Origin of the sequence: Thioalkalivibrio sp. ALJT (assembly GCF_000381825.1) — a bacterium.
Classification (GTDB): Bacteria; Pseudomonadota; Gammaproteobacteria; order Ectothiorhodospirales; family Ectothiorhodospiraceae; genus Thioalkalivibrio.
Genome location: NZ_KB907123.1, coordinates 201,364 through 313,987, shown reverse-complemented (window position 1 = coordinate 313,987; position 112,624 = coordinate 201,364). Strand labels below are relative to the sequence as shown.

General features: G+C 66.2%; 113 protein-coding genes and 3 pseudogenes (2 of these 116 running past the window's edge). 64 read left to right on the top strand and 52 right to left on the bottom strand.

The annotated features are described in order from the left end of the window. Together hrpA and G332_RS0105635 are read left to right on the top strand one after the other, a co-directional pair. Positions 1-1,825, top strand: the 3' end of a protein-coding gene (hrpA, locus tag G332_RS0105640) for an ATP-dependent RNA helicase HrpA (RefSeq protein ID WP_019626027.1). Its footprint begins 2,102 nt before the window's first position; 1,825 of the gene's 3,927 nt are visible here — the last part of the coding sequence; the start codon falls outside the window, past its left edge; the stop codon is at positions 1,823-1,825. 25 nt (positions 1,826-1,850) lie between these two features. After that, positions 1,851-3,107 (top strand): FAD-dependent oxidoreductase, encoded by a 1,257-nt coding sequence (locus G332_RS0105635; RefSeq protein WP_019626026.1) that lies wholly within the window; start codon positions 1,851-1,853, stop codon positions 3,105-3,107. Positions 3,108-3,302: 195 nt separating this feature from the next. Here G332_RS0105635 and G332_RS0105630 read toward each other — a convergent pair whose 3' ends face one another. Genes G332_RS0105630 through G332_RS0105620 form a run of 3 tightly spaced genes read right to left on the bottom strand, consistent with a single transcriptional unit; the run spans position 3,303 to position 5,708 of the window. Continuing rightward, positions 3,303-4,637, bottom strand: a complete 1,335-nt coding sequence (locus tag G332_RS0105630) for an ATP-binding protein (RefSeq protein ID WP_026340633.1) — start codon at positions 4,635-4,637, stop codon at positions 3,303-3,305. Between the two features lie 25 nt (positions 4,638-4,662). Continuing rightward, positions 4,663-5,379, bottom strand: coding sequence for a response regulator transcription factor (locus G332_RS0105625; RefSeq protein WP_019626024.1), 717 nt, complete (start codon positions 5,377-5,379; stop codon positions 4,663-4,665). Then, positions 5,376-5,708, bottom strand: a complete 333-nt coding sequence (locus tag G332_RS0105620) for a hypothetical protein (RefSeq protein WP_019626023.1) — start codon at positions 5,706-5,708, stop codon at positions 5,376-5,378. The genes G332_RS0105625 and G332_RS0105620 overlap by 4 nt, the downstream gene beginning before the upstream one ends. Positions 5,709-5,803: 95 nt before the next feature. Here G332_RS0105620 and G332_RS0105615 point away from each other — a divergent pair, with 95 nt between their 5' ends. Continuing rightward, entirely contained in the window at positions 5,804-6,115 is a 312-nt protein-coding gene (locus G332_RS0105615) for a DUF2288 domain-containing protein (RefSeq protein ID WP_026340632.1), read from the top strand. Positions 6,116-6,126: 11 nt separating this feature from the next. Continuing rightward, entirely contained in the window at positions 6,127-6,528 is a 402-nt protein-coding gene (locus tag G332_RS0105610; protein WP_019626021.1) for a DUF3775 domain-containing protein, read from the top strand. A gap of 63 nt (positions 6,529-6,591) precedes the next feature. On the opposite strand, the gene G332_RS0105605 is transcribed toward G332_RS0105610, so the two are convergent. Continuing rightward, a complete protein-coding gene (locus G332_RS0105605) occupies positions 6,592-6,900 on the bottom strand; it encodes a PilZ domain-containing protein (RefSeq protein ID WP_081619760.1) in 309 nt (102 codons plus the stop codon). Positions 6,901-7,121: 221 nt separating this feature from the next. On the opposite strand from G332_RS0105605, the gene G332_RS0105600 reads away from it, so the two are divergent. Further along, entirely contained in the window at positions 7,122-7,433 is a 312-nt protein-coding gene (locus tag G332_RS0105600) for a c-type cytochrome (protein WP_019626019.1), read from the top strand. Positions 7,434-7,452: 19 nt separating this feature from the next. Further along, a complete protein-coding gene (locus G332_RS0105595) occupies positions 7,453-8,748 on the top strand; it encodes an FCSD flavin-binding domain-containing protein (RefSeq protein WP_019626018.1) in 1,296 nt (431 codons plus the stop codon). A 251-nt stretch (positions 8,749-8,999) separates the two neighbouring features. Here the strand turns inward: G332_RS0105595 and G332_RS0105590 are convergent, their stop codons facing one another. Next, positions 9,000-9,200: a YdcH family protein gene (locus tag G332_RS0105590; protein ID WP_019626017.1), complete on the bottom strand. Its 201-nt coding sequence runs from the start codon at positions 9,198-9,200 to the stop codon at positions 9,000-9,002. A gap of 138 nt (positions 9,201-9,338) precedes the next feature. Between G332_RS0105590 and G332_RS0105585 the strand changes: the two genes are divergently transcribed. After that, on the top strand, positions 9,339-10,112 hold the full coding sequence (locus G332_RS0105585; RefSeq protein WP_019626016.1) for an alpha/beta hydrolase: 774 nt from the start codon (positions 9,339-9,341) through the stop codon (positions 10,110-10,112). Between the two features lie 71 nt (positions 10,113-10,183). Here the strand turns inward: G332_RS0105585 and G332_RS0105580 are convergent, their stop codons facing one another. Continuing rightward, on the bottom strand, positions 10,184-10,924 hold the full coding sequence (locus tag G332_RS0105580; RefSeq protein ID WP_019626015.1) for a ferredoxin--NADP reductase: 741 nt from the start codon (positions 10,922-10,924) through the stop codon (positions 10,184-10,186). Between the two features lie 118 nt (positions 10,925-11,042). Here G332_RS0105580 and G332_RS0105575 point away from each other — a divergent pair, with 118 nt between their 5' ends. Then, positions 11,043-11,624: a thioredoxin family protein gene (locus G332_RS0105575; RefSeq protein WP_019626014.1), complete on the top strand. Its 582-nt coding sequence runs from the start codon at positions 11,043-11,045 to the stop codon at positions 11,622-11,624. A gap of 93 nt (positions 11,625-11,717) precedes the next feature. Continuing rightward, positions 11,718-12,248, top strand: a complete 531-nt coding sequence (locus G332_RS0105570; protein ID WP_019626013.1) for a hypothetical protein — start codon at positions 11,718-11,720, stop codon at positions 12,246-12,248. A gap of 404 nt (positions 12,249-12,652) precedes the next feature. Here G332_RS0105570 and G332_RS0105565 read toward each other — a convergent pair whose 3' ends face one another. Continuing rightward, complete coding sequence (locus tag G332_RS0105565; protein WP_026340631.1) at positions 12,653-13,009, bottom strand: hypothetical protein; 357 nt, start codon at positions 13,007-13,009, stop codon at positions 12,653-12,655. A gap of 386 nt (positions 13,010-13,395) precedes the next feature. Between G332_RS0105565 and G332_RS0105560 the strand changes: the two genes are divergently transcribed. After that, positions 13,396-13,602, top strand: coding sequence for a hypothetical protein (locus G332_RS0105560; RefSeq protein ID WP_019626011.1), 207 nt, complete (start codon positions 13,396-13,398; stop codon positions 13,600-13,602). Positions 13,603-13,672: 70 nt separating this feature from the next. On the opposite strand, the gene G332_RS13760 is transcribed toward G332_RS0105560, so the two are convergent. The 3 genes from G332_RS13760 to nadA form a co-directional block, all read right to left on the bottom strand. Beyond that, positions 13,673-14,275, bottom strand: a complete 603-nt coding sequence (locus G332_RS13760; protein ID WP_231362877.1) for a DUF5615 family PIN-like protein — start codon at positions 14,273-14,275, stop codon at positions 13,673-13,675. Beyond that, positions 14,276-14,500, bottom strand: coding sequence for a DUF433 domain-containing protein (locus G332_RS0105555; protein WP_019626010.1), 225 nt, complete (start codon positions 14,498-14,500; stop codon positions 14,276-14,278). A gap of 153 nt (positions 14,501-14,653) precedes the next feature. Then, positions 14,654-15,736, bottom strand: a complete 1,083-nt coding sequence (nadA, locus tag G332_RS0105550) for a quinolinate synthase NadA (RefSeq protein WP_019626009.1) — start codon at positions 15,734-15,736, stop codon at positions 14,654-14,656. Positions 15,737-15,873: 137 nt separating this feature from the next. Here nadA and G332_RS0105545 point away from each other — a divergent pair, with 137 nt between their 5' ends. From G332_RS0105545 to G332_RS0105530, 4 genes are all read left to right on the top strand, one after another. Next, positions 15,874-16,305, top strand: coding sequence for a hypothetical protein (locus G332_RS0105545; protein WP_019626008.1), 432 nt, complete (start codon positions 15,874-15,876; stop codon positions 16,303-16,305). Further along, complete coding sequence (locus tag G332_RS0105540) at positions 16,302-16,841, top strand: protein disulfide oxidoreductase (RefSeq protein WP_019626007.1); 540 nt, start codon at positions 16,302-16,304, stop codon at positions 16,839-16,841. Before G332_RS0105545 ends, G332_RS0105540 begins: the two co-directional genes overlap by 4 nt. 235 nt (positions 16,842-17,076) lie before the next feature. Next, positions 17,077-17,331, top strand: a complete 255-nt coding sequence (locus tag G332_RS0105535; protein ID WP_019626006.1) for a type II toxin-antitoxin system Phd/YefM family antitoxin — start codon at positions 17,077-17,079, stop codon at positions 17,329-17,331. Positions 17,332-17,350: 19 nt separating this feature from the next. Continuing rightward, on the top strand, positions 17,351-17,605 hold the full coding sequence (locus tag G332_RS0105530; RefSeq protein WP_026340630.1) for a Txe/YoeB family addiction module toxin: 255 nt from the start codon (positions 17,351-17,353) through the stop codon (positions 17,603-17,605). A gap of 31 nt (positions 17,606-17,636) precedes the next feature. On the opposite strand, the gene G332_RS0105525 is transcribed toward G332_RS0105530, so the two are convergent. The 3 genes and pseudogenes from G332_RS0105525 to G332_RS0105520 all read right to left on the bottom strand — a co-directional run bounded on the left by G332_RS0105525 (position 17,637) and on the right by G332_RS0105520 (position 19,520). Beyond that, a complete protein-coding gene (locus G332_RS0105525; protein WP_026340629.1) occupies positions 17,637-17,936 on the bottom strand; it encodes a HigA family addiction module antitoxin in 300 nt (99 codons plus the stop codon). A gap of 363 nt (positions 17,937-18,299) precedes the next feature. Then, a pseudogene (locus G332_RS13215) lies at positions 18,300-18,509 on the bottom strand (type II toxin-antitoxin system RelE/ParE family toxin); the annotation flags it as partial. Positions 18,510-18,653: 144 nt separating this feature from the next. Continuing rightward, positions 18,654-19,520, bottom strand: coding sequence for an SUMF1/EgtB/PvdO family nonheme iron enzyme (locus G332_RS0105520; RefSeq protein WP_019626003.1), 867 nt, complete (start codon positions 19,518-19,520; stop codon positions 18,654-18,656). A 321-nt stretch (positions 19,521-19,841) separates the two neighbouring features. Here G332_RS0105520 and G332_RS0105515 point away from each other — a divergent pair, with 321 nt between their 5' ends. The 10 genes from G332_RS0105515 to G332_RS0105470 all read left to right on the top strand — a co-directional run bounded on the left by G332_RS0105515 (position 19,842) and on the right by G332_RS0105470 (position 29,504). Further along, a complete protein-coding gene (locus tag G332_RS0105515) occupies positions 19,842-20,369 on the top strand; it encodes a GspH/FimT family pseudopilin (RefSeq protein WP_019626002.1) in 528 nt (175 codons plus the stop codon). A 162-nt stretch (positions 20,370-20,531) separates the two neighbouring features. After that, the gene (locus G332_RS0105510; RefSeq protein WP_019626001.1) at positions 20,532-21,023 is read left to right on the top strand and encodes a GspH/FimT family pseudopilin; all 492 of its coding nucleotides are present in this window, start codon (positions 20,532-20,534) and stop codon (positions 21,021-21,023) included. Positions 21,024-21,083: 60 nt separating this feature from the next. Then, a complete protein-coding gene (pilV, locus tag G332_RS0105505) occupies positions 21,084-21,548 on the top strand; it encodes a type IV pilus modification protein PilV (protein WP_019626000.1) in 465 nt (154 codons plus the stop codon). Continuing rightward, a complete protein-coding gene (locus tag G332_RS0105500) occupies positions 21,545-22,594 on the top strand; it encodes a PilW family protein (protein WP_019625999.1) in 1,050 nt (349 codons plus the stop codon). The genes pilV and G332_RS0105500 overlap by 4 nt, the downstream gene beginning before the upstream one ends. 8 nt (positions 22,595-22,602) lie before the next feature. Then, the gene (locus G332_RS0105495) at positions 22,603-23,100 is read left to right on the top strand and encodes a PilX N-terminal domain-containing pilus assembly protein (protein ID WP_019625998.1); all 498 of its coding nucleotides are present in this window, start codon (positions 22,603-22,605) and stop codon (positions 23,098-23,100) included. Between the two features lie 46 nt (positions 23,101-23,146). After that, entirely contained in the window at positions 23,147-26,593 is a 3,447-nt protein-coding gene (locus tag G332_RS0105490) for a pilus assembly protein (protein ID WP_026340628.1), read from the top strand. A 122-nt stretch (positions 26,594-26,715) separates the two neighbouring features. After that, complete coding sequence (locus G332_RS0105485) at positions 26,716-27,129, top strand: type IV pilin protein (RefSeq protein WP_019625996.1); 414 nt, start codon at positions 26,716-26,718, stop codon at positions 27,127-27,129. A gap of 633 nt (positions 27,130-27,762) precedes the next feature. Next, positions 27,763-28,611: an NF038132 family protein gene (locus G332_RS0105480; protein WP_231362876.1), complete on the top strand. Its 849-nt coding sequence runs from the start codon at positions 27,763-27,765 to the stop codon at positions 28,609-28,611. A gap of 274 nt (positions 28,612-28,885) precedes the next feature. Then, complete coding sequence (locus G332_RS13210; RefSeq protein WP_081619759.1) at positions 28,886-29,116, top strand: type II toxin-antitoxin system Phd/YefM family antitoxin; 231 nt, start codon at positions 28,886-28,888, stop codon at positions 29,114-29,116. A 1-nt stretch (position 29,117) separates the two neighbouring features. Further along, a complete protein-coding gene (locus G332_RS0105470) occupies positions 29,118-29,504 on the top strand; it encodes a type II toxin-antitoxin system VapC family toxin (RefSeq protein WP_019625993.1) in 387 nt (128 codons plus the stop codon). A gap of 207 nt (positions 29,505-29,711) precedes the next feature. Here the strand turns inward: G332_RS0105470 and typA are convergent, their stop codons facing one another. The 3 genes from typA to speA all read right to left on the bottom strand — a co-directional run bounded on the left by typA (position 29,712) and on the right by speA (position 34,070). Beyond that, positions 29,712-31,532, bottom strand: coding sequence for a translational GTPase TypA (typA, locus tag G332_RS0105465; protein ID WP_019625992.1), 1,821 nt, complete (start codon positions 31,530-31,532; stop codon positions 29,712-29,714). Positions 31,533-31,912: 380 nt separating this feature from the next. Continuing rightward, a complete protein-coding gene (locus tag G332_RS0105460; RefSeq protein ID WP_019625991.1) occupies positions 31,913-32,161 on the bottom strand; it encodes a YcgL domain-containing protein in 249 nt (82 codons plus the stop codon). 4 nt (positions 32,162-32,165) lie between these two features. Then, positions 32,166-34,070 (bottom strand): biosynthetic arginine decarboxylase, encoded by a 1,905-nt coding sequence (gene speA, locus G332_RS0105455; protein WP_026340627.1) that lies wholly within the window; start codon positions 34,068-34,070, stop codon positions 32,166-32,168. 106 nt (positions 34,071-34,176) lie between these two features. On the opposite strand from speA, the gene speE reads away from it, so the two are divergent. Further along, positions 34,177-35,028, top strand: coding sequence for a polyamine aminopropyltransferase (gene speE / locus G332_RS0105450; RefSeq protein ID WP_019625989.1), 852 nt, complete (start codon positions 34,177-34,179; stop codon positions 35,026-35,028). A gap of 146 nt (positions 35,029-35,174) precedes the next feature. Here the strand turns inward: speE and fetB are convergent, their stop codons facing one another. From fetB to folB, 6 genes are all read right to left on the bottom strand, one after another. Next, positions 35,175-35,981: an iron export ABC transporter permease subunit FetB gene (gene fetB / locus G332_RS0105445; protein ID WP_019625988.1), complete on the bottom strand. Its 807-nt coding sequence runs from the start codon at positions 35,979-35,981 to the stop codon at positions 35,175-35,177. Continuing rightward, positions 35,972-36,592 carry an ATP-binding cassette domain-containing protein gene (locus tag G332_RS0105440; protein ID WP_019625987.1) on the bottom strand — a complete coding sequence of 207 codons (621 nt, stop codon included), beginning with the start codon at positions 36,590-36,592 and terminating at the stop codon, positions 35,972-35,974. The genes fetB and G332_RS0105440 overlap by 10 nt, the downstream gene beginning before the upstream one ends. A 332-nt stretch (positions 36,593-36,924) precedes the next feature. Next, positions 36,925-38,178: an ammonium transporter gene (locus G332_RS0105435; RefSeq protein ID WP_019625986.1), complete on the bottom strand. Its 1,254-nt coding sequence runs from the start codon at positions 38,176-38,178 to the stop codon at positions 36,925-36,927. 35 nt (positions 38,179-38,213) lie between these two features. Continuing rightward, entirely contained in the window at positions 38,214-38,552 is a 339-nt protein-coding gene (locus G332_RS0105430; protein ID WP_012981610.1) for a P-II family nitrogen regulator, read from the bottom strand. 67 nt (positions 38,553-38,619) lie between these two features. Next, positions 38,620-39,327 (bottom strand): TorF family putative porin, encoded by a 708-nt coding sequence (locus G332_RS0105425; RefSeq protein WP_026340626.1) that lies wholly within the window; start codon positions 39,325-39,327, stop codon positions 38,620-38,622. A 251-nt stretch (positions 39,328-39,578) separates the two neighbouring features. Continuing rightward, the gene (folB, locus tag G332_RS0105420) at positions 39,579-39,941 is read right to left on the bottom strand and encodes a dihydroneopterin aldolase (RefSeq protein WP_019625984.1); all 363 of its coding nucleotides are present in this window, start codon (positions 39,939-39,941) and stop codon (positions 39,579-39,581) included. A gap of 126 nt (positions 39,942-40,067) precedes the next feature. Between folB and G332_RS0105415 the strand changes: the two genes are divergently transcribed. Together G332_RS0105415 and G332_RS0105410 are read left to right on the top strand one after the other, a co-directional pair. After that, a complete protein-coding gene (locus G332_RS0105415) occupies positions 40,068-41,060 on the top strand; it encodes an amidoligase family protein (RefSeq protein ID WP_019625983.1) in 993 nt (330 codons plus the stop codon). Between the two features lie 43 nt (positions 41,061-41,103). Next, entirely contained in the window at positions 41,104-41,868 is a 765-nt protein-coding gene (locus tag G332_RS0105410) for a gamma-glutamyl-gamma-aminobutyrate hydrolase family protein (RefSeq protein ID WP_026340625.1), read from the top strand. A 565-nt stretch (positions 41,869-42,433) separates the two neighbouring features. Here the strand turns inward: G332_RS0105410 and msrA are convergent. The 13 genes from msrA to def all read right to left on the bottom strand — a co-directional run bounded on the left by msrA (position 42,434) and on the right by def (position 56,885). Further along, complete coding sequence (msrA, locus tag G332_RS0105405) at positions 42,434-43,066, bottom strand: peptide-methionine (S)-S-oxide reductase MsrA (RefSeq protein WP_019625981.1); 633 nt, start codon at positions 43,064-43,066, stop codon at positions 42,434-42,436. A 31-nt stretch (positions 43,067-43,097) separates the two neighbouring features. Further along, the gene (locus G332_RS0105400; RefSeq protein WP_019625980.1) at positions 43,098-44,258 is read right to left on the bottom strand and encodes a PQQ-dependent sugar dehydrogenase; all 1,161 of its coding nucleotides are present in this window, start codon (positions 44,256-44,258) and stop codon (positions 43,098-43,100) included. A gap of 259 nt (positions 44,259-44,517) precedes the next feature. Further along, complete coding sequence (locus G332_RS0105395) at positions 44,518-45,342, bottom strand: DNA-formamidopyrimidine glycosylase family protein (protein WP_019625979.1); 825 nt, start codon at positions 45,340-45,342, stop codon at positions 44,518-44,520. Positions 45,343-45,355: 13 nt separating this feature from the next. Further along, positions 45,356-46,333, bottom strand: coding sequence for a lysophospholipid acyltransferase family protein (locus tag G332_RS0105390; protein ID WP_019625978.1), 978 nt, complete (start codon positions 46,331-46,333; stop codon positions 45,356-45,358). Then, positions 46,330-46,677 (bottom strand): tetratricopeptide repeat protein, encoded by a 348-nt coding sequence (locus G332_RS0105385; RefSeq protein ID WP_019625977.1) that lies wholly within the window; start codon positions 46,675-46,677, stop codon positions 46,330-46,332. Before G332_RS0105385 ends, G332_RS0105390 begins: the two co-directional genes overlap by 4 nt. Positions 46,678-46,718: 41 nt before the next feature. Next, positions 46,719-48,173 (bottom strand): TrkH family potassium uptake protein, encoded by a 1,455-nt coding sequence (locus G332_RS0105380; RefSeq protein WP_019625976.1) that lies wholly within the window; start codon positions 48,171-48,173, stop codon positions 46,719-46,721. 12 nt (positions 48,174-48,185) lie between these two features. Then, the gene (gene trkA, locus G332_RS0105375; RefSeq protein WP_019625975.1) at positions 48,186-49,565 is read right to left on the bottom strand and encodes a Trk system potassium transporter TrkA; all 1,380 of its coding nucleotides are present in this window, start codon (positions 49,563-49,565) and stop codon (positions 48,186-48,188) included. 23 nt (positions 49,566-49,588) lie between these two features. After that, on the bottom strand, positions 49,589-50,968 hold the full coding sequence (locus G332_RS0105370; RefSeq protein WP_019625974.1) for a sigma-54 dependent transcriptional regulator: 1,380 nt from the start codon (positions 50,966-50,968) through the stop codon (positions 49,589-49,591). Further along, positions 50,965-53,175, bottom strand: coding sequence for an ATP-binding protein (locus G332_RS0105365; RefSeq protein ID WP_019625973.1), 2,211 nt, complete (start codon positions 53,173-53,175; stop codon positions 50,965-50,967). The genes G332_RS0105370 and G332_RS0105365 overlap by 4 nt, the downstream gene beginning before the upstream one ends. Before the next feature lie 284 nt (positions 53,176-53,459). Beyond that, positions 53,460-54,035: a DUF4390 domain-containing protein gene (locus tag G332_RS0105360; protein WP_019625972.1), complete on the bottom strand. Its 576-nt coding sequence runs from the start codon at positions 54,033-54,035 to the stop codon at positions 53,460-53,462. Next, the gene (gene rsmB / locus G332_RS0105355) at positions 54,035-55,393 is read right to left on the bottom strand and encodes a 16S rRNA (cytosine(967)-C(5))-methyltransferase RsmB (protein ID WP_019625971.1); all 1,359 of its coding nucleotides are present in this window, start codon (positions 55,391-55,393) and stop codon (positions 54,035-54,037) included. Before rsmB ends, G332_RS0105360 begins: the two co-directional genes overlap by 1 nt. Then, positions 55,393-56,358, bottom strand: a complete 966-nt coding sequence (gene fmt, locus G332_RS0105350; RefSeq protein ID WP_019625970.1) for a methionyl-tRNA formyltransferase — start codon at positions 56,356-56,358, stop codon at positions 55,393-55,395. Before fmt ends, rsmB begins: the two co-directional genes overlap by 1 nt. Continuing rightward, the gene (def, locus tag G332_RS0105345; protein WP_019625969.1) at positions 56,358-56,885 is read right to left on the bottom strand and encodes a peptide deformylase; all 528 of its coding nucleotides are present in this window, start codon (positions 56,883-56,885) and stop codon (positions 56,358-56,360) included. The genes fmt and def overlap by 1 nt, the downstream gene beginning before the upstream one ends. Before the next feature lie 140 nt (positions 56,886-57,025). Here def and G332_RS0105340 point away from each other — a divergent pair, with 140 nt between their 5' ends. The 17 genes from G332_RS0105340 (at position 57,026) to G332_RS0105255 (ending at position 73,380) form a co-directional block, all read left to right on the top strand. Next, complete coding sequence (locus G332_RS0105340; RefSeq protein ID WP_019625968.1) at positions 57,026-58,180, top strand: LysM peptidoglycan-binding domain-containing protein; 1,155 nt, start codon at positions 57,026-57,028, stop codon at positions 58,178-58,180. 21 nt (positions 58,181-58,201) lie between these two features. Further along, positions 58,202-59,341, top strand: coding sequence for a DNA-processing protein DprA (dprA, locus tag G332_RS0105335; protein WP_019625967.1), 1,140 nt, complete (start codon positions 58,202-58,204; stop codon positions 59,339-59,341). Next, positions 59,338-59,823, top strand: coding sequence for a DUF494 family protein (locus tag G332_RS0105330; protein WP_019625966.1), 486 nt, complete (start codon positions 59,338-59,340; stop codon positions 59,821-59,823). Before dprA ends, G332_RS0105330 begins: the two co-directional genes overlap by 4 nt. Positions 59,824-60,146: 323 nt before the next feature. Next, the gene (locus tag G332_RS0105325; protein WP_019625965.1) at positions 60,147-62,753 is read left to right on the top strand and encodes a DNA topoisomerase I; all 2,607 of its coding nucleotides are present in this window, start codon (positions 60,147-60,149) and stop codon (positions 62,751-62,753) included. Between the two features lie 40 nt (positions 62,754-62,793). Continuing rightward, the gene (locus G332_RS0105320; protein ID WP_156000771.1) at positions 62,794-63,330 is read left to right on the top strand and encodes an L-threonylcarbamoyladenylate synthase; all 537 of its coding nucleotides are present in this window, start codon (positions 62,794-62,796) and stop codon (positions 63,328-63,330) included. Between the two features lie 16 nt (positions 63,331-63,346). Then, complete coding sequence (gene hemF / locus G332_RS0105315) at positions 63,347-64,276, top strand: oxygen-dependent coproporphyrinogen oxidase (protein WP_019625963.1); 930 nt, start codon at positions 63,347-63,349, stop codon at positions 64,274-64,276. A 35-nt stretch (positions 64,277-64,311) separates the two neighbouring features. Next, positions 64,312-65,328: a porphobilinogen synthase gene (gene hemB / locus G332_RS0105310; protein WP_019625962.1), complete on the top strand. Its 1,017-nt coding sequence runs from the start codon at positions 64,312-64,314 to the stop codon at positions 65,326-65,328. After that, a complete protein-coding gene (gene aroE, locus G332_RS0105305) occupies positions 65,325-66,173 on the top strand; it encodes a shikimate dehydrogenase (RefSeq protein WP_019625961.1) in 849 nt (282 codons plus the stop codon). Before hemB ends, aroE begins: the two co-directional genes overlap by 4 nt. A gap of 103 nt (positions 66,174-66,276) precedes the next feature. Further along, complete coding sequence (locus G332_RS0105300; RefSeq protein ID WP_019625960.1) at positions 66,277-66,939, top strand: OmpA family protein; 663 nt, start codon at positions 66,277-66,279, stop codon at positions 66,937-66,939. Positions 66,940-67,191: 252 nt separating this feature from the next. Beyond that, positions 67,192-67,632, top strand: a complete 441-nt coding sequence (gene aroQ, locus G332_RS0105290; protein WP_019625959.1) for a type II 3-dehydroquinate dehydratase — start codon at positions 67,192-67,194, stop codon at positions 67,630-67,632. A gap of 9 nt (positions 67,633-67,641) precedes the next feature. Beyond that, entirely contained in the window at positions 67,642-68,103 is a 462-nt protein-coding gene (accB, locus tag G332_RS0105285) for an acetyl-CoA carboxylase biotin carboxyl carrier protein (protein WP_019625958.1), read from the top strand. Between the two features lie 49 nt (positions 68,104-68,152). Beyond that, a complete protein-coding gene (accC, locus tag G332_RS0105280) occupies positions 68,153-69,499 on the top strand; it encodes an acetyl-CoA carboxylase biotin carboxylase subunit (protein ID WP_019625957.1) in 1,347 nt (448 codons plus the stop codon). A gap of 34 nt (positions 69,500-69,533) precedes the next feature. After that, a complete protein-coding gene (prmA, locus tag G332_RS0105275) occupies positions 69,534-70,415 on the top strand; it encodes a 50S ribosomal protein L11 methyltransferase (protein ID WP_019625956.1) in 882 nt (293 codons plus the stop codon). A 41-nt stretch (positions 70,416-70,456) separates the two neighbouring features. Beyond that, on the top strand, positions 70,457-71,164 hold the full coding sequence (locus tag G332_RS0105270) for a DUF3426 domain-containing protein (RefSeq protein WP_019625955.1): 708 nt from the start codon (positions 70,457-70,459) through the stop codon (positions 71,162-71,164). Positions 71,165-71,167: 3 nt separating this feature from the next. Next, a complete protein-coding gene (locus tag G332_RS0105265) occupies positions 71,168-72,001 on the top strand; it encodes a hypothetical protein (protein ID WP_019625954.1) in 834 nt (277 codons plus the stop codon). A gap of 69 nt (positions 72,002-72,070) precedes the next feature. After that, a complete protein-coding gene (gene dusB, locus G332_RS0105260) occupies positions 72,071-73,063 on the top strand; it encodes a tRNA dihydrouridine synthase DusB (RefSeq protein WP_026340623.1) in 993 nt (330 codons plus the stop codon). Beyond that, a complete protein-coding gene (locus G332_RS0105255; RefSeq protein WP_019625952.1) occupies positions 73,060-73,380 on the top strand; it encodes a helix-turn-helix domain-containing protein in 321 nt (106 codons plus the stop codon). Before dusB ends, G332_RS0105255 begins: the two co-directional genes overlap by 4 nt. A gap of 262 nt (positions 73,381-73,642) precedes the next feature. On the opposite strand, the gene G332_RS0105250 is transcribed toward G332_RS0105255, so the two are convergent. After that, positions 73,643-74,422, bottom strand: coding sequence for an inositol monophosphatase family protein (locus G332_RS0105250; protein WP_019625951.1), 780 nt, complete (start codon positions 74,420-74,422; stop codon positions 73,643-73,645). A gap of 134 nt (positions 74,423-74,556) precedes the next feature. On the opposite strand from G332_RS0105250, the gene G332_RS0105245 reads away from it, so the two are divergent. Continuing rightward, on the top strand, positions 74,557-74,874 hold the full coding sequence (locus G332_RS0105245; RefSeq protein ID WP_019625950.1) for a DUF2322 family protein: 318 nt from the start codon (positions 74,557-74,559) through the stop codon (positions 74,872-74,874). Between the two features lie 359 nt (positions 74,875-75,233). Here the strand turns inward: G332_RS0105245 and G332_RS0105240 are convergent, their stop codons facing one another. The 3 genes from G332_RS0105240 to G332_RS0105230 are packed head-to-tail and all read right to left on the bottom strand — an operon-like array spanning position 75,234 to position 76,773. Then, on the bottom strand, positions 75,234-75,818 hold the full coding sequence (locus G332_RS0105240; protein WP_019625949.1) for a histidine phosphatase family protein: 585 nt from the start codon (positions 75,816-75,818) through the stop codon (positions 75,234-75,236). Continuing rightward, complete coding sequence (ampD, locus tag G332_RS0105235) at positions 75,815-76,393, bottom strand: 1,6-anhydro-N-acetylmuramyl-L-alanine amidase AmpD (RefSeq protein WP_019625948.1); 579 nt, start codon at positions 76,391-76,393, stop codon at positions 75,815-75,817. The genes G332_RS0105240 and ampD overlap by 4 nt, the downstream gene beginning before the upstream one ends. Beyond that, entirely contained in the window at positions 76,390-76,773 is a 384-nt protein-coding gene (locus tag G332_RS0105230) for a thioredoxin family protein (protein ID WP_019625947.1), read from the bottom strand. The genes ampD and G332_RS0105230 overlap by 4 nt, the downstream gene beginning before the upstream one ends. An 86-nt stretch (positions 76,774-76,859) precedes the next feature. On the opposite strand from G332_RS0105230, the gene G332_RS0105225 reads away from it, so the two are divergent. Then, positions 76,860-78,911, top strand: coding sequence for a UvrD-helicase domain-containing protein (locus G332_RS0105225; protein WP_019625946.1), 2,052 nt, complete (start codon positions 76,860-76,862; stop codon positions 78,909-78,911). A 49-nt stretch (positions 78,912-78,960) separates the two neighbouring features. On the opposite strand, the gene G332_RS0105220 is transcribed toward G332_RS0105225, so the two are convergent. Beyond that, a complete protein-coding gene (locus tag G332_RS0105220; protein WP_019625945.1) occupies positions 78,961-80,682 on the bottom strand; it encodes a potassium/proton antiporter in 1,722 nt (573 codons plus the stop codon). Between the two features lie 124 nt (positions 80,683-80,806). On the opposite strand from G332_RS0105220, the gene G332_RS0105215 reads away from it, so the two are divergent. From G332_RS0105215 to argB, 5 genes are all read left to right on the top strand, one after another. Then, positions 80,807-81,784 carry a lipid A deacylase LpxR family protein gene (locus G332_RS0105215; RefSeq protein WP_019625944.1) on the top strand — a complete coding sequence of 326 codons (978 nt, stop codon included), beginning with the start codon at positions 80,807-80,809 and terminating at the stop codon, positions 81,782-81,784. A 108-nt stretch (positions 81,785-81,892) separates the two neighbouring features. Next, positions 81,893-82,489, top strand: a complete 597-nt coding sequence (locus G332_RS0105210) for a DUF502 domain-containing protein (RefSeq protein WP_026340619.1) — start codon at positions 81,893-81,895, stop codon at positions 82,487-82,489. A gap of 18 nt (positions 82,490-82,507) precedes the next feature. After that, positions 82,508-83,719, top strand: a complete 1,212-nt coding sequence (coaBC, locus tag G332_RS0105205; protein ID WP_019625942.1) for a bifunctional phosphopantothenoylcysteine decarboxylase/phosphopantothenate--cysteine ligase CoaBC — start codon at positions 82,508-82,510, stop codon at positions 83,717-83,719. A 23-nt stretch (positions 83,720-83,742) separates the two neighbouring features. Beyond that, on the top strand, positions 83,743-84,204 hold the full coding sequence (gene dut, locus G332_RS0105200; RefSeq protein WP_019625941.1) for a dUTP diphosphatase: 462 nt from the start codon (positions 83,743-83,745) through the stop codon (positions 84,202-84,204). A 187-nt stretch (positions 84,205-84,391) separates the two neighbouring features. Beyond that, the gene (gene argB, locus G332_RS0105195; RefSeq protein ID WP_019625940.1) at positions 84,392-85,270 is read left to right on the top strand and encodes an acetylglutamate kinase; all 879 of its coding nucleotides are present in this window, start codon (positions 84,392-84,394) and stop codon (positions 85,268-85,270) included. 165 nt (positions 85,271-85,435) lie between these two features. On the opposite strand, the gene G332_RS0105190 is transcribed toward argB, so the two are convergent. Beyond that, positions 85,436-86,098, bottom strand: coding sequence for a DUF4124 domain-containing protein (locus G332_RS0105190; protein WP_156000757.1), 663 nt, complete (start codon positions 86,096-86,098; stop codon positions 85,436-85,438). On the opposite strand from G332_RS0105190, the gene G332_RS0105185 reads away from it, so the two are divergent. Further along, positions 86,091-86,852 carry a sulfite exporter TauE/SafE family protein gene (locus G332_RS0105185; RefSeq protein WP_019625938.1) on the top strand — a complete coding sequence of 254 codons (762 nt, stop codon included), beginning with the start codon at positions 86,091-86,093 and terminating at the stop codon, positions 86,850-86,852. The two genes, G332_RS0105190 and G332_RS0105185, sit on opposite strands and share 8 nt — an antisense overlap. Positions 86,853-87,034: 182 nt before the next feature. On the opposite strand, the gene G332_RS0105180 is transcribed toward G332_RS0105185, so the two are convergent. Genes G332_RS0105180 through G332_RS0105170 form a run of 3 tightly spaced genes read right to left on the bottom strand, consistent with a single transcriptional unit; the run spans position 87,035 to position 91,752 of the window. Then, positions 87,035-89,218, bottom strand: a complete 2,184-nt coding sequence (locus tag G332_RS0105180) for an HAD-IIB family hydrolase (protein WP_019625937.1) — start codon at positions 89,216-89,218, stop codon at positions 87,035-87,037. Next, positions 89,215-90,612 carry a glycoside hydrolase 100 family protein gene (locus G332_RS0105175; protein WP_019625936.1) on the bottom strand — a complete coding sequence of 466 codons (1,398 nt, stop codon included), beginning with the start codon at positions 90,610-90,612 and terminating at the stop codon, positions 89,215-89,217. The genes G332_RS0105180 and G332_RS0105175 overlap by 4 nt, the downstream gene beginning before the upstream one ends. Before the next feature lie 57 nt (positions 90,613-90,669). Next, positions 90,670-91,752, bottom strand: a complete 1,083-nt coding sequence (locus G332_RS0105170; protein ID WP_019625935.1) for an EAL domain-containing protein — start codon at positions 91,750-91,752, stop codon at positions 90,670-90,672. Between the two features lie 116 nt (positions 91,753-91,868). On the opposite strand from G332_RS0105170, the gene msrB reads away from it, so the two are divergent. After that, positions 91,869-92,267, top strand: coding sequence for a peptide-methionine (R)-S-oxide reductase MsrB (msrB, locus tag G332_RS0105165; RefSeq protein ID WP_019625934.1), 399 nt, complete (start codon positions 91,869-91,871; stop codon positions 92,265-92,267). A gap of 54 nt (positions 92,268-92,321) precedes the next feature. After that, positions 92,322-93,521, top strand: a complete 1,200-nt coding sequence (locus G332_RS0105160; protein WP_019625933.1) for an MFS transporter — start codon at positions 92,322-92,324, stop codon at positions 93,519-93,521. Positions 93,522-93,848: 327 nt separating this feature from the next. Here G332_RS0105160 and G332_RS13755 read toward each other — a convergent pair. The 5 genes and pseudogenes from G332_RS13755 to gshA all read right to left on the bottom strand — a co-directional run bounded on the left by G332_RS13755 (position 93,849) and on the right by gshA (position 101,527). Beyond that, positions 93,849-94,068, bottom strand: a pseudogene (locus tag G332_RS13755) (hypothetical protein). A 370-nt stretch (positions 94,069-94,438) separates the two neighbouring features. Then, positions 94,439-97,579 carry an efflux RND transporter permease subunit gene (locus tag G332_RS0105150; RefSeq protein WP_019625932.1) on the bottom strand — a complete coding sequence of 1,047 codons (3,141 nt, stop codon included), beginning with the start codon at positions 97,577-97,579 and terminating at the stop codon, positions 94,439-94,441. Then, on the bottom strand, positions 97,576-98,685 hold the full coding sequence (locus G332_RS0105145) for an efflux RND transporter periplasmic adaptor subunit (RefSeq protein WP_019625931.1): 1,110 nt from the start codon (positions 98,683-98,685) through the stop codon (positions 97,576-97,578). Before G332_RS0105145 ends, G332_RS0105150 begins: the two co-directional genes overlap by 4 nt. Positions 98,686-98,785: 100 nt before the next feature. Beyond that, positions 98,786-99,802, bottom strand: coding sequence for a glutathione S-transferase family protein (locus G332_RS0105140; RefSeq protein WP_019625930.1), 1,017 nt, complete (start codon positions 99,800-99,802; stop codon positions 98,786-98,788). A gap of 138 nt (positions 99,803-99,940) precedes the next feature. Beyond that, positions 99,941-101,527 carry a glutamate--cysteine ligase gene (gshA, locus tag G332_RS0105135; protein WP_019625929.1) on the bottom strand — a complete coding sequence of 529 codons (1,587 nt, stop codon included), beginning with the start codon at positions 101,525-101,527 and terminating at the stop codon, positions 99,941-99,943. Positions 101,528-101,691: 164 nt separating this feature from the next. On the opposite strand from gshA, the gene G332_RS0105130 reads away from it, so the two are divergent. From G332_RS0105130 to fliL, 9 genes and pseudogenes are all read left to right on the top strand, one after another. Further along, positions 101,692-102,090 carry a hypothetical protein gene (locus G332_RS0105130; protein WP_019625928.1) on the top strand — a complete coding sequence of 133 codons (399 nt, stop codon included), beginning with the start codon at positions 101,692-101,694 and terminating at the stop codon, positions 102,088-102,090. After that, positions 102,091-102,529: pseudogene (locus tag G332_RS12685) on the top strand (helix-turn-helix domain-containing protein); the annotation flags it as partial. A 33-nt stretch (positions 102,530-102,562) separates the two neighbouring features. Next, a complete protein-coding gene (locus G332_RS0105120; protein ID WP_038059546.1) occupies positions 102,563-103,765 on the top strand; it encodes a glycosyltransferase in 1,203 nt (400 codons plus the stop codon). A gap of 32 nt (positions 103,766-103,797) precedes the next feature. Then, the gene (locus tag G332_RS0105115; protein WP_019625925.1) at positions 103,798-104,160 is read left to right on the top strand and encodes a diacylglycerol kinase; all 363 of its coding nucleotides are present in this window, start codon (positions 103,798-103,800) and stop codon (positions 104,158-104,160) included. A gap of 96 nt (positions 104,161-104,256) precedes the next feature. Next, on the top strand, positions 104,257-105,075 hold the full coding sequence (locus G332_RS0105110) for a UDP-2,3-diacylglucosamine diphosphatase (RefSeq protein WP_019625924.1): 819 nt from the start codon (positions 104,257-104,259) through the stop codon (positions 105,073-105,075). Between the two features lie 53 nt (positions 105,076-105,128). Beyond that, entirely contained in the window at positions 105,129-105,542 is a 414-nt protein-coding gene (locus tag G332_RS0105105) for a hypothetical protein (RefSeq protein ID WP_019625923.1), read from the top strand. A gap of 96 nt (positions 105,543-105,638) precedes the next feature. Beyond that, positions 105,639-107,324: an alpha/beta-hydrolase family protein gene (locus tag G332_RS0105100; RefSeq protein WP_019625922.1), complete on the top strand. Its 1,686-nt coding sequence runs from the start codon at positions 105,639-105,641 to the stop codon at positions 107,322-107,324. Positions 107,325-107,438: 114 nt separating this feature from the next. Further along, the gene (locus G332_RS0105095) at positions 107,439-108,278 is read left to right on the top strand and encodes a zinc-dependent peptidase (protein WP_019625921.1); all 840 of its coding nucleotides are present in this window, start codon (positions 107,439-107,441) and stop codon (positions 108,276-108,278) included. Continuing rightward, the gene (gene fliL / locus G332_RS0105090; RefSeq protein WP_019625920.1) at positions 108,275-108,682 is read left to right on the top strand and encodes a flagellar basal body-associated protein FliL; all 408 of its coding nucleotides are present in this window, start codon (positions 108,275-108,277) and stop codon (positions 108,680-108,682) included. Before G332_RS0105095 ends, fliL begins: the two co-directional genes overlap by 4 nt. Positions 108,683-108,855: 173 nt before the next feature. Here fliL and G332_RS0105085 read toward each other — a convergent pair whose 3' ends face one another. Next, on the bottom strand, positions 108,856-109,152 hold the full coding sequence (locus G332_RS0105085) for a hypothetical protein (RefSeq protein WP_019625919.1): 297 nt from the start codon (positions 109,150-109,152) through the stop codon (positions 108,856-108,858). A 73-nt stretch (positions 109,153-109,225) separates the two neighbouring features. Beyond that, entirely contained in the window at positions 109,226-111,148 is a 1,923-nt protein-coding gene (locus G332_RS0105080; RefSeq protein ID WP_026340617.1) for an ABC-F family ATP-binding cassette domain-containing protein, read from the bottom strand. A gap of 254 nt (positions 111,149-111,402) precedes the next feature. Here G332_RS0105080 and G332_RS0105075 point away from each other — a divergent pair, with 254 nt between their 5' ends. Next, positions 111,403-112,347: a GGDEF domain-containing protein gene (locus G332_RS0105075; protein ID WP_019625917.1), complete on the top strand. Its 945-nt coding sequence runs from the start codon at positions 111,403-111,405 to the stop codon at positions 112,345-112,347. A gap of 28 nt (positions 112,348-112,375) precedes the next feature. Here G332_RS0105075 and G332_RS0105070 read toward each other — a convergent pair whose 3' ends face one another. Beyond that, positions 112,376-112,624 carry the 3' portion of a hydrogen peroxide-inducible genes activator gene (locus G332_RS0105070; RefSeq protein WP_019625916.1) on the bottom strand. Its footprint extends 690 nt past the window's final position, so only the last 249 of its 939 coding nucleotides appear in the window; its start codon lies off the right edge, out of view — the gene reads right to left on this strand; the stop codon is at positions 112,376-112,378.

Sequence of the window (112,624 nt, the reverse complement as noted above, 5' to 3'; positions counted from 1 at the left end):
CGTGGCGCCGCATCTGCTCAAGCACCATATCTTCGAGCCGCACTTCCAGCGTCGCAGCGGGCGCGTCGGGGCCTTCGACCGCATCACCCTGTACGGCCTGGTCGTCGCCCCGAAAAAACCAGTGGACTTCGCCAGACACGACCCCGCCGAGGCCCGGCGCATCCTGATCCGCGAGGGCCTCGTCGGCGGCGAGCTGCGCACCCGCTCGAAGGGGGTGCAGGCCAACCGCGAGGCGGTGGCCGAGATCGCCGAGCAAGAGGCGCGCGGACGCCGGCGCGACCTGCTGGTAGAAGAGGATCGCCTGTTCGACTTCTATGACGCCCGCCTGCCCACAGAGACCACCGACGGCACGAGCTTCGAGACCTGGGCGCGCAAGACCGAGAAGCGGGACCCGGACGCCCTGCGGATCGACCGTGCGGAACTGCTGAACGAGCCGGACACCACACTCCCGCAAGGGGCCTATCCCGACCACCTGGAGCTCGAGGGCCTGCGCCTGCCGCTGGCCTACCGCTTCGAGCCCGGCCAGCCGGACGACGGCGTGACCGTGACCATCCCGATCGCCGCGCTGAACGCGGTGCCCGACTGGCTGGGCGACTGGCTGGTGCCGGGGCTGCTGGAGGAGCGCGTGACGGCCCTGTTGAAGAGCCTGCCCAAGAGTCTGCGCCGCCAGTTCGTGCCCGCACCGGACTTCGCGCAGGCGGCACTGGCACGCATCGAGCACCGTCAGGGCCCGCTGATTCCGGCGCTGGCCGAGGCCCTGCGCGCGATGACCGGCACCGAGACTCCGCTGGAGGCCTGGCGGCCGGAGAACCTGGAGCCGCACCTGGTGATGCGCTTCCGCATCCTCGACCCGGAAGGCAACGAGCAGGCCAGCGGCCGCGACCTGGCCGCGCTGAAACGCCGGCTGGGCGACAGCGCCGAGGCCCACTTCGACGCCAGCCGCCCGGACGAGATCACCCGCGAGGGCATCACCGAGTGGGACTTCGGCGCGCTGCCGGAGAGTGTCGAGTTCGACCACCAGGGGGCGCAGCTGCGCGCCTTCCCGATCCTGGTCGATCGCGGCGACGCCGTCTCGCTGGAGCTGGAACCGGACCCGGCGCGGGCCGCGCGCGCCCACCGCGCGGGCCTGCGCCGGCTGTTCCTGCTGGGCGCGCGCAAGACCGCGCGCGACCTGCGCCGCCAGCTCCCGGAGATCGAACGCGCCTGCCTGAACTACTCGACGCTGGGCAGCTGCGAGGTCCTGCGCGACCAGATCCTGGAAGCCGCGGCCGACCGCGTGTTCCTGGCCGAGCCGTGGCCACGCGACGCCGAGGCCTTTGGAGAGCGCCTGGAGGCCCGCCTGCCCGAATTCTCGCCCACGGTGATGGAGCTTTCGCGCCTGGCCGCCGAGATCCTGCGCCACTGGCACGACCTGCGCACCCGGCTGCAGGGGGATCTGCCGCTGTCCTGGATCGAAGCTGCGCGCGACATCCGCGGACAACTCGAGGCCCTGGTCCCGGCGGATTTCCTGCTGCGCACCCCGCACGACACGCTGCCCGAGCTGCCACGCTACCTGCAGGCGATCGACAAGCGCCTGGAACGCCTGACCCAGGCACCGGACAAGGACCGCGCCCGGCGCGTGGCCGTGGAACCGCTGTGGCAGCAGGCACAGGAGCTGATCGCGCGCGCGCCGGACCACCCGGATGTGCTCGCCTTTCGCTACCGCATCGAGGAGTTTCGCGTCTCGCAGTTCGCCCAGGAACTGGGCACCCGCGAGAAGGTGTCGCCGAAGCGGCTGGAACGCGAATACGCGGACGTGATCCAACGACTGGCAAGCGGTACATGAGCGTTCTTGATAAGGGAAGCAACGGATGCGCGTAGTCGTGATCGGGGCCGGTGTGATCGGCGTGACCACCGCCTGGTACCTGCAGGAGGCCGGGGCCGAGGTCGTGCTGGTGGATGCCGGCCCCGCCCCCGCCACCGGCTCCAGCCACGCCAACGGCGGGATGCTGCATGCGAGCCACGCCGAACCCTGGAACACCCCCGGCGTCGGGCTGGACCTGCTGCGCTTTCTCGGCCGCACGGAGTCGCCGCTGCTGCTGCGCCCGCGCGCCCTGCCGGGGCTGGCCGGGTGGGGCCTGCGTTTTCTCTGGAACAGCCGCCGTTCGCTGTTCGAGCAGCACACCCGCCTGAATGCCCGCCTGGCCGCGTTCTCGCTCCGGGAGATCGACCGCCTGCAGCGGGAACTGGCAAGCGCGGGGCTGGACTTCGACTTTCGCCGCTGCGGCATCCTGAAGCTGTTCCAGGACCCGGCCAGCCAGGCCCACAATCGCGCCGCCAGCGAGGCGATGCGTAATGAGGACGTGCGCTTCGAGGACTGGGACGTGGAGCGGATCATCGCGGAGGAGCCGGCCCTGGCGCCGGTGCGCGACCGCCTGTGCGGCGGGCTGTTCTTCCCCGGGGATGCGATCGGTGACGCCGCCCGCTTCACCGAGCAGCTGCTCGCAATCGGCCAGCGCCGGGGCATCCGGTATTACCCGAATGTCGCGGTTCGACACCTGCGCACCCACCGCGACCGGATCGACGCGGTGGAGACCTCCGAAGGGCCGATCGCAGCGCAGGCCTGTGTGGTGGCCAACGGCTACCATGCCCCGGACCTGCTGCGCCCGCTGGGGCTGCACCTGCCCGTCGCCCCGGTAAAGGGCTACTCGCTGACCTTGCCGATGGACGCCGACTGCCGGCTGAATCTGCCGCTGATCGATGACGCCAACAAGGTGGTGATGACCCCGCTGGGAGAGCGCCTGCGCCTGGCCGGCACCGCCGAGTTCGCCGGCCGCGACCGGCATCTGAATGCCGAGCGCGCGGGCAATGTGCTCGACCAGTGCCGGCGCACCCTGACGGGCCTGCCCGCGAGGTTCAACCCGGAGACGATGGCGCCCTGGACCGGACTGCGCCCGATGAGCGCCCGCGGTACGCCCATCCTCGGTCCCACCGACGTCGCGGGCCTGCATCTGAACACCGGGGCCGGGCACCTCGGGTGGACCTTTGCCTGCGGGGCAGCGGCACTGGTCTGCACGGGGGTACTGGGCGAATCGCCGTCTCTGCCCATGGAAGGCCTGAGGCTCTGATCCGCCCTGAAGCCTGTCGGGCTTGGGACTGATATGCCGCACGCAGGAGAGTGGCCCCTTTTTCCGCTCGCTCCCACGACGCTCGCGACGACCGCCCAAACCCGACAGGCTTCTGGAGCGATGCACTGCGCTCAACGCATCGCCTGATTCGCAACAAGCATCAGCCAGGCTCAAGGCCGTGCGGGCCCGCTCCGTTTACGACGCCGGGAAGACCATGCGGATGCGGGCGCCGTACAGCTCTGGCGCCTGCTCGATGAACAGCCTGCCGCCGTGGTCGGTCACCAGGGTGTGAATAATACTGAGCCCGAGCCCCTGCCCGTTCCCGCCTTCGCCAGCGGACCCGGTACGGGTATCCGCACGCTGACCACGTTCCAGTACCCGGGCTCGATCGGCCGGAGGGATGCCCGGGCCGTCGTCGTCGATGATCAGCCTCACCTCCCCCGACTGACAACGGGTGGTAATCCGCACCCGGGTGGTCGCATGTCGAATCGCATTATCCAGGGTATTACCCAGCAACTCGAAGATGGCACCGCTGTCCATGCGCAGGCTGCAGTCCGCGGCCAGGTCGGTCTCCAATGTCACACCCTCCTGCGCCGCCAGTCGCCCCAGGGCCTGCCCCGTGCGCTCGATGATCGGTGCCAGCAGTTCGCGCGCCTGAAACGGCGCCGGCCCCAGCCGCTGCGCCTGGTTCAGCTGGTGCTGGACGATCCCCTGCAACCGGTCCACCTGGCGCTGCATGTCGTCGCTGTCCGGGTGCGCACTCTCGAGGTTCAGGCGCAGCGCGGCGATGGGTGTCTTCAGACTGTGAGCCAGATCCGCCAGGGCGTTCTGCTGACGCGTGAGCCGCGCGCGCTCGAATTCGACCAGGTCGTTGATGCTGCCCGTCAGCGAGCGAACCTCCGTGGGATAATTGCCCTCCAGCCGCGCGTGATCACCATGGCGCAGGGCATCCAGATCGCGCCGCACCTGGCGCAAGGGCCGCAGCCCCCAGAACCACAGCGCCAGGGACAATACCAGGATCATCGAAACGGACATAGTCATCAGCCCCTGCCACAGACTGATGCGATACTGTTCCACCTGCTCGGTAAAGGCCGCGCGGTCCTCCAGCATCTGGAAGGTCAGCCCCACCTGCGTGCCCTCCAGCTCCCATTGCACGGGCAGGCTGAAACTGAAGTACTCGTCCTCCGACCAGCTGCTCAGCGACACCCCGACCGCCGAGGGCGACCGCCAGAGGGTCTGCCCGTCGGCCCCCAGGATGCGCGCGTACAGCCCACTGACCGGCAGTTGCAGCCGACTTTCCGGCAGCATCTCGGGAACGCGCACGTCCGCCGGTCCGATCACCTCGGCCAGCCCCATCAGCAACAGGACCTGCGCCTCCAGGCGGGTTTCCACGGCATCCGCGGCGTTGTCGCGGAAGGCGGCCTCCAGCATCCAGGCCGTCAGGAACGAAAAGATCAGTACGGTGACCGCGGTGACCGCGGCCAGGCGCAGGATCAGGCCACCCCGCAGCTTGCGCAGCCAGGCGTTCATGGCCACCGCGCGGCCACGCGGCGAATCATCCGGATGCCGTCCCCCCGCCATCCGGCGCGGCGTCAGGTGCACGCGCGAAACGGTAGCCACGACCACGCAAGGTCTCGATCAGCCCCAGGCTGCCATCGGCATCCAGCTTGCGCCGCAAGCGGCCAATCAGGACCTCGATGACATTGGATTCGCGGTCCTCGTCATGCTCGTAGAGGGAGTCCGCCAGCACCTCCTTGCTGAGCACGCGGCCCTGCTGACGCACCAGTGTCAATAACAGGCGATACTCGAAGGTGGTCAGGCTTACCGGCTCGCCATGCAGCCAGACATCATCGCCAGCGGTATCGATGACCAGGGGCCCGAACTGCAAGCGCTCCTGGCCCGACTGCAGGCTGCGCCGCACCAGGGCACGCAGACGTGCCACCAGCTCCTGGATATGGAACGGCTTGGCCAGATAGTCGTCGCCCCCGGCCTCCAGACCCTCGACCTTGTCCTGCCAGCGATCGCGCGCGGTCAGGATCAGGATCGGCAACCGTGGCCGGGACTCGCGGGCCTTGCGGATCACGTCCAGCCCGTCCATGCCGGGCAACCCGAGATCCACCACCGCGATATCGCAATGGTACTCGGTCAGCAGGTACAGGCCGGTCTCGCCATCCGATGCCGTGTCCACGCGACAGCCACTGCGCTCCAGTTCCTCGGCGATCTGGTTACGCAGGGCGACGTCGTCCTCGATCAAGATCACGCGCAGGTTCATTGCGGCAGCTCCACCGCAGTACCTTCCTTGATGCGAAGGGTACGCACCTGCTGGTCGGTAGTCAGGATGCGGATGACGAACAGGCGCGCGCCGTACGGGTTGACGTCCTCGCGCGCCTGGAGCACCCGCCCGGAGTAGCGCGCCTCGACCTGGGCGACGGCCTCGTCGAGATCCCAGACCGCGGCGTCCGAGTCATCGGTCATGACCTGACCCCGGGCCGGCAGCACCAGGCCCAGCAACACCACCAGCACCAGCAGCGAGCGCACGACCAGGGGCCGGGCAAGGGCCCGCCTGCCGCATCCGAACTGCTGGTCCGGTGTCGGTCGCATATCGGTTCGTCTCCGGGAATCGTGGCTGAAAAAATCTTGCAGATGCAAGGGTATCCGCCTAGCCTGAACCGTATATGAAACCGAAGGAAACCATCATGCACGACGCCTCTGCCGAACAACCCGCCATCCCGCTGGAGGAAGAAGCCGGCCCGCTGCCCTGGAAGGAACTGATGCCGCATTTTGCCCGCGGCGTGGTGATCCGCGTGGCACCGGAGCTGGACTTGATCGAAGTGGCCCGCGCCTTTCGCGACGATGCGACCCACCAGGTCAGCGAATGGCTGGCGAACGACCAGGTGGCCCGGGCCTCGGATGACGACGCCCGACGCTGGGCCGCGAACGATCCGGTCTTCACCGCCATCGTGGCCGCGCCCTGGGTCCTCGCCCAGGAACGCACCCGCTCTCACTAGTCGCCGCGACGATGTCGGCCTCCCTCGGCATTAACGCCAACACCATGGAGCGGCTGCTCCAGGCCGCGCGCGAGTTCCACGCCAAGGAAGACGTGGTCTTCCCGGACACAAGCGCCGAGGGCAATGACGATGACTGGGCGATGCAGATCCTGGCCGACCACGCCAGCGACCTGACCCTGCAGGAGCTGGAAGCCACCCTGCGCAACCTCGCCCCCGAACACCAGGCGGAACTGCAGGCGCTGAGCGCGATCGGCCGCGGTGACTACACCCAGGACAACTGGGACGCAGCACTGCAGGAGGCGCGCGAGGACTGGAGCGAGGACACCGTGCACGGCTTGCTCACCAATCCGATGATCGCCGACGAATGGGCAGCGGGGCTGGAACTGATGGAACGCGAGGACCACGCGGATTGAGGCGCATCTCCGCATCGGTACCCTGCGTGCTCGCAGGATGCCGACGCGCGATTGGACACCGGTTTATTCCAGTTCTTCGGGGTCAAAACGCACGGCGATACCGCCCTCCATCACCCGCACGACCCGGGCCTTGACCCGCGGCGCTGCACCGCCATCCCCGAGCATCCCGAAGACCTGCAGCATCAGCTCGTCGTCCGAAGCAAGCTTCATCAGGCGCCCGACACAGGCGTCGTCCGGATCGTCCCATTGCAGGAAGGCACCACCACCGGAGATGTCGTTAGTGGTCAGGGTGACCTGGTCTCCGTCCTCCATTTCGCACACGACCTCGACGGCCATCGGAACCCGTGGATGCCGCCGCCGCTCCCCGTTCATGCCCCCTCCTGATCACAAATGCCTTTTAGATGCATCGAAAAGACCGCTTGTATGTGCTATACGAGTGCCATGATCGATCCTTTAGACGATCAGGCGCAACTACCGGGCTCGAACCCGGTGGCGCAACGACAACCCGGTATTTCACACCGGGCCAGAGGATGAAGGCAGTACTCCACAGCTGTCACTTTTCAAAGTCACTTCGAACGGAGGAGTCCGATTCAATGAAGAAATCGTATTTGTACCTGGCGGGACTCGTGGCCTCGCTCGCGATGGCAGGCACTGCCACGCAAGCCGTCGCCGACGACGAAATCACGCGTGGCCAGCTGATGGCCTCTTCCTGCAAGGCCTGCCATAACGCAGCCGGGGCCCAGCAGGGCGTAACCGAACTGAGTCATTTCCCCGCTGAGATCATCGCCAGTCAGATGAGGGCATTCCGCGACGGTGACCGTGCTGCGACGATCATGGATCGTCACGCCAAGGGCTACACCGACGAAGAAATCGACGCCATGGCCGCCTACTTCGGCCGCTTCTGAATCTGGGGGGAACGACAACATGCATGATTTTTCGCGACGTAATTTTCTCAAGGTCGCCGGTATCACCGGTGCCGCGGCCTTCACCGGCATTGGCTGTGCAGCCAACGGCGTACAGGGGGCCGACAAGGCTCACATCGTGGTGGTTGGCGGCGGATCCGGCGGGGCCACCGCAGCCAAATACATCAAGCAGTTCTCGCCCGCCACTCGCGTGACGCTGATTGAGCCGAACGCCACCTACCACACCTGCTACGGCAGTAACTGGGTGATCGGCGGCTTTGCCAGCATGGGTGATATCGCCCAGGGTTACGACACCCTGCGTGACGACCACGGCATCGAGATCGTTCAGGACCGCGTGACAGCAGTGGATGCCGCTGCCCGCAGTGTGCGCCTGGCCGGCGGCGACAGCATGAGTTACGACAAGCTGGTGATGTCCCCGGGCATCGATTTCCGCTACGACGCCATGCCCGGCATCTCGGAAGCCGACGCCGATCGCATCCCGCACGCCTGGAAGGCCGGTGCACAGACCGAACTGCTGCGCTCGCAACTGCGCGACATGCCGAACGGCGGCGTATTCGTGATGGTCGCCCCGCCGAACCCGTTCCGCTGCCCGCCGGGGCCGTATGAGCGGGTGTCGCTGGTTGCGCACTACTTCAAGCAGGAGAAGCCGCGCTCCAAGATCATCATCCTGGACCCGAAGGATGCCTTCTCCAAGCAGGGCCTGTTCGAGGAAGGCTGGGCCGAGCACTACGGCGACATGATCGAATGGCGTGCCGGTTCCGAAGGCGGCCGCGCCGAAGAAATCGACGTCGACAACATGACCGTCATGGCCGACAGCGGCTTCGAACGCGTCCGCGCCGACGTGCTGAACTTCATCCCCGCCCAGCGCGCCGGTCAAATCGCCCACGACGTGGGGCTGACCAACGACGCAGGCTGGGTCCCGGTGGATCAGCTCACCTTCAAGTCGGAGATGGACGACAACATCTACGTCCTCGGGGATGCCAGCGTGGCCGGGGCCATGCCCAAGTCCGGCCATTCGGCCAACAACCAGGGCAAGATCGTCGCCGCCGCGATCGTGCGCGAGCTCTCCGGTCAGGAGCCCATCAACCCCTCCTCCGCCAACACCTGCTACAGCCTGGTCACACCGGAATACGCCATCAGCGTGGCCGCGGTGTACCAGTACCAGGATGGCGCCATGAGCGGTGTCGACGGTGCAGGGGGCGTCAGCCCGATGGGTGCGAGCTCCAGCGTTCGTCGCCGTGAGGCAGGGTACACCCGCGCCTGGTACGACGGCATCACCCACGACATCTGGGGCTAACGCCCAGAAGTTCCATTACGGAACACACTTGAACGGCGCCTCCGGGCGCCGTTTTTTTTTGCTCGCGACGAGTCACACGAAGGCGCGAAGAAGGTCCAGGTCAAGAGCGATTGACAGGAAGGCTGGGAAAGCGGGAAGAACAACCGCTGTTTCTGTCAGGTGGCCCTGCCTTTCTTCGTGTCTTCCACGCCTGCTATCAGGCGCTTTGCTCTCATGCGTCTCCCCGTCCGCTGCGTGGTGGACGCCTGCGATCAGGCGTTGAGGTCAGGGATCAGCCGGCTGCGCAAACGCTGGATGGCGTCCTTCAGTTGCAACTTGCGCTTTTTCAGACGCTGGATGGCGAACAGATCCGGGGAGGACTGTTCATGCATCGCACCAATGGCCGCATCCAGGGCCCGATGTTCGGCCTCCAGCTCGGCCAGGCGCGCACGAATCTGACTGTCGGTTTCCAAGTCGCCCCCTCTGCTCTGCCGTGACCATATGGTTGTGATCTCGCGAGGCGACTCACTTGGCCATCTGGATGCGCAAACCCGTATGATCGCAGACCGTCCCCCGCGGGACCATAGGAAACCCAACCCGGAGCCTGGCCGATGTCCACCCAGACCACAGCGCTGAACATCAAGACCCCGCGCGGGGTACGCCTCGGCGGCATCCTGGTTGCGCCCGACACGGTCGATGCCATCCGCGGCCAGGCCTGTATCGCCCATTGCTTCGCCTGTTCCAAGGACTTCCCCGCAACGGTCCGGCTGGCGCGCGCACTGGCCGCAGAAGGCATCGCCACCCTGCGCTTCGACTTCATGGGACTGGGCGACTCGGACGGTGAATTCCGTGACAGCACCCTGGACACCTATTGCGAGGACCTGCACTCCGCCCTCGAGGCCCTGGAGACGTACACCGGACGCCACACCAACCTGCTGATCGGCCACAGCTTCGGCGGCGCCATGGCCATCTACGTAGGGGCACAACGAAAATCCCTCGACGGCATCGTCACCATCGCCGCCCCGAGCCGGCCCGGGCACGTGGCACACCTGTTCGGGGATGCCGCGGACACAATCCGCAACGAAGGCTCCGCCCGTATCCATATCGGAGGGCGCCCGGTCGAAATCGGCCGCGCCTTCATCGAATCCATCGCGGAACCCACGCTGGATACGGCACTGGAGACGCTGGAACGCCCCCTGCTGCTGTTGCACGCGCCCGGGGATACCGTGGTGAGCGTCGATCACGCCCGCAAGATCTTTCAGCAGGCCCGGCACCCGAAAAGCTTCGTCGCCCTGCATCAGACCGACCACCTGCTCTCGCGCCCGGAACACACCCGCTACGTCGGCGGCCTGATCCGCGCCTGGTCCGCAAACCTGCTGGACTAGAAGCCTGACGCCAAAGCCCCCGCGGGGGCCTGCTCGCAGGGGCAGCTCCTGCCCAAAGCCGGAGCCGGGCCCTACCAGTAGTTTTCGGTGGTGATATGACCGGGCTTGCGCCTGCGGTTCTTCGCGAGCCCGCGTTCCTTCAGGATCGCAGTGGTGTCCTGCACCATCGCGGGGTTGCCGCACAGCATCACCTGCGAGTGCTCGGGCGTGATCTTCAGGCCCGCGTGATGTTCCAGGCGCCCCTCCGCGATGGCCGCCGGGACCCGGCCTTCCAGCCCCCCGGCGAACGGCTCCCGACTGACAAACGGGATGTACTGGAACTGCTGCGGGGCACGCTCCTGAAACTGCCGGAGCGTGTCCTGGTAGGTCAGCTCCTCCGCCTGGCGGACCGCATGGATCAGACGGATGTTCTGGAACCGCTCCCAGGGGGCATCCGTCTTCAGTATCGACAGAAACGGCCCCAGTGCCGTCCCGGTGGAGAGCAGCCAGAGATCGCGGCTGTCCGGTAATTCGTCCAGCGTGAAGAAGCCCGTGGCGCGCGGCATCACCTCCACCGTGTCGCCTGGCTCCAGCGCGGCCAGGCGATTGGAAAGCGGCCCGTCCGGCACCGTGATCAGGTAAAAATCCAGCGGTCGCTCGTCCGGCGCATTCACGTAGGAATACGGCCGCCCCACCATCTCGCCGTCGATCTCCAGGCGCAGGCGATTGAACTGTCCCGCCTTGAACGGCTCGACCTCCGCATCCACGCGCAGCGAGAACAAACGTTCCGTCCACTGCTTGCGCTCCTGTACGACACCGGTTACCCAGCCCATGTTATTCCTTACTCCGTTACTCGGGTATTATGCGCAAGAGTGCTGGCGCGGCCGGAAGGTTTCAAGCACCCCCGGCCGGCACCGTATAATTCACCCAAATTCGACCAATGGAGCAGTCATGGCCCGTACCCCCTCGCAGATGATCGAACTCGGCACCGAGGCACCGAACTTTTCCCTTCCGGACGTCGTCTCCGGCGACACCATCAGCCTGGACAGCTTTCCCGATGCGAAAGGCTACATGATCGCCTTCATCTGCAATCACTGCCCGTTCGTACAGCTGATCCGCCACGAATTTGCGCGCTACGGTCGCGAATACTCGGAAAAGGGCATCGCAGTGATCGCAATCAACTCCAACGACATCCAGGCGGTGCCGGACGACGCCCCGGACAAGATGAAGGACGACGCCCGTCGCTTCGGCTACAAATTCCCGTACTGCCTGGACGAGGACCAATCCGTCGCCAAGGCCTATCACGCCGCCTGCACCCCCGACCTGTACCTGTTCGATGCCGAGCGCAAGCTGTACTACCGCGGCCAGTTCGACGAGACTCGACCCGGCGCCGACACCCCGGTGACCGGCCGCGACCTGCGCGCCGCCAGCGATGCCCTGCTCGCCGGTCAGCCCGCCCCCGAACCGCAGCACCCGAGCCTCGGCTGCAACATCAAGTGGCGCCCGGGCAACGAACCGGCCTACTACGGCTGACCCCGCGGCGGCCGCGGGCCCGCGGGGCAAGGCAAGGGCCACCCCGCCGGTCCCGGTCGTATACCGCCACGCAACCTCACGGGATCGCCACCCATGCCGCCCAGCAACATTGTTGAAGGTCCTCAGATCGCCAACTGGCGTTGCCCATCCTGTCAGGAGAAGGTCCCGCGCCTGCTGCCCAATGGCGAGCGCAACCGCATCGGCCTGTCACCGGAACGCATGGCGCTGCCAAACGAGACAATCCGCCTGGCCTGCGAACGCGTACAGGGTTTGCGGGCGCCGGAGATCTGCTACGCCTGCGATCAGGCCTATCAGGAACTGCTGGGCACCCTGGTGCGACCACCGGCCGAGCTGGGCGATGCCCGCGGTGAACCCGGACTTAACGACACCGGCATCATCGGGGCCCTGCTGCCGATCGCCGATCAGGGCACGCAGATCCTGATCTTCAACGTAATCAACGAAGAACTGCGCTGCACCGAGATCGAACGCCTCGCCACCTTCAACCCCGACCGCCTCACCTACCCCGGCTCACGCGGCGCCATCGCTCCACGTATCTGGACCCTCTACGAATCCCACCTGGCCCAATTGCACGCCCGCGCCCCCGTGCCGTACCACCCCGAATAGCCCCCGACATCCCCCGCACCACCCCGGCAACCGGACAACCGCCGGAGAGCACCCGCGCTCACCGGACACCCTGCAATGACAAGCCGGCAAACACCCGCCAGCGCAACAACATGGCCATCATCCGCAGCAAACCGGCCCCCACCTGCCCGACATCACCCTGGAAACCGCGCAGCGCTTATCCGGGGTCGCGGGCCTCGAGGTACAACCAGCGCTGGAGATTCTGCACTCTCGGTTTCGCTTGAGCAGGGAGGACGAGGCCGGGGCTCATTTCACCGGGTGGACCGGAACCAGGGCGTGCTCCAGCCGCAGGATCAGGATGCTCGGGCAGGCACACCAAGGCCCGGGCGAGGACGGACTCGAGGCGGATGAGGAGAGGACACAGACGCGCCCGGACAGGCTGCCGGTCAGGCATCATCTGCGACATCCACCCGCGCCAGCATGCGCATCCCGCCGACCATGCAGCGCAGCGCCTCCTGGGCCTGGCGATCAAACGCCATTCCCGTATCGGCGGGCAGCTGCCAGTACTTCGGCCGACAGGTCGCAGGGCGCTGTGCGGGCATGGCGCGGGCCGCGGCCGTATCCACGGCCACCAGCAGATCACCCCAGGCCAGGTCGGCCTCCGTCACCGCCGCCATCGCCGGCGCCGGGCGTACCTCGATCCAGTCCCTGAACTCGCCCGCCGCGGCCAGTTCCGCCACGCGTGCGGCTCGCCCGTCCGGGCCTGCGGCCGCGACCAACAACCGCGCTCGACGCTTATACATCTCTATCCCCCGGGGAAACACTGATCAATGTACACGCTCGCTGCTGCGTCGCTTTTGCGTGCGAACAAGGCACGGTGACCGCCGCGCAGTCATTCTGCACAAGGGAGCCGCAACGCCGTTCCCGCGCCCGTTTTTGATCACAACCAGAGGCCGAGCCCCCGCGTTGATGGACGTTGCGGGGTTGCCCCCCAAGTTCCCCAATCCTGCTTTGCGCCGCTTGCGCGGTAGAACCACTACCCGCTGCGCACCGCGCCTGGTCTCGGAACACCCGGGGTGCCAGCGCGTGTGTGTACATGAATCAGTGCTTCCCCGGCAGGTGCTTTTGAATGCCACCCGCAACCAGCGGCAAGCTATAACGCAACGGATCACAATGGAGAACGGAAGGCATGGCCCACCTCGACTGGTCACATTATCCCGTGAATGAACTCAAACTCGTCTACAGCACACTGCACGCACAGTTGGCACTGGCGCCGGAACTGATGGATTCCGAACTGATGGCAGACCTGCAGACCCACCTGCAACAGGCCGCGAAGGCCGACGGCGTGGACGTCTCCACCCATTCCCAGTGGGCCGCCTGGCTGAACGACCGGTAACCCCACCCCACCGCAGGAGCCTGCTTGCAGGCGAAGCTCAGCAAGGGGTATCTCGGTCAGTCGACTTCGATCAGCGATTCACCGTGCTCCGAAGCCTGGAGCACGCGAGGTAAAAGCGGCTTGAACCATTCGAGCAAGGCCGCCTTTCGAGTATTGCCAACTCGAAGCCAGACGACGGCTGGATAGGCCCCCGAAGCCGCGGAGCGCCAGACAGCAAAATCCTCATCCTCGGGAGACGCTGACTTAATGGCACGTCCGCGTTGGTGCCCCCTGTTTTCCGAGACCAGGCGCGTCGTGCAGCGGGTAGTGGTTCTACCCGCAAGCGGCGCAACGCAGGATCGGGGAACAAGGGGCACCAACCCGACAAGCCATAGAAAGCAGGGGCTCGGCCGCTTTTGCGCACGCACGGCGTTGCGGTTCTCTTGTGCAGAGTGACTGCACGGCAGTCACCGCGCCTTGTTCGCACGCAAAAGCGACTCGAGCGCGGACGTGCGATTAAATCAGCGTCTCCCGGGGTCACGATGACGGCCCGCGTCCGGAGTGCTTCCGCCCAGATCTCCCGGTCTGAAGCCTCAAGCATCCCGACATCTGCAACATGCTCGGCCTCAACACCCTGGTCAACCAGCCAGCGCGCAAGGGCCGGCGGGAGCTGTGCATCCACCAGGAAGCGCATTCAGGCAACGTGAAGGACAGGATGGTCCGTTTGCCGCGCGGCAAACCGCAGTGCCTCGGTAATGTCTTCGCCCGTCAGATAGGGGTAATCCTCCAGAATTTCCTCCCGCGAGGCCCCTGCAGCAAGAAGGTCCAGGACATCCATCACTCGCATCCGGGTACCCCGGATGCAGGGGCGCCCCCCGCAGATTTCCGGATCAAAGGTGATACGTTTCAACTCGCTCATGATGGCCTCCTGCGCAGACGACCAGAGAATGTATCGATGGAGTGTATCGCTATCGGACCAATGCTGGAGCAAACGGGTCCGCGAATGTCATGTTCGCCAGAGTCGGGCGCGGGCGGGGCTTCGCCTGCAAGCAGGCTCCTACAAGACACATCGTCAGGCGTCGCCGGCGCTGGCCTTGCGGTGATCGGCGGCGAAGTCGAGCATGCGCTGGGTTGCTACCAGGGCCTTCTGGCGCGCGGCCTCGTCGACAAAGATTTCGTTCTGCGCGGGGTCCGCCGTGTCTTCCAGCGTCGCGGCCAGCGCAACCAGGTCGTTCATGGCCATCCACGGGCAGTGGGCGCAGCTGGTGCAGGTGGCGCTGTGGCCGCCGGTGGGGGCCTCGATCAGGGTCTTGCCCGGGGCCGCCTGCTGCATCTTGTAGAAGATGCCCTTGTCGGTGGCAACAATGAATTCCTGTTCCGGGCGACCCTTCACCGCCGCGATCAGCTGGCTGGTGGAGCCGACCACATCGGCCTGATGGATCACCTCGCGCGGGGACTCCGGGTGCACCAATACCGCGGCACCCGGATGGCGGCCGCGCAGGTCCTCCAGCGCCCAGGCGCGGAACTCGTCGTGCACCACGCAGGAGCCATCCCAAAGCACCATGTCGGCGCCGGTCGTACGGCGGATGTAGTCGCCCAGGTGCTTGTCCGGGGCCCACAGGACCTTTTTACCTTGATCGCGCAGGTGCTCGACCAGCGGCACGGCAATGCTGGAGGTGACGACATAGTCGGCCTGCGCCTTCACGTCCACCGAGGTATTGGAGTACACCACCACGGTGTGGTCCGGATACCGGGCGCGGAACTTCGCAAACTCGTCGGCCGGGCAGCCCAGGTCCAGCGAACACTCGGCCTCCAGCGTCGGCATCAGCACGCGCTTCTCAGGGCTCAGGATCTTGGCAGTCTCGCCCATGAAACGCACCCCGGCCACGACCAGCGTCTCGGCGGGGTGCTCCTTGCCAAAGCGCGCCATCTCCAGCGAGTCGGCCACACAACCGCCGGTGTCGTCCGCCAGTCGCTGCAGGGACTCGTCCACATAATAGTGGGCCACCAGCACCGCGTTGCGTTCGATCAGCAGGCGCTTGATACGGCGTACCAGCTCGTCGCGCTGGGCGTCGTTCAGCGCATGCAGCGAAGCCGTCACGTGAGCCGTGGTCGGCACCTGGAAGATCGGCTTGTCGGCTACCGGTGCATTCATGGATGCCTCGTTCTCCGAGAGGGTCGGAGGAGAATAATGGGCCGCTTATGGTACGACAGCCTTGCGCGCGCTGTCGTTCCTGCAGATTGTGGGGGCGCAGGACCCGGGGGCGGCGATCTCCCTATAATGCCCACCCGATGGATGAACTCACTCGCCAATACAAGGCGCTCTCCTTTGAAGCGCGCATGGACCTGGCTCTGTCCGCGGACCTCGAGGCGCACTGGCGCCCTCTGCTGGTGCGCGACCAGCATGCCCAGGTAAAGGCCTATTTCTCCCGCCGCATGGACCTGACCCCCGAGGAGGTCGCGCTGCTGCTGGCTGATCCCAACCAGACCGTGCGCCTGAACTGCGCCAAGCGTCCCGACCTGACGCCGGATCAGGTTGAGGCCTGCGTACACGACCGTGACCCAAACCTGCGCTATTTCGTCGCGCGCAACCCGCTGCTGACAGACGCCCAGCGGGAACATCTGATGCATGACGAAGACGAACTGGTGCGCATTGCGGTACGCAAGGGCCCGAAAAAACGCGGGACCCGCGCCCGCCCCGGACAAGCCGAGATGATCCGTTGACCGAGACCCGCCCCGAAAAACCGCAAGCCCCGAAACCGTCCCGGCGTCGCCGCGCGCTGAGCTGGGGCATCCAGATCGGTCTGGCGCTGGTGATCTTTCTGGCCGTGCGCGCCTGGATGGCCCGCGACATGGCCGAAGGCCCGGCCCCCGAGTTCGAGGCCCAGTTGCTGGACGGCACGCCCGTGGCCCTTGCGGACTATGCCGACGAACCCATGCTGCTGCACTTCTGGGCCACCTGGTGCCCGATCTGCCGCCTGGAAGAAGGCGAGATCGTGCGCCTGGCGCAAGGCCACCCGGTGCTCACGGTCGCCATGCAGTCCGGCGCGCCGGCGGAGGTGCTGGAGCACATGAACGAGCGCGAGCGCGAACTGCCCGTGGTCAACGACCCGCAGGGCGCCCTGGCCGCGCGCTACAACGTCCGCGGTGTACCGGCCACGTTCATCATCAACTCGGACGGCGAGATCGTCTTCCGCAAGCAGGGCTACGCCCCCCCCCTGGAACTGCGCCTGCGCCTCTGGCTCGCCCGCTGGCTGTAACAGCCTCCAGCAAACGGTGCAGTTCGCTGCGCTCAGTGCATCCTGCGCACCGCAATCCAATCGTAGGATGCGGTTGAACGGAGCGACACGCATTACCCCCCCAACGTGCTCCCCCGGCTGGTACCGAGCAGCTCCCATAAGCGTCCAACAACGATTGTCCGTTCGCTTGCTATGGCTCACGCCCAATCGTACATTATCCCGTACATGTACAGATCCGAACCCAAGGGGGTACTCCATGGACGCCATTAGCTACACCGCAGCGCGGAGCAATCTGGCCAAGACGATGGAACAGGTCTGCGAAGACCATTCCACGATTATCATTACCCGCAACAAAGCCCCCTCCGTGGTCATGATGTCACTGGAAGACTTTGAGGCGCTACAGGAAACGGCCTACCTGCTTCGGGCACCAGAGAATGCTCGGCGCCTGCTTGCCTCGGTCGCCGAACTGGAGCAAGGGGGAGGCAAGGAACGGAGGCTAGGGGAACACTGATTAGTGTTCCCCTAGAGGAGTGAGGCTACTCTTTGCTGAACTTGCCTGGGAGGACTATCTCTACTGGCAACGACACGACAAGAAAACCCTTCGCCGCGTGAACGAGCTCATCAAGGCCATCCTGCGCGACCCGTTTACGGGCATCGGGAAGCCCGAACCCCTCAAGCACAACCTTGCCGGCTACTGGTCCCGACGGATCGATAGCGAACACCGCATCGTCTACAAGGTGGACGACGGGACCCTGCTGATTGCGCAGCTCCGCTACCACTACTGACCAGAACAGCAAGGTGCGGCGAAAACGCGCGTCACGCAGCGCGAGGTTCGATCTCGCTGCGCACGCGGTCAGCGAGTTCGATCTGGGCGCGCCTCAGTTCGTATTCAACCTGCAGGTTCAGCCAGAAACGCTCGGAAGTGCCGAAATAACGCGCCAGCCTCATGGCCGTGTCAGCCGAAATGCCACGACGCTCGCGCACAATGTCGTTCATTCGCGTCGTCGGCACATGCAACGCCCCGGCAAGCGCGTTCACACTGAGCCCAAGCGGGGCAAGAAACTCCTCGCGCAGGACCTCGCCTGGATGGATGGGTCGCATACCGCTTGTGCTCATGGTTTAACCTCCTTCCAAAACCTTTCAGTGGTAATCGACGATCTCCACATCCTCGGGACCTTCGTCAGTCCACCGGAAACAGATACGCCACCAGGGAAACACTGATCAATGTACGCACTCGCGCTCGAGTCGCTTTTGCGTGTGAACAAGGCGCGGCGACTGCCGTGCAGTCATTCTGCACAAGGGAACCGCAACGCCGTACACGCGCAAAAGCGGCCGAGCCTCTGCGGGGTTGGTGCCCCCTGTTCCCCGATCCTGCGTTGCGCCGCTTGGCCGTAGAATGCTACGACTCTACGCGCCGCGCCTTGTCTCGGAAAACAGGGGGCACCAACGCGAGCGCGTACATTGATCAGTGTTTCCCAAGGCGTTGATGCGAATGCTGTGCTGTCCCTCGCGATCTCCAGACAGGACCTCCAGCCGATTACCCGGCGGCGAACGCAAATCCTGCAGCGTCTCCGCCGCTTGAAGCTGAACCAACTTGCGCTCCACAATCGCTCGGATACCGGACCAACGCCGACTCCTTCCGGTTTCGAACAGCGCCCGGGTTTCCCTACACCGAAAGCTTCTGATCATGGATACAGAATATAACGCTTAACGGTAACCGGCAAACGGCAAACGGATGGCTCAGCTCACGAGACTTAGTGCGCCCGCGCGCATGAATCCAACCGTAGGATGCTGTTGAGCGCAGCGAACTCGTCGTGCCGAGGGCGCCAGCGATTAATCGTCCAGCTCGCGCAGCACGCGGAAGCCCAGGTTGGTATCCATCTCGTCGATATTGCGGCGGCGCCGGGCAGCGCTGCGGGTGTTCACCGCTGGATCGAACCAGGAACCGCCCTTGGCGACCACCCATTCGTTGTCCGGATCGCGACGGTAGACGCCATCGCGCGGCAGGCTGGCATGGCTGTCATGCCATGGCGTGGAGGTGAACTCCTGCACGTTCCCGTGCATGTCATACAGCCCCCACAGGTTAGGCTGGAAACTGCCGACATCCAGCGGACGCGAAAGCGGGAAACAGGCGGGGATATACCACTTGCGCCGCTGACGCCGCTCCTCGTAGGGAAACAGGGAGTTGAAGTGTACGTCGCGACAGCCCACCACCTCGCCAAAGGCGAATGGCGTGCGGGTGCCGGCCCGGCAGGCGTATTCCCACTCCGCCTCGGTGGGCAGGCGGTAGCGCTTACCGGTCTCCTCGCTCAGCCAGTCGAGATATTGCTGGATGCTGCCCGGCTTGACGTTGAAGATCGGCATACGCGGGGTACTGGGCCAGACCAGCCAGTCCCAGGGCGTCCAGCCGGTGGCCGCCTGAAACGCCTCCCATTCCTCGCGCGTGATGGTGTAGCGTCCCAGCGCAAAGGGCCGTTCCAGCGCCACGAACCGCCGCGGGGCCTCGTGCGGCTGGTGCCCATATTCCGAGGCATCCGAGCCCAGCTCGAACTCTCCGGCCGGGATCACCTGTAGCTCCGGGGTAAGCGCTCCGGAACGCGCGGTATCCCGAAAGCCCACCGCCACCCGAGCCTGGCGCGCTGCCCGCTGCTGCAGATCCAGCAAATCTGCCTGATCCATCCGCTGCACGTCCTTCACCATGGGCCTGCACACCTCCGTTACTTGCATCAACCGCCCGTGTTCGCCCCACCCTGCCACCAGCGAGGCGGGCCGCCATTTTGAACGAAACAAAACCTTGCCCCGACCAACCCCGGGACTTTGTGGCGCTTCTCCGCAGCCGCCAGTCCCGACCATAACCCCATGGCTGATGCCGCGGCCCCGGGCACTTACGTGCCAGCGCCCGGGTCACCCCCTGTAGGCAAACATCAGCACCGAAGGTTCGCGGCCACACGGCGCGGGTTGCACACCCCGCAAGGCCATTTTACGCTCGGGTTGTTGTTTGGACTCAGGGAGGAGTCGAACATGGAGCACTTGCGCGGCTTCACGCTCGTGGAGCTGATGATCACCCTGCTGGTGGCCTCGATCCTGCTGGGCGTGGGTATACCGGCCTTCGCCAGCCTGGTCGAAAACACCCGACTGACCACAACCACCAACCAGTTCCTGACCACCCTGCACATGACACGCAGCGAGGCCATTCGTCGCGGCCACCTGGTCAGCCTGTGCACCTCCACCGACGGCACCACCTGCACCAGCGGTTCGACCTGGGACGCGGGCTGGATTCTTTACGCCAATCCGGGGCGTGCCCACCAGCCTAACGGGCCGGACAGCATCCTGCGCGTGGGCCACGCCTGGACCGATTCCACCATAGCGGTGGCCGGCAACCAGCCCGTCAGTCAGCACATCTCCTACAACGCCCTCGGCCAGACCGAACGCCTGTCGGGTGCGCTTCTCATGGGCACCCTCTCGATCTGCGCCCAATCGAGCGAAGGCCGCGCCATCATCATCAGCAGCGCCGGCCGCCCCCGCGTCACCACCACCAACTGCACCTGAGCCCGGCCGCGACCTGACGGCGGCCCGCAGCCGACCAGGCCTCTGCCACGGCAGCAGCCACCGCCGATGGGTACGATTTGACCACTCACCGATCCGAGCCTTGCGATGCGGCAGCCGCCTGCTTATCACTGGAGTTACGGAAAACCGGAACGGCTGCGCCCCATGACCCGACCCCAAGGATTCACGCTCGTCGAACTGATGGTCACCATCGCGGTGTTCGCGGTGCTGGCCTCGATCGCCGTGCCGAGCTTCCGGTTCATCATCGAGAACAATCGCGTTACCACCGCCGCCAACGAACTGACCACCGCTTTCAACTATGCGCGCAGCGAAGCCGTCCGGAGAGGCCTGCCGGTATCCGTATGCCCGTTGGACGGCGCATGGGCGGATGGCTGGCAGGTGGTCCGCAGCGAAGGCTGCGGCGGCGATCTGCTCCGAGAATGGACCGAACTCCCCACACGGGTAACGATCACCGCTTCTGGTACCGATAGTTACCTCGCATTCGATGCCCTTGGGGGCAGGATGGACACAGCCGCTAACGACGACGATTTCACCTTCACGATTCAACCCAAAGACTGTACGGGGGGCGAACGCGCCCGGGAAATCCAGGTCGGCCCCGGCGGCCGGGCATCCGTACAACGCATCGACTGCGAATAGCGCTACAGACACCGAGCTTCAACCAGGGCCTTCTTGATGGACCGATCAAATAACCAACCGATGCGCTCCCGCTACAGTTCCGGCGTCACCCTGATCGAGGTGCTGGTGGCACTGCTCGTACTGTCCATCGGGCTAATCGGCGTGGCCGCCCTGCAGGCCAACGCCCTGCAGGCCAACCATGGTTCCCAGATGCGATCACAGGCGACCAATCTCGCCTACGACATCGCCGACCGGATGCGGGCAAACCGCCAGGCTGCCCTCAGTACTGATAATGATTACGTCGGCGACTACAGCGCGATCAATTGTCCCAGCGACCCGGACAACCTGCCCAGCCCTGCAGGCAACCTGGCCCAGCGTGACGTGGCGGAGTGGCGTGTGGCACTGGCCTGCGGGATGCCCAACGGCCGCGCCCGCATCACCCGCGACGGCGATGAATTCACCATCCGCATCCGCTGGGACAACGACCGTCTGGTCGATGACGACAGCGAAGAAGTCGAAGAATTTATCACCAGGACCGAGATATGAGTGCCCGCCGAACCCCGACAACCTCCTTTTCCTGCGCGGTCCGCGGCCTCACGCTCGTCGAGCTGATGGTCGCCATGCTGATCGGGCTGCTCCTGATCGGGGGCACCATCAGTATCTTCATCAGCACTCAGCAGACCTACCGCACTCAGGAAGCCATGTCGCGCGTGCAGGAGTCCGGCCGCTTCGCGATCGAGCGCATTGCACGCGACGCCCGCGAGGCCGGGTACCTTGGATGCCCCGGCACGCCAGAAAACTGGATCCGGGCTGAAAACCCCAGCTACAACCCCAACCTGCATGATGTTAATCGGGCCTTTGTGGACGGAGACGCCCCCTCGGAACACGTGCGTGGCGACATCCTGACCATCTCTTCCATGCGCTCGCTCAACGACGCGGACACTTTTGAAATGGATGGCTCCAGCGCCCCGGATCTGACTCTCGAAGAAGGCGACCCTGCCAGCTTTAACCGGGGATGGATATTGCGAGTAGCTGACTCTGAATCCGGTGCATGCGAGGTGTTTCAGAATGCCGCGGCAACAGACTCTCCCGGCCTTGTCCGGGGCATCGACCGGGATATGTTGCCCGGTAATTTCGAACCCGAAGCGCATGTCGGTTACAGCCCGTTCAGTGGCCAGGTCGATATTCGGGTTCTGAAGCAACGAACCTACTTCATCGGGACGACCACGGGGGGCACAATCCCGGGCCTTTTCCGCCGTACCTCCTTCACGAATGCAACTGGCGGGGCGGACGTTCAGTCCACCCGGGAAATCGCAAGCGGTATCTACGACATGCGACTCGAATACGGCCTGGACGACAACGGGGACGGGCACGTGAACCGATACCAACCTACGGACGCCATGAGCAGCGCAGACTGGGAGAGGACTGCGGCCGTCCGTGTTCACCTGCTGGTGCACAACGGCGAAGAAGATAACGTAGTCGATCAACCCCGAACCAATCTCTACTTCGTTGACGACCTGTTCAACGCACCGGACCGCCGCCTGTACCAGACCTTTACCACCACCATCGCCGCACGCAACCGGCTCGAGTGATCCAGAGGATGAACACGATGAATTCCAGCCTCGTTCACGCCCCCTCGGCAGCCCGCACGCGGCAATCCGGCTCCGCCCTGATCATCGCGCTGATCCTGCTGCTGGTCATCACCATCCTGGCCGTTGCCGGAATGCAGAACACCGTCCTCCAGGAGCGGATGGCGGGCAACATGCACGACCGCAACATCGCCTTCCAGAACGCGGAACGCGGCCTGCGGGACGCAGCAAACGACCCGAACATCGCCAACGATGCCAACGCCCCGGTCAGCTTCTCGCCCACAAATGCCGAGGAGTGGGACAAACATCCGGCCCTGCGGGACACCCCACCCAACGAGTTTGCGCACTTTGTCGAGCGGCTGGAAGTCAGGGAGCCTTGTGACCCGGAGGAGGTATGCCCCCCACTCCGAGAACGGCCCATTGTTCCCGTCTATCGGGTGACCTCCAAGGGGGTCGGCGGTACCGAACATGCCGTCGTCATTTTGCAGGCCATCGTGCGGCCAAACTGACCCGTCCGTCGTTCAAGCGTAATCCGCTCTAACAGGGAGCATTGCCATGGCTTCACATCGAGACAACACTCCAACGGCCCGCCCCCCGCGGCTCTCGCGCAGCCGGATCGCTATTGCGGTGGCGGCGGCCACCATGGCGTTCTCCGGCACCGCACATGGCATCAACCTGGCGAGCACCCCCCTGTTCCTGCTCGACTCCGGACTACCGCCGAACATCCTGTTCATCCCGGATACCTCCGAAAGCATGCAGGAGAGCCCCGACGGACGCCTGGCCATGGATCAGGACAACCCTCTCTGCCAGCCAGGCCCGGATCTCGATCCGGACATCGACTACGACCGCGACCCGGCAGACGATATATGCCCCGCAGGTGCTCGGCACCCTAACAGCAAGGGTAGTATCGTCAAACGTGTAGGGCTCGATCTGCTGGATCAGTATGAAGGCCAGGTCAACCTGGGCCTGATGTCATACCAGCAGATGCCCGCCAGTAATACCCGCAACGCGTTCAATTCCGGGGGAACCGTACGCTGGCGATTGGCGGAACGCGCAATCGACGTTCGTATCAGTACCGAGGAATCACCCGACTTCTACGACGAGGACTTCGAAGGCGCCTGGGACTCGGGTACCAAGCGATTCAGGGTGGCAGCCCCGGGCGCGGACGGACTTTGGCTCTTCTTCAATGATGGGGTTCCCGGTTACTGGTGGGATACGGGTGAATCTTGGAGAGCAGTCCCGACAATCGACCAAGAGGTCTTCTTTGACCGCCACGACACGGGCGGGGCGGATTTCGACAGCATGGATGCTTACGAGAGAGTTGAGCTTCAGACAAGCTGGTGGGGTCAACAATCCATTGTGTTTCGGACAAGCATCGGTAGTTTTAACGTTTTCTTAGTAGATAGCCAACGGCAGCGTAATATCGACAGCTGGGGGGAAGTCATGGTTTCACTCCCAATGAACCAGCTGGAATGGCGAAACACGGAGTCGCCCGGACTGGGTTATCTGCACGTCCCCATTGGCGGCCTGAATCAGGACGGAAGCATCGACAGCGACCACTGGGATGCCATTCGCACCAAGCTGCAACCTCAACGCCATGACTGGAATGGAACGGGCAACCCCATGACTGATGCGTCATGGCCACTGATCGCATCCGGCCTGACGCCACTTGAAGGCACTATGCAGACTGCGCGGGACTATTTCCTGGATTTCGTGCACCCGGAAGAGAGTGGCGACATGACTGGAACCGCGGGGTCCAGCTTCGGGAACAACCAGGGGCGCAACAACGCGGACCCGATACCACGAAGCTGTGGTGTAAACGCCGCCATCTGGGTCACGGATGGGCTGCCTTCCGTTGCCAGCGATGGAACAGCTCTTGGTGCAGACCTGCCACAAGCACTGGAAGAAGCCCAACAGGCCGTTGCCGATTTCCACAACGACACTCAGGTCGACACCTACATCGTAGGCTTTGCCATGCCGGCCGGGGTATCCGGCATCTCTGGCATGCCGGAAAACCCGTTGAACCTGCTCGCCGAGGCCGGCGGCACTGGCACTGCGTTCGATGCAACGGATGAGGCAAGCCTGGACGCTGCGATGACGCAGATCTTCGAGGCCATTATTGCGGAGGCCACAGGCAGTGCCTCCTCGGTGGCGGCAGCCGCAACCACCTATCAGGAGGAAGACGCGAATTTCGTCTACCAGGCCTTGTTCAACTCCGCCGACTGGTCCGGTGACCTTGTAGCCTACGACTTCCTGCTCGACGACTTGAGCTTCTCCGAAGAATGGCGTGCATCGGAAAACCTGCCACCCCACCAGGAACGCAACATCTTCTCCCATGACGGTAGCGAAGGAATCCTGTTCCAATGGGACAGCAGCCCCGGCGCCCCGGGGTTAAGCTCAGAACAACAAGACATTCTGTCCAGCGCCCCCGTCGTGACCGGGGCCACGGATCGAAGCGGAGAAGACCTGCTGGCCTTCCTGCGTGGTTCCGCTGTCCACGAAACCCGAAACGGAGGCGAGTGGCGCAACCGCCCGACCCCTCTGGGCGACTTCATCAACTCGAACCCGGCTGTCCAGACACCGAGCATGAATTTCGGGTACTTCCACATCGACGGCTACTCGAAGTTTCGGGAAGACAATCAGGATGTACCCGAAGTCGTCTACGTGGGTGGCAACGCCGGTATGCTCCATGCCTTTGATGGGGAAAGCGGCGAAGAACTGTTCGCCTACGTACCCAATGCTGTATTCGACAAACTGCCGGATCTGGCCGACCCGGACTACAGCCACCAGTTCTTCGTGGATGGTCAGCAAACCATCACCCACGCCAAGGTCGACGGCGAGTGGAGCACAGTGCTGGTCGGAACGCTCGGCGCTGGTGGGCGCGGCATCTATGCCCTGGACGTCACCGACCCCACGAGCTTCTCGGCCGACAACATCCTCTGGGAGCTATCCGGTGACGATCTGGATGCACTGGGGTATACCTTCGGGGCACCGGAGATCGCCCAGACGGCCAATGGTGAGTGGTCGGTCCTCTTTCCGAACGGCTACGGCAGCAATGACGAGTCGGCCGTGCTGATGATCGCCAACCTGGAATCGGGCAACGTCATCACGATCGAAACCGACGCCACCGGTGACAATGGCCTCTCCGAGGCCCTTTTCCGCCAGAACGCAGCCGGCGTGATCACAGACGGCTTCGCGGGCGACCTGCAGGGCAACCTCTGGAGGCTGAATCTACTTGGGGATGCAAGCTCTCTGTGGAGTGCCCACCTGCATTTTCAGGCAACGGGCCCCAATGGCGAGACACAACCCATCACCGCCAGACCCGCAGTGGGCAGCCACCCGAATGGTGGATCAATCGTGATGTTCGGGACCGGCAAGTATCTGGAGAATGCCGACATCCAGGTTCCTGACCCGGCACCCGTCCAGAGCTTTTACGGCATCCGCCAGCATGAAGCCATCCAGGCACCCGTTAGCCGAGGCAAGCTGCTGCAGCACGAATTTATCGGCTCCGGCGTCGTCGGTGACTTCTCCGTACGCGCCACTACGGCCGGGGATAATTTCGATGGCAGCATCCACGACGGGTGGTACATCGACCTCGATTACCCCAGCCCACGGGGGGAGCGCGTTGTGGAGCCTGCACAAATCGTCGATGGACGAGTGGAATTCGTCACGCTTACGCCCTCAGATGACCCCTGCGACGGCGGAGGCACGTCGTCCATTGTTGCGCTGAATGCAGCCACGGGAAGTCGGCCTGCCGAGCCTGTTTTCGATCTGACTGGCGACGGGGAATTTGGCGAAGACGATATGATCATCGTCGGTGACGAACGGGTGCCGGTGAGTTCCATTGACCCCGGGATCGGCATTATGTCAGCCCCAACCATCGTCCGGAGCTCGGAAGGCATCACTCGAATCATCAGCGGGACTGAATCGTCCGCTCCCAGGGGTGAACCCGGACCACCTAGAGCCTTCCAGCTCCCACGCACCTGGATTCAACTACGTTGATTGAGCTCGTGAGCCGGGCAAACCAGACGCCCGGCTCACGCTAACGCACCATCGGCGACCGAAAATGGTGATTGCACCCGCACGGCCGGTGCAGAACCCACAACCGACAGGAGTGCAGCAAAATGCCCCGTCCACAGCACAGTGCCGGCTTCACCCTGATCGAGTTGATGATCGTGGTGGCGATCATCGCCATACTCGCGGCGATCGCCTATCCCGCCTATCAGCAATACGTCATCAACTCCTATCGTGCGACCGCCGGCGCCTGTCTGACCGAGCTCGCGCAGGCACTCGAACGGCGGTACACAAGCACCATGAGCTACGCCGGTGCATTGCCCGATCGCGGCTGCATGAACGAAGGGGACATGAACAACCGGTACAACTTTTCCCCCGACCCAATACCGGATGCGCAGACCTTCACGTTGACCGCGTCCCCCCGGGGCGCCCAACAAAACGACCGGCGCGGTTGCGGCGACCTCACGCTCAATGAACGCGGCCAAAAGGGTGCTCCTGAGGCCGACGTCAGTGACTGCTGGTGACCCGCGGAAACGGGGACAGATTTATTTTCCGCACGTTGACCGCATCTCCCAAGGGCGTTCAAAAAACCCGTGATCGTCGTGCCTGCGGGGCCAGTGAATGCTGGCAATCGGCATCACATTGCACTTTTGTGGAGCCAAAACATGCACACCCGCAGCCTCCGCACGGGCGGCGCTGAATACATAACCACCTCCAGCCCGCCATGTGTTTGCGGACGCACTGAACCGCAAACCAGGTGTGAAGCTGCGTACTCCGCAAGCGAACGCCACGCATCACGACACTCGCCCCTATCAAGCCACGCTGCGTTATGGGCCGCCCTCCCGTGGCGACGAGAGCACCGCCCCAAAAGCGGCCACCTTTAAGGAGACGCTGATGCCGAATAAACAGCAAACCCTTCCGGCAACGGCGCGTTCAGCGCCTTGCATGCAACAAACGCCAGGACGGACTCGTCCGTGTTTCCTCACCGCCACGGGTTGCCTCGCTACTTCGCGCGAGCAACCCCAGGCCCGAGGCGCCGTGGTTGTCCGTTTTTTTTACAGCCAGCCCCGCCTCACCGGATAGAAAGCAAATGCGATCTAGATAATTCAGACACTTAAGATCATTGGCCCAATATTTGCTGAGTTCCGGACAACGACATGGATGCCATGTCAGACCACCAGCAGCCACAGCAAATAGAGGACGGTCTAATGCAGAACACAAGGAAATTCCTGGCGATCGCCGGAGCGCTGACCCTTTTGGGCTGGGCCCATACCGCTCAAAGCTCCCCGTTCGACATCTCCGACTGGAACTGCGAAGGGAACTGCGGCACGGCTGCCGCCGATGGGGATATCTCGCTCTCCCCCTTCGGCAGTTCCGAATACGGCTGGATCTCCACCGCCAACGGCGTCGACACTGAAGGCCTTGGGATCGGAAACGAAACCACCGGTTCAACCATCACCTCCCCCCTGTTTGACGCGAATCAGGGTGACGAGCTGAGCTTCAACTTCAACTACGTCACCTCGGACGGCGGCGGGTTCAGCGACTATGCCTGGGCCCTGCTGCTGGACGAGAACCTGGAGCCGGCAGCCCAATTGTTTACCGCCCGCACCAACCCCGGGGGTAACACGGTGCCAGGGTTCGAGCTCCCGGAGCCGGACGCGGACGTAGCTCTCGATCCCTCCGAAACGCCCATCATCGCAGGCGCCCCGGAATGGTCCCCCCTCGGTAACAGCTCCGGTAGCTGTTTTGGCGATGGCTGTGGTTACACGGACTGGATCGAGAGCGTCTTCAGTTTTGACGAGGACGGCACCTTTGCCCTCCAGTTTGGCGTGGTGAACTGGAACGACGAGGCATTTCAGTCCGGGCTTGCCTTCGACGGCGCAACCATCGCCGGCCGGGACATCGGCGATGACGCGCCGGGTGAGATCCCGCTGCCTGCCACACTCGCGCTCTTCCTGACGGGCCTGGCGGCGATGGTGGGCATTCGCCGCAAGCACACGGTGTAACACCCCATCCAGGCCCGACTCGGGCCTTCGCCCGATCTCCACGCCCGCCAGTCACCCGCTGGCGGGCGTTTTTTTAGAAACGGGACAGCAACAAGGCACGTCGCGCCCAGAAACGCAGAAACGGGGACAGATTTATTTTCTAGTCAGAACCTTGCCCTTTGCGACAGACGTGGCCAAGACCCGCTCGACAGAATGACCACTGGATACATTCGATTGATGCAAGACCCAACAACCATAAGCTAAGTCTTAATACTCAGTCAGGCGGGGCGAGCCCTTGAGCACAACGGCCAACGTTCACGAAGAAAAGACGCATCTGTCCCGCTTGTTGAAACGCGCGCATGATGGCGAGGAGATCATTCTCGCGAAGTCCGGCCGGCCATATGCGCGTCTGGTGCCACTGGAGTCCACCCCAGCACGGCGCCAACCCGGGCGCGTAACGGGCCGGGTCGAAGACGCATTCTTTGAATCCTTGCCGGAGGACGAACTCGACGCTTGGGAGCAATAGGGTGCGGATCCTGCTCGATACGCATGCCCTGCTCTGGTGGTTCACAGACGATACGCGGCTATCGTCACGCGCTCGGGAAATTATCGAGGACCTGGAGAACACTGTCCTGGTAAGCGCCGCCAGCGCATGGGAGATTGCGACCAAGCACCGCCCGGGCAAACTGCAGATTGGCGGTGTGGTCATCCAGCGCTTTGATGAACCGGTCGCCGCAGATGGCTTTACGCATCTTGCCGTGAACTCCTCGCAAGCGATCCACGCCGGGACATATTCTGTCGACCATCGCGACCCGTTCGACCGCATCCAGGCTACCCAGGCGGAACTCGAGCAGGCCCCTTTACTGACTACCGATCCGGCCTTCCACGACTTTCCAATACGCTGCATCTGGTAACGAGCGATCCCACCATTCCCAACTGGCACATCGTGCATGGCTGAGTCCACAGTCACGCATCCCGCAGATCCCCGATAAGCGCCATACGATTTCCGGGAAGACGAAGATCCTGGCCCCAGGGGCCCTCGACACAAAAAAGCGCCCGGCGGATGATCCGTCCGGGCGCTTCTTTGTGCCTTGCCCACTGGCGGGGCGTTGGCGTCGGTCTTATGCCGAGGCGGCGCGGGAGGCCTTTTTGCGTTCGTGCTCGAGCAGGAACTTCTTGCGGATGCGCAGGTTTTCCGGGGTGACCTCGACCAGTTCGTCGTCGTCGATGAACTCGATGGCCTGCTCCAGCGTCATGCGGATCGGCGGGGTGAGCTGGATGTTCTCGTCGGTCCCGGCGGCGCGGATGTTGGTGAGCTGCTTGGCCTTGAGCGCGTTGACGACCAGGTCGTTCTCGCGCGAGTGCAGGCCGATCACCATGCCTTCGTAGACTTCTTCACCCGGGCCGATGAACAGCTTGCCACGGTCCTGCAGGTTGAACAGGGCAAAGCCCAGGGCCTTGCCGGCCGCGTTGGCGATCAACACGCCATTCTGGCGCGAGGCCACCGCACCTGGCTGGTACGGGCCGTAGTGGTCGAAGATATGGTGCAGGATGCCGGTACCGGAGGTCGCGGTCATGAACTCGGTCTGGAAGCCGATCAGCCCGCGCGACGGGATGATGAAGTCCAGGCGCACGCGGCCCTTGCCGTCCGGGACCATGTTGGTCATGTCGCCGCGGCGTTCGCCGAGCTTCTCCATGATCGTGCCCTGGTGCTGCTCTTCGACGTCCACGGTGACGGCCTCGTAGGGCTCCTGCTTCACCCCGTCGACTTCCTTGATGACCACCTCGGGGCGCGCGACGGCCAGCTCGTAGCCCTCGCGGCGCATGTTTTCGATCAGGATGCCCAGGTGCAGCTCGCCACGGCCGGAGACCTTGAACTTGTCCGGGTCCTCGCCCTCTTCCACGCGCAGGGCGACGTTGTGCTTGAGTTCTTCCTGCAGGCGGTCACGCAGCACGCGCGAGGTGACGTACTTGCCCTCGCGCCCGGCGAACGGCGAGGTATTCACCTGGAAGGTCATGCTGACGGTCGGCTCGTCGACGGTCAGCGGCTCCATCGCCTCCACGTGGTTCGGATCGCACAGCGTGTCGGAGATGAACAGCTTGTCCATCCCGGTGAAGGTGATGATGTCGCCGGCGCGGGCCTCTTCGACCTCCACGCGCTCCAGACCGTGGAAGCCCATAATCTGCAGCATGCGGCCGTTGCGCACGCCGCCTTCGCGGTCCACCACCTTGACCGGGGTGTTCGGCTTGATGCGCCCGCGCTTCACGCGGCCGATACCGATCAGGCCCTGGTAGGAGTTGTAGTCCAGCGAGGAGACCTGCATCTGGAACGGGCCGTCCGCGTCCACATTCGGGGGCGCGACATGCTCGACGATGGTCTCCAGCAGGCAGGTCATGTCGCCCTCGGTCACGCTCGAGTCCATACCGGCAAAGCCGTTCAGCGCGGAGGCGAACACGATGGGGAAGTCGAGCTGCTCGTCGGTGGCGCCCAGGCGGTCGAACAGGTCGAACACCTGATCCACGGCCCAGTCGGGGCGCGCGCCGGGGCGGTCAACCTTGTTGACCACCACAATCGGCTTGAAGCCCATCGCGAAGGCCTTCTGCGTTACGAAGCGTGTCTGCGGCATCGGGCCGTCCACCGCGTCCACCAGCAGTAGCACGGAGTCGACCATCGACAGCACGCGCTCGACCTCGCCACCAAAGTCGGCGTGTCCGGGCGTGTCGACGATGTTGATGCGGTAGTCCTGCCACTCGATGGCCGTGTTCTTGGCCAGGATGGTGATCCCGCGTTCCTTCTCGATGGCGTTGGAGTCCATGATCCGCTCGCCGTGATCGCCACGCTTGTCGAGGGTGCCGGACTGGCGCAGGAGCTGGTCGACCAGCGTGGTCTTGCCATGATCAACGTGGGCGATGATGGCGATGTTGCGAAGCTTCTCGGTCATGGAATACAAACTCTGGATACTGGCAAAAGGGCCGACACTATACAGACTTATGCGTGACCGCGCTGCGACTCCCGCGTTTTATGCGCAGGCTCCCTCACCGCCAAGCGCCGCCGACGCAACGCATTACGGCTCTGGCCCGCTCCGGCAACCGTGCACCCCTCGGCCGCGACCGCTTTCCCTTGCCACTCGTTGTCACAGCCACCTGGCCCCGGTCATCCCGGCCGCAGCGCAGCGAAGAGCCGGGATCTCCGGCGCTGGACAGCCCCCGAAGCCCGGGCAGAACTCACCGCATGAGATCCCGGATAACCGCTGCGCGGTTTCCGGGATGACCGAAAGGGAAGCCCAAGGCGACGACGTTCGCCGGCCTCCGTCCGGATGGATCAGGGTTGACGTTCGTCTTCCGGGGGCGGGAACTGGAGGTGAAAGCCCTGCTCCTTGAGGTTAGCGAGGACCTTTTGCGGGTCTTCCCGGGCCAGGGTGCGCTCGGGCGTCAGTTCGAACTCCAGTGCGAACTCCAGGTTACCGAGAGCCCGCATCACGCCTTCGGGCAGGTCGGAGAAATCGTCCTTCTCGGGCAGGTAGACATAGGTATCGGCGCGCCGGGACGCACGGTAGACATAGCACTGCATGGGTTCAGTCCTCGAGATAGGTGTAGCCGGTCAGGCCTTGTTCCAGTTCCGCCAGCAGTCGGCCCGCGGCCTCGCCACGCAGGCCGGCGGCGTCGATCTTGGCGCGGAAGGCGCGGCGCAGGTCACCCGGGGCAAAGTGCACGTATGACAGCAGCTCGTCGACGGTATCGCCTCGCTCCGGATCGACCAGACGGTAGCCACCCTCCGGCAGCAGTTCCACGTTCACGGTATCCGTATCCCCGAACAGGTTGTGCAGGTCGCCCAGGATCTCCTGGTAGGCGCCGACCAGGAAGATGCCGAGGTAGTACGGCTCGCGGTCGTTCCACGGGTGCAGGGCGAGCGTGGTATGCGTGCCTTCGCGCTCCACATAGTGCTCGATGTGGCCATCGGAGTCACAGGTCAGGTCCTGCAGCACCGCGCGCCGGGTGGGCCGCTCGTCCAGCCGGTGCAGCGGCATGATCGGGAAGATCTGGTTGATCGCCCAGGTGTCCGGGATCGACTGGAACACGGAGAAGTTGCAGAAGACCTTGTCCGCCAGCTTGTCGGTCAGTTCCGCGTGGATCTCCGCCGGCAGGGCCTCCGGCCGCGCCAGCAGGCGCTGGCACAGAGCAAAGTAGATTGCCTCGGCACGGGCGCGGTCGGCCAGCGACAGCATCCCGCGGGCGAAGCGCGCCTGTACCTCGGACAGGCCATAGGCGGCATCGTGGTAGATCTCGGAGGCCGGGCGCTCGGCGTCCTCCAGCAGCGCGCGCATGGCGGCGATCTCGGGCAGTTCACCCTCCTCCGCGGGCGGCAGGTCGCCATCCCCCGGGGCCGGCTCGCAGTCAATCACGTTGGTGATCAGCACGGCGTGGTGCGCAGTCAGCGCGCGGCCGGACTCGCTGAATACCTCGGGCATGGCCAGGCCCTGCTCCTCGCAGATGCGCTTGAGCGGGCGCAGGATGTTCAGCGCGTACTCCTCCACCGAATAGTTGATGGAGCACTCGTTGCGCGAGCGCGAGCCCTCGTAGTCGATGCCCAGCCCGCCGCCGACATCCACCACCCGCAGGGCCGCCCCGGCCTCGGTCAGCGCGGCGAAGTAGCTGGCCGCCTCGCCCATGCCATTCTGGATGTCGCGGATGTTCGCGATCTGCGAGCCCATGTGGAAGTGCAGGAGTTGCAGCCGGTCCAGCCAGCCCAGCCCACGCAGGCGCTCGAGGATGCCCAGCACGTCCGCCGCGGACAGGCCGAACTTGGCCTTCTCGCCGCCGGTGTTCTGCCACTTCCCCTTGCCGATCGAGGCCAGACGCACGCGCAGGCCCAGCAACGGCTCGACCTGCATGGCCTCGGCCTGGCGGATCACCTCCTCCAGCTCGGAGGGCTTCTCGATCACGATGTACACGCGGTGCCCGAGCTGGCGCCCGATCAGCGCCAGGCGCACATATTCGCGGTCCTTGTAGCCATTGCAGATGATCGCCGCACCCGGGCGCGACTGCGCCAGTACGGCCATCAGCTCCGGCTTGGATCCGGCCTCCAGCCCCACGCGCGGGGTCAGCCCCTCGGCATCCGGCTGATCGCCAGCCGCCAGGATCTGATCCACCACGCTGCGCTGCTGGTTGACCTTGATCGGGTAGATCGCGGTGAACGCGCCTTCGTACTCCAGCTCGCGCGCGGCGATGTCGAAGGCCCGCACCAGGCGCCGCACCCGGCCGTCCAGCACATCCTGAAACCGCACCAGTACCGGCGGACCCACATGCTCCTCGCGCAGGCGCCCCGCCAGCTCGTACAGGTCCACGCCGGGGTGCTCCGGCCAGTCCGCGCGGCGCATCGCCACGTGGCCCGCGGCGTTCACCTCGAAGAAGCCACCGTTCCAGTGATCAATCCCGTAGGTGGCGCGGGCCTCATCCAGATTCCAGGGCGTGACAGACATGGCGATCCCGGGGTTGCGCATGAGTGTGACCAGTTGCCCGCAGCGTACGGGGCACTATCATAGCGGCGCATCATACCGTCCACCGCACCGGCAAGGGGAGCCACCCATGGCACTCGACAACAACTGGTTCAGCGAACCGCACGAAGACATGGCGCTGTCCCTGCGCATCAAGCAGAAGCTGCACGAGGAACAGACCCCGTACCAGAAGATCGAGATCTACGAGACCGAGGCCTTCGGCAACCTGATGGTGATCGACGACTGCGTGATGCTCACCGGCCGCGACAACTTCATCTACCACGAGATGATGTCGCACCCGGTGCTGTACTCGCACAGCGCCCCGAAGAACGTAGTAATCATCGGCGGCGGCGACTGCGGCACCCTGCGCGAGGTGCTCAAGCACGACGAGGTCGAGCGCGCCGTACAGGTGGATATCGACGAGCGCGTCACCCGCCTTGCCGAGCAGTACTTCCCGGAGCTGTGCGACGCCAACGACGACCCGCGCGCCGAGCTGCTGTTCGACGACGGCGTGCAGTACCTGAAAGACGCCACGCCCGGCTCCCTCGACGTGATCATCGTCGACTCCACCGACCCGGTCGGCCCGGCCGAAGGCCTGTTCTCCACCGCGTTCTACAAGGACTGCGTGAAGGCCCTGGGCGCAGACGGCCTGCTGGTGCAGCAAAGCGAATCGCCGCTGTTGCACACCGACAGCATCATCCGCCCGATGCACGACAGCCTGCGCGCGGCCGGCTTCATCGACGCCCTGACCCTGCACTTCCCGCAGGCCACCTACCCCTCCGGCTGGTGGACGTGCACCATCGCCGCGAAGGACTGCCCGGTGTCCTTCCTGCGCGAAGAGGCGGCCGAGGAGCTGCCTTTTGTCACCCACTACTACAACGCCGCGATCCACCGCGCCGCCGGCGCTACCCCGGAGTTCTTCCGCCGCAAACTATTCGCCTGAGGCGGGCGGCCACTTCGCCGCCGAACGCAAGAGGGCTCCGCCAGCCGCGGCTTGATGCGGTTCGCTTCGCTCAGCGCATCCCACGGGGCTGCAGAGCCCCGTAAGGTGCAATGAGCACATGCGAATTCACCGTGAGCGGGATCGGGCTAGGCGTGGCGGCCGGCCCTGAGGCGGTCGAGGCGCAGGCGTTCGCGGGTGTCGAACAGGCGGCGGGAGGCGAACCAGACGGCGCCCAGAGTGCCAAAGCCGGTGCCGGCAGCAATCAGGAACATGATCAGGATCTGGTACTTCACGGCCTCCACTGGCGGGGCGCCGGCCAGGATCTGGCCGGTCATCATGCCCGGCAGGCTGACGATGCCGGCGGCAGCCATGGCGTTGATGGTCGGCATCAGCCCGGAACGCGCAGCCTCGCGGCGCATGGTCGCCACCGCCTCGCTCCAGGAGGCGCCCAGCGCCAGCCGGCCCTCAATGGTGCGCCGCTCGCGCCAGACGGTCTGAGTCAGGCGGTCCAGCCCCAGTGCAATCCCGGTCATGGTGTTGCCGAGCAGCATGCCCAGCAGGGGGATCGCGTACTGCGGCTCCCACCAGGGGGTCGGTCCAACCATGGTGGTCAGCGCCAGCACCGTGACCGCAAACGCCGAGATGAACATGGTGGCGGTGCCGATGCCGTAGCCCCACAGCCCGGTAAAACGGCGCTGCTGGCGTGCCATCACCTCGTACCCGGCCACTGCGAGCATGACCACAGCCATCAACGCGACCCAGCCGAGCTGGGCGTGGTCGAACAGCGTCTGGAGGATCAGTCCGACCAGCAGCAACTGGACCACGGTTCGCACCCCCGCGATCACCAGGCTGCGCCCCAGACCCATGCGCGCCCAGACTGTGACCCCGGCCAGGGCGAGAACCAGCAGCGCGGCGAGCGCGAGGTCGACGGGCGAGAGCGTGATCAGGTCCATGCCGACGCCTCCAGTTGGCCATCGCTGATGGTCAGGATGCGTCCGCCCAGGCGCTGACGCTGCAGGGTGTCGTGGCTGACCCACAGCGCCGCTACGTCTTCCTCGGCGAGATACCCTCGTACCGCGCGTTCGATACGCTTGGTGTTTTCCAGGTCCAGGTTGGCAGTGGGCTCGTCCAGCAACAGGACACGCGGCTGGTTCAGGAGCGCACGCACCAGCCCCAGGCGCTGCTTCTCACCGCTGGAGAGACGTTCGACCTCCCAGCCTAGACAGGCTTCCGGCAAGGCGACCTGTTCCAGCAGGTGTAAGGCCGCCGGGCGCGAGAAATCTATTGGCAGGTGCTCGTCCACTCGCTCGCCCCACCAGGCCGTCTCCGCCGGTACGTACGCCACGCGCCTGCGCCACTCGACCGGCGCCATGGTGTCCCGCGGGTCGCCGTTCAGTTTCACCTCCCCCGTATTGGGATCAAGGTCGGCAAGGGCCCGCAGCAGCAGGGATTTTCCGGCACCGGAGGCGCCCGTGACCTGCACCAGCTCCCCGGGCTGAAGCGCCAGATCCAGCGGGCCTAGATGGGCGGTTTTCAGTTGGCGAACGTCCAGCAGACGATCCATACGACAGGCTTCCAGTCTGGCGAAACGGCGATCGTAACCGAAGCCGGGGCGGCGGGATGAATGGCCGGACGGGCAGGCGCTGCTTGCTGCGAGAAGAACGATCCATCGTGACGGGTTGCCTCTGCGGATGTCGATCGCACTATCGGGCTCCGGCAGGGGCTTCGCGGGCAATCCCGCTCCCACAGCTCTGGAAATAAAAAAAGGGCGCCGGGGGGGGCGCCCAAAGGCCGACTTCCTCAAGTCCTGGGAGACATATTGTCGGCGTCGGAGGAGACAGATTCGGGGTTCGATCCGGTCACACCGGACCGAACCCCTGCCAGGTTAACCAGGAATTATTGCTTCCCGGTGAACTCCGGATAGGCCTCGAGGCCACACTCGGCGATATCGGCACCGATATGCTCGTCCTCTTCGCTCAGGCGGATGCCCATGACGACCTTCAGGATGGCCCAGACGATCAGGGAAGCCGTGAAGACGAAGGCGAAGATGGCGAGCAGGCCCGCGATCTGACCGAAGAACGTGGCATCGGGGTTGGACAGCAGGACCGCCATCACACCCCAGATACCGGCGGTACCATGCGCGGAGATCGCGCCGACCGGGTCGTCGATCTTCAGCTTGTCCAGCGCGACGATCGAAAAGACCACGATCACACCACCGATGGCACCGATGATCATCGCCAGGAACGGGCTGGGCATCAGCGGCTCGGCGGTGATGGACACCAGGCCCGCAACCGCACCGTTCAGCGCCATGGTCAGATCAGCCTTGCCGAACACCAGACGCGTGGTGATCAGGGCGGCCACCACACCCCCGGCCGCAGCCAGGTTGGTATTGGCGAACACGGCGGCGACCGCGTTGGCGGATTCGACATCCGAGACCTTCAGTTCGGAACCACCGTTGAAGCCAAACCAGCCCAGCCACAGGATCAGCACACCCAGGGTGGCCAGCGGCATGCTGGAGCCCGGGATCGCGTTGATCTGGCCATCCTTGCCGTACTTGCCCTTGCGCGCCCCGAGGAGCAGCACACCGGCCAACGCGGCAGCGGCGCCCGTGAAGTGGACGATGCCCGAGCCGGCATAGTCTAGGTAACCGATCTGGTCGAGGATTCCGCCACCCCAGCTCCAGAAGCCCTGGATCGGGTAGATGAAGCCGGTCAGGACGACCGCGAAGGCCAGGAAGGCCCACAGCTTCATGCGTTCGGCCACGGCGCCCGAGACGATGGACATCGCGGTGGCCACGAACACGACCTGGAAGAAGAAGTCGGCACGATCGGAGTAGTAGATGTCGCCACCGCTACCCAGTACGTCCGCGACCGCGTTGTCGCCCGAGATCAGGAAGCCCAGGCCCGGAATGATGGAGCTCAGGCCGTCGCTGTACATGATGTTGTAGCCGATCAGCATGTACATGATGCTGGCGATCGAATACAGGGCGATATTCTTGGTTGCGATTTCGGCCACACTCTTGGTGCGCACCATCCCGGCCTCGAGCATGGTAAAGCCCGCTGCCATCCACATTACCAGCGCGCCGGCCACCAGAAAGTAAAAGGTGTCCATTGCGTAGGCGAGTTCGACTACTTGCTGTTCAATTTCCATGATTGAAATTCCTCATTCGATGGAATGACGGAGCCTTAAAGGGCTTCCGGGCCGGTCTCGCCCGTGCGAATGCGCACGACCTGCTCCACCGGTGTAATAAAGATCTTGCCGTCACCAATCTTGCCCGTGCTGGCAGACTTGGAAATAGCCTCGACAACCTGATCGACCAGGTTTTCGTCTACAGCCACTTCCAGCTTTACCTTCGGCAGAAAGTCAACCACATATTCGGCTCCGCGATAGAGCTCGGTATGACCACGCTGACGACCAAAACCCTTTACTTCGGTCATGGTCATGCCCTGCACACCGATCTCCGAGATGGCCTCGCGAACATCATCAAGCTTGAACGGCTTGATTACGGCGGTAATCATCTTCATTTCAGACTCCTGTGTGCGGACCCACGAGCATGCGGGCCCGCCATAGTGTTAAGAGGTAACGCAGGACTTAGAACGTAGTGGACCAGCCGACCCACGCCTTCACATCGCCCGCATCATTTTCTTCGTCGAACTCGCTCGTTCCAGTGGCGTATTCGAGGTTGAAGCTGAACTCGCCGAAATCACCAGCATCCCGCGCGAGGCTTGCCATGTAATGGGTGTACCCATTGACGCCGGACTCCTCAAAGTCGGTGTACCCAACCAGGAAACCTGCGCTATATACGTCCATAAAGGGAACATCGAGACCGAGGTAGTAGTACACGTCTCCGGTACTGGCATCGGAATCCTCGACGTAGGCAGTGTAGGCAAGCCCCCCGTAGAACATGTCGTAGCTCAGCTCACCATAAATTTCGCCGAAGTCCAGGTCATCATCGGCATCCGGATACAGGTACTGGATGTAGCCGACGTCATAACCGAAACCGCTGGCGAGCTCATCGGCGAACCCCAGGTACAGGTCGAGCTCATAAGTGGTGTCATCACCGAAATCGACATTGGAGGCCCAGGTCCCTACGTAAAAACCGGACTCATGCTCGAAGTCGATACCACCCTGAATGGCGGCCGCATTATCCGTTTCGGAAAGACCACGGAAGTAGTAGTTGGAAACCGCACCAATGTTCACGGAAAGTTCCGCGGCGGCAGTGGAAGTAAAGGCAACGCCACCCGTGGACCCCACGGTAAGGACAGCAGCCGCCAGTGCAGAGCGAGTAAATTTCTTCATGTTGGTCTTCTCCCAATGGTTCAATCGAGTGTCGCGTAATCGACACCCAATGCCTTGCATGGGACGTGCCAAGTACAAAAAAGGGGAGAAAACGAGCGTTTGCAACACCTGTTGCGGGAAAACAACGGGCGGCGCGCACCAACACAGTGCGCACTAAAAGTGCACACGCACCAAGGCGGTGCCAGCACGACATAAAAAAGCCGGCGAACGCCGGCGCCGGCCAGAAGGAAGTATCAGGGTCCGGTGGCGTCTCAGCCGGTCGGCTGTACCCCGCGTTCAATCCGGATACCGACCTCGGCCACACCTGCGACCGCCCCTGGCTTGCCCAGCTCGATGCACACCCAGGGGGTGCGGAACTCGGCCATCAGGGTCTCGGCAATCTCCTCGGCCAGCGATTCCAGCAGCGTATGGGGTTCGCGGGTCACAATCGCGCGTACCTTGTTGGCCACGGCCTCATAATCCACGGTGTCGCCGATCTCTCCGGAGTACGCCGCGACCCGCGTATCGGTGGCCAGCTCGATATCGAAGCGCAGCGGGCGCTGCAAGCGCTGTTCCCAGTCATAGACGCCGACCACGGCATCCACGCGCAAATCCTTGAGATAGACTCGATCCATGATCCGTTCTTCCACAACAAGTGAAGGCGCGCCAATGCTACCTGAGCCCTGCCCGAGCCGCAGCCGCAGCCGCAGCCGCGATACCGAGCCGCTATCATGAATACCCACTTCCCGTCAGGCAGCCGCATGAGCAAGTCCTTTCACGAACTGCCCTGGAATGAGGGTCCGGATGGAAAGCCCCGACGCATCGGCGTCGAAATCGAGATGGCCGGGGTCTCGCTGGAGGCGATGGCCGCTGCAGTGCAGGACGAGTTCGGCGGGCATATTCAGTACGACAATGCCTTCGTGGCACAGGTCCGGGATTCCGAGCTGGGAGACTTCCAGCTGGAACTGGACGCACGGGTACTGAAGGACCGCGCCTATCGCGAACACCTGCGACGGCTGGGGATCGAACTGGACGATTCCGACGAAGCCGCGCTGGAACGCTGGCTGGCCGATGCAGCCGGCCACCTGGTCCCGCACGAGATCGTTGCCCCGCCCGTCCCCGCAGCCATGCTGCCACGACTGGACCGGGTGCGCGCGCAGCTCCAGCAAGCCGGGGCCCAGGGCACCGAGACCTCCCTGCTCTATGCCTTCGGGCTGCAGCTGAATATCGAGATCCACCGCGCCGAAAGCGGATGGATCCTCGCCGTACTACGGGCCTTCCTGCTGTTGTACGAGGCCCTGACGGCCGCGGGCACCATCAATCTGGCGCGACGGCTGTCGCCCTACATCCGGGCCTTCCCCGGCGCCTTCGTACGCGCCATGCTGGACCCGAATTTTCAGCCCGACCAGGCAACGCTGATCGACACCTACCTGGAACACAGCCCGACCCGCAACCGCCCGCTGGATCTGTTGCCGCTCTTCGCCCATCTCGACCCGGACCGGGTCGCCGCAGCGCCAGTGGAGCACGAACTGATCAAGCCCCGCCCGGCGTTTCATTACCGCCTGCCCAACTGCGAGATCGACGATCCCGACTGGAGTCTGGCCCGCCCGTTCAACGGCTGGGTGGAGGTCGAGCGGCTTGCGGCCAGCCCGGAACGGCTTGAACAACTTTCCCGCGAGTATCTTGAACGTCCCGGACAGGCGCTGGGGCGCTGGACGGATGACTGGAGCCAGCGCATCCGTGAATGGTTCTGATCATGGCGCCGGCGACCCTCTGACAGCGCCCCACCGGCGCCCGGTGATCGCCATTACCGGACCGGACCAGGGTGGCGGACCGGCCTGGCTGTTTACGGCCCTGGCCGTCTGGCGTGCCGGCGGGCGGCCTGTGCGACTGCGCCCCGGGAAACCCTGCAGTCATTGCCATTTCGACGGGTTGATTATCGGTGGCGGTGCCGACGTCGACCCCGAGCTTTACGGCGAGACCCCGCCCGAGGGGCCGGATACCGAGGCCATCCGCGCGGCCGAACGCCATCTCTCCCAGCGCCTGATCGGTTACCTGTTCTACCCGGCGCTGTGGCTGCTGCGCCGGCTGTTTCAGTCCCACGGGGGCGTACTCGATCGCAACCGCGATCGCCTGGAAAAGGCCTTGATCCACCGTGCCCTGGACGATCACCGCCCCATGCTCGGCATTTGCCGCGGGATGCAACTGGTGAACGTGGTCCATGGCGGCACGCTGCAGCGGGACCTGACCGACTTCTACGTGGAGACACCCCGGGCCCGCGGCCTGCTGCCAGTAAAACCGGTCACCCTGGAACCACGCAGTCATCTGGCGGACATCCTCGGTGATACGCCGTTGTACGTGAACGCTCTGCATGACCAGGCCGTGGACGCGCTCGGCCACGGGCTGCAGGTGGCCGCTCATGACGGAGCAGGCGTGGTGCAGGCGATCGAGGCCGAGCGCGGCTGGTGCGTGGGCGTGCAGTGGCACCCCGAGTACCTGCCACAGAAACGCCGCCACCAGCACCTGTTCCGCGCGCTCGTGCGCGCCGCCGCCCACTCTTAAGGAGACGCTGATTGAATCGCACGTCCGCGTGGGTGCCCCTCAGTTTCTGGAGACAAGCGTTCCGATACAAGGCGCCTCAAACAGCGGGTAGTAGTTCTACCCGCCCGTTTTCGATGGATTCGGGGCGCAACGCAGGATCGGGCCATATTCATTCAGAATCGGGGGGCACCAACCCCACAAGCCAGTGAAAGCAGGGGCTCAGCCGCCCGTTTTTGATCAACAACGGGCGCGGGAACGGCGTTGCGGTTCACCTGTAGCAGAATGACAGCACGGCCGTCACCGCGCATTAAACGCACGCAAAAGCGACTCGAGCGCGGACGTGCGATTCAATCAGCGTCTCCTTAAGGCCCGTATTCACCACGAGGCCCGCAAGGCAAGCCGATTCACAGGCAGTTGCGAAGATCGGAAGAAGGCGGATGCGACAGCCGCAGGCGACACATTGATGTGTACCGTGAGAACCGATCAAGCAGCCGACCCTTCACCCGGAAACCTGGTCTTCTTCCAGAGTTCCTGTGGACCGCCTTGCTTTACGGGTCTGGTGGAACAACCGCCGGTTGAAGGGTTCTCAGGCGGGAAAAGGTACGGACAGGCCGCCAAGGCCACAGTAGCCGTCCGGCACTCGGGCGAGGTACTGCTGATGGTAGTCCTCGGCAAAGTACCAGGCGTCCAGTAGCCGGATCTCCGTGGTGATGGCGCCACGACCTGCAGCATCCAGTGCAGTCTGGTAGCACGCGCGGCTTTCCTCGGCGGCGGCCCGCTGCGCGGCCGATTCGACATAGATCGCGGAGCGGTACTGCGTGCCGACATCATTGCCCTGACGCATGCCCTGGGTAGGGTCGTGCCCTTCCCAGAACACGCGCAACAGCGCATCCAGCGACACCCGGACCGGGTCGAACACCACCCGCACCAGCTCCGTGTGGCCGGTCTGTCCGGAGCAGACCTCCTGGTAGGTCGGGTTGCGAGTGTAACCTCCGCCGTAACCCACGCTGGTCGAATACACCCCCTCGGTCTGCCAGAACAGTCGTTCCGCACCCCAGAAGCAGCCCATGCCCACATGCAGCACCTGCATGCCAGCCGGATAGGGCGGCGCCAGCGGCGTACCCAGCACCCGGTGCCGTGGCGGGACGGGAAGTGGATCATCACGCCCGGGCAGGGCCTCCTCGGGCGCAGGCATGCGCGGCTCAAGAAACGCAAACATCACCAGAACTCCTTCCGAAAACGTGGATGCCTCAGCCGGGGTCAGCCGGGGTCAGCCGGATCAGTTCACCCGGGTTATGGTCCGTCAGCACCCAGATCGCGCCGTCATGTACCCGCACGTCGCGGATGCGGCGGCCGAGATCGGGCAGCAGGTCTTCCTCGTTGACCCACTCGCGACCGTCAAAGGTCAGTTTGCGCAGGGTCTGGCCTCGCAGTCCGCCCACCAGCAGATCGCCGTCCCAGTCGGCAAAGGCCGGATCGCGCAGGATCGCCATGCCGGACGGGGCAATGGCCGGTGTCCAGTAGTGCAGCGCGGACTCCATGCCCTCCTTTTCCGACTTGCCGGTACCGATCGGGCCGCCAGAGTAGGCCTCGCCATGCGAAATCACCGGCCAGCCGTAATTCAGCCCGGGCTCGATGATGTTGACCTCATCCCCCCCGCGAGGGCCGTGTTCGTTCTGCCAGAAGGTGCCGGTATCCGGGTCGATCACCATGCCCTGCGGGTTGCGCACGCCGATCACCCACAGCTCGGGGTGCGCGCCATCCACGCCGACAAACGGGTTGTCGTCCGGCACTGTACCGTCATCATGCAGGCGCACAATGCTGCCGGCATGGTCGTCCTTGCGCTGGGCGCGATCCTGGTCGCCGCGATCACCAACACTCACGTACACATAGCCTGCATCGTCGAACGCGATACGCGAACCGAAGTGGCGCCCGCCCCGGGCCGCCGGCGCGGCCGAGAACAGCACCTCGACCGCCTCCAGCGCCCCGTCCGCAAACTGCCCGCGGGCCAGACGCGTGGTCTGGCCGCCCCTCTCCTGCGCGGAGTAGGTAAAGTACAGCCAGCCGTTATCCGCGTAGTCCGGGTGCAGGGCCAGATCCAGCAGTCCGCCCTGATTGTGCGCGACCAGATCCACCGGCAGACCCGACACCATCTGGCCGCGGCCGTCGAAGGATTCTCCATCGGGGAAGTAACGCAGTTGCCCCGGTCGCTCGCTGATCAGCACCCCGCCCTCCGGCAGGAAGGCGATCGCCCACGGGTGATTGAGACCCGAGTGCAGGACCTCGCCCCGCAGCTCACCGTTTGCGGTGGCGAATTCGTCGGCGGCAACACCGACCGTACCCCCGCAGGCCACCAGGAACCCTCCCAGCAAGGGGGCAGCCAGGAACCGCCCCGAATACCGCTTGTTCATCTGCGCGCCTCCCCGTCTCTTGTCCGTATCCGTTGGTGCCCCGCACCCGGTGCCAGGTTCCCCGGGGGGAACACCGAACGACCCACACGCTCAGGGTTTCCTCCGCTTTTGCGTATGCACAAGGCGCGGTGACCGCCGCGCACCCATGCGGCTACGGGTGAGCCGCAATGCCCCGCATGCCCGTTTCCGAGCAACAGCGGGCCAGCTACCGCGCCTCCGGTCCCGGAAGCCCCGGGATGCGGACGCGAGTCGTGTACCTTCATCCGGGCTGCCTCGGCTGACACGACGGGCACCAGTAAGTGGAACGCAGGTGTTCGCCCGCCAGTGACCGTGCCACCGGCGTGCCGCAGACCCGACAGGGCTGACCGCGACGCCCGTACACATACAGGTACTCGTCGGTTTCGGCCCGCTCGCGCGTGATGCGCGGCCCCGGCTTCAGATTGCGCCGCAGCAGACGCGCCGCATCTCGATACAGCTCCAGCAGGGCGTCATCCGCAATCGCCGCGACCGGTTCGAGAGGATGCCGCCCGTGCAGGAACAGGAGCTCCGATTTGTAGATGTTCCCGATGCCGGCCGCCAGCGACTGATCCAGCAGTACATCCAGGAGCGGACGCGTGGCGGGGGTGCAGGCACGCACGCGCCGGACTACCGCGGCCAGGTCCAGCTCCGGGTCCAGCAGATCCGGCCCCACGCGCGCATCCAGACGTTCCGGGTCCATGGACGCCCCCGACCGGGGCTGCCAGGCCAGTTCGCGCGGATGGAAGCAGACCAGCACCCGATCCGCCAGCCGCAACACGGCCCAGGCCTGCTGTACGGGCTTGTGCCAGACCGCCCCGGAGGCGTATTGATGCCAGGTTCCGTACATCCCCAGATGCGTGCGCAGTTGCCAGCCACGACCGGCGGCGTCCTCCAGCGCGAGCAACAGGTGCTTGCCGCGCGCGCTCACGCCCCGCGCAGCCATGGCGCCATGCTCCACCAGTGCCGCACCGCGCCGGGGTCGCGTTGCCACGGCCTCCAGCGCAGCGGCGTCCAGTAGCGGAGCGAGTGCCCGCGCCAGCTTGTGGATGGTATCGCCCTCGGGCATCGCGAAGGATCGGTCAGCGCTTGCGGCCGGAATAAAGCGGGGCCTCGCCGGCGGGGCGGGTGCGGAACAGGCGCATGCCCCACAGGTACTGTGCCGGCGCCTGTTCAATGGCGCGCTCCACGGCGGCGTTCATCTTGCGGGCATCCTCTGCGTCGTCACCACCCGGATAATCCTCCATGGGCGGCCACAGGCGCATCACGTACTGATCCGCTGCGGCGTCATACCAGGCGAAGCTCGGCAATACTGCCGCCTTCGACATCCGCGCCAGCCGCGCCAGGGCCGTCAGCGTGGCCTTTTTCACGCCAAAAAAGTCTACGAAGACCGCGCCCTCGGCACCGAGGTCCTCATCCGGCAAATAGTAGAAGAAACGACCGCGCCGCAACTGGCGAATGGCCGGGCGCAGGCCCTGCTCGCGGGCAAAGATGTCGCCGGAATAACGCGTACGACTGCGATGATTGATCCATTCCAGTACCGGATTCTTCATCGGCTTGGCGAACGAAACGCCATCGTGCATCTGGCTCATGCGCACGCCACCATAATCCAGCGCCAGCGAGTGCGGCGCGAGGATGATCACCGGCGTACCCGCAGCGCGCAGACGCTCGTAGTGTTCCAGGCCCTCAATGCGAATCCGCGCGGCATGCTGCCCGGGCTTGCCGAACCACAGCAGCCCGTAATCCAGCGCGGCCTGCGCCTGGTAACGGTAGTAGGCCTCCAGGCGCTGCGCGCGCTCGGCAGGGCTCAGCTGCGGGAAACACAGCTCAAGATTACGCTCGGCAACCGCGCGGCTGCGCCCGGCGAAGCGCCGGATCAAACGCCCCAGCCCCCGCGCCAGCCCACGCACGGCAGGACGCGGCAGTTCCTGGAGCACCCACACCAACCCCAGCAGCAGCCAGCTGCCCCAGTAACGCGGCGCAAAATGCGCGGCCGTCAGCGGGGCCTGATAGGCCCCGGCGTCCGCGCCGCGCGAGGACGGCTCGCCGGTGGGGCTCATGCGCCCTCGGCCCCGTCCGCAGCGGTCTGCAGCTTGCGCGCACGCCTGGCAAAGACCTCCATCTCCTTGGCCGCCTGCAGATCACCCCGCTCGGTAGCGACGCGAATCCCCTGCTCGCAGGCGGAGAGTGCCGCCTCCGGCCGTTCCAGCTCCACCAGGGTCCTGGCCAGCAGCTTCCAGGCCGCGGAATAGCCGCCATCCAGCGCCAGCGCGCGTTCCAGATGCGGGACCGCCGCCTCCAGCTGCCCGTCGGTCGCCAGCGCATTGCCCAGCGAGAAACGCAGCATCGCGGAATCCTGGCCACCATCCAGCATGTTCTGGAAACGTTCAATCATGTCGCTCATCGAGCACCTCCCGCGCCACGCAAGATCCGGATTGTCTCAGGCTAACGCCGCCAGAACGCGGGCGACAGAAGCACCAGCACCGTAAAGATTTCCAGCCGCCCCATCAGCATCGCGAACACCAGCACCCACTTGCTGAAGTCGTTGATCGACTGGAAATTGGGACCGACCTCGCCCAGCCCCGGGCCGAGGTTGTTCAGGGTGGCCGCCACCGCCGAGAACGCGGTGATCTGGTCCAGCCCTGACGCCATCAGTGCAAGCATCATCACCACGAACACCATCACGTAGGCGGCCAGGAAGCCCCACACCGCCTGTACCACTCGATCCGGCGCCTCCTTGCCATTGACCTTCACCGCGATCCGCGCGTGCGGGTGGATCAGCCGCTTGATCTCGCGCAGACCCTGCTTGGCCAGCAACAGCACGCGCACTACCTTCATGCCGCCTCCGGTGGACCCGGTACAGCCACCGATGAAGGACAGGAAGATCAGCAGCACCGGGAGGAAACCGGGCCATAGATAGAAGGCGTCGGTGGCGTAGCCCGTGGTGGTCGCGATGGACACGACGTGGAAAATCCCGCGCCGCAGCGCATCCCCGAGCTGATCGGTAAACCCGCTCCAGAGCATGAAGACCACCACCAGCACCGTTGCAGAACCCAGCACCAGCAGATAGGCGCGCAGCTCCTCGTCGCGCCGGTAGGGCCGCCAGGTCGCACGATGCAGTACCAGGAAATGCAGAGCGAAGTTCATCCCGGCCAGCACCATGAAGGCGATGGCGACGATCTCGATGGCCACCGAATCGAAGTGACCGATGCTGGCGTCATAGGTCGAGAATCCACCAATGGCGACCGTGGTAAACGAATGTGCCACCGCGTCGAAGGCATCCATACCGGCGACCCAGTAGGCCAGCGCACAGGCCACGGTCAGGCCCAGGTAGATGTACCAGAGATTACGCGCCGTCTCGGCAATGCGTGGGGTCAGCTTGTTGTCGCGGATCGGCCCCGGGGTCTCGGCCTTGAACAGCTGCATCCCGCCCACGCCCAGCAGCGGCAGGATGGCCACGGCCAGCACGATGATCCCCATGCCCCCCATCCACTGCAGTTGCTGGCGATACCACAGCAAGGCACGCGGCAGGTCGTCGAGACCGGTCAGCACTGTGGCCCCGGTCGTGGTCAACCCGGACATGGACTCGAACGCGGCGTCGGTAAACGAGACCTGCAGGTTCGGGTCCAGGTACAGCGGGGTCGCCCCGGCAATCCCCAGCCCCAGCCAGAACATCACCACCAGGATGAAACCATCGCGCGCCTGCAGTTCGCGCCGTGCCCAGTACAGCGGCCCCCACAGCAGGCCACCGATCAGCAACAACAATACGAACGCCCGCAAAAACACCAGGGCGGTTGCCTCGCCATACAGGAGGCCGATCGCCGCCGGCGGCAGCATGGACAGGCTGAACAGGGTCAGCAGAATCCCGAGCAACCGGGCGGTGGATGCGAGATGCAGCATTGGCGCCGCCGTCTAGAAGAACAGCGCCGTCGGCTGGAACAAGCGCTGGACCTGCTTCACCTTACGCCGATCCGTGACGAACAGGATGACGTGGTCACCGGCCTCGATGACCGTATCACGATGCGGGATGATGACCTCCTCGCCGCGCACCACGGCACCGACACTGGTGCCCTCGGGGAAGTCGATTTCGTCGATCCGGCGGCTGACAATCTGCGAGGTGCGGGCATCGCCGTTGACCACGGTCTCGATGGCCTCGGCTGCACCACGACGCAGGGTATGCACAGTCGCCGTGCCCCCCTCGCGCACCCGCGCCAGCAGGGCCCCGATGGTCGCCTGTTGGGGCGAGATCGCAATATCGATCGTGCCGCTTTGCAGCAGGTCCACATAGCTTGGGCGGTTGATCAGCGACATCACCTTGCGCACCCCCCAGCGCTTGGCCAGCATGCCGGCAAAGATGTTGGCCTGATCGTCGTTGGTCACGGCACAGAAGACGTCACTGTGCTCGACATTGATGGACTCGAGGAAGCGGTCGTCCGAGCTGTCCCCGTGCAGCACCAGGACGTTGCTGGGCAGGGTCCGGGCCAGCTGGTCGGCGCGCTCGGGGTCGCGTTCGACCACCTTGACCCGGTAGCGCTTGCTCAGGGTCTCGGCCAGGCGCTCGCCGATATTGCCCCCACCCGCGATCAGGATGCGCTTGTAGGGCTTTTCCAGCTTGCGCAGCTCCGAGGTGACCGCACGGATATTCTTCTTCGCAGCCACGAAGAACACCTCGTCATCCGCCTCGATCACCGTCGAGCCGTCAGGCTGGATCGGGCGATCCTTGCGGAAGATCGCGGCGACGCGGGTCTGGATTCCGGGCATGTCGCTGCGCAGGTTCTTCAGTTCGTGCCCCACCAGCGGCCCGCCATAGTAGGCGCGCACGCCCACCAGCGAAACGCGGCCCTCGGCGAACTCCAGCACCTGCAGCGAGCCGGGGTGCTCGATCAGACGCCGGATGTGGCTGGTCACGATCGCCTCGGGCGAGATCAGCATATCCACCGGCATCGCGTCCTGCGCGAACAGCGCCGGGGTCTCGTGATAGTCCCGCGCGCGGACACGGGCGATCCTGGTCTCGATATTGAACAGGGTGGAGGCCACCTGGCAGGCGACCATGTTGGTCTCGTCGGAGTTGGTCACCGCAATCAGCATGGACGCATCCTGCGCCCCCGCCGTCTCCAGTACCGAGGGGTGGGCCGCAAAACCCTGGATGGTCTTGATGTCAAAGCGGTCTTCCAGCTCGGCCAGCATCTCGGCGCGATAGTCGACCACGGTGATGTCGATCCCGTCGGCGCTCAGCGCCTCGGCCAGCGACTGTCCGACCTGACCGGCCCCCAGGATGATGATGTGCTTCATGCGTCTCCCGTCCCGGGGCGGATTCAGCTATCGGTTTTCACACGCTTGGGGTCGATCCCCAGCGCCTTGAACTTGCGGTACAGATGGGTGCGCTCCAGCCCCACCCGTTCCGCCAGACGCGTCATGTTGCCTTCGGACCGCTCCAGCTGCTGCTGCAGGTATTCTCGCTCGAACTGCTCGCGGGCCTCGCGCAACGGCAGGTCGGGGATCGCCACCATGCCCTCCCCGGCCTCCTCGCCGCGCTGCGGCTGACCCGTCAGGGTGCGTTCCACCTCGTCGCGGGTGATCTCGTCACCGGAGCCGAGGATCATCAGGCGCTGCACCAGGTTGCGCAGTTCGCGCACGTTGCCCGGCCAGTGATACTGCTGCAGCCGCTCCAGGGCCGGGCGCAGGAAGGCACGCATCGGCAGGCCCTCCTGCTGGTGCAGGTGGCGCATGTGGCATTCCAGCAATTCCGGGATATCCTCGGGGTGCTCGCGCAACGGCGGGATGGCCAGCGGCAGCACATTGAGGCGGTAGAACAGATCCTCGCGGAAGTGGCCCTGCGCCACCGCCTCCGCCAGATCGTACTGGGTGGCGGCGACCACACGCACGTTCACGCTGATTGGCTGGTTGCCACCGATGCGGGTAATGCGCTGGGTCTCCAGTGCATGCAGCAGCCGGCCCTGTGTCTGCAGGTCCATCTCCGCGACCTCGTCCAGGAACAGCACCCCCCCGGCCGCCTGTTCCAGAAGACCGTAGCGCACGTGCTCGCCCTGCTCGCTGCCGAACAGCTCGGCAATTGCCTCCTCACCGGACAGCGACCCGACCGAGACCACGATGAACGGACTCTCGCGGCGGGCACTGCGGGCATGCAGAAGACGTGCAAAGGTCTGCTTGCCGACCCCCGGCTCGCCGCTGATCAGGACCCAGGTATCGTGCTGCGCCATGCGCTGCACCTGATCGCGGAGGTTGCCAATGGTCACGCTGCTGCCAACCGGCTCGTGGACCGTGCCCGCATGCCGCTTGAGTCCGACGTTCTCCCGTTGCAGGCGCGCGGCCTCCAGGGCGTTGTGCAGGGTGATCAGCAGCTTGTCGATGGACAGCGGCTTCTCGATGAAGTCGTAGGCCCCGAGCCGCGTGGCATCCACGGCGGTCTCGACATTGCCATGGCCGGAGACCATCACCACCGGGCATGGCAGGCCCTCGTCGTCGCTCCATTCCTTGAGCAGCGAGATGCCGTCGCCATCCGGCATCCAGACGTCCAGCAGGATCAGGTCGGGACGCCGGCTCCGGCGCTGTGCCTTGGCCTCGGCGACCGATCCGGCCAGCGCCACCTGATAGCCCTCGTCCTCCAGCACATCCTGCAGCAGCATGCGGATGTCCGGCTCGTCATCGACAACGAGAATGTAGGCTTCGCTCATGCGGATTCCTCGTGAACCACCGGACCATGCTCAACCGGGATGCGGATACGGAATACCGCCCCGCCGCGACCGGGTTCCGCATTATGGCACTCAATCAACCCGCCATGCTCCTCCACGATCTTCTGGGCGACGGCCAGGCCGAGCCCGGTGCCGCGTGGCTTGTCCGTGGTATACGGCTCGAAGATGCGTTCCAGAAACTCCGGCTTGATACCCGGGCCGGTATCGGTCACTCGCAGCTCGATATGCGGGCCGGCGGGATCATCGAGATAGGCGGTCACCACGTGCACCTCCATGCCGTCGGTATCCGCCCCGGCCTCCAGGGCGTTCTTGATGAGATTGTGCAACAACTGCCGCAGCCGCCCGGCATCCCCATGGATGGGGGGCAACGCCGGGTCCAGTGTCACATCCACCCGCGAACGCCCGTCCTGGTCCCGGTACAGCTCGCAGACATCGCGGATCAGCTGATTCAGATTCACTGCGGCGCGCTCGAGCTGCGGGGCCTGGGCATAGTCGCGGAAGGCGTTGACCAGGGTCTTCATCGCCTCCACCTGCTGCACGATCGTGCCGGTGGCACGGTCCAGCACCTCGCGATCAGCACCTTCCAGGACCTTGCCCAGACGCCTCGAAAGGCGCTCGGCAGAGAGCTGGATCGGGGTCAGCGGGTTCTTGATCTCGTGCGCCAGGCGCCGCGCGACCTCGCCCCAGGCGGCATCGCGCTGCGCCTTCAGGAACTCGGTCATGTCGTCGAACACGATCGCGTGCAGGCCGCGCCCGGACCCGGACGTCGGCAGCCAGACCGCTCGCGTCATCAGCACCTTGCGCCCGGTGCGGGTGAACACCACCACCTGGCGCGACCACTCCTCCTCCTGACGCACCAGGGCATCGCTGATGGCCTCGAAGAACTGCGCCACCAGCGGGCAATCGGCCCCCAGCTCCGACATCACCCGGGTACGCCCGCCCTGGAGATCGCACTCCAGGATCTCGCTGGCCGCCGCGTTGGCGGTGCGCAGACGCAGGCTGCCGTCCAGTGCCAGCACCCCGGAACGCAGGTGCTGCAGCACGCTTTCCAGATAGGCGCGCTCGGCATCCAGCAGACGGCGGTTGCGCTCGGCCTCGTCGCGCGCCTCGTTCAGGGTGCGCGTCATGGTGTTGAACGACTGCACCAGGAAACCCAGCTCGTCGGCGCGCTGCACCGCGAGGCGGGTGCTGTAGTCACCCTGGGCCACCATGCGCGTACCCTGCACCAGGTCGGAGATCGGGCGCACCATGCGCCGCGCCACCAGCAGTCCGGCCCACAGCGCGGCCATCAGCGAGATTGCCAGCGCCAGCGACAGGGTGAACACGAAGCCCTGGATCATCGGTCCACGCAGGTAGGCGAATTCACGGTAATCGGCGAAGGCGTCCTGGACCCGCAGGGACAGCGCACTCATGCGCGGGTCCACCGGGTAGATGCCCTGCAGGATACGGTTCTCCGAGCCCGGCCGGCGGCTGCTGGTGGTCGCCACGACCCGGATGATCAGGGATCCGTCGGCGCGCGGCTCCAGGCGCGAGTACGGCTGCTCCGGGCGCACCCGCATCAGCACGTCGGAATCGGGCGGGGTCGGCAGGCGCCGGATCGGGCTGTCAGTACTGGAGGCAATAATGCGGTTATTGGAGCCCACCAGCGTCAGCTCCTGGGCCCCGACCTGACGCCGATAATCGTTCAGCGCCAGCGGCACCAGCCCCTCGGGAATCCCCTCCAGCTCGGCCATCAGCTCCTGCGTCTCGGTCGCCAGCTGGCGCACGCGCAGATCCAGCGAGGAACGCGACAGCTCCAGGGCATCCTCCAGGGCCGACTCCACACGCACATCGAACCAGGAATCGACCCCTTCATTCAGAAACTTGAAAGAGAAGTAATACACCACCGAGACCGGCAGCACGGCGACCAGCATGAACACCGCGACCAGCCGCAGCGTCAATCGGCTGCCCGGCACACCACGGCGGTACTGGATCGCCATGCGCACCAGCTGAAACACGATCAGGCCACCCAGCACCACCAGGACGGCGGCATGGAACACCAGCAGCCACAGGAACAACTGCTCGAAACGTGCCTGGTCCTGTGCGGCATTGCCCATGACCACCAGCGAGGTCAGCAGCAGCACGAACAGCAGGCCGATCCCCAGCAGCCCCCAGGGGAAGCCCCTTAGCCCAGAAACATACTGCGTCATGTAGACACTCGCTGCTGCGTCGCCTTTGCCTGCGAACAAGACGCGGTGACTGCCGTGCAGTCACGCCGCACAAGGGAGCCGCAACGCCGCGCACGCGCCCGTGGCGGATCACCACAGGCGGCCGGCCCCCTGCGGGGCTGGCACCCCGGGTTCGCCGATTCTGCGTTACGCCCGGACCCCATCAATAACGGGCCCATCAACAACGGGCGGGTAGAACCACGACCCGCTGCACAATGCGCCTCGTCTCGGAGAATCCGGGTTACCAACGCAAGTGTGTACATGACTCAGTATTTCCCCAGCGGCCATCGCAACCATTCCTGCCGCGTGGTCAGGTCCCCGCGCAGCCCGGCGTCGAGCTGCAAAGGCAGCGGCAGCGCGGAGTACACCAGCACCAGGCGCGCGGCCAGTTCCAGCTCCTCGGACTGCGCATGCACCGCCGGTGGCAGATCGGCCAGGCGCAGGCGCCCGAGCCGACGGGCGACCAGGTCCAGGGCATCCCCCAGGGTCGGCTTCAGGTCCATACGCTCGTCGGTCACCGTGTTCACCACGTAATACCGGTTCAGTGCAAAGTATTGCAGCTGCACGCGGCGTGTCTCGGCCGCCAGGGTATCGCGCCCGACCCGGCGGCTGCGCTCCAGTCGCGCATCCGCCTCGAACTCCAGGGTCACCCCGTTGGCAAGGGCATCCTCCAGTACCGCGGGCAGACGCATGTCGATATCCAGCCGCACCAGCAGTGTGTCCTCGTCCAGCCAGAGGTGGTTGGCATCACGCACCTCCACCGCCGTGGCCGGCACAGCCCAGGCCAGCAGCAAGCAGAACGCCGCGCACGACCAGGCCCTTGCGGTCGCACGGGCCACCATCAAAGGGCCTGTTTCCTCAGCAGCGCGTAATAAAAGCCGTCGCCTCCCTCGAGGCCCAGGGGCAGGGATACGCCCACACTGCGCGCCATGCCGCCGGGGATGCCGTCCGGACCGTGCACAAGCAGGACCCGGGCGTCCGGGGTGGCGGCCACAAACGGGGCCACGACGGCATCGTTCTCCGCCGACAGCAACGAGCAGGTGGCGTACAACAGCCGGCCACCGGGGCGCAGCAAGGGCCAGGCTGCGGCCAGCAGGCGGGCCTGTTCGGCCGCCAGGCGCGGGATGTCCTCGGGCCGGCGCAGGGTCTTGATATCCGGGTGGCGACGCAGGACACCGGTAGCCGAACAGGGCACATCCAGCAGGATCGCATCGAAGCCCTGGCCGTCCCACCAGGCGTCCGTCGCCTCCAGGTCCGCCGTCACCAGCTGCGCCCGATAACCCAGGCGCTCAAGATTCTCGCGCACCTGCCCCAGGCGTTCCGCGTCGTTGTCCAGCGCGGTGAGATCCAGCTCTCCCCCGGCCTGTTCCAGCAGGTGGCCGGTCTTGCCTCCGGGTGCCGCGCAGGCATCCAGTACCCGCTCGCCCGCGCGCGGCGCGAGCAGCGCCGCCGCCCACTGCGCCGAGGCGTCCTGGACCGACAGCCGCCCGTCGAAAAACCCCGGCAGGGCCCCGACATCGACCGGCTGTTCCAGGGTCAGTGCACTGGCCAGAACGGGATGAGGCCGGGCCGGGCATCCCGCCTCGGCCAGGGCCGCCAGGGCCGCCTCGCGGCTGCCGCGGTGCAGATTCACCCGCAGTGTCATCGGAGCCGGCCGCGTCGAGGCCTCCAGCAGTGCCTCCCAGTCTTCCGGCCAGGAGGCGCGAATCGCGTCCACCAACCAGGTCGGGACGGCATAGCGCAACACCGGGTCGGCCGCAATGCGATGCGTCAGGTCCCCCTGCTCGCGCTGCGCGCGCCGCAGAATCGCATTGATCATGCCCACCGCCCCGGGGCGATGGATCGCCCGTGCCAGTTCCGCGGTTTCGCGCACGGCCGCGTGGTCGCGGGTGCCAAAATGCAACAACTCGGCAAGCCCCTGCGCCAGCAATACCCCGATCACCGCATCCTTCTTGCGCAGCGGACGGTCGAGAAAACCGGCCACCAGGCCCTCGAGCTGCGGATACCAGCGTAACGTCGTGTAGGCCAGGGCCTGCACCCAGGCTGCGTCGCGCCCCTCCAGGCCCGCGGTCACCAGCTCCACGGCCTGAGTCAGCGACTGGCCCTGCAGGACGACCCGCTCGGCCGCCTCCAGCGCCCGCTGGCGCGGCGACCGCGAGTCCACGCGGGACGGCACCACACGCCTGGCACGGGTGCCCATCAAGCGCTCCCCGTCAGGACCTGCCCGACCAGGTCCGCATTGCGGGCCCAGTCGGCCGCCGCCACCGGCCGCCGTCCGGGCAGCTGCACCGTCGTCAGGCGCAGAAGCCCCTCCCCCGTCGCCACATCCACGCCATCCGCGCCGGTCGCGAGGATGGTCCCCGGCGCCGCCACACTCGGACCCGTTACCGGAACCGCGGCATGGACCCGCACCACCTGGCCTTGCCAGGCCGTCTGGGCCACCGGCCACGGATTGAATGCGCGTACCTGGCGATCCAGCTCCTCGGCCGCACGCGACCAGTCGATCCAGGCCTCCTGCTTGTCCAGCTTGTGCGCATAGGTCGCCTGCGCGTCATCCTGTGGCTGCGGCACGGACACCCCCTTGGCGATCGCCGGGAGCTGCTCCAGCAGAAGCGCAGCACCCTCTCGGGCGAGGGCATCGTGGAGCGAGCCGGTCGTCGTCTGCGGGGTGATCGCGACCCTGCGGCAGGCATGCACCGGGCCGGTGTCCAGCCCCGGCGCCATCTGCATCAGGCAGACCCCGGTCTCCTGGTCACCGGCGAGCAAGGCACGATGGATCGGCGCGGCCCCGCGCCAGCGCGGCAACAGGGAGGCATGGATATTGAGCCCGCCCAGCGGGGGCAGCTCCAGCACGCTTCGGGGCAGGATCAGGCCGTAAGCCGCCACAATCAGCACATCCGGTCGCCAGGCCGCGAGTTCCGCCCGGGCCTCGGGCGACTTCAGCGATTCCGGCTGCATCACCGGCAACCCCGCGGCCTCCGCGATCTTCTTGACCGGGCCGGGGCGCAGCTTGCGCCCGCGACCGGCCGGGCGATCGGGCTGGGTGTACACCGCCGCCGGCGCGTGACCCGCGGCGATCAGCGCCTCCAGCGCCGGAACGGCAAAGTCCGGCGTCCCCGCGTAGACGATACGCAGGGGCTCGCCGTCCGTGTCCGTCACCCCCATCAGACCGCGGGTACCGCGGCCTTGTCGCCGGAGCGGGCGCCCTGCTTCTCCAGTTTCTTGCGGATGCGGTTGCGCTTCAGGCTGGACAGGTAATCGACGAACAGCTTGCCGTCGAGGTGGTCGATCTCGTGCTGGATACACACGGCCAGCAGGCCATCGACGTCCAGTTCGAACGGCTCGCCATCCCGACCCAGCGCACGCACGCGGATGCTGTCCGCACGCTGCACCTTCTCGTAAAAACCCGGCACCGACAGACAGCCTTCGTCCATTGCCTCCTCGCCCCGGGTCTCGAGGATCTCGGGATTAATCAGGGCGTACGGCTCGCTCTGGTCCTCGGAGACGTCCGCCACCAGCACGCGCTTTTGCACGTTGATCTGGGTCGCCGCCAGACCGATACCGGGAGCGGCATACATGGTCTCGAGCATGTCATCCACCAGGGTGCGGATCTCGTCATCCACCTCGGTGACCGGTTCGGCCTTCAGCCGCAGCCGGGGATCGGGGAAGTGCAAGATTTCGCGCTTGGCCATGAAAAACCTCAAACTTTGTACTGTGCAGGTATCACAATTCTGCTAACGTTGAACCGCGATATCCGCGGCGTTGCGCCATTCGGCCGGGGCCGGGCCACAGGAAGGCCCGGGGAGCACGCGGACCTGACAGGGGGCATTCGATGTACAAGACCAGGGCCACCACGACCTTCGTCCTTCCGAGCATTCTGTTCAGTGTAACGCTGTTGCTGGGCGCCTGCGCAGCAACCCCGGAAAACGGCGGTGCCGAAACCACCGCCAGCGCCAACGCCCCTCCCGCGCCCCGCTCCACCAACGAGGCGACCCGGGAACGTCTGGCCGTCGAGGCCGAACCGGAGATCCGTGATTCCGCCCCGGAACGCTATGTCGTGCGCAGGGGCGATACGCTCTGGGACATCTCGGCCATGTTCCTGGAAGACCCCTGGTACTGGCCGGAGATCTGGCTGGTCAACCCCGAAATCGAAAACCCGCACCTGATTTACCCGGGTGACGTCCTCAGCATCTATTACGTGGACGGCCGGCCGCGCATCACGGTCGATGGCGGGCCGCGCGTGCGCCCCACCCATCGCCTGTCGCCCGAGGTACGGGTGGTGGAGCGCGACCGGGATGTCTCCCCGATCTCCACCCTGCAAGCGTTCATGTTCCGCCCGCAGGTGCTGGACGAGGAAACCCTGGAGAACGCGCCGTACATCCTCGCCTCGCAGGACGAGCGCGTGATCTTCGGGCCGGGGGATCGCATCTACGTGCGCAACGCCGAGGACACCGCGCGCTACGAGCTCTATCACATCGTCCGCGACGACGGGGCGCTGACCGACCCGGATACGGGCGAGGCTCTGGGAATCGCCACCCTGCCCATCGGTGAAGCCGAAATCATCGAGCCGGGCAATGTGGCCCGCGCCGACATCCGCGAGGGCGAACGCGAGGCCATCCGCGGTGACCGCCTGGTGCCCTACATCGAAGAACAGGACATGCTGTTCGACATCGGCCGCCCGCCCGCGGGGACCGAAGGCACAATCATCTCGCTGTTCGACGCCATCAGCCAGATCGGCCAGCTCCAGGCCGCGATCATCAACCGCGGTGCACGCGACGGCATCGAGAACGGCCAGGTCTTCGCGGCCTTCACCGCCGGGCGCGAGGTCCGCGACCCGATCAGCGATCGCGCCAACGACGTGGTCACCCTGCCGGAAGAAGAAGTCGGCACCGTGATGGTCTTCCAGACCTTCGAAAAGGTGTCCTATGTACTGGTCACGGAGGCCGAGCGCACCCTGCGCGAGGGCGACAAGGTTCGCACCCCCTGACCAGGACTGCGACCGGACCGCATGCCTGATGCCGACGCAGCAGCCGCCCCGCATGAGGACTGGCTGCAACTGATCAACACCCCCGGCCTCGGACCGCGGCGCATGCTGCAACTGATCGCGGCCTTCGGCTCTCCGGGCAACGCCCTGGCCGCTCCTGCGGCTGAATGGCGGCGCGCGGGCATCGACCTCCAGGTGGACGCCGCCGCCCGCCAGGCTCGCGCGGCCGGGGTGCAGGCCGACCAGGTCTGGCTGGATGCCGACCCGGGACACCAGCTGCTGTGCCTGGATGATCCGGACTATCCGCCCCTGCTGGCGGAACTCCCTGATCCGCCCCCGGTGCTGTACCTGAACGGCGACCCCGGGTTGCTGCGTACCCCCCAGGTCGGGGTCGTCGGCAGCCGCGAGGCCACCCCGCAGGGCGAGCGCCTCGCCAGCGAATTCGCACGCGAACTGGCCGGCGCCGGACTGACGATCACCAGCGGCCTGGCGCGCGGCATCGACGGTGCCGCTCACGCGGGCGCCCTCGCCGCCCCGCGTGGACGCACCATCGCCGTGGTCGCGACCGGGCCGGACCGCATCTACCCGGCTCAGCATCGCCGCCTGGCGCATCGCATCGCCGACCACGGCCTGGTGGTGTCGCTATGGCCGACCGGCACCCGGCCACTGGCCCGCAACTTCCCGCAGCGCAATCGCGTCATCAGCGGCCTGTCCCTGGCCACCCTGGTCGTGGAGGCCGCCCTCAAGAGCGGGTCCCTGATCACGGCCCGGCTCGCTGCGGAACAGGGCCGCCAGGTCTATGCAGTCCCCGGCTCCGTCCTGAGCCCGGCCAGCCGCGGGTGTCATCGCCTGATTCGAGACGGCGCCCAACTGGTGGAGTCGGCCGAAGAGATACTGGATGACCTGGCCGACTGGCTGGGCATCGCGCCAGACGCTCCCCGGGCGGCGACAGAATCCGCCCCCGACCCGCTGGACCCCGAACAGGAACGGGTCCTGCAGGCGATGGGATTCGACCCGGTCGCACTGGAAACCCTGCGCGAACGCACCAAATTGACCATCGAACAGCTTTCATCCATGCTGGTTTTGCTGGAACTCAACGGCCGTGTGGCCGCCCTCGACCACGGGCGCTACCAGCGCCTCGACGCAGGATCCCCCGAATCATGAACGAAAGCGTGCTGGATGTGCTCATGTACCTGTTCGAGCACACCCTCGACGAGGAATCCGACGAGGAGCCGGACCGCTCGGAACTGGAACGCCACCTGGTGGAGGCCGGCTTTGCCCGTGGCGAGATCGACCGCGCACTGGGGTGGCTGGATCGCCTGATGAGCGAATCCCCCCTTGCGGGCCGCGGCGGAGACGGTGCCGCACACCGCGTCTACGCCCCCGAGGAACGCAAACGCCTGGACGTCGAGGCGCACGGTTTCCTGCTGCATCTGGAGCAGAACGGCCTGCTGACCGCCGGCACCCGCGAACTGGTGCTGGACCGCGTAATGGAACTGGATGCCGAAGAGATTGACCTCGACCAGCTGCGCTGGGTAGTCCTGATGGTGCTGTTCAACCAGCCGGACGACGCAATCGCCTACTCCCGTCTGGAGGAGGTCATGCGTGACGATGCAGGCCCCGCAGCCGTGGATTACCTGCACTGATAACGCCCCTTCTTTTGAGGGACACACCGTTCGCTCGACGCCTGCCTGCGATACAGGGATGCGCCGCCGGAACCGACCGCTGTAACTGGTTGATTCCGAAGCAGACCAAATATCCCTTTGCCAGTGCAAAGGGGTACGGGACGATGCAGCGCCGAGCACGCTGAACCGGTCGGGATGGCTTGATTCAGCGCGTCCCGAGGGGTCACACGGTAGCCACGGGCGTTTTCCTCATCTAGTCTTTAGCGCCCGTGACCCCGGTTGCCTCCGGGCAACCGCCACCGCCCCATACGGAACCCGCTGCCACGGAGACGGTCCCGAGCGACATGAGCAAACACCTCGTCATCGTAGAGTCGCCCGCCAAGGGCAAGACCATCGAGAAGTACCTCGGCCCGGACTACCAGGTCATGGCCTCCTACGGCCATGTACGCGACCTGGTGCCCAAGGAGGGCGCCGTGGACCCGGAAGACGGGTTCCGCATGAAGTACGACATCATCGAGCGCAGCGAAAAGCAGATCGAGGCGATCGCCAGGGCGCTGAAGAAATCCGACGACCTGATCCTCGCGACTGACCCCGACCGTGAAGGCGAGGCGATCTCCTGGCATCTCTACGAGGTGTTGCGCGAACGCGGTCTACTGGACGATCGTGACGTGCACCGGGTCGTGTTCCACGAGATCACCAAGAAGGCAATCCAGCAGGCGATCGACGAGCCACGCGATCTGGCCAGGCCGCTGATCGACGCCCAGCAGGCGCGTCGCGCACTGGACTACCTGGTCGGCTTCAACCTCTCCCCGCTGCTGTGGCGCAAGATCAAGCGCGGCCTGTCCGCCGGCCGCGTGCAGAGCCCGGCGCTGCGCATGATCTGCGAGCGCGAGAACGAGATCGAGGCCTTCGTCGCGCGCGAATACTGGACGCTGGATGCGAAGGTCGAGCGCCAGAGTCAGCCGTTCACCGCGCGCCTGACGCACCTTGACGGCAACAAGCTGGACCAGTTCGACCTGAACAATGCCGAGCTCGCGCACGACGCCCAGAAGCGCCTGACCGAGGCGGCCCGAACCGACCTTGAGTCGGTGAGCCCGAGCGCGATAGGTGAATTGCGCGTCGCGAAGGTCGAGAAGAAGCAACGCCGCCGCAACCCGGCCGCGCCGTTCACGACCTCGACCCTGCAGCAGGAGGCTTCGCGCAAGCTCGGCTTCACCGCATCGCGCACCATGCGCACCGCGCAGCAGCTGTATGAAGGCATCGACCTCGGCTCCGGCGCGATCGGCCTGATAACCTACATGCGTACCGACTCGGTGGCCCTGGCCGGAGAGGCAATCGGCGAGATCCGCGGCCTGATCGAGGAACGCTACGGCGCCAACAACGTCCCCGACAGCCCGCGCCAGTACAAGACCAAGTCGAAGAACGCACAGGAGGCCCACGAGGCCATCCGCCCGACCTCCGTGCGCCGCGTGCCGAACGAGGTCCGTGAACGCCTGAGCAGCGACCAGGCCCGGCTATACGACCTGATCTGGAAGCGCACCGTCGCCTGCCAGATGATCCACGCGACCTTCGACACCGTCGCCGCCGACCTGGTCCCGGGCGACAGCCAGCACCAGTTCCGCGCCACCGGCTCCACTCTGGTCGACCCCGGCTTCATCGCCGTATACCAGGAAGGTCGCGACGATTCCGCGGATGACGACGAGGACAAGCGCCTGCCGGAGATGGCCGAGGGCGACACGGTCCAGCTCGAAGAGGTCACCGCCGACCAGCACTTCACCGAGCCGCCGCCGCGCTACACCGAGGCCAGCCTGGTGAAGACGCTGGAGGAATACGGTATCGGCCGTCCGTCCACCTACGCCAGCATCATCTCCACGCTGCAGTCGCGCGAGTACGTGGAGATGGACGGCAAGCGCTTCATCCCGACCGATACCGGCCGGATCGTGAACAGCTTCCTGACCCAGCACTTCGACCGCTACGTGGACTACGACTTCACCGCGAAGCTCGAAGACGAGCTGGACGCGATCTCGCGCGGCGAGAAGGACTGGGTCCCGGTGCTGGACGCCTTCTGGGGCGACTTCCGCGACCGGGTGAAGGAGAAGGAAGAGAACGTCACCCGCGCCGAGGCCGTGCAGTCGCGCGAGCTCGGCACCGATCCCAAGAGCGGACGCCCGGTCAGCGTCCGCCTGGGTCGTTTCGGCCCGATCGTGCAGATCGGCACCAAGGACGACGAGGAGAAACCGCGCTTCGCCGGCCTGCTGCCCGGACAGAAGATGGACAAGATCACCCTCGACGAGGCGCTGGAGCTGTTCAAGCTGCCGCGTGACCTCGGCGAGACCCCCGAAGGCGAGCCGGTGCTGGTCAATATTGGCCGCTTCGGACCGTACGTGAAGTACGGCGCCAAGTACGCCTCCCTCAGCCCGGATGACGACGTCTGGACCATCGAGCTGCCACGCGCGCTGGAGATCGTCGCCGAGAAGAAGAAAAAGGACGCCGAGCGCTTCATCAAGAGCTTCGACGAGGAAGGCATCCAGGTGCTGAACGGGCGCTACGGGCCCTACGTCACCGATGGCAACAAGAACGCCAAGATCCCCAAGGAGACCGATCCCAAGTCCCTGACGCTGGAACAGTGTCAGGAACTGATCGCCGCTGCCCCGGAGCGCAAGGGCCGTGGGCGCAAGGGGGCGACGAAGTCGACCGCCAAGTCCTCCGGCAAGACCGCCTCCAAATCGGCCTCCAAGTCGTCGACCGCGAAGAAGGCGACCACCACCAAGAAGGCCGCCAGCAAGACGAGCACGAAAAAGACCACCCCGAAGAAAAACACGTCGAAGACAGGCACATCGAAGAAGGCCCCGGCGAAGAAGGCTTCGACTACCAAACCCGGCGCCGCGAAATCCGACGACGGCGACAGCCGCCTGAGTGCCCGGCCCTCCGGCGACCGTGGATCGGACTGACCTGCTGCTGACCCCCGAGATCGAACCCGTCGCGCAGTGCATGCGCGACGGTGGCGTGATTGCCTATCCCACCGAGGCCGTCTTCGGCCTTGGCTGCCGCCCGGATGAGCCCGAAGCCATCCGGCGCATCCTCGCGGTCAAGGGCCGCCCGGCCGCCAAGGGGCTGATCGTGGTCACTGACCGACTGCAGCGCCTTGCACCCTGGCTGGCGCCACTGCCGGCCGAGCACCGGGCCGAGATCGACGCCAGCTGGCCGGGGCCGACCACCTGGCTGCTGCCCGTCACCGATGCCTGTCCGCCCCTGCTGCGCGGAGAACACGACAGCCTCGCGGTACGCGTCACCGCCCACCCGGAGACGCGCGCGCTGTGCGCGGCCGCAGGCAGCGCCCTGGTCTCCACCAGCGCCAACCACACGGGCGCAGCCCCCTGCCGAACCTGGGACTGCGTTGCCTCACAACTCGGCGCGGGCATCGATGCGATCCTGCAGGCAGAATGTGGCGGGCGCACCGCACCCAGCGCGATCCGCGACGCTCGCACCGGGGCCTGGCTCCGGGGCGCGCCGGACACCCACGAATAACCAACCGGGACGCAGCATGAGCCAGGACCACGTCTCCATCGACCGTGTCATCGAATATCTGCAGGGCCTGCAGGACCGCATCTGCCAGGGCCTGGAGGGCCTCGACGGCCAGGCCCGCTTCCAGGAGGACGCCTGGGAACGCCCGGCCGGCGGCGGCGGCCGCACCCGCGTGCTGCGCGAGGGGCGGGTCTTCGAGCAGGCCGGGGTCAACTTCTCCCATGTGATGGGCGACAACCTCCCGGCCTCGGCCACCGCACACCGCCCGGAGATGGCGGGGCGTTCGTTCCAGGCCACCGGGGTGTCGCTGGTGATCCACCCGCACAACCCGTATGTGCCGACCTCGCACGCGAACGTACGCTTCTTCATCGCGGAGAAGCCCGGCGAGGAACCGATCTGGTGGTTCGGCGGCGGCTTCGACCTGACGCCCTACTACGGCTTCGACGCGGACTGCATCCACTGGCATCGCACGGCCGAGGCCGCCTGCCGCCCGTTCGGCAAGCACCTCTACCCGGCGCACAAGAAGTGGTGCGACGAGTACTTCCACCTCAAGCACCGCGACGAGCCGCGCGGTGTCGGCGGGCTGTTCTTCGACGACTTCAGCGAGGGCGGCTTCGAGCACGCCTTCGGCTACATGCAGAGCGTCGGCAATGCCTATCTGGATGCGTATGGCCCGATCGTCGAGCGTCGCCACGCAACCGAATACGGCGAGCGCGAGCGCCAGTTCCAGCTCTATCGGCGCGGGCGCTATGTCGAGTTCAACCTGGTCTACGACCGCGGTACCCTGTTCGGCCTGCAGTCGGGCGGGCGTACCGAGTCGATCCTGATGTCGCTGCCGCCGCTGGTGCGCTGGGAATACAACTACCAGCCGGAGGCCGGCACGCCCGAGGCCGAACTCTACGAACGCTACCTGAAACCGCGCGACTGGCTGGCCGAGGCCGACCAGTAACAAGGCCCGCAACAAGACCCACGCAAGGATCTGGTATGACCGCACCGATCGCCCCCTATCCCGCCGGCCGCCCGCGCCGCATGCGTCGCGACGCCTTCTCCCGCCGCCTGATGCGCGAGCATCACCTGCGCGCGGACGACCTGATCCTGCCGGTGTTCGTCACCGAGGGCGAGGGCGTGCGCGAGGCCGTGCCGTCGATGCCCGGCGTGGAGCGCGTCTCCATCGACCAGCTGCTGGAGGAGGCGGCCGCGGCCGTGCGCCTCGGCATCCCGGCCCTGGCCGTGTTCCCGGTCGTCCCGGGCGAAAAGAAGAGCCTGGATGCCGCCGAGGCCTGGAACCCCGACGGCCTGGCCCAGCGCGCGGTACGCGCCCTGAAGCAGGCCCACCCCGAGCTGGGCGTGATCACTGACGTCGCCCTGGACCCGTTCACCACCCACGGCCAGGACGGCATCACCGACGACGACGGCTTTGTTGTGAACGACATCACCGTCGAGGCCCTGGTGAAGCAGGCCCTGTCGCATGCCGCGGCCGGGGCCGACGTGGTCGCCCCCTCCGACATGATGGACGGGCGCATCGGCGCGATCCGCAGCGCACTGGAGGACGGCAGGCACGTGCACACGCGCATCCTCGCCTACTCCGCCAAGTACGCCTCGGCCTTCTACGGCCCGTTCCGCGATGCGGTGGGCTCGGCCGGCAATCTGGGCAAGGGCGGCAAGGAGACCTACCAGATGGACCCGGCCAACGGCGACGAGGCCCTGCACGAGGTCGCGCTCGACCTGGCCGAAGGCGCCGACATGGTGATGGTCAAGCCGGGGATGCCGTATCTGGATGTGGTCCGCCGTATCCGCGACGCGTTCCAGCGCCCGACCTTCGTCTATCACGTCTCCGGCGAGTACGCGATGCTCAAGGCCGCCGCCGAACGCGGCTGGCTGGACGAGCGCGCCTGCGTGCTGGAGGCCCTGACCGGCATGAAGCGCGCCGGGGCCGACGGCATCCTCACCTACTACGCCCGCAGCGTGGCCGAATGGCTGGCGGAGGACGCGGCCCGATGAGCGAGTCGCGCCCGGATCGTTATGGCGTGGTCGGCAACCCGATCCGCCATTCGCTGTCGCCGCGCATCCATGCCCTGTTCGCCGAACAAACCGGGCAGCATCTGACCTACGAGGCCCTCCTGGGCACCCCGGGGCAGTTCGCCGAGGAGGCCTGGGCGTGGTTTTCCTCCGGGCTCCGGGGCCTGAACGTGACCGTCCCGTTCAAGGAAGAGGCGTTTGCCCTGGCCCGGGTCCTGACCGACCGTGCCCGGCGCGCCGGTGCCGTAAACACCCTCTGGCGCGACGACGAGCGCCAGCTCCACGGCGACAACACCGACGGCATCGGCTTCTGCCGCGACCTCGACCGCCTGAGTGGCGAGGTGCCCGGCCGGCGCATCCTGATCCTCGGGGCCGGCGGCGCAACCCGCGGGCTCCTGCAGCCCCTGCTGGAGCGCCGCCCCGCACAGCTGGTGATCGCCAACCGCACCGCGGCGCGGGCCGAGGCGCTGGCCGAGGACTTCGCCGACCTGACGATCGAGACCGAGCTCTTCGCCTGCGGCCTGGATACCCTGCCCGCCGGCCCGTTCGACCTGCTCATCAACGCCACCGCCGCCGGCCTGTCCGACGCGGGTCTGAGCCTGCCCGCGTCCCTGGTGCATCCAGGCAGCCTGGCCTACGACCTGGTCTACGGATCGGGTGCCGCCCGGTTCCTCGACTGGGCCAGTGATGCCGGCTGCCGACAGACGGCGGACGGCCTGGGCATGCTGGTCGAACAGGCCGCCGAGGCCTTCGCGATCTGGCGCGGCGTTCCCCCCGACACCGCCCCCGTCTTGCGCCAACTGCGTCACGAAATCGCTCGCCAGTAGCACGGCACGATACCGGGTTCATCGACGGTTCACCCGTCCCGTTGCAAGCTGGCGGGCATCCTAGCCGCCACTCGGCAGGCAACACCAATACGGGAGAAGTACCATGCAGCGCATCCTGGCCCTGGCCGCCACCAGCACCCTGATCCTGGTAATGGGTTGCACCACCACCGATCCGTACACCGGCGAAGAACGCGTCTCGCGCGCGACCATCGGCGCGGGTATCGGCGCGGCCGCAGGTGCGATACTCGGCAGTGCGACCAGCAGCCGCAATCGCACCCAGCGCGCGATGATCGGGGCCGGCATCGGCGCCCTGGCCGGCGGCAGCATCGGCAACTACATGGACAGCCAGGAGGATGCACTGCGCGAACAACTCCGTGGGACCGGGGTCAGCGTGACACGCGACGGCGACAACATCATCCTCAACATGCCGAGCAACATCACCTTCGGTTTCGACCGCACCGACATCAAACCGGAGTTCCATGATGTCCTCGACTCGGTTGCACTGGTCCTTGAGGAGTTCGACCAGACCGGCATCGAGGTTGCCGGACACACCGACAGCACCGGGCGGGAGGAATACAACATGGATCTGTCCCAGCGCCGCGCCGACACCGTGGCCCAGGCCCTGACCCGACGCGGCGTTCAGTCCATCCGCATCCACACGCTCGGCCTGGGGCCGCATCAGCCGGTGGCCTCCAACGACACCTCTGCGGGTCGCGAACAGAACCGCCGCGTGGAACTGACCCTATTCCCGCTGACGTCCGGCTAGGCGTCTGTCGGGTTGGGCGATCGTCGCGAACCAGGGCAGCAGGGGCGCGAGGCTTTCCCCGGCCCCTCGAAGCGCATCACAGGGACGCTGCGCCGCCATGTTTGATCACAGCGTACAGCAGGCCCCGGGCCGCGAGCGGGCCGCACTGGACACCCCCGCCCCTCCTGCGGCAGAATCCGGACATTAGCTGCACTGTCATTTTTCAGTGCATTCGCGTCCATTCTCGACAGGATCGCTACCTATTCCCCAGCCATGGCGACCATACTGCTGCTCAACGGCCCCAACCTGAACCTGCTCGGACAGCGGGAGCCGGAGCGCTACGGCACGCAGACCCTGGCGGACATCGAAACCGAACTGCGGACCCGGGCGGAACAGGCCGGGGCCACCTTTGACTGTCTTCAAAGCAACCACGAAGGGGACCTGATCGACCGCATCCACGCCGCCCCCGGCGCAGGCGTACAGCGCATACTGATCAACCCGGGCGGCCTGACCCACACCAGTGTCAGCCTGCGCGATGCCCTTCTGGGCGTCGCCATCCCGTTCTACGAGATTCACATCAGCAACATTCACGCCCGCGAGCCCTTCCGCCAGACGTCACGCCTGAGCGATGTGGCCGCCGGCCTGGTCAGTGGCTTTGGAACCATTGGCTACCGGCTGGCCCTGGACGCGGCGCTTGCAGCCATCACGGAATAAGAGGCTTCCATGGACATTCGCAAGGTCAAGAAACTGATCGACCTGCTCGACGAGAGCGGCATCCACGAGATCGAGATCCACGAAGGCGAGGAATCGGTCCGGATTACGCGTGCCGCCAGCGGGGCCGCGCTGGCCGCGCCTGCCCCCGCCCCGCAACCGGTCGCGGCCCCGGCGGCGCCCGCTGCCACCGTGGCGACACCCGCCGCCGAGCCCGCACCTGCGGCGGCGGAGATGGACGGCCACCGTGTGACCGCGCCAATGGTCGGCACCTTCTATCGCGCACCCAGCCCCGGCTCCAAGCCGTTTGTCGAGGTCGGGCAGACGGTCGAGGTCGGCGAGACCCTGTGCATCATCGAAGCGATGAAGATGCTCAACCCGATCGAGGCCGACCAGGCCGGCACCGTCCGCGACATCCTGGTCGAGAACGGCAACCCGGTGGAATACGGGCAGCCGCTGTTCATCATCGGATGAACCCATCCGCCGGGCGGCACGCCCGGCTTCGCTGGAAACAGGTTCGAGCATGTTTGAAAAAATTCTGATCGCCAATCGCGGCGAGATTGCCCTGCGAGTCCTGCGCGCCTGCCGCGAGATGGGGATTGCCACCGTCGCCGCACACTCCAGCGCGGACCGCGACCTGAAACACGTGCGCCTGGCCGACGAATCCGTCTGCATCGGCCCCGCCGCGTCAGGCGAGAGCTACCTGAACATCCCCGCTCTGATCGCCGCGGCCGAGGTCACCGACGCCGGCGCGATCCACCCCGGCTACGGCTTTCTTTCGGAGAGCGCGGATTTCGCCGAGCGCGTGGAATCCAGCGGCTTTGCCTTCATCGGTCCGCGTGCCGAGACCATCCGCCTGATGGGCGACAAGGTCTCTGCCAAGCAGGCCATGCTGGAGGCCAACGTGCCCTGCGTACCCGGCTCCGGGGGGGCACTGGGCGACGATGCGGACACCAACCTCGCCCTGGCGCGGGACATCGGCTATCCGGTGATCATCAAGGCCGCCGCCGGTGGTGGTGGCCGTGGCATGCGCGTGGTGCATACCGAGGGCGCACTACTGAACGCGATCGCGCTGACCCGCAACGAGGCCCAGCAGGGCTTCGGCAACGACACCCTGTACATGGAGAAATATCTGGAACATCCGCGCCACGTGGAGTTTCAGATCCTCGCCGATACCCACGGCAACGCCGTATGCCTGGGCGAACGCGACTGCTCCATGCAGCGCCGCCACCAGAAGGTGATCGAAGAGGCCCCGGCCCCGGGCATCAGCGACGAACAGCGCCGCACCATGGCCGACCGCCTGATCCGCGCCTGCCAGGACATCGGCTACCGCGGCGCCGGGACCTTCGAATTCCTGTACGAAAACGGCGCGTTCTACTTCATCGAGATGAACACCCGCCTGCAGGTCGAACACACGGTTACCGAACAGGTGACCGGTATCGATCTGGTACGCGAGCAGATCCGCATCGCCGCCGGCGAGCCGCTGGGCTATACCCAGGACGACATCCACATCAACGGCCACGCGATCGAGTGTCGCATCAACGCCGAAGACCCCAGCACCTTCATGCCCAGCCCCGGCACCATCCAGCAGTATCACGCCCCCGGCGGGCCAGGCATTCGCATGGATACCCACATCTACAACGGCTACGCGGTACCGCCCTATTACGACTCGATGATCGGCAAGCTGGTCGCCCACGGCAACAGCCGCCGGATCGCGCTCGGGCGCATGTGCGGGGCCCTCGGCGAGATCGTGGTGGACGGCATCCAGACCAACGTCGCCCTGCACCGCGACCTGATGCTTGACGCCAACTTCCAGCGCGGCGAGACCGACATCCACTACCTCGAGAAGAAGCTGAAGGCACAGGCCTGAGCCCTTTCCATAATCACCAGGGAACACTGACGCCATGAGCCTTGCCGAACTCGAATGCCAGATCAGCCCGGAACAGGCCGAGCCGCTGGGAGACACCTTGTTCGAACTGGGTGCGGTCAGCGTCGAGCTCTTCGACGCAGCCGACGAACCACTGTTCGAGCCGCCACTGGGCACGCACCCGCTGTGGTCCACCGTGCGCCTGAAGGCGGTATTTTCGGACTCCACCCAGGCCGGTCTCGCAGCCGCCGCTCTGGAACGTCAGTCCGAGGCCCCCGACTCGATTCTGGTCCAGGCTATCGAGGACCAGGACTGGGTACGGGCCGGGCTTGACGGGCTGGGGGCCCTCCATTGCGGGGAATCGCTGTGGATCGTCCCGTCCTGGGAGGACGAGCCGGCCATCGAGGAGGGCACCTTCGTGCGCCTGGACCCCGGGCTCGCCTTCGGGACCGGCAATCACCCGACCACCGCCATGTGCCTGGCCGCGCTGGCCCGGCAGCCCCCGCTCGATCAGGACGTGCTCGACTATGGCTGTGGCTCCGGCATCCTCGCCATCGCCGCACTCAAGCTGGGGGCCCGGCATGCGCTGGGGATCGACATCGATGCCCAGGCCGTGCAGGCCACGCGCAGCAATGCCGACGTCAACGCCATCCCCCCGGAACAGCTGGACATCGGGCTGACCGATCACCCGGTGGCGGATGCCGCCTACGACCTGGTGCTGGCCAACATCCTCGCCAAACCGCTAATCGATCTCGCTCCGGAACTGGCACGAGCCGCCAAACCGGGTGCACGAATTTTGCTCGCGGGCCTGCTGGAACGTCAGGCCGACGAGGTAATCGCCGCCTATTCCGAGGCCTTCGACATCGGGGTCGAGGACTGCCGCGAGGGCTGGGCCCTGCTCGGCGGACGCCGACGTTAAAGGATCTCCCGAGCGCGGCTGCCACAAACCGGCCCCACGCCATGCTCGCCCGCTGCCCCGCATGCCAGGTCACCCACGCGGTTACGCACGGGGACACCCTGCGTCTGCTGCGGGTTCGGTGCCACAATTGTGGCGCCGAGTTCGATTTGCTCCCCAGCCTCGAGTTCGGCGGGGCCGGGGCCCTCGGGCGTGGCTTCACACCCGTCCTGCGCACAGTCACCATTCGCGTCGATACGCCTCGCAACGCGACCGTCAAATTGAACATCGAGCCCGATGCCGGGACGCACACCACCCCCACGGCCAGCCGCCGCTGGCCCGCTGTCCTCCTGGCGTCGGTGCTGTTCGGACTGCTGAGCCTGCAATGGCTGCTCGTCCCCCCGGTCGCACCGGGCCAATATGAGATTCTGGATCAGACCCGCGACGCACTGTGTACGCAAGTCCCCTGCCCCGCCTGGCACCCGCTGCGGGCACCGGAACAGGTGCGAATCTCGACACCGGATCTCTCTGCCGCCACCGATGGCGGCCTGCAGCTGCAGTTCTCGCTCGAGAGTCCGGTGCAGCAGGCCTGGCCGGTCCTGGACATCCACCTGAGCGACCGCCTGGGGACCGCACTCGGCTATTTGCGCCTGGCCCCCAACGACTATGCCGCACCCGATACCCTGATGACCGCGAACCATGCCACCGCCGTACGCGTCGTACTGGCCGATCCACCCGGTCCGAGCGCCGGCATCACCATCCTGGCCCGCTGACTCATGCGCGAGGAGCCCCCGGACCCGGGCCTGATCCAGGCCGCCGAGGCGCGGCTGGCCCGGACCCGCGGGCGCATCCAGGAGCTCGAATTCGACGGCCGGCACTATGTGCTCAAGCGCGTACGCGCAAAGGCCCGCAGCCGATACCAGCAATGGGCAGTTCGACTGCTGTGCCGTCTGTTCTTCCCGCGCCTGACCGCACCCGGCAATGCATCACCCCGCAACGGCTGGCGCGAGCTGGAACGGGTGCGCATGCTCCGGAACGCCGGACAGAACGTGCCGCGGGTTGTCGCCACACTGCCCGACGCCGTGATGTACACCCACTGCGGCAAGAGCGTGGAACAGCACCTGCGCCACCAGGACCCGGCCGAGCGCCGGACCACCCTGCACACGGTCACCCGCAATCTGGCAGCCTTCCACCGCGCCGGCTACTGGCATGGCGGAGCCCAGTTACGCAATGTCCTGTTCGATGGCGAGCATTACTACCGGGTGGATTTCGAGGAGGACCTTGAACAGGTCCTGTCGCTGGAACTGGCGCAGGTGTACGACCTTGCACAACACCTGGCCGATGCGACGACCTGGGTACAACACGAGGACCAGGCCGAGGCCCTGGGACTGGAGCTGCTGCATGCCTACCAGCAACTGCACTGGAGCCCCCGGCACACGCAGGCATTGCGCGGCGTGGCGCGCCTGCTCGCTCCCCTGCACTGGCTGGGGTGCCGACTGCGACATGCGCGCAGCCGCGATGTACGCCGTGGCGTCGCGATGGCACGCGTCACCCGCTCCGGCTACCGCCACCGCCCGGCGGCCGCACCCACGTCGGAGCAGGACCGCTGACATCCCGGCATCCCGATCTGTGAACTGCTAGACTATCGGGCCTTTTTTCGCGCCTTCGTTCCAAATCCGATGCAGCTTGGTCCCCACCATTTTCCGGATCCCGCCGTGTTCCTGGCTCCGATGGCCGGCATCAGCGACCGCCCGTTCCGATTGCTGGCGCGGCGCCTGGGGGCGAGTGCGGCAGTCTCGGAAATGGTGACCTCCGACACCCGGCTGTGGGCCAGCGACAAGAGCCGACACCGGCTCGACCACCGCCAGGAACCGCGGCCTCGGATCGTGCAACTGCTGGGTAACGAGCCGGATGCACTGGCCACGGCCGCGCGCGAGAACGTGCTGCGTGGCGCCGACGTGATCGACCTGAATCTGGGCTGCCCGGCGAAAAAGGTCTGCAGCAAGGCGGCCGGTTCCGCGCTGCTCGGTGAACCGGGCCGGGTCCGCGAGCTGCTGCAGGCCCTCACCGCTGCGGTGGATGTGCCCGTGACCCTGAAGATGCGACTGGGGCTGGACCGTGAACACATCAACGCCGAGACCATCGCGGCGATCGCGCAGGACTGCGGTATCGCGATGCTCACCGTTCACGGCCGGACCCGCGCCGATGGCTACCGCGGCCAGGCCGACTACGCGGCCATTGCACGCGTCGTGCGTGCAGTCTCGATCCCCGTGCTGGCCAATGGAGATATCACCTCCCCCGAACGGGCCCGTCGGGTACTCGAGACCACCGGCGCCGCCGGAGTGATGATCGGCCGCGCGGCCCAGGGCCAGCCTTGGCTGCCGGGCCAGATCCGGGCAGTCCTTGCCGGGCAGCCGATGCCGCCCGCACCAAGCCTGGCGGCCCGGCTGGCCCTGATCGAGGAACACATCCGCGGGCTGCATGCCCAGTACGGCGAACCGCAGGGCGTGCGTATCGCGCGGAAGCACCTGGGCTGGTATCTTCTTGGGCTGGGTCTCGACGAGGCCCGTACCCTGGCGGCACGGGCCGACCTTCTCGCCGCCACTACGGCCAGCGCACAGCTGCGGCGCCTGCGCGCCAACCTGACGGGAATCGCAAGCGAGGCTGCATGAGCACGGACCTGCAACGAAACACGGATGCGGGCAAGACTGCGCAGGTCGGCCCGCTGGCCTCAGATTGCGTACTGGCCGAGTCCGTCCGTCTCGCCCTGGAGCAGTACTTCCAGACCCTCGACGGACAGAGCAGCCATGACCTCTACGCGCTGGTCATGAACGAGGTAGAACGCCCGCTGCTGGCCAGTGTTCTGGAGCGCTGCAGCGGCAATCAAAGCCGCGCTGCCGCCCTGCTCGGGATCAATCGCGCCACCCTGCGCAAGAAACTGCGGGCCCACGGGCTTGTAGAGGCTAACGGTAACGGCTCCGCGAGCTGACGTTCGGCACAGGAAGACAGGACTTGATCAAAAACGACGCTCAGCCCGTCTGAGGGGTTGTTTGCGCCCGGGCAGGCCCCCCCTGCCCCGTTGGGGAACCCGCTGGCTCCGGGTCCAGAGTCCAGCCGGTGACCGCCCAAAAGGCAGGGCATCTTTGGGCCCGCCCGCAACCGCGTGCCGTCACCCTCCCAATCTTCCCGTCTTTCTCTAAGCCGCCCTTCTCTGTGTCCGCTGTGTCCTCAGGGAGTCAGTCAGTCCGCCGCTAGCCGTGCCAGCCGAGGCGGCTCAGGGCCGTGCGGTGCAGATCCGGGGTAGCCGCGGCCAGGACGCTGGTCGTCTCCAGGTCCAGCTCGCCCCCGGACAAGTTGGTGAAGGTCCCGCCCGCCTCGCGCACAATAACCGCCAGCGCCGCGATATCGAGGATGTTCACGTCCGACTCGATGATCAGGTCGATACTGCCGCGCGCCAGCAGGTGGTAGTGGTAGAAGTCGCCATAGCCGCGCGTGCGATTGACCTCGGCCGTGATCCCGCCCAGCGCCTTCCAGCCCTCGGGATGCTGCGCCAGGGTCTTGAGGTTGCCAGTGGAAAGAGAGGCGCGCGCGAGCTCGGCCGTCTGCTCGACCGCGATCGGCTCGCCGTTGAGGAACGCACCCTGGCCCTTTTCCGCCCAGGCCCGCTCGCCGAACTGGATGCCGTTGGACAGCCCCAGGATCAGCTCGCCCTTGTACATCAGCGCAATCTGGGTGGAGAAGAACGGATAGCGGCGCACAAAACTCTTGGTGCCGTCAATCGGGTCAATCAACCAGACGTAGTCCGAGTCCATGTCCGACTGGCCGGTCTCCTCGCCGTAAAATCCGTGATCCGGAAAACGCTCGCGGATCACCTGGCGGATCGCCTGTTCGCTCTCCACGTCAGCGCGGGTCACCGGGGTATCATCGGCCTTGGTTTCGACGTCGACACCCGCCTCGTAATAGTGGCGGATCACCTTTTCGGCGGCATCGGCAGCGGCCTGGGCCGCCTCCATGAACGCGGTTTGCGGCATGTTCGTGTCCCCTCGACAAAAGCCGCTATCCTACCACGGGCGTCATCCCGGCCTGCCCCTCCCGCCCACGCGGGTTGGTTGTCGCGCCGCGGCCATGCCCCGATAATGCCGCGATTCTTTCGAGGAGCCCGACGATGTCCAAGAAGCTGCCCGACGTCAGCAATATCGAACGCCTGGAACTGTTTGGCGAGGACTACAACCCCACGGCCACCATCGAGAACCGGGACGGCCAGACCCTGTCGCTGCAGATCTATTACCAGCTGGCCCTGGACTACGGCGGCATCGGACCGAAGGCCGCCAACTCGGGGCTGCTGATGTACGGCAGCCATGCCGATGACGCCCGCGCCAACCCCGGCAAGCACCCCAATATCGATCGCCTGTTCGAGGTGCTGAACAACGACTACTACCTGTCGGTGAAGGCCGTCCCCCGGCGCGACACGCAGGCCGGCTAGGGAGACGCTGATTGAATCGCACGTCCGCGTGGGTGCTCCCCCAGTTTTTGGAGACAAGCGTTCCGAGACCAAACGCGGCGTGCAGCGGGTAGTGGTTCTACCCGCCCGTTCTCGATGGATTCGGGGCGCAACGCAGGATCGGGCCATATTCATTCAGAATCGGGGGGCACCAACCCCACGAGCCAGTGAAAGCAGGGGCTCGGCCGCCCGTTGCTGATCAAAAACGGGTGTGCGCAAAGTGTTGCGGTTCACCTGTAGCCGAATGACTACGCGGCCGTCACCGCGCATTAAACGCACGCAAAAGCGACTCGAGCGCGCACGTGCGATTAGATCAGCGTCTCCCTGGGGGCTGGACCGGCTCAGACCCGGCTGGCGTAAAGCAGCCGCCAGCCGCGGGTCGGATGCCGCTGCAGGCGGGTACGACTGGCGTAGTCGCACTCGAGCTGGTAGAGGCGGTCGTCCGGCATGCCCAGCACCCAGCCGACCAGCGCCCGTATAACCCCCGCGTGCACCACCATCAGCACCCGTTCCGACTGCAATGGCCGCAAGGCCGTATCGAAACCGGCCTCGACCCGGCGGCGAAAGGCCGCCAGCGGCTCCGCCCCGGCCGGGCGCGCGTGCACCGGATCGGCGTAAAAGGCGCGGTATTCCTCCGGACGGTCCCGCTGCAGCTCAACCCGGGTACGCCCCTCCCAGTCGCCGAAGCCGATCTCGCGCAAGCCTGGCTCCACAATCAGCGGCAGGTCCTGTGTAGAGGCGTAGTGCTCGGCGAAGGCCCGGCAGCGCTGCAGTGGCGAGCTGACCACGAACTGCCATCCGGGCTCGCCACGAACCGCTCGCTCCATCTGGCCCCATCCGCGCGCACTCAGCGGATCGTCGCAGCCATGGCCACGGTAACGCTGCCCGCCCTCCGGTTCGCCGTGTCGCAGGAGATCCACAATCATGCCTCGGCCTCCCGCAGGCGGGCCGCCAGCGTTTGCCAGTCAAAGTACGGGCCCGGGTCCGTCTTGCGCCCCGGGGCGATGTCGCTGTGCCCGGCCAGGGCCTGCGGTCCAATCCCCGGGAAATACGATCGTAACCAGCGAATCAAACCCGCCAGCGCCGTGTACTGCACCGGGGTGAACGGGTGGTCATCCGTGCCTTCCAGTTCAATGCCGATGGAGAAGTCGTTGCAACGTTCCCGCCCGTCCCAGTGCGATACCCCGGCATGCCAGGCCCGGCGTGAAAACGGCACGTACTGGACCAGACGACCCTCGCGGTCGATCAGCACATGGGCCGAGACCCGCAGTGCGGCGATCTCCGCAAAATACGGATGGGCCGCAGGGTCGAGGCGGTTGCGGAACAGTTCGCTGATGTAGGGGCCTCCGAACTCGCCCGGCGGCAGGCTGATCGCGTGGACCACAATCAGCTCCGGCTCCTGACCGGGCGGACGAGCGTCCTGATTCGGGCTCTCGACCCGCCGTGCGGGCGGGTACCAGTCCCGCTGCACGAGGGCCGTGGCGGCAGGGCGGGCGGTCACGGCGCCTCCTCCGGCGGTCGCGCGAGTACGGCGGCCAGCGCCGCGCGCAGCAGCGGCAGGCGCGGCGGGGCCTCCAGGCGGCCGTGATAGGCGCCGGCGCGGAAGACGAACAGCGCCGGCAGGTGGAATACCTCGAATTCCCGCACCAGTGCCGTATCGGTCTCGGCGTCCACCACGAACAGGGCGGGGGCATCCGCCTCCTCCCGCCAATCGGCCAGGACCCGCCCCATCACCTTGCAGGCGCCGCAGCCCTGACGCGTGAACAGGATCACCGCCGCCCCGGGGAGATCCATCAGGCGCTGGTGAAAGTCGAACTGGGTCAGGCTCGGAAGCGGGACCCCGTGCGCGGCCGCCGCTGCGGCCGGCGGTACATTGGTCAATGGATTACCCTCACCGCTGCAGTCTTTATGAATCGGGTTGCGTGGGTTAGTTTACGCGCCCCGCTGCAAAGGAATCGACCGCCCCGGTGTCCGAACTCAACCCGCAACAACAGGCTGCCGTGACCACCACGGACCGCCCCCTGCTGGTACTGGCCGGGGCCGGTTCCGGCAAGACCCGCGTGATCACCGAGAAGATCGCCCACCTGATCGAACAGCGCGGGCTGGAGGCTCGGCGGATCGTCGCGATTACGTTTACCAACAAGGCCGCGCGCGAGATGCGCGAGCGCGTCCAGGGGCGCCTGTCGAAGGAACAGGCACGCGGGCTCGGCGTCTCCACCTTCCATACCTTCGGGCTGAACTTCCTGCGCCGCGAACTGGCCGCGGCCGGGCTGCGCGCGGGCTTCTCCATCCTCGATCCGGGCGACTGCCGCTCGCTGCTGCGCGAGATCACCTACCGCGACGATGCCGGCTCCGAGGTCGACGCCCTGATCGGCCACATCAGCCGCTGGAAGAACGACCTGATGACGCCGGAAGAGGCGCTACAGGAGGCCAGCCAGATGAGCGACGCCCCGGAGGCGCTCGCCGCGGCCAACCTCTACCCGCGCTACGAGGACGCCCTGCGCGCCTACAACGCGGTAGATTTCGACGACCTGATCAAGCGCCCGGTGGACTGCCTGCGCGCGGATGCGGAGCTGCGCAACCGCTGGCAGGACCGCATCCGCCACCTGCTGGTGGACGAATACCAGGACACCAACTCCGCGCAGTACCAGCTGGTGCGCCTGCTGGTCGGGGTCAGCGACGGCCTGACCGTGGTCGGCGACGACGACCAGTCGATCTACGCCTGGCGCGGCGCGCGCCCGGAAAACCTCGCGCGCCTGCAACAGGACTTCCCGCGCCTCGAGGTCATCAAGCTGGAGCAGAACTACCGCTCCACCAACCGCATCCTGCACACCGCGAACGCGCTGATCGCCAACAACCCGCACGTGTTCGAGAAACGCCTGTGGAGTGCCCTGGGCGAGGGCGAAAAGATCGAGGTCATCGGCTGCTCCGACGCCGACACCGAAGCCGCGCGCGTGGTCTCGGAGCTGATGCGCCGGCGCTTTCGCCTGAATGCAGGCTGGGGCGACTTCGCCATCCTCTACCGCAGCAATCACCAGTCCAGGCTGTTCGAGAAGCTCCTGCGCGAGCAGGGCATCCCCTACCGCCTGAGTGGCGGCCAGTCGTTCTTCGAGAAGGCCGAGATCAAGGACCTGGTCGCATATCTGCGCCTGCTGGCCAACCCGGACGACAACACCGCCTTCCTGCGCGTGGTCAACGTGCCGCGCCGCGAGATCGGCCCGGCGACCCTGGAGAAACTGGGCCACTACGCCAACCAGCGCGGCACCTCGCTACTGCAGGCCGCGCGCGGGGTCGGCCTGTCCGAATACATGGATGCCCGCGCCCAGGCACGCCTGGAACGCTTTACCGACTGGGTCGACGGCTTCCAGCGGCGCGGCATGGAAGAGGCCCCGGACGCCCTGCTGCGCGCCCTGATCGAGGATATCGACTACGAGTCCTGGCTGCTGGAAAACAGCCCCAACCCGCGGGCCGCGACCCGGCGCATGGAGAACGTGCGCGAGTTCATCGACTGGGTCGGGCGCATGGGCGGGGGCAACACCACCGCCGAATACGGCGACGACCAGTCAGACGACGAACAGACCATGGACCTGGCCGACATCGTCAACCGCATCAGCCTGATGGACATCCTCGACCGCAACCGGGATGCCCAGGATAGCGGCGAGTCCGTGCAACTCCTGACCCTGCACACGGCCAAGGGTCTGGAGTTCCCGCATGTCTGTCTGGTCGGCTTCGAGGAAGAACTGCTGCCGCACCGGGTCAGCGTGGAGGACGACTCCATCGAGGAGGAGCGCCGTCTCGCCTATGTCGGGCTGACCCGTGCCCAGCAGACCCTGCTGATCACCTACGCCCAGAACCGGGCCCGCTACGGCGAGACCATCGACTGCGAGCCCTCACGCTTCCTCGATGAACTGCCGGCAGAACACCTCGAATGGCCGGACGCCCGGCCGCCGGACCCCGAGACCCAGAAGCTCACCGCCCAGGCCCACCTGGCCGGCCTCAAGGCCATGCTGGAAAGTTAGAAAACGTTGATTGCCTGGCAGCCTGCTGCACGGGTCAATCAGCGTCTCTTTAGCGCAGGAGTTTCAGACCCACGCGGGTGATGCGGGGGCCGTCCATTTCGCGGATGACCAGACGCATCGGGCCGAGATCGACGGCGTCGCCGACGACCGGCTCGGTCTGGAGTTCACGGCGCAGATAGGCCTCGAGGGTGTCGCCCTGGCGTTCGGGCGGGACCGGGGCACCGTAGGCCATCCCCACCGCGCCGAGCTGGGCATCACCATTGAGCGCGAACTCGCCGAACACGCTGCGTTCGGTCAGGCGCTCCGGCACCTCGTCCTTGGGCACGAACAGGCGGTCGAGGTCCGGCAGGTCCGCCGGCGCGACCATGATGTAAAGGTGGTCGCCGGCGTGCAGGTCGAGCATCTCCAGGGTCTCCAGCAGCTTGCCGTCGCGCAGGTGGGCCACCACCCGCGCGGTCCCCGGCAGACGAAAGCTCGACCACGCCTCGCGCACCACCGGCGTGGTCGCGGCCAGGCGGTAACCCACCAGCTCCATCTCCTGCTGACCGGGGATATCCAGCTCGGTACGCTGCACCCGCGCTGTGGTGGGTGGCAGTTCCAGGCCCAGCCAGCGCGCCGAGGGCGCGACCGTCCAGCCCTGCACCAGCAGCGAGATCAGCACCACGAAGAACACCACATGGAAGAAGTATTCCGCCAGCTCCAGACCGGCCAGGAGCGGGAACAGTGCCAGGATAATCGGGACCGCACCGCGCAACCCGACCCAGGCGATAAACAGCTGTTCGCGCCAGGGAAAACGGAAGGGATACAGGCAGACCCAGACCGCCAGTGGCCGCGCGAGCAGGATCAGAACGGCCGCCACGAGCCCCGCGTCCAGCGCCACCGGCGGCAGCTCCGAAGGCGTCACGATCATGCCCAGCATCAGGAACATGCCGATCTGCGCCAGCGAGGCGATGCCATCATGAAAACGCTTGATGTTCTGCGAGGCCTCCAGCGGGCGGTTGCCCAGCAGCAGCCCGGCCAGGTACACCGCGAGGAAGCCCGAGCCCCCGACCAGCCCGGTCAGTCCGAAGATCGCCAGCGCCCCCGCCATCGCGAACAGGGGGTACAGGCCGGCAGCCATCGGCACCCGGTTGATCAGCGCCAGCAGCGCCAGGCCGCCCCCTGCCCCGAGCAACGCGCCCAGGCCCATCTGCTGCACGAACTCGACCAGCACCACCAGGCCGAAATCACGCTCGGGCATCAGCAGCAGTTCGATCAGCACGATGGTCAGGAAGATCGCCATCGGGTCGTTGGAGCCGGACTCGATCTCCAGCGTGGCACCGACGCGGCTTTTCAGCTCCAGCCCGCGCGAGCGCAGCAGGGAGAACACGGCGGCGGCATCGGTGGACCCGACGATGGCCCCCAGCAGCAGCCCCTCCAGCCACGACAGGCCCAGCCACCAGACGGCAAACAGACCGGTAAGCCCCGACGTAACCAGCACGCCAACGGTTGCCAGGCCGAGGGCCGGTTTCAGACCAATGCGGAAATTGCGCGCAGGGGTGCGCATGCCCCCGTCGAACAGGATGATCGCCAGCGCCGCGGACCCGATCAGGTAGGCGAGGGTGATATTCTCGAACATCAGCCCGCCCGGCCCCTCGGGGCCGAGCAACATCCCGATCACCAGAAACACCAGCAGCAGGGGCACGCCCAGACGCGAGGTGATCACACTCGAGAGAATGCTGCCCAGCAGCACGATAGCGGCCAGGAAGATGATCTGGTTGGAGAGCTCCATGCGTCGATCATACCGGAAGCCCCCGACCACTCGTGACCACTCCAGGAGCCTGTCGGATCCGGGCGATCGTCGCGAGCGTGGGGCAGATCCGCCCCCAATCCGACAGGCTGCCGGAGCGGCTGCGATGGGCTGCGGCCTGGCGCTCCTGCTCGCGACTGGGCCGGCGGCCGCCCAGCGTGGCGTGGACGCCGTACACCTCGAATTCGAAAACGACCTGTTCGCAGGCGAGGATCGCTACTACACCAACGGCGTACGCATCGGCTGGACCCGCAGCGAGGATCGCATACCCGGCTGGCTGGAAACCGTCGCGGATTTCCTCCCGTTTTTCGTGGAACGCGAGGAACGCGGACGCCTGAAATCGGCTATCCACCTTGCGCAGAACATGTACACGCCGGAGGACATCGAACGCGAGATACCGGACCCGGACGACCGTCCTTATGCCGGCTGGCTGTACCTGAACTTCAGTCTGGCCGAGGAGTATGGCGACCGCCTTGATCGCCTGCAGGTAACCCTGGGCACGGTCGGGCCGGGCTCGCTGGCCGACCGCACCCAGCGCGAAGTGCACAGCTGGTCCTCGGCGCCGGATCCACGCGGCTGGGACCACCAGATTGGCAACGAGGCGACCCTGATGGTCGGCTACGAACGCCAGCTGCGCAGCCGTTCCCATCGCGCCGAGGATGGCTGGGCCATGGACCTGACCCCGCACTGGGGGGCAACGGTCGGCAGCCCGTTTACCTTTGCCAACGCCGGGGCCATCGTACGCGCCGGGCGCAACCTGCCGCGCGACTACGGCCCGCCCCGGATCAAACCGGCGCTCTCCGGCTCGCATACCTTCCAGCCCACACGAGCCAGCGGCGGCTATCTGTTCGTTGGGGTAGATACACGCCTGATGGCCTACGATCTGTTCCTGGACGGGCCGCTGTTCCGCGAAGGCCCGTCCGTGGACAAACATCCACTGGTCGGTGAATTCACCGCCGGGGCAGTCGCCCACATCGGCGACCTGCGCGTGGGGTATACCCATGTCTGGCGATCCCGCGAGTTCAGCGGCCAGGCCAAGGGGGCGGCGGCATTCGGCTCGGTCCATGCCACCTGGCAGTTCTGAGACTGCGCCAGGCCCGGCGGCACCCCGGCCCGTCCGGACGAGCAGAGCAACACCACCAGGCGGATGCGGTAGCATCTCCGGGATCCCCCCTGCCCGGAGGCTGCCGTGCTGCGCCGAATCTCCCGCACCTTCCTGACCGGCCTTGCCGCCATCCTCCCCGTCGCGATCACGCTGGCCCTGCTGTGGTGGCTGGGCAGCACCGCGGAGCAGGTACTTGGCGGCCTGCTGCAGACGGTGCTGCCGGAACTGCTCTACGTACCGGGCATGGGGATTCTTGCCGGGGTCGGGCTGCTGTTCGGGCTCGGCATCCTGCTGCAGGCCTACGTCGTGCGCTGGCTGTTCGGCTGGATGGAGGGCCTGATGCAGCGCATTCCAGTGGTCAAGACCATCCACGGGACCGTGCGCGATGTCACACGACTGCTATCCGGGGACATCCACAACCAGTTCGGCCAGGCAGTCCTGGTGCCGTTTCCGGGTAGCGATATCAAGCTGGTGGGGTTTGTCACCCGGGAAGACTTCGACGGCCTGCCCGACAACCTCGGCGGATCCCGGACCGTGGCCGTCTACCTGCCGATGAGCTATCAGATCGGCGGGTACACCCTGATGCTGCCGCGGGACCGCATCGAACCCCTGGACCTGCCGCTGGAAGACGCCATGCGCTATGCACTGACCGCCGGCGTATCCGCGCGCCAGGAACCGCAGTGAGCGGGTAGAATCCGGCCCATGACCCAGCACATTCATCCACCACAGATCCTGGTCGGGGTCAGTGGCGGCATCGCCGCCTACAAGGCCTGCGAACTGGTACGCGAACTCAAGCGCGCCGGCTGCGCCGTGCGTGTGGTCATGACATCCGCCGCCCAGGCCTTCGTCACGCCGCTCACCTTCCAGGCCCTGTCCGGCGAGCCGGTGCGCACCGGCCTGCTGGATGCCGAGGCCGAATCCGGCATGGATCACATTGCGCTGGCACGCTGGGCCGATCAGGTGATCGTGGCCCCCGCCAGTGCCGACCTGATGGCGCGCATGGCCCATGGCCACGCCGATGACCTGCTGACCACGCTGCTGCTGGCGACCACCGCGCCAGTGACCCTGGCGCCAGCCATGAACCACCAGATGTGGGCACACCCCGCAACTCGGGCCAACCTGGCCCTGCTGCAGGAACGCGGGGTGAACGTGCTTGGACCGGACGCCGGCGCACAGGCCTGTGGCGAACAAGGCCCGGGGCGCATGCGCGAACCGGTGGAGATTGCCCGCGCCCTGCTGCACCCCGGGACCGGCCCCCTGTCCGGGCGCCACGTCGTGATCACCGCCGGCCCGACGCAGGAACCGATCGACCCGGTCCGCTACATCGGTAACCGCAGTTCGGGGCGCATGGGGCTGGCACTGGCGGCCGCCGCACAGGCAGCCGGCGCGCGGGTCACCCTGGTGCACGGCCCGGTTGCCCTGCCGCTGCCGACCGGCGTGCGGGCGGTCCCGGCCGAGACCGCCGCGGCCATGCATGCCGCGGTACTGGGCCACCTCGACGACTGCGACGTTTTCATCGGCGCCGCGGCAGTCGCCGACTACCGGCCAGCCAGCCCCTGTGCCCAGAAGATGAAAAAGGATGCGGACACACGGGCACTGGAACTGGAGCGCACCGAGGATATCCTCGCGGACGTCGCACGACGGGTCCGCGACCGATCGCCACGGCCGCTGGTGGTCGGCTTCGCCGCCGAGACCTCGCAGCTGCGCCATTACGCCCGCAGCAAGCTCGAGACCAAGGGTCTGGACCTGATCGCCGCCAACGATGTGAGCGCAGGCCGGGCCATCGGCACCGATGACAACGCCCTGCTGTGCCTGTGGCCCGGGGGCGGCGAACGCAGCCTGCCGCACCAGCCCAAGGCGGCGCTGGCACGGATGCTGATCGAGCTCGTCGTCGAGCGACTGGACAAACACTGATTGAGACTGGAAAGGAAGACCGGATGCCCGTCCCCGAGATTGACCTGAAGATCCTGGACCCGCGCATGGGAGCGGACTTCCCTCTGCCCGCCCCGGCCACCGACGGCTCGGCCGGCGTCGACCTGCGCGCGATGATCGAGGCACCGCTGACGCTGGAGCCGGGCGCCGCCGAACTGATCCCGACCGGGCTTGCGATCCACATCGACAACCCGGGCTACGCCGGGATGATCCTGCCGCGCTCCGGGCTCGGCCACAAACACGGGCTGGTACTCGGCAATCTGGTCGGGCTGATCGACGCCGACTACCAGGGCCCGCTGATGGTCTCCTGCTGGAACCGCGGCGCGAACCCCTACACCCTGGAGGTCGGCGAACGCCTGGCGCAACTGGTCATCGTCCCGGTCATCCGGCCGCAATTCCGCGTGGTCGCGGACTTCGCGGAAACCGATCGCGGCAGCGGCGGCTTCGGGTCCTCGGGCCGGGGCTGAACCCGGAGGCCCCACGGGCCTGCGCCTGAACGACATCAAGCCCCGGTGCTTCAGATCGACCACGACATCACCGTCCGCCCCTCTCCGGCGACCGTCCCAACCATGCGCATCTTGAAGCCGCCGCCTCCGCGACTCGCGGGCACAGTGCTAAACTGCGCCGTTGCAAGAATCGACAACCGGACCCAGCATGGATACCCAGACGGCCCATTCCGTTGCCCATGTCCTGATCGAGGCGCTGCCCTACATCCAGCGCTTCGCGGGCAAGACCATCGTGATCAAGTACGGCGGCAACGCCATGACCGAGGACCACCTGAAGGCCTCGTTCGCGCGCGATATCGTCCTGCTCAAGCAGGTCGGTGTGAACCCCGTGGTCGTGCACGGTGGCGGCCCGCAGATTGGCGAACTGCTCCAGCGCCTCGGCAAGCAAACCGAGTTCGTCAACGGCCTGCGGGTGACCGACCGCGAAACCATGGATGTTGTCCAGATGGTCCTTGGCGGGATCGTGAATCAGGAGATCGTCTCGCTGATCAACCGCTTCGGGGGGCGTGCCGTCGGCCTGACCGGCAAGGACGGGCAGATGATCCGCGCCAGCGCCCTGCGCAACCACGGGACCGCCGAAGGTGAACCCGCCGTGGATCTGGGGCATGTAGGCGAGGTCGAAGGGGTCGACCCCACCATCGTGCACACCCTGGACGAAAGCGACTTCATCCCGGTGATCGCGCCGATCGGATTTGACCGCGAAGGCAAGGCGTACAACATCAATGCCGACACCGCCGCCGAAAAACTCGCTGTGGTTCTGGATGCGGAAAAGCTCTTCCTGCTGACCAACACCCCGGGCGTGCTGGATGGAAACGGCGAACTCCTGCCGAAACTCGCGGCCCCGCGGGTGGACGAGATGATCCGCGACGGCACCATCCACGGCGGGATGATCCCGAAGATCCGCTGCGCGCTGGATGCCGTGCGCAGCGGCGTGAACGCCACCCACATCGTCGATGGCCGCGTACAGCACGCAGTGCTGCTGGAGCTCTTGACCGACGAGGGCGTGGGGACGCTGATCAGCCGCTAGGGAGACGCCAATGGGGTGTGGTGCGTTTCGCTACGTTCAACCGCACCCTGCCACGGTGGTGGAGGGTTGCCGACCCGGGTGCAAACAATCCCCGAGACGGACTGAACGTCGTTTCCAGTCACGTGTCGGTCAGGGCGCAGATCTTCTGCACAGGCGCGGCGCGCGTCATTCAACGCCGTTCATCACCAGACGCTGAAAGTCGCGGCGGTCCAGGTCCAGGCGTTCGTGGATCGCCGACAGGCGTTCCTGCTGCCCCCGGCGATACTGGCGCTCGCGGGCAATGCGGGCATTCAGCTCTGCTATCTCGGCCTGATAGCGCCGTATCAGCGCCGAGCCCTCATCGGCCCGGCGCATTTGACGCCGGATGCGTTCGCGCTCGCGCAGCAGCGTGCGTTCCTGGACCTCGCTGCGATGGATATTGGCATCGATCGAACGCTCGCGACGCTCGCGCAGTTGCTCGATCTCCTCCAGCGAAGCATAGGCCTGGCGCAACTGAGTCACACGCACGGCGCGGTCCTGACGCGCGCGCTGGGTGGCCTCCAGGTCACGTTCGGCCTGCTCGCGTTCGGCTGCGGCGCGTGCCCGCTCCTCGGGGGACATCGGGGCCGGAAGCACCGTCCGCAGGCGACCCTCGGAGTCGTACACGCGGCGTTCGCGCTGACTGGTCTCCGGCTCAGGAGTGCTGGAATAGTGTACTGTCCCGTCATCATCCACCCAGCGATAGATGTCGGCCGGTGCCGGGTTCACCAGGGCCAGCAGCAAGCCACCGGCCACCCCGGCCTGCACCAGCCTCAACCGCTTACCGTTCCATCTGCCCTTCATGACCATTCTCGAACACCTCGGTCTCGCCTTCATCGCCATTGTGGCCAATGGCTTCTCCGCCCTGGCCGGGGGCGGGGCCGGCCTGCTCCAGCTACCAGCCCTGATCTTTCTGGGTCTACCGTACCCGGTGGCTCTGGCCACCCACAAGATCGCCTCGGTGGCTCTGGGCGCCGGAGCCGGGTTGCGCCACCTCAAGAAAAGCACATTCGAGCCCGCGCGCCTAGGCATTATCCTGCTGGCCGGTTTGCCCGGGGTGCTGATCGGTGCCTGGCTGGTACTCGGCATCCCTCCACGCGTCGGCGAAATCGCGCTGGGGCTGCTGACCATTGCGCTGGGCTGGTACTCCTGGCGCCGGCCCCAGCTCGGTCAGAACACACGCGAGATCGGCTTTTCCTGGCGCCACGCGATCATCGGGGCCGCCGGCCTGTTCCTGATCGGGATCCTCAACGGGTCACTGGCCTCCGGCACCGGCCTGATGGTCACCCTGTGGCTGGTGCGCTGGTACGGCATGAACTACGTCCAGGCTGTGGCTTATACCATGGTACTGGTCGGACTGGTCTGGAACGGCGCCGGGGCGCTGATGCTGGGCACGCTGGGCACGGTACAGTGGGACTGGCTGCCGGCCCTGCTGGTCGGCAGCTTCATCGGCGGTTACCTCGGCGCCTGGGCCGCCCAGCGCTACGGCAATCGCCTGGTGAAACGCGCCTTCGAGGTCGTTACCGTGCTGACCGGCATCGCCCTGCTCCTGCCCGCCCCCTGACCCGACAGGAAAGAGCGGAACAGGAAGAAGGGAAGACTGGAAGCAATGACGGGACGGCTCCCTGCTTCCGGCAGTGATACGGCGGCCCCATCGTTTGTTCCCGTCGTTCCTTCCGACCTTCCCGCGCAAGGCTTTTGCCCCGCAGCCCCAGCCCTCGCAGGCCTTGCGGGGGAGAGGACCGGCTATGTGTCAGAACCGACGGTACCGGGACTCTCGCAGCGGTTCAGCAGATCGAAGTGCTCGATCCCTTCGAGGATGCCGCGGGCATGCGTGGCCCTGGCGAAGAAGATGCGCTTGAACCCGCGCAAGCTGTCGAGCTCCGGCTGGTGGTTGCCGACCACGACCCCGAGCAATCGCCCGCGCAGCATGTCCTCGTCATTGCCGGAGTCACCGGCGACCAGCACGTGCTCCAGAGGGATGCCCCACTTGTCCGCGAGGTAGCGCACGGCGAGCCCCTTGGATGCACGCACGGGCAACAGGTCGAGGTAGCGGTCGTGCGAGTAGATCACGCGGGCGTGCAGGTCTTCGCGGTACAGCCGGGTCTCGACCGTCTCCGCCTCCAGGCTGCCCGAGGGTTCCACGAAGAAGCTCACCTTGAACGCGCGCTGGTCCGCATCGGGCTGCAACACCAGGTTGCCTTCCTGTTCCAGGCATTCGCGCAGGCGTTCCGGTTCCCAGCGATGGCTGATATGCCGCGCCCAGCCACGATCCTCGGTCTGCTTGGTCCCGTAATGGATCTCGCTCCCCACCGAGGTGATCCAGACATCCGGCGTCGGCACGCCATGCGCCTCCAGGATCGCCGCGGCAGAATCGATGCGCCTCCCGGTAGCCACCCCGAAGGCAACCCGCTTGCGGTTGCGCTTCAGCCAGGTGACAAAGGCGCGGGTCGCCTTGTCGTCCCCCAGCAGGGTGTTGTCGATGTCGGTGATCACGGCGCGATCCATCTGCGCCAGGTGTCCGGAAACGCGACGTTCGTGGTGCTTTTCCTGGCGCACCTCGCGGGTCAGTGACTTCACCAGTTTTACGTATTTTTCGGCATGACCCTCCCAGGAATAGTGCTGGCGCACACCCCTGAGCCCGGCACGGGAGTAGCGCTGCCAGCGCGGCCGGTCGGCCAGGATGCCCTGGATCGCATCGGCGATCGCCTCCGGGTCCAGGGGATCGATCAGGGTGCCGTTATGGCAGCGCGAAATGATCTCTTCCGGGCCACCATCGTTGGTCGCCACGATCGGGGCCCCGCTGGCCGCCGCCTCGATCAGGGTCAGGCCAAAGGGCTCGGTCAGCGCCGGGTTCACGAACACACCCCTGCTGGATGCAACCAGGCGGTAGAGATCGGGCACGTCCTCGGAATCATGATGTTTGGGATAGGCCACCAGTCCGTAGAGGTCGTGCCGGTCAATTCGCAGCAGCAGGTCCGTCAGCACATCACGCGCGCCCTTGTCCAGGTCGCCAATGTCGTCACGGTTGCCGGCCACGATCAACAAGTTGGCGTTCTCGCGCAGCCAGTCATTCCCGGCGTAGGCCGTGACCAGGGCGCGGATATTCTTGCGCTCGTCGGCGCGCGACAGGGCCATGATCAACGGACGCTCCGGGTGGCGCAGGAAGCGGCGGATCTGCGGCCAGATCGCCGGCTTGCGCTCCCCGCGCCGCGGCGGATGGAAGCGCGCCAGATCCGTCCCTGGCGGAATCACCTCCATGCGCTCCGGCTGGTAGTTGTCGTAGGTCGCGTACTGCTCGCCGACCTCCTGGCGGGTGCTCGCGATCACCCGATGCGCATGCGCCAGGGCTTCTTCTTCCGCATGGATCCGGGTGGAGATGTTGTAGCGGGCCTCGATGTCGGCATCCGACATCCCGCTTTCGCGCAGGCGTTCGCGCTTGACCCGGCCCAGGGAATGGCCAGTCTGCAGCATGGGCGCGCCGAGGAGATTGGATAACTGCACCGCGACATGTCCGGCATCGGCATAGTGGCCGTGGATCACATCCGGGCGCAGACCGACCTGGCGGATGTGCACCAGGGCGTTGTCCGCGAAACAGTCGAGATAGGGCCAGAGCTTTTCCTTGCGCAGGTAGCGCCGCGGGCCGCAGTCCAGTCGCACGATATGGGCGCCGCCCCCCAGATCCTCTTCCCGTTCCGCATAGGCGGCGGACACCTTGCTGTCGACCACGCGCCGGGTGAGCAGATCCACTCGCCCGACCTGTGGATGCCGCGCCAGGGCCCGCGCCAGTTCGACCGCGTAGAGCGTCTGTCCGCCGGTATCGGCATCGCGCCCGAGTTCCAGATCCTGTCCTCGGATCAGACCATGAACACTGATCAGTACGAGGTAGAGACCCTCGCCGGCGCGGGACTTGCTCTGGGTCTTTTTCATGGCACCTCGGGTTCGGGGCTGTCGAACAGGCTGAGCGTCTCGGGGTTGTCAATCAGGCCCTGGGATACCAGTACGGCCGTGGCCGACCAGGTCTGGCGGTAATTGGCGCGGCGCCCGACCAGACGCCCGTGGCGCCCATCGTAGTATTCGGGCCAGTTGTCACGATGCAGGCGTTCGGCGGCGACCGCGTGCACGCTGCGTGCCAGGTCCGGCCGGCCCACGCGCAGGGCCGCGCCGGTGAACGCCCACAGCAGGGCCGGCCAGTTGCCGCCATTGTGGTAGGACCAGGGCGTGTTCTTGGGATCGGAGCCCGTCAGCAGGCGCCATTCCTCACCGACCATGGCCGGGTAGCAGATCTTCACCGGCATGGTGCCAATCAGGTCTTCGAAGCGCTGCTCGAAGGTCTGCATGATGGAATGCGACTGCCGCTCATCGGCGAGCCCGAAGAGCACCGCAAGCAGGTTGCCGAAGCTGAAGAAGCGGAAATCCATCCGCCCCGGCCCGAGGTTGCCGACCAGATAGCCACTTTCCGAGGGGATCCAGTCCACCAGCCAGTCGGGGATGCTCTCGGGGTAGATATTCAGGGCATTCTCGGATTCGTGGCCGAAGTGCTCGGTGCGATAGCGGTGGATGTCATTCAGCCGCTCCAGATCCAGCCAGTAGTAGTGACGGATATAGTCGGACAGCTGCCGGGTACGGATCGCGGACTGCTCGCACAGGAGTTCGGAATCCTGATCACAGGGCTCCAGCATCGCCAGCGAGGCCTTCAGCATGCCGTAGAACAGCGCCTGAATCTCCAGCGGATGACCGAACACCCCCATGCGCCGGTCGATCATGAAGCTGCCATCCGGCACCAGCAGGGTCGGGAAGACCTCGAAGCGGTCCTGCAGGCAGATACTGAGGATCAGACGGATGCCGCGCTGGACATCCGCGCTCTTGATGAATGCGTGATCGCCCGTCCGATTCTGGTAGGCCCGCAGCAGCAGCACCCACCACATCATCGAATCCACCGGGGCCACGCGCCCGATGGCGCGATCACCGAAGTCCGCCGCCAGGGACTCGCGCCCGTTCTCATCGATGAACACCCGGAAACTCGCCGGCATTACCCGCGGCAGACGCCGGTGGCCCTCGATCTCCTCCTGGGTATCGCGGATCTGCAGGATCAGCGAGAGGAAGTCGCGCACAACCTCGGGTTCGTCCTCCAGCAGGTACACGAACCCGGAGGGTACGAAGTCGCGGATGAAACAATCGGCATAGTTCTCCGCCGGGGCCCGCTCGTCCAGACTGGCCACGGTGCCAACGGTGCGCTCGCGATAGCGCACCTCGGCATCGCGCAACAGTTGCATGGCGGATTCCAGCGTCGGATTACGGGCGTCGGGCGGAAGCTGATTCATAGGCTTCGAGTCTATGGAAAGCGCAGCCAATGTGCACGTCCCGCACCGCCAGCGCGGTCAAGCCGGCTCGGGGTGCTCCGGCAACTGGGGGACGGCGGCGGGCCGGGCGAACAAGTAGCCCTGACAGTAATCGACCCGGTCCTTCAGCCAGCGCCATTCCTCCACCCGCTCGATGCCTTCGGCCACTACCTCGATATTCAGGTCGCGCGCCAGTTCGACGATCTTGTCGAGGATCTTCTGCTGGTAGACGTCGCGGTCGATCCCGCTGACCAGCTCGCGGTCGATCTTCACAAAATCCGGGTGCAGCTGGGACAGCATGTTCAACGACGCATAGCCCGCGCCCAGATCGTCCAGGGCCACCTGGAACCCGGCGCGGCGATAACGCTCCACAATCCGCGACAGGTGTTCGATATCGTTGACCTGATCGCTCTCGATCACCTCGAACACGAAGCCGCCGGGGCCTGCGCGATCGGCCGGACGCGACATGATTTCGCGCACCGTCGTCTCCAGGCAGAAGGCGGGATCATAGATCGCGGTCGGATTGAAATTGATGAACAGGCGGTTGGTGATACCACGCTCGGTGGCACGCCGAATCGCATTGATACGCGCAGACCGATCCAGATGGAACAGCAGCTCGGCATCACGCGCGGTCCGGAACAGTTCCGGCGGCGCGATCGGATCGCCGGCCGGCGAGGAGGCCCGCACCAGGGCCTCGTAGGCGAAGACCTCGGCGGGCTCGGCCGCGTGCACGATGGGCTGGAAGTGAAAATCCAGCGCATCACCCGCCAGGATCGCGGACAGGTCGCGGGCGTTGTGGCGCGCAATCAGCGTCGACAACAGATGGGTGTCCTGCAGATGACCCAGTCCGAAATCATCGCCCTCCGCGACGAAAGTGGCGCGGCACCCCACCTGTTCCGAGCTACTGAGTGCCTGCTGCAGCCGCACCAGCATCTCGCCCAGCCCGCCGGCGCCCTTAACCGGCAGCGCCAGGATGCCGGAAGTCGGCTCCGCACAGGGCAGCTGCTCGTCCACCATGCGCTGACGCAGGGCCGCCCGGGTGTGCGCCAGAACCGGCGCCAGATAAAGCGTGCCGGAGGCTTCCGGCAACAGATGGACACGTTCGCAATCGGGGCACCCCATCACCACACCTCCAGCGGTCCTGACCTTGGTAACCCGCCGAGAACCGGCGATCATTGCGTCAGTCTACCGATGCAGCCGGCATCATCGACAATCCATCGCACCGGCCCGGAGGTTATATGAGCCAGTCCCACCGACCAACGGACGCGGAGATACGCGCCCGCCTCACGCTAGAACAATACCGCATCGCCCGCGAAGGCGGTACCGAGCGCCCGTTCACCGGGGCCTACAACGACCACAAGGCGGACGGCGTCTATCACTGCGTAGCCTGCGGGGCACCCCTGTTCGACGCCGCGGACAAGTTCGATTCCGGCTCCGGCTGGCCCAGCTACACGGCCCCGGCCGCACCCGACGCCGTCAGCGAACACCGCGACCGGACGCTCGGCATGGAGCGAACCGAGGTCCGCTGCGGACGTTGTGATTCGCACCTCGGACACGTCTTCCCCGACGGCCCGCCCCCGACCGGTCTGCGCTACTGCATCAATTCGGCGGTCCTCGACTTTCATCCACGCGACTGAGCGCCTCCATCCGCCCGGGCCATGACGGCCCGGGCACACCCCGAAGGGAATCCCATGCCCGGCCAGACCACCCCGCGCGAACGCGCGAATGTCCTGATCCTTGCCCTCGGGCAGGCCCTGTTCCTGATCGCCGCGGTCACCGTGATGACGCTGAGCGGCGTAGTCGGGGAGCGTCTCGCGGCCGATCCGGCCCTGGCCACCCTGCCGGTCGCCGCGATGATGGTCGGCACCCTGGTTACCACCCTGCCCGCCTCGCTGTTCATGAAGCGCTTCGGGCGGCGCACCGGCTTCCTGCTCGGCACCAGTGTGGGCGGGGCCGGCGGTGCCGCGCTGGCCGCGGCCGGCGTCTTCGCGGAGGCCTTCTGGCTGTTCGTGCTGGGCAACCTGCTGCTGGGGGCCTACCAAGCCTTCGCGATGTACTACCGCTTTGCTGCAGCCGACGTGGCCAGCCCCGCGTTCCGCCCGCGCGCGATCTCGCTGGTGATGGCCGGCGGCGTCGTGGCCGCCTTCCTCGGTCCGTGGAACGCCCACCACGCCCAGGCCCTGCTGCCGGGCACGCCGGAGGCCGGCCCCTACCTGGTCCTCGGCGCCCTGGCGCTGCTGGCGATGACGCTCCTGGCCTGGCTTCGCGTACCGGCGCCACCGCCGGAGGAACGCGGTCCGGCCCGACCGATGCGCGAGATCCTTCCACAGGGGCGCTTCCTCGTGGCGCTGACCGCCGCCGCTCTGGGCTATGCGGTCATGGTGCTGCTGATGACGGCGACCCCGCTGGCCATGCGCCAGGCGGGCTTCGACATGAGCCAGATCGCCCTGGTAATGCAGTGGCATGTGCTCGGGATGTTCGCGCCCTCGTTCGTGACTGGCCACCTGATCACCCGCCTCGGGATCACGCGCATCCTGGCACTTGGCAACGCACTGGTGCTGTTCAGCGTGGCGGTGGCCGCGCACGGGGAGACGCTGGGGCATTTCTGGCTGGCGCTGTTCCTGCTGGGGGTGGGCTGGAATTTCCTGTTCATTGGCGGCAGTACGCTGCTGACGACCACGCATACGGCCACCGAAAAGGGCAAGGTCCAGGGCGTGAACGACCTGACCATCTTCACGCTGGTCACGGCCGGGTCCCTGCTGGCGGGGGCGCTGCTGCGGCCGCTGGGATGGGATGGCCTGAACCTGGCGATGCTGCCGGTGATCGCGCTGCTGACCATCGCCATCGCCTGGCTCTGGTTCGACGACGCCCGCGCCCCGGCGCGCACCTGACCTCGCCACACGCCAGCCACGAACGCGGAAGGCTTCGCTATCGCTGATTGGCTGGTCCCGGTTCGTCTCCCGGTGTTTACGGTGCCTCCGGTCCGGCGCCTGCCTCGTGGTGGCTGGTCCTGGTTCGTCCTCCGGTGTTTACGTGCCTTCGGTCCACATACTGCCGTGCGCTGACTCGCCAGCGCGCCGCGCCCGTTTTTGATCAACAACTGGCTTTCTTGCTTGCCCAAGAAAGGACCCGTCGAGGCGCACCCGGATTTCGCCCGGGAACCTCGCTCCGGACGCGCTGGGCCGGCGGCGCTGAACTCGCTGCGCCTTCGGCTCCGCTCAGACATCCAGCGCCCCGAATTTGTAGAAAACGGGCCGGCCCATCACGCCCTCCGCGAGGGGCTCCATACGGGCGAGGAAGGTCAAGACAGAAGGTATTCCAGCCCCACGACACCACAATTAGGTATTGCCATCCGAAAGCCCCCGGCGCCCGCGCCGCGGGCGCGGCACGCAACGGCCAAAGGCCGAGCGTGCCCGAGATGCCGGAAGATTTCGCCATCTTCCACTGGCAAGACCGTCGGGACCGCCGTTGTCTTGACCTTGACCCCCCGTTGTCGTCGCGCCGAGCGGAGAGGGTTTTCGCGGGAGAAAAGGCGCTGGATGTCTGAGCGGAGCCGAAGGCGCAGCGAGTTCAGCGCCGCCCGCGAAAACCCTCGGAGCGAGGGAAACCCCGGCCCGCACAGCGGGCCGGGGTCGCGGCAGTCGGGCGTGTTTCTTGGGTACTTCTTTGCACGAGCAAAGAAGTACCTCGCGGCGCGCTGGCGAGTCAGCGCCGGGCAGGTTGTGGACCGGAGGCACCGTAAACACCGGATGATGAACCGGGGCCTGCCTCAACAACGCAGGCGGCCGGAGGGACGGAGAGGCAAGGTTCAGCGCGGGGCGCGGGCGCCGCGACGCTCGCCGTCGACATCGTCGATCTCGGCGTCGAGCTCGTGCAGGCGCCGGGTGGTCGCCTGCGGCGAGGTGGTGCCGCGCGCGACCAGACTGTAGGCCGCCGGTATCACGAACAGCGTGAACAGCGTGGCGAACAGCACCCCGGAGAACACCGCCACCCCGATCACGAAGCGCGTCTCCTCGCCCGGCCCGGAGGCCAGGATCAGCGGAATCGACCCCGCCACGGTAGTCAGCGCCGTCATCAGCACCGGACGCAGGCGCATGCGCGCCGCCTCGACCACGGCGGTGTCGAAGTCACGCCCGCGATCGCGCAGCTGGTTGGCGAACTCGACGATCAGGATGCCGTTCTTCGCCGCCAGCCCAATCAGCATGACCATCCCGATCTGACTGTAGATGTTCAGGGTCTGGCCGGTCAGGTGCAGCCCGATCAGGGCACCCACCACCGCGAGCGGCACGGTCAGCATGATCACGAACGGGTGCACGAAGCTCTCGAACTGGGCGGCCAGCACCAGGAACACGACCAGCAGCGCGAGGGCGAACACGAACAGGATCGCCTCGGAACCGGAGCGCAGATCCAGCGACTCGCCCTTGTAGTCGATCCCGGCCTCTGCCGGCAGCAGATCGGCGGCCAGCGCATCCAGTGCATCCAGCGCCTCGCCCAGGGTCATGCCGTCGGCGAGGCCGGCGGTCAGGGTCACGGCCCGGGACCGGTTATAGCGTGCCAGCGAGGACGGGCCGGCCTGTTCCTCGTAGGTGACCAGACTCGACAGCGGGACCATGCTGCCGCTACCGGAACGCACGTAGAGGTTGTCGATATCGGCCGGGGTGCGACGCTGATCGGTGAGCCCCTCGACGATCACGTCGTATTCCTCGCCACGATCCACAAAGGTGGTGACGGCACGCCCGCCCAGGGCGATATCCAGGGTGCGCCCGATATCGCGCAGCGACACGCCGAGGTCGCCGGCACGGTCCCGGTCCAGACGCACGTTGATCTGTGGCTGGGTGGGTTCGTAATCGAGGTTCACGCGGGTGAGGCCGTCGATACCCTCGGCCGCCTCGCGCATGGTCTCGCCCCATTCCTCGAGCTGTTCGTAGTCCGGCCCGGAGATCACGAACTGGACCGGCGGTCCGACACGGCCCCGGGACAGCCCCTGGCGCATCACCACCCGCGCCTCCACCCCCGGCATCTCGTCGATGATGCTGCGGATTTCGCCGATCACCTGCTGACCGGAGCGGTCGCGATCGTCCCAGTGGTCGAGGATGGCGATGACGAAGCCGTTATTGACCTGTTCGGAGCCACCAAACCCGCGTGGCGTGCGCACCAGGGCGCGGCGGATCGGGCCGTCCTCGACCAGCGGCATGATGCGGGCCTCGACCTCGGCCATCTGCCGGCTCATGTAGTCGAAGTTGGCCCCTTCGGGGCCGTCCACCAATACGAAGAACGAACCCCGATCCTCCTGCGGCGCGAATTCCTCGGGCAGGGTGTCGAACAGGTACCAGGCCGCCGCCAGTACCGCCACGAGGATCGGCACGATCAGCCATGCGCCCTTGAGCCCGGTCTGCAGGGCGCGGCCATAGCCACGCTCCAGCACCGCGAAGCCACGGCTGATGAACCGCGCCGCACCGGTATCGTCGTCGCCCTGGTGCATCAGGCGCCCGGAGAGGACCGGGGCGAGGGTCAGCGCCACGATGCTGGAGAAGAACACGGCGATCGCCATCGCGATCGCGAATTCGGTGAACAGGCGCCCGACCGTACCCTCCAGGAACGCCAGTGGCACGAACACCGCAATCAGCACCGAGGTGGTTGCGACGATCGCGAAACCGACCTGACCGGCGCCGCGCCAGGCCGCCAGCAGCCCGGGCTCGCCGCGCTCGATGCGCCGGTGGACGTTCTCCAGCATCACGATCGAGTCGTCCACCACCAGCCCGACCGCGAGCACCAGCGCCAGCAATGTCAGCAGATTGATCGAGAACCCGAACAGGGCAATGCCGATAAAGGCAGCGGTGATCGCCACCGGCACGGTCACCGCCGGCACCAGCGTCGCCCGCCAGCTGCCGAGGAATAGCCAGATCACGATCACCACCGCGGCGGTGGCGACCGCCAGGGTGATGTAGACCTCGCGGATCGCGCCCTCGATGAACACCGACTCGTCGTAGGTGGTAGTCAGCGAGGTCCCCTCCGGCAGACTGTCCTGCAGATCGGCCACCAGCGCCTTCACCCCGTTGGCCACGTTCAGCACATTGGCGTTGGACTGCCGGATGATGCCCAGGCCGATCATGTCCTCGCCATTGCCGCGGAACTCGCTGCGCTCGGTATCCGCGCCGATGTTCACCTCGGCCACGTCGCCCAGACGTACCAGCTGGCCGGCCTCGCCACGCCGCAGCACCAGGCTGGAGAAGTCCTCCGGGGTGCGGTACTGACGGTCCACGCGTACCGTGAACTCGCGTTCCAGCGAGTCCAGACGCCCGGCCGGGAGTTCGACGTTCTCCTGCTCCAGGGCGCTGGCGATATCCAGCACGGTGAGATCGCGTGCGGCCAGGGCCTCGCGGTCCACCCAGATGCGCATCGCGTAACTGCGCGCACCCCCGCGCCGAACCAGCGCCACGCCATCGACCACCGAGATGCGGTCGATCAGGTTGCGCTCGGCGTAGTCGGCCAGCGCCAGTTGATCCATCGTGGTGCTGGAGAGGTTCAGCCACAGGATCGGGTTGGCGTCGGCATCCGCCTTGCTGACCTCCGGCGGGTCCACCTCGTCCGGCAGATTCCCAAGCACCCGACTGACCGCCTCGCGCACGTCGTTGGCGGCCGCATCCAGATCCCGGTTCAGATTGAATTCGATGGTGATGCTCGAACGCCCGTCCTGGCTGGAGGACTCGACGAAGCGGATGCCCTCGATCCCGGCGATGCGATCCTCCAGGCGCTGGGTGACTTCGCGCTCGATGATCTCGCCACTGGCCCCGGGGTAGTGGGTACTGACCGTGACCACTGGCGGGTCCACGTCCGGGTATTCGCGCAACGGCAGGCTGTTGTAGGCGATCAGCCCGAAGGTAATCAGCAGCAGGTTGAAGACAATCGCCAGTACCGGCCGACGATTGGCGACATCCGAGATGATCATTGCCCGGCCCCGTCTCCGTCCGCGGCGGGTGCGACCCGCGGCGGCAGCACCCGCACGGCGCGGCCGTCACGCACGCGCGAGACACCCTCGGAGACCACGGTATCGCCCGGCTCCAGGCCCTCCAGCAGCTCGGCGAAACCGGGATCACGGCGGCCGATGCGGATTCGGGTGCGCTCTACCGTGTCGTCGCCGCGCAGGCGGAACACGAAGTGCTGATCCGCGACCTGCTGGATGGCGCCCTCCGGTACCGCCAGGCGGTCGACCGGATCCAGGGCCAGACGCACGTTCAGCAGCATGCCCGGGCGCAATAACTGGTCGGGGTTATCGATCGCGGCCCGCACGGTCAGGGTGCGGGTGGCAACATCCAGACGGTTGGAGACGGCCGTGACCGCGCCCGCGAATGTCCCGGCTGCGCTGCGTCCCTGTACCTCGCGCCCCCGCTCGATGGCGGCGGCGTGGCGCTCGGGCACGGCGAAATCCACCTTGACCGTGGCGATGTCATCCAGCTCGACGATCGCAGTGCCGGGGCTGACCAGCGCCCCGGGGCTGACCTGGCGCAGCCCCAGGCGTCCGGCGAACGGCGCCCGGATGCTGCGCAATTCAACCCGGGCGCGGGCGGCCTCCAGCCGCGCCTCGGCCTCGTTCAGCCGCGACTGCTGCTGGTCGACCTGCTGGCGTGTGACCACGCCATCCTGAACCCGGCCACGGATCCGCTCGAGTTCGCGACGGGCCTCGTCCACCTGCACCTGCGCCTCGCGCAGCGCCGCGCGTTCCTCGTCGGCATCCTGGCGCACCAGCACCTGACCGGCCGTGACCGCATCGCCATCGTCGAACAGGACCTCGACCACCCGTTCGGTCACGCTGGCGGTGACCGTGACCGACTCGCTGGCCGCGACCGTTCCCAGGGATTCCACCCGGGTCTCGAAGGTACGCGGAGCCACCTCGGCCGTACGCACCGGGATGCGGTCATCACGCGCCGCCGCGGCTTCCGCCGCCGGCTCATCGCCCGCGTCGCCAGCCGGCGCGAGAGGGCCCAGCGTGTACCACGCCACGATCCCCAGTGCCGCCACGACCAGCACTCCCAGCAGCCATCCGATTGCCTTCACCCGAACCTACCCCTTGCGTGATCCAGCCGGCGCCGGGTTCCGATCCAGGCGCCAGCCATACAAAACCGCAGTCGTCATGCGGCCGTTCCTGTAACGACCGTCAGGCCTCATCGGCGTTCCGCAGCGCGGCCGGTAACGCCCCCAGCGACCGCCCGTGCGGCGCCCGGTAATCGATCACCGGGCCCTTCGGCACGATGCGGCTGGGGTTCAACATCGGATGGCTGCCGTAATAGTGCGCCTTGATGTGATCCATGCGCACGGTTTCGGCCACGCCGGGGCGCTGGTAGAGCATGCGCAGGTAGGCCGACAGTGCCGGAAAGTCGATGATGCGCTGGCGGTTGCACTTGAAGTGGCTGTAGTAGACCGGATCAAAGCGCACCAGCGTGGTGAACAGCCGCCAGTCGGCCTCGGTAATGCGGTCACCGACCAGGAATGGCTGGCGCGCCAAGCGCTCTTCCAGCCAGTCCAGGGTCTCGAACAGGCGGTCCCAGGCCGCATCGTAGGCCTTCTGGGAGGTTGCGAAACCCGAGCGGTAGACGCCGTTGTTCACGTTCTCGTAGACGCGCTCGTTGACCGCGTGGATCTCCTCGCGCAGGTCCTCCGGGTAGAAATCCAGCGTGTTGCCGGTGATGCCGTCGAAGGCGCTGTTGAACATGCGCACCAGATCTTCCGACTCGTTGTTCACGATCCGGTCGGTCCGGGTATCGAACAGCACCGGCACGGTCACGATGCCCGTGTATTTCGGATCGGTACGGGTATACAGCTCGTGCATGTAGGCCGAGCCGTGCACGCGGTCGCCGGTGCAGCCGTCGCAGTCATCGAAGGACCAGCCGGCGTCGCCCATGTAATGGTGCACCACCGACAGCCCGATGTGCGGTTCCAGGCCCTTGAGCTTGCGCAGGATCAACGCGCGATGCGCCCAGGGACAGGCATAGGAGACGTACAGGTGGTAGCGCCCGGACTCGGCCGGGTAGCCGCCCTCGCCCAGCGGACCTGCGGAGCCATCGGCGGTGACGTAGTTGCGGTACTGCTGGTCCTGACGCAAGAACTCGCCGCTTTCGTCGGACTCCTCCTCCAGCCAGCCCTCGCGCAGTTCGCCGTTGATCAGGAGACTCATGGGGTTCCCTCTGCAGCGGTTTAGCCGCCACGGTTACGGATGATGGCCTCGATTATCCTGTCGATAAATTCGAAAATAAATCGCGTTATTTCCGCCCGATAATCCGAAAATACCGAATGAAAAAGGCGGTGGCGAGGCTCAGGAGGCGCGCAGGGTGCCGTCGAAGTAGCGGGCAAGGAAGGTGTCAAAATCCAGGGTATCAGCCGCCTCGATCGCGGCCTGCTCCGCCAGGCTCTGGCGCGCCAGAGCCTCCAGCGTCTCGGCGCGCGGCAGCGGGCCGTTGAAACGAAACGCCTCGCGGTGCTGCGCGGACAGGCGGCTGGCGTAGCGGTAGAAGCCCTCCTCGCGCGCCATCATGTCCTCCAGCATGCGCGCCGAGGGGGTCAGGTCGGCCTGCTCGACCTTGCCCCACTGCTCGCTCAGCGCACGGCGGTACGGGTCGCCCGGCAGTTCCTGGTCGAGAATCGCGGCGACCGGGCGCATCAGGGCCAGCAGTTCGCGCGCCCAGTCCTGCAGCAGTACCTGCTCGTCCTGCCGGCGCAGCTCGAGGCCGGGGCGGCGACCGTAATGCGCCACATCGAGCAGATTGCGGTCGATCGCGTCGAGTTCGCCGTCCGCCAGCAAAGGACTGGGCTGCAGCAGGCAGGTCAGGGCAAATACCTCGAGAAAGCGCAGCTGGGTCTCGTCCACCCCCAGCGGGTGCTGCGCGTTGATATCCACCGAGCGCAGCTCGACGTACTCGATCCCGCGCGCCTCCAGCGCATCGGTCGGCTTCTCGAAACGCTCCAGCGGCTGCTTCGGACGCACCGTGGAGTAGTACTCGTTCTCGATCTGCAGGATGTTGGCGTTCAGCTGGCGGTAATCGCCGTCGACCTTCACGCCGATGCGCTCCCACTCGGGGCTGGGCGTGTTGATCGCGCAGCGCAGCGAGTCGACATAGCCGGCCAGCGAGTTGTAATCCGCCTTGATGCCGGTATCCGCCTCCTTGCGGTTGGTGTAGCCGATGTCGCCCATGCGCAGGCTGGTGGCATGCGGGAGATAGGAGGTGTCGTCGTCGAAATCCTCCAGCACCGCGCCGTGGCCCTCGAGGAAGGAATTACAAACGGCCGGCGAGGCCCCGAACAGATACGGCACCAGCCAGCCGAAGCGCAGCAGGTTGCGGATCATGCCCATCATGCGCTCGTCGCGGAACGCGCGGTCGTCGTGCTCGCCCAGCACCTCCGCCAGCGCCGGCCAGAACTCCGGACGCGGGGAATAATTGAAATGCACCCCGGCGATCACCTGCATCTTGCGCCCGTAGCGGTAACCGAGACCGACGCGATAGACGGTCTTCATGCGTCCGGCGTTGGACGCGCCGTACTGCGCGACCGGGATTGCGTTGTCGTCGGCGGTCACGCAGGGCATGGAGGTCGACCACAGGGTCTCGTCGCCGACATTGGCGGCGGCGAAGGCCTGCAGGTCGTGCAGGAAGCCCAGCGTCTCGCGCACATCGTCGAACGGCGGGGTGACCAGTTCCAGCAAGGCCTCGGAGTAGTCCGTCGTGATGTTCGGATGCGTCAGGGCCGAGCCCAGTGCCGCCGGGTGCGGGGTCAGGGCCGGCGACCCTTGCGGGCCGACGCGCAGGGTCTCCTTCTCCAGGCCGATGCGCCCGTGCAGGCCCGTACCCGCCAGGCGTTCCGCCAGTTGCGCGACCAGCCCTTGCAGATTGCGTTCGTCGATTCCCACGGGAGCGTGCGTCCTGCCCTGATTACAAAGCCGGCGAACATACCGGAATGCGCCCGCACGGTCACATGCAGCCGCATCCGGTACAGGATTGTCCGCACGACCCTTCTGGCATGCGCCCCACCCATGCATTAGAGTTTTCTTATTTTTAGCGGAGCAACGGACCAATGAAACCGAACCGCCAGGGGCGCAGCTGGGACGAGATCGTGGTAGACGCCTTGCGTGCGCCCGCCGCCTGGCTGTTCCTGCTCGGGCTGGCTGCGGGCGCCGCACTGGTGCACTGGGGTGTCGAGCCGGAGCCTCCCGAAGGCGTCTTGATGATCACCCTGCACAATGACAGCGACACGGCCATCCGCGCGGTGCACTTCGATTTCGGGCACGACCTGTCCGAATCCAGCATTCGCGAGGGCGAGATCGCGCCCGGCGAGCGCCGCCACGTGGCCCTGAACCACCCGCCCGGGGCCGGCTTCAACGTGGAGATCCGCTACGCCGACGGCCATGTCCAGGAATTCTGCGCCAACCGCGGCGTGGACGGCTGGGCCCAGGAGGTTCGCGTCTACCGCTGAACCTGGCAGACGGCACCGGCCGACCATTGCCGGGGCGGCCTCGCCCCGCCCGGCACAGGTCATCGACTACATGCAGACTCACCTCGACCCGCCGATCCGTCTCGCCGAACTCGCCGCGCTGTGCGACCTCTCCCCCTGGCACTTCGCCCGCGCCTTCCGTGAGACCCACGGCCAGCCACCCCACCGCTACCTAACGCAGCTGCGTCTGGAGCGGGCGCGCGCCTTGCTGACCGATTCGCACGCGAGTATCGGCGAGATCGCGACCACCACCGGCTACACCCCGCAACAACTGGCCCACCACTTCCGCCAGGCCTTCGGCATGGCGCCCGGCGTCTACCGCAATGTGTACGGGGCGCCGTCACTCACCCGCGGACGCAACAATTGCGTCGCAATGTCGTCATCACATCGTGACACGCCCGGTCCACACTCCGGGACCTGAGTCTCGTCCCAAGGTGCAGCCGTGCACATTCTGATGCTGAGCGACGTGTACTTCCCCCGGATCAACGGGGTATCCACCTCGCTGGCCAGTTTTCGTGCACAGCTCCGACAACTGGGCCATCGCGTCACGCTGGTGGTACCGGCCTATCCTGGACTGGGCGCGCACCCCGGCCCCGACCCGCAGGACCCGGACCTGATCCGCATCTCGTCGCGCTACCTGGTAGTGGATCCGGAGGATCGCATCCTGAAGCCTCGCCTCATTCGCCATTCCCTGCGGGAAGCCGGGATCGAGCGGGCCGACGTGATCCATATCCACACCCCCTTCGTAGCGCACTACGGCGGGCTCAAGCTAGCGCGCGACTGGCAGGTCCCGGTCATCGAGACCTACCACACCTTCTTCGAAGAGTACCTGCAGCATTACCTGCCGTGGCTGCCCGCCAAATGGTTGCGGGGGCTGGCGCGGCGCATCTCGCGCGCTCAGTGCAACGCGGTCGACCGGGTGATCGCCCCGTCGACCGCCCTGCACCGGGCGCTGCTGGAGTACGGGATCAAGGCGCCCATCGTACGCCTGCCCACCGGGATCGACCCACAGGCCTGGGCTGGAGGCGACGGCCACCTGTTCCGGGCGGAGCGGGGCATCGCACCCGGCCGCGAGATGCTGGTGCATGTGTCGCGCATCGCCTTCGAAAAAAACATCGGCTTTTTGCTGCAGATGCTCCAGCACCTGCGCGAGCGTCGCCCCGGCGTGCTGCTGCTGATCGCGGGCGAGGGACCGGCCCGGGCTGCCCTTCAGCGCCAGGCCGCGCAAATGGGTCTGGAGGACAACCTGCACTGGTGCGGATACCTGGACCGCGAGACATCGCTTGTCGACTGCTACCGCGCCGGGCATGCCTTCGTGTTTGCCTCCGCCACGGAGACGCAGGGTCTGGTCCTGCTGGAGGCCATGGCCTGCGGGCTACCCGTGGTTTCCACGGCGCGTCTGGGCACGCTCGACATCCTCACCGACACATCCGGTGCCGAAGTCGCTCCCGAAGAGCCCGCGGTCTTTGCCGAGCGGGTAGCCCGAGTCCTGGACGACCCCGAACGCCAGCGCGCCATGCGCGAAGCCCACACCGCTTGGGCGCGGGCATGGAGCGAGCGACTTATGGCCGAACAATTGCTGGCCGTGTATCAGGATCTGCTCAGCCAGACCGACGCGCCTGGCACCCCGCATACCGCGGCCGACCGTCCTCACTGACGGCCCTTCCCACTCCAGCGGACCACGCGACCATGGCCAACGGCGGCGCCACCGGCATCACCCGCATCCTGCGGGCCTTTGGGTACTCCTGGAAAGGCCTGCGCGCCACCTTTCGCCACGAGGAGGCCTTTCGTCAGGAACTGATCCTGGTGGTCATCCTGGCGCCACTCTCACTGGTGGTTGGCAACACCGGAGTGGAACGCGCGTTGCTGCTCGGCAGCCTGTTCCTGATCCTGATCATCGAGGTACTGAACTCGGGCATCGAGGCCACCGTGGATCGGTTCGGGCCAGAACGCCACAAGCTGGCCGCGCGGGCCAAGGACATGGGATCGGCCGCCGTGCTACTGGGCTTCGCCAACGCCACCCTGATCTGGCTCCTGATCCTCTGGCCTTAGCCACCCGCCACCGTCATCACGCAATGGTCACTGTAGCGCCATGGTGGCGTCACCCGGATGCGCGATGCTCGACAAAACCCCGAGCGGGAGCCCGCGATGGCCACCCTGGATTGCCGCAGCCTGTTCCTCTCCGACCTGCACCTGGGCACCCGAGAGTGCCGCGCGGACTACCTGCTGGATCTGCTGCGCCAGGTCAATTGCGATCGTCTGGTACTGGTCGGCGACGTATTCGACATCTGGGCCATGCGCCGGCGCATCTTCTGGGACGCGACCCAGGCGGCGGTGGTCGAGCAGGTCCTGTCGCTCGCCCTGCATGGGGTCGAGGTCATCTACATCCCCGGCAACCACGACGAACTGGTGCGCGGCTTTGTCGGTTCGGAGATCCGCGGCGTGCGCATCGAACGCGAACTGGTGCACTGGACCGCCGATGGCCGGCGCTTCCGCGTAACGCATGGCGACGAGTTCGACGGGGTCGTACGCCACAGCCGCCTGGTGCATGCCCTGGGTGATCTTGGCTACAACCTGCTGCTGCGCGGCAGCCGCTACCTGAACACGATCCGACGCCGCCTCGGGCATCCGTACTGGTCCCTGTCGGCCTGGCTCAAGACCCGCGTGAGCGGGGCGGCGCGGGAATACATCCGGCGTTTCGAGCATGCCGCCGTCACCGCCGCGCGCAAGGGCGGCTTCGATGGCTGCATCTGTGGCCATATCCACAAGCCGAACGTCCAGGCGTTCGGCGACATCCTCTACTGCAACGACGGTGACTGGGTCGAGCACTGCACGGCCCTGGTGGAAGATCGCTCGGGCCACCTCAGCCTGCTGCACTGGTCGGACCATGGCTCGGTGCAACAGGCCAAGTCCGGAGCAACCCCGGCCGAGGCCTTCGATCTCGAGTCGATACTGACCCGGCGATAGCAGCGCGCCCCACTTGTCACCCGGGTGTCATAACCCTGTAGTACCGTGGTCACATGAACGAATCGCGATCGCGCCACTGGGCCGGGGCCGACCTGCTCCTGCTGCTGCAATCCGTGGACAACGCTGAACAGGCCCGGCGCCTGGCGCGGGTGGCCGGCTGGGTCCTGATCTTCGCCGGGGTCGTCGTGGTGATGCTGGGCGTGCTGGTTCAGCACATGCCCACGATGCTCGAAGGCACACTCGTGGCATTGCTGGCGCTGGTCGGCGGCTGGCTGCGCAGCCGGGTCGCCGCCACCCTGCTGATGCTGCTGATGGCCCTGGGACTGGCTACCGGGCTCGCAGTCGGTGCAGCGACCGGCGGACTGCTGCTGCAGGTCGCGCTGTTCGGCGTGTCCCTGCGCATGGTCGAGGGCTGCTTCCGCTTTCGCCACACCGACGCTACCGGCCCGGGCGACAACGCCCCGTAGGCTCCAGAGCGGACCGGCGCTCGCGGTGGAGACTTGAACCCGCCCGAGCGGGCGAACAGGATAAGCCCTTCTGTTCATCAAGGAAGTGCTTTCGCGATGTCCATCGTCGCCCGCCTGCAAACCCGCCTGCGGCGCTTCATCTGGCCCGGCTGGGCCACCCGTGTCCTCGGGACCCTGTCGATCCCGGGGCTGATCCTGGCCACGCTGTTCTTTGCCGCGTCGCTGACGCCCAGCCTGATCCCGCGCACCGACGACGTGCAGGGCATCCTGTCCGGACTCTCGCTGGCGGCTGGCTACGGACTGGGCGTGCTCTTCCACTGGCTGTGGTCGTATCTTGAACTGCCCGAGTTTGGCGAACGCACGCACAACACCCTGGTGATGATTGCCGGCGGCGGGGCCTTGCTGATCGTCCTGATCTTCCTGTGGCAGGCCACCGAGTGGCAGAACAACATACGCGAGCTGATGGAACAGGACCCGGTGGACGGCGGCTTCCCGATCCGGCTCGGCTTGATCGCGGCGGCGGTGTTTGCCGCGACGCTTGCGGTCGGGCGGCTGTTTCAGCTGCTGGTCCGGTTTCTCGCGCTCCGGCTGCGCCGTTTTGTGCCCCGCCGTCTGTCCAACGTCATTGGCGTGCTGGCCGCGGCCGGGGTGTTCTGGGCGGTGATCGACGGGGTGATCCTGGAATACGGCCTGCGCACTGCGGATCGCAGCTTCCAGCAGTTCGACGTGCGCGAGCACCCCGGGGCGGAACAGCCAACCGAGGCCTTCCGCACCGGCAGCCCGGCCTCTCTGGTCAGCTGGGACCAGGGGCTGGGGCGGCAGGGGCAACGGTTTGTCGCGCAGGCGCCGGACCGAGCGGCGGTTGCCGATTTCGTCGGCGACACGGCACAGGCGCCGCTGCGCGTGTATGTGGGTCTGAACGCCGCCGAGACCATCGAGGAACGCGCGCGCCTGGCGCTGCAGGAGATGCTGCGGGTCGGGGCCTTCGAACGCTCGGTGCTGGTGCTGGCCACACCCACCGGTCGCGGCTGGGTGGACAATCGCGCCATCCAGCCGGTGGAGTTCCTGCACGGCGGGGATGTCGCCACCGTGGCCGTGCAGTATTCCTACCTGCCGAGCTGGCTGTCGCTGATGGCGGAGTCGGAATACGGCCGTGAAACCGCCCAGGCCGTGTTTGCGGAGATCTACGGCCACTGGAAACAGCTGCCCGCGGATGCGCGGCCAGAGCTTTATCTCTATGGCCTGAGCCTGGGCGCGCTGAACTCCGAACGCGCGGCCGACCTGTACGACGTGATCGGGGATCCATTCACCGGCGCACTGTGGGCAGGCCCCCCGTTCCGGAGCGAGACCTGGCGCGATATCGTGCGCCAGCGTCAGCCGGACTCCCCGGCCTGGCTGCCACGCTTTCGCGACAGCTCGGTGGTGCGCTTTACCAACCAGGAAAACCAACTGGACATCCCCGGCGCCGCCTGGGGCCCGATGCGCATCGTCTACCTGCAATACGCAAGCGACCCGATCACCTTCTTCGAACCGCAAGCGCTGTACCGCCAACCGGAATGGATGCAGGCACCACGCGGACCGGATGTCTCGCCGGACCTGACCTGGTACCCGGTCATCACCATGTTGCAGCTCCTGGTGGACCTGGCGATCGGCGACGACGCCCCGCGCGGCTACGGGCACGTATACGCCGCCGAGCACTACATAGACGCCTGGCGGGTGGTGACCGCCGCCGAGTGGTCGGAAGACGCGATCGCCAGGCTGAAACGCCACCTCGCCGACTAGGGAGACGGGTCGCGGACGGATCTGCTGCGCACGGCGCAGGAGAGCGTCCCCTCTGCTGTCCCGCACAGCCCCCGTGATCGGGCATGGACGCGGAAAACATGCGACGATTGCCGCATGCATTCATCCCCCGATTTTCCTCTGCGCGGCCTGTTCCGGCGCCTGCTGGGGCCCTTTGCCGGGCTTGAGCCCGAGAGCGTGCCTCTGAACAACGCAGAATGGGAGACCCTGCGCCAGCGAGTGCCGTTCATCGCGACCCTGACACCGGAGGAACGCTCACGACTGCGCGAACTGATCGGCCAGATCCTCGCGAGCCGGGAGTTCATCGGGATTGAGGCGGAGCCGGCACCCTGGCAATGCCAGGTCATCGCCGCCTATGCCGCCCTGCCAGTCCTCGATCTGGGCCTGGAACCTTACCGGGACTGGCGCACGCTGATCCTGTACCCCGACACCTTTGTGCCCGAGCACGAGTGGATCGACGAGGCCGGCATCGTGCACCAGGGTGCGATCCCGCAGTCCGGCGAGGCCTGGGAGCGAGGACCGGTGATCCTGTCGTGGAACGATGTCGAACGCGACGGTGCAGTGGTCGTGCACGAGATGACCCATGTGCTGGATGCCGGCAACGGCGGGGTCAATGGCTTCCCGCTCCTGCCCCGGAACCTGTCCGCCCGGGAGTGGACGCGCGACTTCTCCCGGGCCTACGAGGCATTCGTGGCTGCGGTAGAGGCGACCGCCGAGGAAGACCTGGAGGCGCTGCCGCTGGACCCGTACGCCGCCACCGCCCCGGAAGAATTCCTGGCGGTCGCGGTGGAGGCCTTCTTCTTCGAACCCGCCCGGCTGCGCGCGGCCATGCCGAAAATCTATGCCCAGCTGGTGGCATACTTCGGCCAGGAGCCCCATCGTCGTGGCGGCCTGATCGCCTCCAGCACGCAACCAGCCCCGGAGCACATGCCATGAGATTCTGTCACCAGCCCACCCTGAGCGGCGCCCTGCTGGGCCTGACCCTGCTGTTCGTCACGTCCATCGCGGCGGCAGTGGACGACCTCGACAGCCATTACGTAACGCTGGAACCGATCATCGTGAACATGGAATCCAGCGACCGTGGCCGCTACCTGCAGGCCTCGATCCAGCTGGAAGGCAACAACCCGGAGGACGCGCGTGCGATCCGCGAGCACACCCCCGCGGTGCGCGACCGACTGATCCACATCCTTGGCGGCCGCAGCCCGGACAGCCTGAGCGGCAGCAGCGCCCGCGAAGATCTGCGCAGCCAGGCGACGGACGAACTCAACGAACTCCTGGCGGAGATCACCGGCGCCCCGCGCATCATGGCGCTGTACTTCTCCGATTTCATCCGCCAGTAGCCCCCGGGCGGGGCAAAACGGCCCCGGCACGAGCGCCCAGCACCGGACAGCGCCCCCCCGCAGAGGCTGCAAGCACCCCGGACGGAAAGACCCCGGCAGCCGTGACCGCCGGGGCCCGCAAGGGGGCTCCGCGTCAGGAGCCCCGGAACCTGGAGCCGGTCAGGGCGCGATCATCAGTGGGGCCGATGCAGCAGCGGCATCTCACCGCGTTCCATCATGTGACGGATCAGGGTGGCCCGACCCGGCTCCTCCTGCTCCAGCTCATCGGCGCAACGGGACGGCTGGTGCGCCGCCTCCGACAGCATCACCTCCAGCTCGCGCAGATCCACCTTGGGCTCCTGCAGGTCCTCCGGTTTCGGATTTTCCAGCATGTGGGTCTCCCAGAACATGCGCGGGTGCCAGCAATGCAGCCTGGCATCCGGGTGCTGGAAGAGCGCTACACAGCGGCGGTTCAGTTCCTGGGCGTTCATGTGAATACCTCCTCTTCGGTGCATTCACCTGCAATCTATAGACCCCACAATAACCGAGCGCAAGGGTAGGGCTTTAGCCGGCGTCCGGTTCGGTGGCATCCGCCCGCGCCGCCTCCAGGGCCTCCAATGCCTCCATCCATTCCGCCTCCAGGGCCTCCAGACGCGCGCACAGCTCGCCCTGTTCGCGGGTCAGGGCCGCCAGCCGCTCGGCGTGATCGCCAGCATACAGGTCCGGATCGGCCAATTCGGACTCCAGCGTCTGCAGGCGCTCCTGCGTCTGACTGCAGTCGCGTTCGGCCCGGTCTGCGCGCTGCTGCAGAGGCCGCAGTGCCGCACGCTTCTGCGCGGCCTGTTGCCGCCGTTCCTTCTGGGACCGGACCGGTGCATCCGAAGCGGCCTGCGGCGGTGTCTCCGCAGCCGAGCGTGCGGCCTCGCGCTGACGCGCCTGCAACGCGCGGGCATAGTCGTCGAGATCGCCATCGAACGGGCTCAGCCGCCCTGCCTCCACCGTCCAGAAACGGTCACAGACCCGCGCCAGCAATTCGCGATCGTGGGCCACCACCACCAGCCCCCCGGCGTAGTTCTCCAGCGCTTCGGCGAGGGCCTCGCGCATGTCGAGGTCAAGGTGGTTGGTGGGCTCGTCCAGCAGCAACAGGGAGGGCGCCTGCCAGATCAGCAGGGCCAGCACCAGACGCACGCGTTCGCCGCCCGAGCACTGCCCCACCGGACCATCCGCCTTATCGCCGGGAAAGCCCATTCCCCCCAGGAAATTGCGCAGCCGCTGCTCCTCGGCACGCGGGTCCTGACGCTGCAGATGCACCAGCGGCGAAGCCTCGAGGTCCAGTTGCTCGCGCTGGTGCTGGGCGAAATAGCCCACCTGCAGGGCCGGATCGACCCGACGCTCGCCCGCCGTCGGCAGCAGTTCCCCCGCCAGCAGCGTCAGGAGTGTCGACTTTCCGGCACCGTTCGGCCCCAGAATCCCGATCCGGTCCTCGGGCCGCAGTCGTAAAGTCGTCGGCTGCAGCCGCACACGCTCCCCCGTGCACACCTCGGCATGGTCCAGCGCCAGCAGCGGGTCCGGCAGGCGTCCCGGTGTCGGGATCTCGAGGTGAATGGGCCGCGCAGCCCGGATCACCGCGACCTCGTCCATCCGTTCCAGGCGCTTCAGTCGGCTCTGGGCCTGGCGCGCCTTGCTCGCCTTGGCACGAAAGCGGCGCACGAAATCCTCGAGATGCGCGCGCTCGGCCGCGACCCGCGCCGCCGCGGCCTCGCTCTGGACAATCGCCTCCGCACGTTTGGCCTCGGCATGGGTGTAACTGCCGGCATACAACGCGATGGTGCCGCGCTCGATATGCGCGACATGGGTACAGACCGAATCGAGGAACCGGCGATCATGGGCGATCACGATGACCGTGCCCGGATACCGCGCCAGCCAGTCCTCCAGCCACAGGATGGTCTCCACGTCCAGGTGGTTGGTGGGTTCGTCCAGCAGCAACAGATCGGAGCGGGTCATCAGCGTGCGCGCCAGACCCAGGCGCATGCGCCAGCCCCCGGAGAAATCGCGCATCGGCCGTTCCGCATCGGCGGGCGCGAACCCGAGGCCCGCCAGCAGACGGCGGGCGCGCGCTTCCGCGGACCAGCCGTCGATGGCCTCCAGCGCCGCGTACAGCCGCGCCTGCTCCGCGCCATCGTTCGCCTGTTCCAGGCGCCGCTGCAGATCACGCAGCTCGGCATCACCGTCGAGGACGTAGTCCACTGCACGCCGGTCGGAACCGGGGACCTCCTGGGGCAGATGCGCGACCACCCATTCTGGCGGCTGCTCGATTTCGCCAGCGTCCAGGGCGAGCTCACCCTGCAAGGCCGCCAGGAGGCTGGACTTGCCGGACCCGTTGGCGCCGGTCAGGCCGACCCGCCAGCCGGCATGGACGGTCAGGCTGGCGTGTTGCAGCAATATCTGGCGACCACGCCGCAGCTCGATGTCTTGCATTCGAATCATGGCGCGCAGTGTAGGCCATCGTGGCCACCCGACTCATGTCGCCCGCCGAAGACGGGGCAGCCGGCGGCGTCAAAAAGTTGCCGGGAGGGGTGGCAGCGGCGGCCCGGACCTGCCGCCTGCGGCCGAAAGATGCCGATTTTCCGGCGGAATGCGCCGTAAACCCTGTTGCAACAGACTGAACGGATTATTGTTTTTCGAATTGGCACAGTTATCGCTTGATCCTGCTCCCAACGATCTTTGCGAGCGCAACGGCCATGAACCGCGACGGGAACGCCCACAATCTGCAACTGGTATCCAGCAAGGGCAAGGCCCCTACCGGTCAGCCCGAAGCCCCCTTCGATGCCCTCGAATTCGTGCAATCGCTCGCGGCCAGTCTGGACCTGGACACGGTGCTGGAACGCCTGCAGGAACACCTGAACGCGCAAATCGGGCTCAGCGGCTGGTTGTTCACCCTGCAGGAAAGTGACGCGACCTGGTCCGGAGGCAAGGAAGACCGCCACCGCATCGAATACGGCATGAGCTTCAATGGCAGCCCACTGGGCTCCCTGGTCCTGATGCGCGGTCGTCGTTTCGGCGATCACGAGCAGCAACGGATCGAAGCCCTGCTGGGACTCGCGGCGCCGGCACTGGCCAACGCGCTGCGCTTCCGGCAGCTGACGGACCGCCTGGAGACCGACGAACTGACCGGGCTGGGCAACCGCCGCGCATTCGAGAAACAGGGTGCTCAGTGGCTGGCCGATTCCCGGCGCCAGAATCGCCCGATATCGGTGCTGGCCATTGATATCGATCACTTCAAGCGCATCAATGACCGGTACGGCCACCCCGTGGGCGACGAATTCCTGCGTCAGGTGGCGCATACGCTGCGCACCACCACCCGCGAATCCGACCTCTGCATCCGCATGGGCGGCGAGGAGTTTCTTGTCCTGCTGCCGGGAGCCGATCTGACGTACGCGATGGACTGCGCCGAGCGCATCCGCCTCGCGATCGGCGCACTGCGCATTCCGGCGACCGCCAGTGGTGATTCCGAACTGGAGAGCGACGGCGTGGCCAGGGCAACAGCCAGCGTGGGCGTGGCGGCTATCGGGCCCCGCTCCTCGCTGCAAGCGGCCTATCAGGTCGCCGACGAGGCCCTATACGCCGCCAAGCAGACCGGTCGCAACCGCGTGCTGGCCGGAAACGGCTGTGGAGACGCGGCTTGAATCGCACGGCCGCCACCGGGCGGCGGGGTCACCCCGCCCCGGGCTGCACGAAGTCCACGCAGGTCAGCGGGGTGGACAGCACCGCCTGACGCAGCGCCTCGATCGCCTCCGGACGCGGGAAGCTGGTACGCCAGGCCAGCGCCACACGGCGGCTGGGGGCCGGGTCCTTAAACCGCCGCACCGCCAGCAGACGCTGCGCATAGCGGTCTGCACCCACCGCCGTGCACGGCAGGATGGTGACCCCCATACCGGAAGCCACCATATGGCGGATAGTCTC

What these genes read in the sequence shown, in the direction of transcription:
- G332_RS0105635 (WP_019626026.1), top strand. Translation starts at nt 1,851, where the DNA reads ATGCGCGTAGTCGTGATCGGGGCCGGTGTGATCGGCGTGACCACCGCC.
- G332_RS0105630 (WP_026340633.1), bottom strand. Translation starts at nt 4,637, where the DNA reads ATGAACGCCTGGCTGCGCAAGCTGCGGGGTGGCCTGATCCTGCGCCTG.
- G332_RS0105625 (WP_019626024.1), bottom strand. Translation starts at nt 5,379, where the DNA reads ATGAACCTGCGCGTGATCTTGATCGAGGACGACGTCGCCCTGCGTAAC.
- G332_RS0105620 (WP_019626023.1), bottom strand. Translation starts at nt 5,708, where the DNA reads ATGCGACCGACACCGGACCAGCAGTTCGGATGCGGCAGGCGGGCCCTT.
- G332_RS0105615 (WP_026340632.1), top strand. Translation starts at nt 5,804, where the DNA reads ATGCACGACGCCTCTGCCGAACAACCCGCCATCCCGCTGGAGGAAGAA.
- G332_RS0105610 (WP_019626021.1), top strand. Translation starts at nt 6,127, where the DNA reads ATGTCGGCCTCCCTCGGCATTAACGCCAACACCATGGAGCGGCTGCTC.
- G332_RS0105605 (WP_081619760.1), bottom strand. Translation starts at nt 6,900, where the DNA reads ATGAACGGGGAGCGGCGGCGGCATCCACGGGTTCCGATGGCCGTCGAG.
- G332_RS0105600 (WP_019626019.1), top strand. Translation starts at nt 7,122, where the DNA reads ATGAAGAAATCGTATTTGTACCTGGCGGGACTCGTGGCCTCGCTCGCG.
- G332_RS0105595 (WP_019626018.1), top strand. Translation starts at nt 7,453, where the DNA reads ATGCATGATTTTTCGCGACGTAATTTTCTCAAGGTCGCCGGTATCACC.
- G332_RS0105585 (WP_019626016.1), top strand. Translation starts at nt 9,339, where the DNA reads ATGTCCACCCAGACCACAGCGCTGAACATCAAGACCCCGCGCGGGGTA.
- G332_RS0105580 (WP_019626015.1), bottom strand. Translation starts at nt 10,924, where the DNA reads ATGGGCTGGGTAACCGGTGTCGTACAGGAGCGCAAGCAGTGGACGGAA.
- G332_RS0105575 (WP_019626014.1), top strand. Translation starts at nt 11,043, where the DNA reads ATGGCCCGTACCCCCTCGCAGATGATCGAACTCGGCACCGAGGCACCG.
- G332_RS0105570 (WP_019626013.1), top strand. Translation starts at nt 11,718, where the DNA reads ATGCCGCCCAGCAACATTGTTGAAGGTCCTCAGATCGCCAACTGGCGT.
- G332_RS0105565 (WP_026340631.1), bottom strand. Translation starts at nt 13,009, where the DNA reads ATGTATAAGCGTCGAGCGCGGTTGTTGGTCGCGGCCGCAGGCCCGGAC.
- G332_RS0105560 (WP_019626011.1), top strand. Translation starts at nt 13,396, where the DNA reads ATGGCCCACCTCGACTGGTCACATTATCCCGTGAATGAACTCAAACTC.
- G332_RS13760 (WP_231362877.1), bottom strand. Translation starts at nt 14,275, where the DNA reads ATGCGCTTCCTGGTGGATGCACAGCTCCCGCCGGCCCTTGCGCGCTGG.
- G332_RS0105555 (WP_019626010.1), bottom strand. Translation starts at nt 14,500, where the DNA reads ATGAGCGAGTTGAAACGTATCACCTTTGATCCGGAAATCTGCGGGGGG.
- nadA (WP_019626009.1), bottom strand. Translation starts at nt 15,736, where the DNA reads ATGAATGCACCGGTAGCCGACAAGCCGATCTTCCAGGTGCCGACCACG.
- G332_RS0105545 (WP_019626008.1), top strand. Translation starts at nt 15,874, where the DNA reads ATGGATGAACTCACTCGCCAATACAAGGCGCTCTCCTTTGAAGCGCGC.
- G332_RS0105535 (WP_019626006.1), top strand. Translation starts at nt 17,077, where the DNA reads ATGGACGCCATTAGCTACACCGCAGCGCGGAGCAATCTGGCCAAGACG.
- G332_RS0105525 (WP_026340629.1), bottom strand. Translation starts at nt 17,936, where the DNA reads ATGAGCACAAGCGGTATGCGACCCATCCATCCAGGCGAGGTCCTGCGC.
- G332_RS0105520 (WP_019626003.1), bottom strand. Translation starts at nt 19,520, where the DNA reads ATGGTGAAGGACGTGCAGCGGATGGATCAGGCAGATTTGCTGGATCTG.
- G332_RS0105515 (WP_019626002.1), top strand. Translation starts at nt 19,842, where the DNA reads ATGGAGCACTTGCGCGGCTTCACGCTCGTGGAGCTGATGATCACCCTG.
- G332_RS0105510 (WP_019626001.1), top strand. Translation starts at nt 20,532, where the DNA reads ATGACCCGACCCCAAGGATTCACGCTCGTCGAACTGATGGTCACCATC.
- pilV (WP_019626000.1), top strand. Translation starts at nt 21,084, where the DNA reads ATGCGCTCCCGCTACAGTTCCGGCGTCACCCTGATCGAGGTGCTGGTG.
- G332_RS0105500 (WP_019625999.1), top strand. Translation starts at nt 21,545, where the DNA reads ATGAGTGCCCGCCGAACCCCGACAACCTCCTTTTCCTGCGCGGTCCGC.
- G332_RS0105495 (WP_019625998.1), top strand. Translation starts at nt 22,603, where the DNA reads ATGAACACGATGAATTCCAGCCTCGTTCACGCCCCCTCGGCAGCCCGC.
- G332_RS0105490 (WP_026340628.1), top strand. Translation starts at nt 23,147, where the DNA reads ATGGCTTCACATCGAGACAACACTCCAACGGCCCGCCCCCCGCGGCTC.
- G332_RS0105485 (WP_019625996.1), top strand. Translation starts at nt 26,716, where the DNA reads ATGCCCCGTCCACAGCACAGTGCCGGCTTCACCCTGATCGAGTTGATG.
- G332_RS0105480 (WP_231362876.1), top strand. Translation starts at nt 27,763, where the DNA reads ATGGATGCCATGTCAGACCACCAGCAGCCACAGCAAATAGAGGACGGT.
- typA (WP_019625992.1), bottom strand. Translation starts at nt 31,532, where the DNA reads ATGACCGAGAAGCTTCGCAACATCGCCATCATCGCCCACGTTGATCAT.
- G332_RS0105460 (WP_019625991.1), bottom strand. Translation starts at nt 32,161, where the DNA reads ATGCAGTGCTATGTCTACCGTGCGTCCCGGCGCGCCGATACCTATGTC.
- speA (WP_026340627.1), bottom strand. Translation starts at nt 34,070, where the DNA reads ATGTCTGTCACGCCCTGGAATCTGGATGAGGCCCGCGCCACCTACGGG.
- speE (WP_019625989.1), top strand. Translation starts at nt 34,177, where the DNA reads ATGGCACTCGACAACAACTGGTTCAGCGAACCGCACGAAGACATGGCG.
- fetB (WP_019625988.1), bottom strand. Translation starts at nt 35,981, where the DNA reads ATGGACCTGATCACGCTCTCGCCCGTCGACCTCGCGCTCGCCGCGCTG.
- G332_RS0105440 (WP_019625987.1), bottom strand. Translation starts at nt 36,592, where the DNA reads ATGGATCGTCTGCTGGACGTTCGCCAACTGAAAACCGCCCATCTAGGC.
- G332_RS0105435 (WP_019625986.1), bottom strand. Translation starts at nt 38,178, where the DNA reads ATGGAAATTGAACAGCAAGTAGTCGAACTCGCCTACGCAATGGACACC.
- G332_RS0105430 (WP_012981610.1), bottom strand. Translation starts at nt 38,552, where the DNA reads ATGAAGATGATTACCGCCGTAATCAAGCCGTTCAAGCTTGATGATGTT.
- G332_RS0105425 (WP_026340626.1), bottom strand. Translation starts at nt 39,327, where the DNA reads ATGAAGAAATTTACTCGCTCTGCACTGGCGGCTGCTGTCCTTACCGTG.
- folB (WP_019625984.1), bottom strand. Translation starts at nt 39,941, where the DNA reads ATGGATCGAGTCTATCTCAAGGATTTGCGCGTGGATGCCGTGGTCGGC.
- G332_RS0105415 (WP_019625983.1), top strand. Translation starts at nt 40,068, where the DNA reads ATGAGCAAGTCCTTTCACGAACTGCCCTGGAATGAGGGTCCGGATGGA.
- msrA (WP_019625981.1), bottom strand. Translation starts at nt 43,066, where the DNA reads ATGTTTGCGTTTCTTGAGCCGCGCATGCCTGCGCCCGAGGAGGCCCTG.
- G332_RS0105400 (WP_019625980.1), bottom strand. Translation starts at nt 44,258, where the DNA reads ATGAACAAGCGGTATTCGGGGCGGTTCCTGGCTGCCCCCTTGCTGGGA.
- G332_RS0105395 (WP_019625979.1), bottom strand. Translation starts at nt 45,342, where the DNA reads ATGCCCGAGGGCGATACCATCCACAAGCTGGCGCGGGCACTCGCTCCG.
- G332_RS0105390 (WP_019625978.1), bottom strand. Translation starts at nt 46,333, where the DNA reads ATGAGCCCCACCGGCGAGCCGTCCTCGCGCGGCGCGGACGCCGGGGCC.
- G332_RS0105385 (WP_019625977.1), bottom strand. Translation starts at nt 46,677, where the DNA reads ATGAGCGACATGATTGAACGTTTCCAGAACATGCTGGATGGTGGCCAG.
- G332_RS0105380 (WP_019625976.1), bottom strand. Translation starts at nt 48,173, where the DNA reads ATGCTGCATCTCGCATCCACCGCCCGGTTGCTCGGGATTCTGCTGACC.
- trkA (WP_019625975.1), bottom strand. Translation starts at nt 49,565, where the DNA reads ATGAAGCACATCATCATCCTGGGGGCCGGTCAGGTCGGACAGTCGCTG.
- G332_RS0105370 (WP_019625974.1), bottom strand. Translation starts at nt 50,968, where the DNA reads ATGAGCGAAGCCTACATTCTCGTTGTCGATGACGAGCCGGACATCCGC.
- G332_RS0105365 (WP_019625973.1), bottom strand. Translation starts at nt 53,175, where the DNA reads ATGACGCAGTATGTTTCTGGGCTAAGGGGCTTCCCCTGGGGGCTGCTG.
- G332_RS0105360 (WP_019625972.1), bottom strand. Translation starts at nt 54,035, where the DNA reads ATGGTGGCCCGTGCGACCGCAAGGGCCTGGTCGTGCGCGGCGTTCTGC.
- rsmB (WP_019625971.1), bottom strand. Translation starts at nt 55,393, where the DNA reads ATGGGCACCCGTGCCAGGCGTGTGGTGCCGTCCCGCGTGGACTCGCGG.
- fmt (WP_019625970.1), bottom strand. Translation starts at nt 56,358, where the DNA reads ATGGGGGTGACGGACACGGACGGCGAGCCCCTGCGTATCGTCTACGCG.
- def (WP_019625969.1), bottom strand. Translation starts at nt 56,885, where the DNA reads ATGGCCAAGCGCGAAATCTTGCACTTCCCCGATCCCCGGCTGCGGCTG.
- G332_RS0105340 (WP_019625968.1), top strand. Translation starts at nt 57,026, where the DNA reads ATGTACAAGACCAGGGCCACCACGACCTTCGTCCTTCCGAGCATTCTG.
- dprA (WP_019625967.1), top strand. Translation starts at nt 58,202, where the DNA reads ATGCCTGATGCCGACGCAGCAGCCGCCCCGCATGAGGACTGGCTGCAA.
- G332_RS0105330 (WP_019625966.1), top strand. Translation starts at nt 59,338, where the DNA reads ATGAACGAAAGCGTGCTGGATGTGCTCATGTACCTGTTCGAGCACACC.
- G332_RS0105325 (WP_019625965.1), top strand. Translation starts at nt 60,147, where the DNA reads ATGAGCAAACACCTCGTCATCGTAGAGTCGCCCGCCAAGGGCAAGACC.
- G332_RS0105320 (WP_156000771.1), top strand. Translation starts at nt 62,794, where the DNA reads ATGCGCGACGGTGGCGTGATTGCCTATCCCACCGAGGCCGTCTTCGGC.
- hemF (WP_019625963.1), top strand. Translation starts at nt 63,347, where the DNA reads ATGAGCCAGGACCACGTCTCCATCGACCGTGTCATCGAATATCTGCAG.
- hemB (WP_019625962.1), top strand. Translation starts at nt 64,312, where the DNA reads ATGACCGCACCGATCGCCCCCTATCCCGCCGGCCGCCCGCGCCGCATG.
- aroE (WP_019625961.1), top strand. Translation starts at nt 65,325, where the DNA reads ATGAGCGAGTCGCGCCCGGATCGTTATGGCGTGGTCGGCAACCCGATC.
- G332_RS0105300 (WP_019625960.1), top strand. Translation starts at nt 66,277, where the DNA reads ATGCAGCGCATCCTGGCCCTGGCCGCCACCAGCACCCTGATCCTGGTA.
- aroQ (WP_019625959.1), top strand. Translation starts at nt 67,192, where the DNA reads ATGGCGACCATACTGCTGCTCAACGGCCCCAACCTGAACCTGCTCGGA.
- accB (WP_019625958.1), top strand. Translation starts at nt 67,642, where the DNA reads ATGGACATTCGCAAGGTCAAGAAACTGATCGACCTGCTCGACGAGAGC.
- accC (WP_019625957.1), top strand. Translation starts at nt 68,153, where the DNA reads ATGTTTGAAAAAATTCTGATCGCCAATCGCGGCGAGATTGCCCTGCGA.
- prmA (WP_019625956.1), top strand. Translation starts at nt 69,534, where the DNA reads ATGAGCCTTGCCGAACTCGAATGCCAGATCAGCCCGGAACAGGCCGAG.
- G332_RS0105270 (WP_019625955.1), top strand. Translation starts at nt 70,457, where the DNA reads ATGCTCGCCCGCTGCCCCGCATGCCAGGTCACCCACGCGGTTACGCAC.
- G332_RS0105265 (WP_019625954.1), top strand. Translation starts at nt 71,168, where the DNA reads ATGCGCGAGGAGCCCCCGGACCCGGGCCTGATCCAGGCCGCCGAGGCG.
- dusB (WP_026340623.1), top strand. Translation starts at nt 72,071, where the DNA reads ATGCAGCTTGGTCCCCACCATTTTCCGGATCCCGCCGTGTTCCTGGCT.
- G332_RS0105255 (WP_019625952.1), top strand. Translation starts at nt 73,060, where the DNA reads ATGAGCACGGACCTGCAACGAAACACGGATGCGGGCAAGACTGCGCAG.
- G332_RS0105250 (WP_019625951.1), bottom strand. Translation starts at nt 74,422, where the DNA reads ATGCCGCAAACCGCGTTCATGGAGGCGGCCCAGGCCGCTGCCGATGCC.
- G332_RS0105245 (WP_019625950.1), top strand. Translation starts at nt 74,557, where the DNA reads ATGTCCAAGAAGCTGCCCGACGTCAGCAATATCGAACGCCTGGAACTG.
- G332_RS0105240 (WP_019625949.1), bottom strand. Translation starts at nt 75,818, where the DNA reads ATGATTGTGGATCTCCTGCGACACGGCGAACCGGAGGGCGGGCAGCGT.
- G332_RS0105220 (WP_019625945.1), bottom strand. Translation starts at nt 80,682, where the DNA reads ATGGAGCTCTCCAACCAGATCATCTTCCTGGCCGCTATCGTGCTGCTG.
- G332_RS0105215 (WP_019625944.1), top strand. Translation starts at nt 80,807, where the DNA reads ATGGGCTGCGGCCTGGCGCTCCTGCTCGCGACTGGGCCGGCGGCCGCC.
- coaBC (WP_019625942.1), top strand. Translation starts at nt 82,508, where the DNA reads ATGACCCAGCACATTCATCCACCACAGATCCTGGTCGGGGTCAGTGGC.
- dut (WP_019625941.1), top strand. Translation starts at nt 83,743, where the DNA reads ATGCCCGTCCCCGAGATTGACCTGAAGATCCTGGACCCGCGCATGGGA.
- argB (WP_019625940.1), top strand. Translation starts at nt 84,392, where the DNA reads ATGGATACCCAGACGGCCCATTCCGTTGCCCATGTCCTGATCGAGGCG.
- G332_RS0105185 (WP_019625938.1), top strand. Translation starts at nt 86,091, where the DNA reads ATGACCATTCTCGAACACCTCGGTCTCGCCTTCATCGCCATTGTGGCC.
- G332_RS0105190 (WP_156000757.1), bottom strand. Translation starts at nt 86,098, where the DNA reads ATGGTCATGAAGGGCAGATGGAACGGTAAGCGGTTGAGGCTGGTGCAG.
- G332_RS0105180 (WP_019625937.1), bottom strand. Translation starts at nt 89,218, where the DNA reads ATGAAAAAGACCCAGAGCAAGTCCCGCGCCGGCGAGGGTCTCTACCTC.
- G332_RS0105175 (WP_019625936.1), bottom strand. Translation starts at nt 90,612, where the DNA reads ATGAATCAGCTTCCGCCCGACGCCCGTAATCCGACGCTGGAATCCGCC.
- G332_RS0105170 (WP_019625935.1), bottom strand. Translation starts at nt 91,752, where the DNA reads ATGGGGTGCCCCGATTGCGAACGTGTCCATCTGTTGCCGGAAGCCTCC.
- msrB (WP_019625934.1), top strand. Translation starts at nt 91,869, where the DNA reads ATGAGCCAGTCCCACCGACCAACGGACGCGGAGATACGCGCCCGCCTC.
- G332_RS0105160 (WP_019625933.1), top strand. Translation starts at nt 92,322, where the DNA reads ATGCCCGGCCAGACCACCCCGCGCGAACGCGCGAATGTCCTGATCCTT.
- G332_RS0105150 (WP_019625932.1), bottom strand. Translation starts at nt 97,579, where the DNA reads ATGATCATCTCGGATGTCGCCAATCGTCGGCCGGTACTGGCGATTGTC.
- G332_RS0105140 (WP_019625930.1), bottom strand. Translation starts at nt 99,802, where the DNA reads ATGAGTCTCCTGATCAACGGCGAACTGCGCGAGGGCTGGCTGGAGGAG.
- G332_RS0105130 (WP_019625928.1), top strand. Translation starts at nt 101,692, where the DNA reads ATGAAACCGAACCGCCAGGGGCGCAGCTGGGACGAGATCGTGGTAGAC.
- G332_RS0105120 (WP_038059546.1), top strand. Translation starts at nt 102,563, where the DNA reads ATGCTGAGCGACGTGTACTTCCCCCGGATCAACGGGGTATCCACCTCG.
- G332_RS0105115 (WP_019625925.1), top strand. Translation starts at nt 103,798, where the DNA reads ATGGCCAACGGCGGCGCCACCGGCATCACCCGCATCCTGCGGGCCTTT.
- G332_RS0105110 (WP_019625924.1), top strand. Translation starts at nt 104,257, where the DNA reads ATGGCCACCCTGGATTGCCGCAGCCTGTTCCTCTCCGACCTGCACCTG.
- G332_RS0105105 (WP_019625923.1), top strand. Translation starts at nt 105,129, where the DNA reads ATGAACGAATCGCGATCGCGCCACTGGGCCGGGGCCGACCTGCTCCTG.
- G332_RS0105100 (WP_019625922.1), top strand. Translation starts at nt 105,639, where the DNA reads ATGTCCATCGTCGCCCGCCTGCAAACCCGCCTGCGGCGCTTCATCTGG.
- G332_RS0105095 (WP_019625921.1), top strand. Translation starts at nt 107,439, where the DNA reads ATGCATTCATCCCCCGATTTTCCTCTGCGCGGCCTGTTCCGGCGCCTG.
- fliL (WP_019625920.1), top strand. Translation starts at nt 108,275, where the DNA reads ATGAGATTCTGTCACCAGCCCACCCTGAGCGGCGCCCTGCTGGGCCTG.
- G332_RS0105085 (WP_019625919.1), bottom strand. Translation starts at nt 109,152, where the DNA reads ATGAACGCCCAGGAACTGAACCGCCGCTGTGTAGCGCTCTTCCAGCAC.
- G332_RS0105080 (WP_026340617.1), bottom strand. Translation starts at nt 111,148, where the DNA reads ATGATTCGAATGCAAGACATCGAGCTGCGGCGTGGTCGCCAGATATTG.
- G332_RS0105075 (WP_019625917.1), top strand. Translation starts at nt 111,403, where the DNA reads ATGAACCGCGACGGGAACGCCCACAATCTGCAACTGGTATCCAGCAAG.